We start from the raw sequence: 113,867 nt of genomic DNA, 5'->3' as shown, positions 1-113,867 counted from the left end.
TGGACGTTCGGTCTGGCGACGGTGCTCGCCCTGGTCGTGGACGCCGCGGCCGTGATCGGCGCGTTCGCCTGGCTGGGCAAGCCGATCGACGGGGTCTTCCTGGCCTCGATGCTCACCGTGATCGGTTACTCGGTCAACGACAAGGTCGTGGTCTTCGACCGGGTCCGCGAGCTGTGGGGGGCGCGGCGCAAGGCGCCGTTCGCCGAGGTGGTCAACACCGCCATCCTGCAGACCGTGCCCCGTACGGTGAACACGGGTCTCGGCGCGCTGTTCATCCTCGGCGCGCTGGCCGTGCTCGGGGGTGACTCGCTGACCGACTTCGCGGTCGCGCTGCTGATCGGCATCGTCGTCGGCACGCTGTCCTCCGCGCTGGTCGCGGCGCCGCTGGCGATCGAGTTCGAGCGGCGTGGCAAGGCGGCGCCGCCGCGCCCCAAGACCACGCGGAGCCGTACGAGGGAGGGGTCGGGAGCGGTCCTCTGAGCCTTCTCAGGACGCCCGGGGCGGGGCCCGCGCCGAGGTTCGGCGGGCCCCTCCTCGGGGAGGGGACGGGCCGCTAATGTGCTGGGAATCCGGTTCCCCCCGACCTCTGGAAGGCAGACACACCGTGGCGGAAGACTACGCGACGACGTTCAGGATCATCGATGTGGACGGCGACGGCCTCATCTCGGCGCCCGAGCTCGCACGGCTGATGGAGGTGCTCGGTCAGCCGCTCACCCCTCAGGGGGCGGCCGAGGCCGTGGCCAGGATCGACCGGGACGGCGACGGCCTCATCTCCCTGGAGGAATTCGCCGGATATCTCGGCTGATTTCTCCCGTTTCTCCTCATCGAGGGCCGTGGGGGCCGTGACGGCCCCCCGCCCGACCTTCCGCCATAGTCGCCGGACATTTACCACTTCAAGTGGATTTATCCACTAATACGCCGCCTGAATAGATGAAATTCGGTGGTGCATCGGCGATATGGCAAAGCATTCGCTCCTGCCCTTGCGGGCTATTGACTCTCCATTCACGACCTAATAACTTAAAGTAGCCAATGAGCTTCATAATGTAGCGATGAGGTGAGGTTCAATGCGTCACACGGTCACGTCGTCCGCCCGCTCACGGCACGGCCCATGAGCACCGTGCCCCCGGAAACGCCCCCCTGAACGCCTTTTCCGAGCACCGTACGCACCACGAAAGACTCCCACACGCACACCCGGTTCAGCTTTCCAGCGTGAGCTGACCCCAATCCTGCGCAGCGGATCGGTCGTCCCCTCGCCGGCCTCCCGCCGACTCACCGCGACAGCGCGGAGCCAGCCGGAGATTCCCAGGCATACGACCGATCGGTCTCCAGGGTCCTCCATCCGGCTTTCTCCGCAGGAGGTGAGACATGGCCGGAGGTCTCGCACGTGAAGTGATCCGGTCGATGCGACCGACGTTCCCCACGGCGCCCCGCCGGGAACGCCACGACCTGGTCAATCTGAGAGACAACGAGAATCCCTTCGGCGGACCGCACCGCCACTATCCCGACAACGGGAACGACGACCTGGTCGCCGCCTACACCCGCGCGCTCGACGTCGTCGAGCCCGTGCCCGACGGCCTCACCCGCCCCAGGTGGCGGTGGGGGCCGGAAAGCGTCCTGATCACACGAGGCGCGGCCGACGGCCTCGACCTGGTCTTCAGGACGTTCTTCGAACCCGCCTCGGACGCGGTCGCCGTGACCCCGCCCAGTTTCGCGCTCTTCGACGAACTGGCCACGGTCTACCGGATCGCTCGCCTGCCCGTCCCGTTACGGGGAGAGCGGCTCGACCGGCTCGACGTCGAGCGGCTCGCCGCACTCCCGGTCAAGGGCGTCATCCTGTGCGACCCGGGCAACCCGACCGGCACCTGCCTGGACCGACGGGACGTCCTGGCGCTCCTTGGGTCCTTCCACGGCCTGGTCGTGATCGACGAGGCCTACGTCGAGTGCTCTGGGCGTGTGTCGTACCGGCACCTGATCCCCGAGCACCCCAACCTCGTGGTCGTGCGGTCGATGTCCAAGGCGCTCGGCCTCGCGGCTCTGCGTCTCGGCGCCGTGTTCGCCCATCCCGACCTGCTCACGGCGCTGCGCAAGACGCGGCTTCCGTACGCCCTGCCGGGACCGGTGGCGGCGCGGGCCGTCGCCGAGCTGTCACGGCCGACGCGGCTGCGCGAACGGATCGCGGCGTTCACCGGGGAGCGCGACCGGCTGGCGGCCGGGCTCGCCGGATGCCCGGGAGTCGGGCGTGTCTTCGCCGAGGCGGGCTTCGTCACGGTCGAGGGGGAACACGCCCTCGCCGACGAACTCTGGCGGGCCGGCTTCGACACGCTGCCCGAGCCGATGGGCTGGCCTGGGCACGTGCGCGTCTCCGTGGGACGGCCCATGGACAACACCCGGCTGCTCGCCGTACTCAAGGGGACCGCCGGTACGGCGCAGGAGCCCTCGGTCGGTGTGAGGAAAACGACGTTCCGCATGGCGCGCGGCGGGATCGCCGCGATCCGGGGGAGAGGACTCCAGGCATGAGCACCGAGACGACCACGGCGCTGTCCGTGACGACCGTCGCCCGCCACGACATCCGCGCCATCACCTCGGTCAGGATCGACGGCGACATCCACCAGCTCGGCCAGCAACGCGATTTCCGCCGCAACGACGCCCTGGCCGCTTTCCTGCCCGAGGCGGGCAGACCGTCCTTCGCCTGGGTACGGCTGCGCGACGGGGAGAGCCTGGCCGTGCACCGGCACCCGACCAAGTCCATGATCCTGGTCTGCAGCGGCTCGGTGCTGCTGCTCGGCTCCGACGAACGCGAACTGTCCGAGGGGGACGTCGTGTGTGTGCCTCCGGAGAGCGACCACGGTTTCCGCACCCGTCCCGGTGAGGAGTTCCACGGTCTGTCCGTGCAGTTCGAGGGGGCCGGTCTCTACGAGGACGGGCGCACGCCGAGAGCGAGCTTCGGCGGCTCCGGGGAGGCGCTGGCCGAGCTCGAACGCCTGAACGAGACGCTGCTCCTGCGCCACCGGGGCAACGCGCTGTTCACCCTGTTCGACAGCGGCAGGCTGACCAGGGAACCCGTGCTTCGGGCGCGTTTCCTGGCCGCTCTCTATGTGTGGGCGACCTACTTCCAGCGGATGCTCCACGCCCGCCAGGCCACCTGCTCCGAGGAGCGCCTGCGCGCGGAGTACGGCGAGCACCTGCGCGAGGAACTCGGTCACGACCGCCTGCTGCTCGAACAGTACGACGCGGGCACCGACGTCTACGACCCGATCCTCGAAGCGGCGGGAAGCTGGTTCGTCGCCCAGATGTACCAGATGGACGAGGCCCAGCGGATCGTGCTCGTGCACATGGTCGTCGAGTCGAGCGGCCACCTGTTCGGTCTCACCACCTCGGAGATCTTCCAGGAGGAGGGCGGCTACTTCGCCCTGCACGCCCAGGCGGACGACGACCACAGGAACGTCGGCAGGGCCCACCTGACGGCCCTGCCCCCCTCGGCCTTTCCCGCGCTCGCCGAGACCTGCAGGCGGGCGTGGGACCAGATGGACCTGGTCCACGAGCGCATCGCCGCCTGGACCCTGAAGGACGGATGATGATAGCCGCGACCGGGGGGCGTGTTCCCGCCCCCCACACCGGTACAGCCCCGCCGTACGCCTCCTGCGCCCCGCCCGGCGCCCGACATCCGGTGACCGTGATGTCCGAACGGATCGTGGACGTCTTCGCCGACCTGGGCTACCGCGTCGCCGACGGGCCCGAGGTGGAGGCCGAGTGGTTCGCCTTCGACGCCCTCAACATGGACAAGGGCCACTTCGCCCGCGACCGGGACCACACCTTCTACGTCGCCGACCCGTCGGACAACGGACGCGGCTGTGGCCTGGTGCTGCGGGGACACACCTCCCCGGTGCAGATCAGGCGCATGCTCTCCTCCCCTCCGCCGATCCGGATGATCTGCACCGGGCGTGTCTTCCGCCCCGACCCGCCCGACGCCACCCACAGCCCGGTCTTCACCCAGGTCGAGGGGCTGGTCGTGGACCGCGGCCTGACCATGGCCGACCTGGCGGGCACGCTCGACCACTTCGCGTCGGCGGTGTTCGGCCACGGCGTGGTGACCAGGCTGCGGCCCCACTGGTTCGCCTACACCGAGCCGTCCGCCGAGATCGACGTGGTGTGCGCCGTCTGCCGCGGCGTTCCCGAACGGGCGTGCCGTACCTGCTCGGGAGCGGGATGGGTCGAGTGGGGCGGCTGCGGGATGGTCCACCCCAGGGTGCTGGCGACCTGCGGTGTCGACCCGGCCGAGTACGGCGGATTCGCCTTCGGCGTGGGGGTGGAGCGCACGTTGATGCTCAAACACGGCCTCGACGACATCCGCGCCCTCGGTGAGACGCCGCTGCCCGAGGAGCCGCCCGGTCCGCCCCGCCCCGGAACCGTCAGGCGGGCGGCCGGGAGGGCGCTGGCCTCGGCCGGATACGTCGAGACCGTGACCTCCCCCTTCGTCGGAACCGCCGCCTGGGACGCCCTCGGCCTGGCCGCCGACGACCCGCGCAGACGCACCCTCACGCTCGTCAACCCGCTCGACGCCGACGAACCCGAGCTGCGCACCACGCTGCTGCCCGGCCTGCTGGGCGCGTTGCGCCGGGACGTCGCACGCGGCCGGACGAACCTCGGCCTGTTCGAGCAGGGCACGGTCTTCACCTCCCCGGTCCTCATGGCCCGGGCGCCCAGCGTGCCCACCGGGGCCCGGCCCGGCGAGGCCGACCTGCGGGCGCTGCGGGACCTCGTCCCCGCGCAGCCGTACCACCTGGCGGCCGCGCTGGCGGGAGAACCCCGCTGGGCTGAGCTGATCGACGCGGCCCGCACGGTCGCGGGCGCCTCAGGAGACGGCCTGCGGCTGACCACCCGGGAGGGAGGTCCTCCGCCGTGGCTGCCCGGACGCTGTGTCGCGCTGCTCGCGGGTCCCACCGTGCTCGGCCACGCCGGGCAGCTGAGTCCCGACACGGTCGGCGCCATGGACCTGCCGCCGGGAACCAGCGCCATGGAGCTCGACCTCGACATCCTCGAACGCCTCACGACCCCGAACAGCGACGATCTCAGAGAAGGTGAAAGACCGTGACCCCGGAAGAACTCGCTCACGCCTACCTTGACGGGCTCGAACGCGGCGACCTCGACGCCGTGCTCGGCCTGTACCAGGAGGGAGGGATCGTCCACTCCCCCCTGTACGGCCCCATGCCCGCGGCGGAGTTCTACCCCGCGCTGTTCGCCGACACGGGCCGCGCCAAACTGCTGCTGCTCGGCACGACGCAGGGCAGGACCGTCACCGGAGCCCCGCTGGTGACCATCTGGTTCCGCTTCGACTGGACCCTGCCCTCGGGGCAGCCGGCGAACTTCGAGTGCGTCGACGTCCTCGAACTGGCCGACGACGGGCGCGTCACGGCGCTGCACATCATCTACGACACGGTGACGGCCAGACCCGCCTTCGAGGCGGAGAAGGGCGTGGGCAGCTCCTGGCGCCCGGTCTTCTGACCGGCCCCAGGGCGCTCCTCCGTTCGGTGGAAACACGAAACCCCAGTCCCACGGTTCGGGTCGTGGGCTGGGGTTTCCGCGTTCGGCCTGGGAGGGTCAGGCGATCGTCAGGTAGACCTGGCTGAAGGTTTCGGCGATCTTCTTGAGGTCGGTCGCCGTGTCCACCTCGGGGGTCGCCGGGGTGTAGACGGCGGCCATGCGACGCTGGATCGGGGCGAGCTTCTTCAACTCGTCCCAGGCGGTCAGCCGGGTGACGGTGCCCTTGGCGTCCTGGACCCGGGTCCAGACGTTCACCTGCTGGGCGGAGCCGTCCAGGACGGGCTTGGAGACCCTGGCCGCGATCTGCTCCGCGGTGACCTGGCCGACCAGGCCGGTCTCCTCGGCGGCGACCTGGCCCAGGGCGTCCCAGGCGCGGGCGCGGACCTGGATCCACTGGTTGGCCTGGGCCTGCTCCGGGGTGATCTTCCAGGCGGTGTAGCCGCCGTAGGTCAGGCCGTTGTCGAGGGAGAGCTGGTCGACCCGGCCGGAGATCAGGTGCGACTCGACCCGCTCGGGGGCCAGCAGCGGGTAGCGCTTGCGCATCTCGGTCTTGCAGGCCTCGTCACCGCCGCAGGCCAGCTCGGGGACGACCGTGTGGACGCCGAGACGCTTGCCCGGCGCGGCCTGGCGCAGCGCGGCGGAGGCGGCCGTGACGAAGGCCAGCACCTCGTCGTCGGTCTTGAAGGTCGAGTTGTAGCCGAGCTGGGAGCTGAACCGGATTCCGGCGACCTCGGGGCGGGCGGCCAGGGCGGCGACCCGCTTGACGGCGGCGGAGAAGTTCTGCGCCCCCGCCTTCCAGTCGTCGGCCAGCTCGGTGTCGATCCAGACGCGCAGGCCGGTGCCCTTGGCGGTGGTGATCACCTGGCCGACGGGACCCTGCGCGGCGGCGGTGACCTCCTGCGGGGTCGGGACCGTGGCGGCCGCCTGCTGGGCGGTCTGGGCCGTGGCGTTCTGGGCGGTGTTCGCCTGGCCGGTGGGCTTGAGGCCGCTGCTCTGCTCGGGCGCGCTCTGCGTGCCGTCGCCGCCCTCCTGGTAGCCGCCGACCGCGCACTCCTGGCCCGCCTCGCACTCGGGCGCGCCGTCGGCGTCCGCGCCCTCGGGGAGCGGGGTGTTCTCGTCGCCCACGGTGCCGTCGCCCTCAAGCTGAGGACAGGAGCTTCCCGGGGCCGAGCAGTCGATGAACTGGCCGTCGGTGGCGGTGGCGGACTTGAGGTTGGCGTTGTCGTTCGCGCTCCAGAACTTCACGATGTCGTATGCCTCGTCCGGCTTGGCCAGCCAGCGGCACACGATGAAGGCGGGGGCGTCGTCACCCATCAGATCGTTGCAGCTGCGATCGTCGTCCTGTGAGAAGGCCGCCGCAGCCGGCGCCAGCGCTCCGATGACCGCGACGGCCGCGCCGACGGCAAGAGTCCGTCGCAGGTTGATTCGCATGTCCCGAACTCCCAGTGATCCAGTCAAAACGATCGTTTCGCACCCTATACAGATCTCCGATCCCTCAACAGGCTTAGTCAGGAAATAGCCAGAAACCCGCCATATCCCAGTCAGCTCAGCTTGGCCATACCGAAATGCCATACCGACGGTCCCGTACGGCGGAGGCCGCGCGGACATCACATTGGGACACCACGGATAATCGGGGCATGTTCCCAGCCCTGTGGACGCCCTGATGGCCGCGGAGTCCTCGCAGACCCTTGAACGCGGTCTGCGCCTGCTGCGCCTGCTCTCCGACGGCAGGCCCGGCCGGACCCCGACCGAGCTGGCCGCGGAGCTGGGGCTGAGCCGCCCGGCGGTCTACCGCCTGCTCACCACCCTGCAGAACGAGGGGTTCGTCAGGCGGGACGGTGAGGGCCGTCTCCACCTGGGCTTCGGCGTCCTCGTCCTGGCCAGGGCCGTACAGCCGTTGCTGCGTGAGGGCGCCCTGCCCGCCCTGCGGCGGCTCGCCGAGGAGGTCGGGGCGACCGCGCACCTCACGGTCGCCGAGGGGGAGGATGGGCTGGCCGTCGCGGTCGTCGAACCGTCGTGGACGGACATGCACGTCGCCTACCGCGAGGGATCGCGTCACCCGCTGACCAAGGGGGCCGCAGGACTGGCCGTGCTCGCCCTGCGCGAAGGCCGTACGGGCCATGTGGTCACCGAGGGGCATCTCCAGGAGGGGGCCAGGGGCATCGCGGCGCCCGTGCCCGGGCTGCCGTGGCTTGAGGCGTCGGTCGGCGTGGTCTCCTTCACCCCGCTGGACCCCGAGGTCGTCGGCCCCCGGGTGGCCGCCTCGGCCGTCGAACTGTCCCGGTCCCTGGCCTGAGCCCGGCCTACATGGTGTTGACGATCAGGCCGATGTGGGTGAAGTAGTTCAGCGCCCCGAACAGGGTGAAGGCGATTCCGGCCACCCCCCAGCACACCCCGACGACGGTCGTGAGCCCTCCCCCCTTGGCCCGCAGCGCCAGCGGGAAGAGCACCGCGCCCAGGCCGACCAGGACGTAGAGGCCGGAGATGAACGTCGCCTCAAGCAACGGCATGTCGGCGAAGGCCCCGGAGATGGGCTCCTGGGGCGGGGCGGCGAACAGGGTGTAGGTCCATCCGGCCGCCGCGATGCCGAAGCACCCGAGCCCCATGCCCGCGACGAACAGGGAGACGGGGCCCGCCGTACGGGCGAGCAGGGCGGGGCGGTCCAGCGCGGCGGCCAGCAGCACGCCCTTGCGCCACAGGTAGAAGGCCGCGAACAACAGCAGCGCCCCGAAGGCCAGTGCGGGCTCCCCGAAGACGATGTTGTCGAAGGGGAAGCCCTGCCCGGCGAGCGGCCAGGTGAGCGTCATGTGCAGGCCGGTCGTCGTGAGGATCAGGCCGAGCACCCCGAAGGCCAGCGCCCAGCCCTCGAAGTGGTCGTTGATCCTGCCGCGCAGCACCTTGTGCCCGAGTGCGACCACCAGGACCAGCCCCACACCCGCCGCGACCGCCATGATCGTGTTGTAGGTGGGCATCCTGGCCCAGTCGATCTTCAGTCCAGGGGCCGCCCCCGCTATCCACATAAGGAACCATTTCCCTATGTAGTCACACCAAAACGGTCAGTAATCTCACGAGGTGCTGTGGACCGTGTAGAGCCGGGCGACCATCTCGTTGAGCAGCTCGCGTTCGGCCGGGTCGAGGGGCGAGAGGAAGTCGGCCTCCACCTCGGTCATCCGTGTCACGGCCTCCTCGACGGCCTGTTTACCCTCCTCGGTCAGCAGGACGAGCTGTTTGCGCCGGTCGGCCGCGCTGCGGGCCCGCCGGGCATAGCCGAGCCGCTCCAGCTTGTCGATCACCGCGACCATCGTCGTGCGGTCGAGGCCGGACAGTCCGCACAGGTCACGCTGTGACGCCTCCCGGTCGCCGGCGAGGCTCATCACCCGCAGTTCCTTGCCCGTTATCCCCCACCGCCGCAGTTCGTCCTCGACCCGGTCGCGGACGAGACCGCCCAGGCGCAGGAGCAGGTAACCGGTCGCCGAGGAGATCCGCCGCTCCGCGCTCCACGTGCTCACCCGCCCAACCTACGGCCTGGGTCCGCCACGGCGTACAGGACCTCGCGCAGGCCGGGGACGTCCTCCCGGTCGGCGCGCCAGACGAGCCGCAGCGCCAGCGGGGTGGTTTCGACGGCGAGCCGTACGAGGGTGCCCTCGTCGAGCTGGGCGGAGACCGCGAAGTCGGGCAGCAGGGTGACGCCGAGACCGCGTTCGGCCCAGGCGCGCATGACGGAGACCCCGCCCGCCCTGACCCGGCGCATGTCCTGCCCGAACAGGCGCTCCCCGGCCAGCCAGAACGAGCAGGCGGGCACGTTGACCAGCAGGTCCTGGCCGCGCAGGTCCCGTCTGGTCACCTCTCGCCTCCCGGACAGCGGGTGCCCCGGGGCGGCGACGAGCACGAGCCGTACGGTCTCCAGGTCGAGGAAGTCGAGCGGCGCCGACGGCAGGCCGAAGCCGAGCCCGCCGAGCCCCTCCCCCGCGTCCAGCAGCAGCGCCGCGTCCAGGTCGCCCTCGGCGACGCCGGCCAGCAGCCGGTCCCTGGCGGCGTCGGAGCTCACCTCGACCCGCAGTTCGGGGCGCCGCACGGCCAGCCGGGTGAGGATCGCGGGCACGTGGGTCGCGGCGATGGTCTCCAGCGCGCCCAGACGCAGCTCCCGCCCGCCTCCGACGACGTCGAGTCTGGCCTGTTCGGCCTGGTCGAGGAGTCGCCGCGCCCACGACCGCATGCGCTCGCCGGCCGGGGTCAGGCCCATCCCCCTGGGCCCGCGTTCGAACAGCGCCACTCCCAGGGACCTCTCCAGCACGCGGATCTGCGCCGAGACTGAGGAGGGCGCGTTGCCGAGCGCGTTGGCGGCGTCGGTGACGGTCCCGTGCCTGGCGACCGCCTCGAAGACCTGTAACTGGCGAAGCTCCATGTCGGGCGAACCCCCGGCGAGCGTTCGGATATTCCGAACGGAGCCTGCGTTCTCTCCGGTGGAGCCGTACGGCCCGGCCCACGACAGTGACCCGCATGACCATCGGTTCCGCCAGGCGTTCCCTGGCGTTGTTCGGCATCTCCCTCGGCTACTTCACGGTCCTGCTCGACATGACCGTGCTCTCGGTGGCCGAACCTGATCTGGCACGCTCGCTCGGCGGCTCGGTCGCGGGCCTGCAGTGGGCCGTGTCGGGCTACACCGTCGTGTTCGGCGCCCTGTTGCTGTCCGCGGGGGCGATCAGCGACAGGTTCGGCGCGCACCGGGTCTTCCGGGCTGGCGTCGCCTTCTTCGGGGTCGGCTCGCTGCTGAGCGCGCTGTCACCCGACCTGTGGACGCTGGTGGCGGCGCGGGCGCTGCTCGGCGCCGCGGCGGCGGCCTGCGTGCCCGCCTCCATGGCGATGATCAGCACGCTCTACCCGGTTCCCGCCGAACGCGCCAGGGCACTGTCGGTGTGGGCGGCCGTCAGCGGGGCCGCGCTTGCCGCCGGGCCGATCGCCGGAGGGCTGCTGGTCGGCCTGTCCGGCTGGCGGGCCGTGTTCCTGATCAACGTCCCGCTGGCGGCGGCCGTACTGGCGCTGACGGCGGGGCGCGCGGTGCGCTGCCCGCGCGGCGACCGCGGGATCGGCTGGCCCGCCCAGCTCGCGGTCTGCGTGGCCCTCGGGCTGGGCACCGACGCGCTCATCGCGCTCGGCTCGGGCGAGCCGGTCCACGCGCTGGGGTCCGGTGCCGCCGCCGTCGCCGCCGGGGTGGCCTTCGCGGCGCTTGAGAGGCGCGGCACCGAGCCGGTCCTGGCGCCCGCCGTGCTGCGGGCCCCCGGTATGACGCCCGCGCTGCTGGCCGGTGCTGCGGTCAACTTCACGATGGCCGGGGTGCTGTTCGTGCTGCCGTTGCTCTTCCAGCGGACCCTGGAGCTGTCCCCGCTCGAAACCGGGGTGGCCTTCCTGCCGATGACGCTGCCGTTCGCCGTCAACCCGCTGGTCACCGGCAGGATCGTCGCCAGGTCGGGGCCGCGCGGGCCGGTGACCGCAGGCCTGGCCCTGCTGACCGCGGGCGGTGTGATCTTCGCGGTCGCGGTCACGACCGGGTCGGCCTACCCGCTCCTGGTCGCCGGTCTGCTCTGCACCGGTTTCGGGGTCTCCTTCGCGCTGCCCGCGCTGGTCACCACGGTCGTCGCGGCGGCCCCCACCGGTACGGCCGGCGCCGCGGGCGGCCTGCTCAACGCGGCCAGGCAGGTCGGCGCCACCCTCGGTGTCGCCGTGATGGGCGCCCTGCTCACCCCGGCCCCCGCCGGCACGGCCCGCGCCCTCCTGGTACCCGCCCTGCTCTGCGCGGTCGCCGCGCTCACCCTCGGGCGTTCACGGACGCCCTCCCTCAGGTGAGAGGAACTCCAGGCGGTTGCCGTGCGGGTCGGCGCTGTGGAAGCGGCGCATCCCCGGGAAGTCGTCGGCGAAGTCGACCGGGTAACCGGCCTCGCCCAGACGCCGGGCCCAGTGGTCGAGATCCTCGACCATGAGGCCGGGGTGCGCCTTGCGGGCCGGGCGGAAGTCGGCCTCGACACCCAGGTGGAGTTCGATGCCGTGTCCCCTGAACCAGCATCCGCCACGGGCCGCGAGGAGAGGAGGCTTGGGGATCTCGGTCAGGCCGAGCACCCCCTCGTAGAAGTCGCGGGACAGTTGCTCGCTCCCGGGAGGACAGGCGAGCTGCACGTGGTGAATCATCACAACCCCCTAAGTATCTCGACATCAAGATACTTCACCTCGACACGGGAGTCCATGTTTGACATCGGCTCACCCGTTGACGGAAGGTTGTACGTATAAAGGACAACAATGTCCGATAAACGGACGAGCTTGGAGAAGCGGATGCCGTACTACCGCGTCGTGGGTGAGATTCCCCGCAAGCGACACGTGCAGTTCCGGCGGCCCGACGGCGGGCTGTACGCCGAGGAGCTGATGGGTGAGGAGGGCTTCTCCAGCGACTCCTCACTCCTCTACCACCGGTACCTGCCCACGGCGATCATCAAGGCGGAGGCGGTCGAGGCCTCCCCCTCCGCCACGCTCACCCCCAACCTTCCGCTCTCCCCCAGGCACTTCCGCACCCAGGACCTCCCGACCGGCGGTGACCTGGTCTCCGGGCGCGGCCTGCTGGCGGGCAACGCCGACGTCCGCATGTCGTACGCCGCGACCGAGGCCCCCAGCGAGCTGTACCGCAACTCCATGGGCGACGAGTGCGTCTACATCGCCTCGGGACGGGTCACGTTCGAGTCCACCTACGGCGCGCTCGAAGCCGGGGAGGGCGACTACGTCGTCGTGCCGACCGGGACGATCCACCGCTGGGTCCCCCAGGGTCGCGTCACGGCCTTCGTCATCGAGGCCGCCGGGCACATCAGGCCGCCCAAGCGCTACCTGTCGAAGTACGGCCAGTTCCTCGAACACGCCCCCTACTCCGAGCGCGACCTGCGCACCCCGCAGGAGCCGATGCTCGCCGAGGGCGAGGAGGTCCCGGTGCTGGTCCGCACGCGCGGCGGGCTGACCCGGCTCGTCTACCGCAACCACCCCTTCGACGTGGTCGGCTGGGACGGCTGCCTGTACCCCTACGCCTTCAACATCAGCGACTTCGAACCCGTCGTGAAGCGCACCCACGCCCCGCCGCCGGTGCACCAGACCTTCGAGGGACCGAACTTCGTGGTCTGCTCGTTCTGCCCCCGGCCCCTCGACTTCCACCCCGAGGCCATCCCGATCCCCTACAACCACCACAACGTGGACTCCGACGAGCTGATGTTCTACGCGGGCGGCGACTACACCGCGCGCAAGGGCTCGGGCATCGACGTCGGCTCGATCTCGCTGCACCCCGCCGGGTTCACCCACGGCCCCCAGCCCGGTGCCGTCGAGGCCTCCGTCGAGGCCGTACGGCAGGGCCACACGCAGACGAGCGAACTGGCCGTGATGGTGGACACCTTCCGGCCCCTCGACCTCGGCTCGACCGGCCTGTCGGTCGAGGACCCCGCCTACGCCTGGACGTGGGCCCGATGACGCTCTTCGACGCCCTGGTCGACGACGCCGGGCTCTTCCCGCCGACCGCGCTGCCCATGGCCAGGGCCCTGGCCAGGCACCGGGCGGACCTCGCGGCGGGCAGCCCGGTGCTGACCCACCGTTTCCTGTGCGCGGCCAGCCGGATCGGCGAGCTGCGCGAGCACCTGGACCACCCGATCAGGCTCGGTCTCGTCCTGGACACCCCCGACCTGCCGCCGCTCGACGGTCTCGACGTCGAGCTGGTCGAGGTCCCCGGGAGGGTCGTGGACCTCGGTGACCTCAAGGCCCGGCTGTTCGTCGAGGTCACCCCGGCCCAGCTGCCCTTCGACCCGCCACAGGGGGTGGGGCTCAAGGTCAGGTGCGGCGGGACGGTCGCCACCGCCTTCCCCTCCGCCCAGGATCTGGGCGCGTTCATCTCCCACTGCGTCGAACGCGGCATCCCGTTCAAGGCCACGGCCGGACTGCACAACGCGGTGCGCCACTTCGACCCGGCGCTCGGCGTCGACCGGCACGGCTTCCTCAACCTCGTCCTGGCGGTCTGCGCCGCCGTCGACGGCCGTGACCCGGCCGCCGTGCTGGGCTCGACGGACGTGGGCGAGCTGGTACGGCTGGCCCGCGAGGTCTCCGAGGACGTCGCGACCCGCGCCAGGCAGCTGCTGGTCTCCTACGGTTCGTGCAGCACGAGCACGCCGATCGAGGACCTGCGAGCCTTGGGGCTCATCGAGAACGCAGTAGAGGAGAACGTGTGATGTCCTGGGGTGTCGAACACCTGCCCTACGGGGTCTTCTCCCGGCACGAGGGGGAGACCCCGCGCGTCGGGGTGCGCTACGGCGAGCACGTCGTGGATCTCGCCGGAGTCCTGCACGACGAGGTGTTCGCCACCGGCTCGCTCAACGCCTTCATGGCCAGGGGCTCGGCCGCGTGGCGGGACACCAGGACGGTGCTCCAGAACAAGCTGCGCACCGACCCCGGCGCCGTCGAGGCGCACCTGGTCCCGCTCGACCAGGTCAGGCTGCACCTGCCGTTCGAGGTGGCCGACTACGTCGACTTCTACTGCTCCCTCGAACACGCCTCCAACCTGGGCCGGATGTTCCGGCCGAACGAGGAGCCGCTGAAGCCGAACTGGCGCCACCTGCCCGTCGGCTACCACGGCAGGGCGGGAACCGTCGTCGTCTCCGGCACCCCGGTCGTCAGGCCGTCGGGACAGCGTGGCGCGGGGGTGTTCGGGCCGTCGGCGAAGCTGGACATCGAGGCGGAGCTGGGGTTCGTCGTCGGCACGCCGACCGCCCTCGGCGAGCGGTCGGGCCGGTTCGCCGACCACGTCTTCGGGGTGACGCTGGTCAACGACTGGAGCGCCAGGGACATCCAGGCCTGGGAGTACGTGCCGCTCGGCCCCTTCCTCGGCAAGTCCTTCGCCACCTCGGTCTCCCCGTGGATCACGCCGCTGGACGCGCTGTCGGAGGCGCGGACCCCCGGTGTCGCGCAGGATCCCGAGCCGCTTGACTACCTGCGCAGGGACGAGCCGTGGGGGCTGGACCTGACGCTGGAGGTCGCGCTGAACGGGGAGGTCGTCTCGCGACCGCCGTACCGGGGGATGTACTGGACGCCCGACCAGATGCTCGCCCACATGACGGTCAACGGCGCGAGCCTGCGCACCGGCGACCTGTACGCCAGCGGCACGGTCTCCGGCGCCGACCCCGACCAGCGGGGATCGCTGATCGAGCTGACCTGGAACGGTACGGAACCGCTCAAGCTGCCCGACGGCTCGTCGAAGACCTTCCTTGAGGACGGCGACACGGTCACGATCACCGCGACGGCCCCCGGCCCCGGCGGCACCGTGATCACCCTCGGCGAGGTCTCCGGCACCGTCCTGCCCGCCCGCTGAGTCGCTCCTGGTTCGAGGGACGGGTCAGCGGATCCGTCCCTCGAACCACACCGGCTCCGACGAGCACGGCACGGGCATCAGCCGGGTCAGTGTACGAACTTCACGCTCTCGAACCGGGTGTCCGTCGAGCTTCCCGGGGAGAGTTCCTTGATGACCCTGCCGTGGCAGCTGTTTCCCTCGTACAGCAGCGCGTCACGGTTGGTCTTGTTGGTGGCCCCGGCGGAGTAACCGACGCCGTAGCAGAGGTTGTCCTTCGGCGTGAGCAAGGAGTTCGGGAGTCCGGCGGAGGTGTACTCGAAGGTTCCGGACGCGGCGGAGGCCAGGCCCGGGGTGGCCAGGACGAGTGCGGCACAGGCGGCAAGAGCGCCCAGAGTAGTGGACATTGCACGTCGCAAGCTGATCACTCCTTGTTGTTGACTGGCCACAAAGAGTAATTGAAGGGGGGTCGAGAAACCAGGAGCCTCCACTTCCGGAGGCCCGGCCGAGCCGTCCGAGGGGCCGGGTTCAGCGGACCCGTCCCTCGTCCCACACCGGCTCCGCCGACTCGCGGACCCGCCCGTCCGCGCCGAAGACCAGGTAGCGGTCGAAGTCGTCGGCGAACCAGCGGTCGTGGGTGACGGCCAGCACGGTCCCGTCGAAGGCGTCGAGCCCCTCCTGGAGCGCCTCGGCACTGGCCAGGTCGAGGTTGTCGGTCGGCTCGTCGAGCAGCAGCAGGGTCGCCCCCGACAGTTCGAGCAGCAGGATCTGCAGTCTGGCCTGCTGCCCGCCGGAGAGCGTCTCGAACGGCCTGGCACCCGCCGGGGCCAGCTCATAGCGGGCGAGGGCGGCCATGGCCTCGTTCAGGGTCAGCGCGTGCCCGGTGGTGATCAGTTCCGCGGGCGTACGGCCGTAGAGGTCGGGACGGACGTCGGTCTGGGTGAAATGCCCGGGAACGACCCGCGCCCCCAGCCGCACCGTCCCCGTGTGGCGCACGGAGGGGGTCGCCCCGTCCGCCGCCTGGGCCAGGAGCCTGAGGAAGTGGGACTTGCCCGAGCCGTTCGACCCCAGGACGGCCACGCGCTCGCCGTACCAGATCTCGGTGTCGAAGGACCGCATCAGGCCGGTCAGTTCGAGGTTCTCGCACAGGACCGCCCGTTTGCCGGTGCGTCCGCCCCGCAGTCTCATCCGGATGTTCTGCGCCCTGGGCGCCGCCTCCGGTGGCCCCGCCTCCTCGAACCTGACGAGCCGCGTGCGGGCGGCCCGGTAGGCGGAGGCGAGCGCGTCGTTGGCGGTCGCGCCCTGCCGCAGGGTGTGCACGGTGTGCCTGAGCCTGGCGTGCTCCTCGTCCCAGCGGCGGCGCAGTTCGTCGAGCCGCTCGACCCGGGCGGAACGCCCCTGGGCGTAGGTGGCGAACCCGCCGCCGTGCACCCAGACCCGGCGCGACTCGACGGTGACGACCCGGTCGGTGACGGTGGCCAGCAGCCGCCGGTCGTGCGAGACGAGCAGGACGGTCTTGGCGGTCTCCAGCAGGCGCCGTTCCAGCCACTGCTTGGCCGGGACGTCCAGGTAGTTGTCCGGCTCGTCGAGCAGCAGGACCTGGTCGGGACCGCGCAGCAGCGCCTCAAGGACGAGCCTTTTCTGCTCGCCGCCCGACAGGGTGTTCACCGGCCGGTCGCGAAGCTCCTCGTACGGCACGCCGACGGCCTCCGTCGCGCAGGTGTCCCAGACGACCTCCATGTCGTAGCCGCCCGCGTCGCCGTAGTCGGCGAGCGCCTGCGCGTAGCCGAGCTGGGCGGGCTCGTCGTCCCGCGCGGCCAGTACGGCCTCGGCGTCCCGCAGGGTGGCGACGGCCGTACGGATCGGGTCGGGGGCGACGGACAGCAGAAGGTCGCCCACCGTCCTGTCGTCCCCGACCCCACCGATGAACTGTCGCATCACCCCCAGGCCGCCCGAGTGGACCACCCGCCCGGAGTCGGGCCGCAGGTCACCGGCGACCAGCTTCAACAGCGTGGTCTTCCCCGCCCCGTTGGGGCCGACGAGCCCGGCCTTGACGCCCTCACCGACCCGGAAGGACACCTCGTCGAGCAACACCCGCCCATCCGGCAACCGATACCCGACCCGCTCAACCTCGACATGCCCCACGACCCCTCCTCCCCTCTAGACCAACGATCGAGTCACTGGACCGTTGATCCAGTGGTCGATCACCATACTAGACTCCTCCGGCTCGGTGATCTTTCGCCTGGTCTCACACGCTGTCTGGGATAGTGACCGTGTGCGTACGGTTCACATCGAGGCCAAACCCGACCATCTGTTGCGCCTGGCCAAGCAGAGGGACCCGATCGGCGCGGTCGCGGAGATGGTCTGGAACGCGCTGGACGCGGAGGCGAGTCTCGTCAGCATCGATCTTGAGCTCAACGAGCTGAACGGCGTGGAGTCGGTCCGCGTCACCGACAACGGTCACGGCATGCCGAACGCCTCCTGTGCGAACTACTTCGGCGGCCTGGGCGGGTCCTGGAAGACCACCGCCAAGGTCTCCCCCGAACTGAAGCGCGGGCTGCACGGGCACAGCGGGCAGGGCAGGCTCCGTGCATTCGCGCTCGGTGAGCAGGTCCGCTGGATCAGCGTCGCGAAAGCGGTGGACGGTCGGACCGAGCGAACGGTGATCAGCGGAGCGGTCGACCGGCCCGCCGACTTCGAGATCTCCGAACCGGAGACCGTCGAGGAGTCGTGCGGGACGCGGGTTGAGGCGTCGGTTCCCGCCGATTTCGTCACCCGTCTCACCCACGAGGACACCGCCCAGCAACTGGCCTCGACCTTCGCTCCTTTCCTCGCGGCCAACCCCGACGTGCGGATCGTCTACCAGGGCACGCTCCTCGATCCGGCCATGGTGTGGACGGACACGGCCGAATACACGGTGCCCTGGTCGGAGGACGTCCACCCCGCACCGGTACTGCGTGTCATCGAATGGCCCAAGGACGTCGGGCGGGTGCTCGCCCTCTGCGACGCCAGCGGCGTCGTCCTGGACGAACTCTCTCCCGGCATCCAGGCGCCCGGCTACCACTTCACGGCGTATTTGCTGTGGGACGGCTTCGTCGAGCGCCGGGGTGATCTGCCACTGGCGGAGATGGACGAGATCGGTCCTCTTCTCGCGCTTGCGCGGGAGAGCCTGCGCGCGCACGTCAAAAGGCGTGAGCAGGAACGCCGCGCCAGGCTCATCCACGAGTGGAAGTCCGAGGGGGTCTATCCGTACGCGGAGGAGCCCGCGGAACCGGCCCAGGCGGTCGAACGCGAGATGTTCGACGAGGTGGCCACCAGGATCTCCCGGCGCCTGCCCGGCGCGACGCAGAGCAAGAGAACCACCCTGCGACTTCTCCGGGAGATCATCGCCCGTGACCCGAGCGGGCTCTACCCGGTGCTGGACGAACTGTTCCGGCTGCCCCAGTCGGAACAGGAGGAGCTCCGGCGAATCCTCCAGCGGACGAGCCTCTCCGAGGTGATCAAGGCGACCGGGCAGGTCAGCGACCGGCTCGACTTCCTGGCCGCCCTGAAGAAGCTGGTCTTCGAGCCGGAGATCAGCCGGACCGTCAGGGAACGGAGCGAGTTGCACAAGATCCTGGAGCGTGAGACCTGGATCTTCGGCGACGCCTACGCGCTGATGGTCAGCGACCAGAGCCTGGACGCCGTACTGACACGCCACCTTGAGGAACTGGGCCGTGGCTCGGAGGTCGGCGGGGCGACGCCTGTCCGCCGCGAGGACGGCAGGACGGGCATCGTCGATCTCCTGCTCGGACGCGCGCACCGTGGCAGCACGGGACGGGAACACCTCGTGGTCGAGCTCAAGGCCCCCAGGGTCAGGATCGGGCAGAGCGAGGTCGCCCAGATCAAGAGTTACGCCGAGGCGATCGTCAGCGACCCCCAGTTCCGCGACGCCCGTGTCTCATGGGACTTCTGGGTCGTCTCAACCGAGATGACGGACATCGTCAGACGGGACGCCAGCGCCCCGGACCGACCGCCGGGCTGCATCGCCGAGTGGGGAGGCGGTGTCCGCATCTGGGCGCGCACCTGGAGCGAGATCATCGACGACTGCGAGGCTCGGCTCCACTTCTACCGTGAACGGCTGAACCACGATCCAGCCGCGGAACACGCGATGGAATACCTCCGGCGGGTGCACGGACAGGCGGCTCCGTAAGAGACCGGACCAACGATCTAGTAACCGGACCGTCGATACTAAACTCGGTCGTGTGGACGACGAAGAGGTGAGGGCATCCCGTACGGCTCGGCAGGGGGCCGGGGAGGTGTGGTTCCGGCCGGCGCGGGCCAGGAGGGAGGCCCCTCCGCTCAGCAGGGAGCGCATCGTGACCGAGGCGGTCGCGCTGCTGGACGAGGAGGGGGCGGAGCGGCTGACCATGCGGCGGCTCGCCGAGCGTCTCGACACCGGCTCGACCACGCTGTACTGGCACGTCAGGACCAAGGACGACGTGCTCGACCTCGCCCTCGACGCGATCTTCGGCGACGTCGGGCTGCCCTCGGGCGGCGGGGCGGACCGGTGGCGCGCGGACGTCACGGCCCTGATCGGCGGGTGGCGTGCCGCGCTGCTACGCCATCCCTGGTCGGCGGCCCTGCTCGGCCGCCCCCTCATGGGGCCGAACGTCCTGGACCGCGCCGAGTTCCTGCACGCCACACTGGTCGCCGCGGGCTTCACCGAACCACACCTGTCCGCCGCGGCGTACGGCCTGTCCAACTACGTCATCGGCTCGGCGCTGATGCAGGCCACCTGGCTCGCACGGGATGAGAGGGCGGCGCGGGAGGCGGCCGAGGAGCACCTGCGGACGCGTCGTGAGCGTTACCCCACCCTCGCCGAGTACGGCCCGCCGATCGGCAAGGACTGGGACACGGCCTTCACCATCGGACTTGACTTCCTGCTCGACGGCATCGAGACGCGGCGAAACACCCCCGCGGAATGACTACCGGGTTTCAAATATCGGCATACCGTAGGGAAGGGAACCTCCTGGACATCCGAGCCGTTCATTATTAAGGAGGGCCGGAGATGGATTACTGGGTCATCTGGTTGATTCTCGCGGTGGCGCTCGGCGTCGCTGAGATCTTCACGCTGACCACCGCCCTCGGGCTGCTCGGCGGCGCCGCGCTGATCACCTCCGTCACCGCCGCCCTCGGCCTGCCGCTTCCCCTTCAGTTCCTGGTGTTCGCGGTCACCACGGTGGCGGGAATGGTCGTGGTACGGCCCATCGCCAGACGCCACCTCAAACCGCCGCCCGCCGACAGACGGTTCGGCGTCCAGGCCCTGGTCGGCAAGTCCGCCTACGCCCTGAGCGAGGTGACCGGCAGGGACGGCCGGGTCAGGATCGGCGGCGAGGAATGGTCCGCGAGAGCGTACGACGAGACGCTGGTGATCCCGGCGGGAGCCGTCGTCGACGTCATCGAGATCGAGGGCGCCACAGCGCTCGTCTATCCCCGGGATTGACATCCTCCCGCCGCAAAGCGGGGACTCCACGAAAAGGAGGTCACATTGAGGTTCACGGTTCTCAGGCCCGCCCGGCGGCGAGCCTCCCCGCGCGACAACGGCATGCCCTGCCGTTCCAGCCTCCCTTCCCGCCCCGAAGGACGAGACCTCCAACTCGTAGACGACAGGTGACCACATGGACCCACTGCTGATCGCCGGACTGCTCGTCGTGCTGTTCGCCGTGTTCACGGTGTTGCGCGCGGTGCGCATCGTCCCCCAGTCCCGGGCACGCAACGTGGAGCGGCTCGGCCGCTACCAGACCACGCTCAAGCCCGGCCTGAACTTCGTGATCCCCTACATCGACCGCGTCTACCCGATGATCGACCTGCGTGAGCAGGTGGTCTCCTTCCGTCCGCAGCCGGTGATCACCGAGGACAACCTCGTCGTCGAGATCGACACCGTGCTGTACTTCCAGGTGACCGACCCGAGGGCGGCCGCCTACGAGATCGCCGACTACATCCAGGCCGTCGAGCAGCTCACGGTCACCACCCTGCGCAACGTCGTCGGCTCACTCGACCTGGAGATGACGCTCACCTCCCGCGACACGATCAACAGCCAGTTGCGCGGCGTGCTGGACGAGGCGACCGGCAAGTGGGGCATCAGGGTGAACCGGGTCGAGATCAAGGCGATCGACCCGCCCAAGACCATCAAGGAGGCGATGGAGAAGCAGATGCGCGCCGAACGGGACAAGCGCGCCGCGATCCTCACCGCCGAGGGACAGCGCCAGTCCCAGATCCTCACCGCCGAGGGTGACAAGCAGAGCGCGATCCTGCGCGCCGAGGGTGAGCGCAGCGCCGCGATCCTCAAGGCCCAGGGCCAGTCCCAGGCGATCGACGAGGTCTTCCAGGCCGTCCACCGCAACGACCCCGACCCCAAGCTGCTGGCCTACCAGTACCTCCAGGTGCTGCCCGAGCTGGCCAAGGGCCAGGGCAACACGTTCTGGGTGATTCCCAGCGAGGTCACCTCCGCGCTCCAGGGTGTGTCGAAGGCCTTCACCGAGTCGCTGCCCCGGTCGAGCGCGACCAGGGAGACCCCCGCGATCGACGAGGCCGCCAAGGAGGCGACCGAGAGGGAGACCGCCCAGGCTGAGCAGGCCGCCGCGGAGGCGGTCGCCGAGGCCGCGGAGAGCGACATCGGCCCCCGCCAGATCGGCCCCGGCGCGCCTGCGATGCCCGACCCCCTGGAGACGAGGAACCGGGACAGAGCCGAACGCTAGATCCCTGGAAGATCCCCTCGGTCGCGGAGGAAAAGCCCAGCTCGGCACAAGCATGAAGCAATGCTGTGGGACGGGTTAAGAAAACCGCGATGGACACCTCAAGAACCGGCCCGGCACAGTGCGTAGGGTCGGAAGCTGAGGGGGGATCTTCTATGAAAGCGCTGGTCAAGGAGAGGGCGGAGCCCGGACTTCGGCTGGCCGATGTGCCCGAGCCGGTCATGGGCGCGGGTGAGGTGCTGATCAGGGTGCTGCGTACCGGCATCTGCGGCACCGACCTGCACATCCGTGATTTCGACGCCTGGGCAAGGCACACCCTGCGGCCCCCGCTGATCGTCGGGCACGAGTTCTGCGGCGAGGTCGTCGAGGTGGCGCCCGGCGTCGAGGACGTCGCGGTCGGCGACCTGGTCAGCGGGGAGGGGCACCTGGTCTGCGGCAAGTGCCGTAACTGCATGGCCGGGCGGCGGCACCTGTGCCGCAACACGGTCGGCCTCGGGGTCAACCGTGACGGCGCCTTCGCCGAGTACCTGACGCTTCCCGCGTCCAACGTCTGGGTGCACAGGACCCCGGTCGACCCGGACGTGGCGGCGATCTTCGATCCGTTCGGCAACGCCGTACACACCGCGTTGACCTTCCCGATGGTCGGCGAGGACGTGCTGATCACCGGGGCCGGGCCGATCGGGCTGATGGCCGCCGCGGTCGCCACGCACATCGGGGCCCGCAACGTGGTCGTCACCGACGTCAGCCCCGAACGGCTGGAGCTGGCGGGCAAGCTGGGGGTGAACCTGGCGCTGAACGTGGCGGAACGTTCCATCGCGGACGGCATGCACGAACTGGGCCTGCGCGAGGGCTTCGACGTCGGCCTGGAGATGTCCGGGAACCCGAGGGCGCTCCGTGACATGATCGCCAACATGACGCACGGCGGCAGGATCGCCATGCTCGGCCTGCCCGCCGAGGAGTTCGCGGTCGACTTCTCGACCGTCGTCACCTCGATGCTCACCATCAAGGGCATCTACGGCAGAGAGATGTACGAGACGTGGTACTCCATGTCGGTTCTCCTGGAGAAGGGGCTTGACCTGTCCCCCGTCATCACCGACCGCTTCTCCCACCGCGACTTCGACGCGGCCTTCGACACCGCGGCGAGTGGCAAGACCGGAAAAGTCATCATGGATTGGACCGCCTGATGTTCGACAACGTCCGCGCCGACCTGCGTGACACCCTCGACGAGATCGCCGCCGCCGGGCTGCTCAAGCCCGAGCGGGTCATCACCACCCCCCAGCGGGCGGACATCGCCGTCGCCGGAGGCGGCGAGGTGCTGAACTTCTGCGCCAACAACTACCTCGGCCTGGCCGACCACCCCGAAGTGGTCAACGCGGCCAGGGAGGCACTCGACCGCTGGGGCTTCGGCATGGCCTCGGTGCGTTTCATCTGCGGCACCCAGGAGGTGCACAAGCAGCTTGAGGCACGGCTGGCCGACTTCCTCGGCCAGGAGGACACGGTCCTGTACAGCTCCTGTTTCGACGCCAACGGCGGGGTCTTCGAGACGCTGCTCGACGAACGGGACGCGGTGATCTCCGACGCGCTCAACCACGCGAGCATCATCGACGGCATCCGGCTGAGCAAGGCCCGCCGCCTGCGCTACGCCAACCGTGACATGGCCGACCTCGAAGCCAGGCTCAAGGAGGCCTCGGACGCCCGGCGCAGGCTGGTCGTCACCGACGGTGTGTTCTCCATGGACGGCTACGTCGCGCCGCTGCGTGAGATCTGCGAGCTGGCCGAGCGGTACGAGGCCATGGTGATGGTCGACGACTCGCACGCGGTCGGCTTCGTCGGCGCCGGCGGCCGGGGCACCCCCGAGCTGCACGGCGTCATGGACCGCGTGGACATCATCACCGGCACCCTCGGCAAGGCGCTCGGCGGCGCCAGCGGCGGCTACGTCTCGGCGCGCAGGGAGATCTGCGAGCTGCTGCGCCAGCGGTCCCGCCCCTACCTGTTCTCCAACTCGCTCGCCCCGGCCATCGCCGCCGCCTCGTTGCGCGTCCTCGACCTGATCAGCACCTCCGACGACGCCCGGGTACGGCTGCGCGCCAACACCGAGCGGTTCCGTACCCGGATGACCGAGGCCGGGTTCGACCTGCTGCCCGGCGACCACCCCATCGTCCCGGTCATGATCGGCGACGCGGCCGAGGCGGGCGCCATGGCCGAGCGGCTACTCGAACAGGGCGTCTACGTGATCGGCTTCTCCTACCCCGTCGTACCGCACGGCAAGGCCCGCATCCGGGTCCAGTTGTCCGCGGCCCACTCGCTCGACGACGTGGACCGTGCCGTGGAGGCGTTCGTCGCGGCCAGGAGGTGACCTCTCCCGGCCCTGACGGTTGACCGACGGTTGCCGCAAGCTCCTGACGGTTGACGAAAGTCAACGCACACCGGCGACGATCGGCGGCTGTGTGCCATATCCCCTGATTCCTACCTTCGTAAGGTCGTTGACCAGGGGATATGCGGAGGGGCCATGGATGACGGACTGTATCGGGACGTCGTGGAACTCGCGGCGAGAACGCCGGAGTGGTTTCGGGGGCTGGCGGAGACGGGCACCGACGGGATGCTCGTGGTGTTCGCCGTGCTGTACCTGTGGGCGTGGTGGCGGGCCAGGAGAGGCTCCGCCGGGATGATGGCGCTGGCGCTGCTCGGCCCGGTGGGTACGGTGGCCGCCTACGTGGTCAGCGAGGTCGTCAAGGTGGTGCTGCGGGAGGATCGGCCGTGCCGGGCGCTGCGTGGGGTGTCCACGATCGTGCCGTGCCCGCCGTACGGGGACTGGTCCCTGCCGAGCAACCACGCGACGCTCGCGGCCGGAGCGGCGGCCGGGCTGGTGCTCGCCTGGCGGGCGCTGGCGCCGTACGTGGTGGTGCTGGCGCTGCTGGGCGGGGCGTCACGGGTTTTCGTCGGCGCGCACTATCCGCATGACGTGGTGGTGGGGCTGCTGCTCGGCGGGGTGCTGGCGCCGGTCGTGGTGCTCGCGCTCAGCGGTCCCGCGACCGCGCTGGTCGAACGGCTGCGCGGACTGGCGGCGCTGCGCCCGCTGCTGCTCGCCCCCGGCGGTCTCACACCTGAGGCTCACTCCGGCCCGGGTCGCTCCCGCTCGCGGGCCGCCCGCCGTACCGGATGACCACACCCGAGGCCCGCTTCCCGCTGGGGTCGCCACCACCCAGCCGGTGGTCACGCTTCCGGCCCGGGTCGCCCACACCCGGCCGGATGATCACGCTTCCGACCTGGGTCGCTCTCACTCGCGGCGCACCAGCCGGGCGTCGTGGGCGACGACCGCGGCCTGGACTCGGTTGCGCACGCCCAGGCGGCCCAGGATCGTGCTGGTGTAGGTCTTGACGCTGCCCTCGGCCAGGTGGAGACGGCGGGCGATCTCCGCGTTGGACAGCCCGGCGCCGATCAGCGCGAGCACCTCCCGTTCACGGTTGGTCAGCACCGCGACCCGGTCACGGGCCTGCGCCGTCCTGGACAGGTCGTCACCGGTCAGCTCCCTGATGACCCGGGCCGCCACGCTGGGTGAGAGGTAGGCGCCGCCCCCGGCCACCGCCCGAACCCCGAGCAGGAACTCCCTCGGGTCTCCGGTCTTGAGCAGGAAGCCGGTGGCGCCGTCGGCGAGGGCGCGGGAGACGTAGGAGTCCTTGCTGAACGTGGTCATGATCAGCGCCGCCGTCGCGGGTGCCACGGCACGCAGTTCGGCGGTGGCGGCCAGGCCGTCCAGGCGCGGCATGCGGATGTCGACCAGCGCCACGTCCGGCCGGTGGGCACGCACCGCCTCGACCAGCTCCCGCCCGTCGGCGGCCTCGGCGACCACCTCGATCTCCGGATCGGCCGACAGGATCATCCGCACCCCGGCACGGACCACCGCCTCGTCGTCGGCCAGCACCACTCGCACCACCGTCGTCCCCCTCTCACCCGGCCCTGTCGAACTCCCGTACGAGAACCCGTGGGCCTCTTCACCTCACATGACCCCGCGGAACCCCCGTTCGAGCCCACGAACATCACACGTGTCCCCGCAGGACCCTCACGCGGCCCTGCGGAACCCTCGCGTGGCTTCTACGGGCTCCGGTTCGCGGGCAGGAAATCCTTGCTCACCAGGCGCCCGCCCGCGAAACACAGCCGGAACAGCTCACGGTGCGAGGCGTCGAAGGGGTTGGCGTGGGTGCCGTAGTAACGGCAGTCCGCCCCCCGTGGCCTGGCCGGTTCGCCGGGCACCGGCCCGTCGATGCGGGAACGGCCGGGCAGCACCCGCGCCACGGCCGTCTGGTCCTGGCCGGGACGCAGTCGCTGGAAATCTTCGGGGGTCAGCACCGAGGACGCGGCGTCGTAGATCATGAAGGCCACCACCACCAGGGTGACCACCGTGACGGCGGTGACGGCGGTGACGACCGCGGTGACGCGCGTGCGGCGTGCCCTGAGCCGTGCCCTGGCCAGATGGGTCGCCGAGACCGAGACCGGCCCCGGCTCGGCGATCTGTCCCGGTGCGTGGGGCAGGCGCGCGCTCAGCTCGAACCCCTCGCCGGGTTCCCCGGCCGGTTCGATGCCCGCTCCCTCTCCGGGCTCCCGGCCGGCCCCTCTCCCGGGCCCCGCGCCCCTTGCCGGCTCCCCGAACCTCCCGAACCCCTCGCTCTTCGGCCCCGCCCGCAGGGAGCCGCCGCACAGCCGGACCCGCTCCCTGAGCCCTTCGAGCCCGTGTCCACCGGACGCGCGGTCCTGGGGGCGGCGTGCCGGACCCGTGGTCACCGTGACCACGGTCTCCGTGGCCAGGTGCTCGACCGTCACGATGACCGGGGCACCGGGGGCGTGCTTGGCGGAGTTGGTCAGGCCCTCCTGCACCACCCGCCGCAACGCCCGCTCGGCCATGGCCGACGGGAGAGAGCCGCCGGAGAGAGGGCCGCCTGAGGGAGGGCCGTCCGGGCGGGAGCCGTTGGGCAAGGGGCCCTCACCCACGGTCCTCAGCTCGACCCGCATGCCCGCGGCCCGAGCCCGCTCGACCAGCTCGGGGACGCCCTCCTCCTGGGCGGTCCCGGTGTCGTGGTGCAGCATGTCCACGATCTCCTGCAGCCGCTCCGAGGCGGCCGTGACCGCCCTGCGCGCCTCGCCCGCCGCCAGCCGGTAGCGCTCGTCGAGGCCGGGAGCCACCTCAAGCCCACCGATCCGCAGCGCGACCAGCCCGAGTTCGTGCCCGAGCAGGTCGTGCATGTCACCGGCGATGCGGGTGCGCTCGCGGGCCCTGGCCTGCTCGGCGATGAGCCGCTGGGCGCGTTCGAGCTCCTCGGCCCGTTCCCAGCCCTCCCTCGCCAGCAGTAGGTACTGCCTGCGGGCGCGTCCCGCCAGCCACGGCACGACCGCGCCCAGCACGGCGCCCGAGACCGCGACGAACCCGGCTCCCGCGTCGCTGACCAGCGGTGTCACCGTCCCCGCCAGGACCAGCAGCCCGCCGAGCGCGGCCACCGCCTGACCGGCCCTGTCCATCCGGACCCCGGCGAGGTAGGCGAACACCGCCATCGCCGCCAGCACCGTGAACGGGTTGCCGCGTGTCGCCTCGACCAGCCACAGCCCCGACCCCAGCAGCATCGCCGCCAGCGGCCGGGCACGGCCGAGCGCCACCCCGGCGCCGATCACCGCCAGGCAGGTGAACGCCCCCCACCACGCGAGGGGATGGGCCGTCCTTGAGGTGAACCCGGCCAGCAGCACCGGCACGGCCAACGACGCCCACAGCAGCACCGCCGTGAGCGTCTTTCCCCCTGTCCCCGTAGCCATCCCGGCAACGTTATCCACCCCCGGAGGGTGCTCCCATCGCCGAAAGTCAACCTGTGGATAACCTCCAGCGGGCCGGAAACAACCCCTGTTTGTACCTGTCTGTAAATAATTCCGGCGAAAATGGGCAGGTGATAGACACGCGACGGCTCAGGACCCTGCGTGCGGTGGCCGACCACCGGACGGTCACCGCCGCTGCCGCCGCGCTGCACCTCACCCCCTCGGCCGTCTCCCAGCAGCTCATCGCCCTCGAACACGAGGTCGGCCACCGGCTGCTGGAACGCGACGGCCGGGGCGTACGACTGACCGCCGTCGGCCGCATCCTGCTGGGTCACGCCAACGAGGTGCTCGCCCAGCTGGAACGGGCGGACGCCGACATCGCCGCCTACACCGCGGGCACGGCCGGGGAGGTGACGGTGGCCTCCTTCGCCACCGCCATCGGCCTGCTCGTCGCCCCGGCCGTCGGCAGGCTCAAGGACAAGGAGCCCGGCATCCGGGTGCGCGTCCTGGACGCGGAGGGGGACCAGAGCCTCACCATGGTCCTGGACGGCGCGGTCGATCTCGCGGTCGCGGTCGAGTACCGGGGTGCCCCTGCGGAGACCGACCGCAGGCTCTCACGCATCCCGCTCTACTCGGAGCCGTTCGACGTGGTCCTGCCCCGCGAGCACCCGCTGGCGGGGCAGGAGGTGACGGTGGCCGACCTGCACGGCGAGACCTGGATCGGCCCCTACCCCGGCAACCCCTGTCACGACGTGATCGCGCTGGCCTGTGAGCACGCGGGTTTCACCCCCGAGTTCGCGCACTCCTCGGACGATTTCAGCGCCGTCGTGGCGCTGGCCGCCGCCGGGGCGGGGGTGGCGATGGTGCCGCGCCTGGCGCTGCGCGGCCCCGACCTGTCGGGGGTGGCGGTCCGCCCGGTCTCGGGCCCCGAACGCCGTGTCTTCGCCGCCGTACGGCGAGGCGCGGAGCACCACCCCCTGCTCGTCCCCCTTCTGGACGCCCTACGGGACGTCGCGACGGAGCCGGGTCACCCCGCTAGCAGTTCCTGACGCTGTGCACAGGGGTCCAGTCGCCGCTGCTGTCCCTGCTGTGGGCCGGCGGGGTGGTGTAGATGAGTTTGCCGCTCTTGTTGTACATCCGCGCTCTCGTGCCCTTCGTCTGGTTGTTGTCCCAGGACCCGTTGCCGACGAGGGAGATGGGGTATCTGCCGCAGCTGTACATGTCGATCGTGGTGCCCCTGAAACCGGGCTCCCGCCAGGCGCAGAAGTGTCCGTAGGCCGCCTTGCCGCCGGCGCAACCACTGGCGGAGACGAGCCCGGCCTCGGGGGACAGGTCACGGGGGGCGTCCTCTTCGGGGAGGGCGATGAACACGTCCGCCTTCCCGTCGACGACGACCTTGTTGAGAGCCACCTGTCTGCCTCCCAGCGTGGACAGGTAGAGATTCGCGCTGTTCTGCAGTGTGGTGATCTGTTCCTCGGTCAGCCCCGCGGCTCTGCCCTGCTCGGCGAAGGCCGCCTGCGCCTCGGGCGGGGTCGCGTTCGCGAAGTTCTCTGGCGGGGTCACGCTCTTGGAGTCTCCGGAAGGAGTCACGTTCGTGGGATCGTCGGGCGAGGTCGTGGCCCCTGCCCCCTGGGCGGTGAGGAACAGAGCCAGCGCGGCGCCCGACAGCACGGCCAGGGGCCGCGCCGTACGCCTTGCCGATGTGATGGCACGCATGGACAGTCGTCCTTTCGTTGGTGGAGAGGTTGCGACGCCTTCCGCGGAAGGTCCCCGGCCGTCTTCCTAGGGCGCTCTTCACGGCCGCGTTCGGGGATCTCACCGATGCGGGTGTGGCGTGACACGGGAGGCAGGAGACCGTTGGGCCGGTCGTCCGTGGTGCCCGCCGCAGGACAAGAGTGAACCGCGTGCGCTTCTGACGGCATTGCGTCTACGCGCCAGGTCGTTATCCGTGAGTGTCAGGCCCGTGCGCGACCGGAGATGTGCAGGCGCCGGTACGCCTGGGGGGTGATGCCGTAGGCGGTGCGGAAGGCGCGGGTGAAATGAGCGGCGTCGGTGAGTCCCCACCGGGCCGCGACCGCGTGGGCCGGTCTGCCTTCGAGCTGAGGATTGGCCAGGTCACGGCGGCAGTGGTCCAGCCGTAGAGCGCGGATCCAGGCGGCGACCGTGCGTTCCTCGGTCAGGAAGAGCCGGTGCAGGGCCCGGACGGAGATGTTGTGCGCCGCGGCGATGGTCTCCGGCGAAAGCGCGGGATCGGCCAGCCGCCGATGGATGAAGGCGTGTATCCGCGCCAGCAGCACGCGTTGCCTGGTGTCGGGAGGGGGCGTCGTGCCCTTCTCCCCGGCGAGCAGCATCGTCAGCAGATCGAGCACGGTCACGCCGAGACGGGTGGCCTCCCCGTGCTGGAACCGGTCGGCGTCGGTGACGAGACGGCCGAGGAATCCCAGGAGTAACGCGCCAACCCCCTCCCTGCTGGAGAAGACCCAGGGGGTGCACCGTTCGGACATGGTTTCGGGCAGGTGAAGCATCGTGCGGGGGACCATGGCGAAGATGCCCTGGATCGTGCTCTCGTCGTCGCCCGTCGTCAGTACGGAGTACGGGTTCCAGCTGTTGTAGACCACGATGTTCGACGGGCCCATGGCGACGTGCTCGCGACCCTGCACCACCGCGCCGTGGCCACGGAGGGGAATCGCTACCTGGAGTAGTTCCGGTTCGGACTGCCGGATGTGTTTCATAGTGCGATGCGTCCATATATCCGAGCAACTGACCTTGGAGATGTGGACGGCACCGAAATCCATGCTGCGCATCTCCCCGTGGAAGTCGGCGGGAGACTCGCTGACGACCTCCAGCGGCAGCAGCGTCTGGGAGACCAGATGCCGCCAGTATTCGAACCGCTCGGCGGGCGCGACACCATCAGTGTGAATCACAGTGCGCACTGTCGTCCTCCTTATGAGGTCACTGATTTTCCTACCGTTCGTGTCCGTGCTGACCGGAACCGGAGGCCGCTCACCGCGGCCCTACAACCCCCTTTTTTCAGGATATTTCGTCATTCGTGAATTAACGCGAGGCTTGCACAAAACGTCATTATCATTCCGACCGAAACACCCTCTCGACCGACCGGGACCGTACGGGCGATCGAACCCATTCTCCATTCACGCCCATTCACCGCGTCCCGGCTCTCCGGCCCTCGGCACACGCCCGTTTCCTTTCCACCGGCGGTTCGCCGTCCGGTTTCGGAAGGCGAACACCGGACGACGGGTACGGCGAAGGCGGCGCGCGTGGAGGCGATCGGAGAACGGGGGAACCGCCAAGCCGGAATTCCGTTCCGGCCGGGAATGCCGTCGCACTCCAGGAGATACGGCGACCGCCGCACTCGGGCTAGGAGGGAAAGGCGGGCCCGCCCACCTCGGGAAGGCCGAGGGATTTCGGCGGGTCGAAAAAGTCCTCAAGCCCGGGGAAAGGGTCCCGTGGGATCGCGGGGATCTCGCACCAGACCGTACGGCCCCGCTCAAGGGAGCGGCAGCCCCAGGTCCCGCCGGAGAGCAGCCCGACAAGGACCAGGCCGCGTCCCCTCTCCGACAGGAGGGAGCTCTCCGGCGACGCCGTGGGACAGCCCTGATCCACGACCTCGATCCGCAGCAGGTCACCCAGCGCGAGCAGTCGCAGCGTCAGCGAGCCGTCCCCCGGCTCGCCGCCCGCGTGCAGCACGGCGTCGGTGACCAGTTCCGACACGGCGAGCCGGACGTTCTCGTAGGCGGGATGGTCCGTCCCCAGCCATTCACGGACTTCGTCGCGCGCCCGTGAAGCGGACTCTGGGTGATCGGGAAAGCTGGTTTCGCTGTTTTTCTCCGGTCTCATGGGACGCCTTCCCCAGCCGAATTGGGCTGGATTTCCGTTTCACTCGGTTCGTTGACCAAGGCGCCGTCCTGCTCCAGGGCGGCACTCATACGGTCGCAAAGCCATGAGCCGAGGGGGTCATAAAGCCGTTCGCATTGCCTTCACAGTTCCGCGAACGCCTGCCGAACCTCCTAAATCCACCTACACAATGGCCTGGTACCGATCCGCGAAGCCGAGAGGAGCTGCAGATGGTCGTCCCCCCGGAACAGGAGCAGGAACAGGAGTCGGCAACAGAACCGACAGACCCCATCGATCCCCACATTTCCCCGCGAATTAGATTCGGGACAGAACTTCGCAAATTCCGCCTCGCCGCGGGGTTCAGCCAGCGAGAACTCGGCAACGTCATCCATCTGTCGGTCAGCCAGCTCAGCATGATCGAGAACGGCCACCGCGCACCGACCCTGGCCCTGGCCAGGAGGGTGGACAAGGCCCTCAACATCGGCACGACCCTCGCCGGCCTGCTCGACCGGCTGAACCGGGCCGAGGCCCAGCTCCCCCGCTGGTTCCGGCCCTGGCTGGAGTTCGAGCGCGAGGCCGAGACCCTGCGCATCTGGGAGGCCCTGATCGTGCCCGGCCTGCTGCAGACCGAGGACTACGCGCGGGCCATCCTGAGCCGCAAGCCCGGCGCCACCACCGAGCAGGTCGAGGACAAGGTGACGGCCAGGATGGAACGGCAGGAGATCCTGAAGCGACGGATGCCGCCGATGCTGTGGATCGTGTTGGACGAGGGCGTGCTGTACCGCCCCATCGCCGACCCCGAGGTGATGCGGGGGCAGTGCGAGCGACTGCTTGAGGCCGGGGAGCAACTGCGCGTATCCCTACAGATCCTTCCCTACACCGCGCGGAACGTGCTTGGCTTGCTGGGAAGCTTCACCCTGGCGGACCTGCCGAGGGAGACCTGTCCAGTGGCCTACATCGACTCGCAGAGCCTGGACGACCGTGTCACCGACCGGGCGACCGACATGAAGAACCTGGCGTTCCGCTACGAGGCGATCCGCGCCGACGCCCTCCCCCGGCGCGAGTCCCTCAACCTGATCAAGGAGACGATGCGCAGATGGACGACCTGACCAGGCACCTCTCCACCGCCCGTTGGCACAAGTCCAGCCTGTCCGGTGACGACGGGAGCAACTGCGTGGAGGTCGCCGCCCTGCCCGGCGGGCACCACGCCCTCCGCGACACCAAGAACCGCACCGGCCCCGCTCTCATCCTCACCCCGGCCGCATGGACCAACCTCGTCGGCGTCCTCAAGGCCGACGCCCTCGGCTGAACCGGCTTTCACTGGCCCCTCAGGCGGCGGGTGCCCGAGGGGCCAGACGAATCTCAAGCTCGGCGTCCAGCGCGCGGGCCAGCCGGTCCAGGATCGGCAGCGTGGGGATGCTCACGCCCGCCTCGAAGCGGGCCACCGCCGTCCGGGTCATCCTGGCCGCGCGGGCCAGGTCGTCCTGACTCCAGCCCCTCTCCTCACGCATCGCGCGGACGACCTTGCCCAGCTCGTAGGCGAGACGCGCCGCCTCGTAGACCTCGGCTGCGTCCGGCTCGTTCATCCGGCGCCCCCTGAGCTCCCGTCGGCTCACGTCGCCTCCCCTCTCCCACGGTTCGTTATAACTCCTTGCGTTTACCCAAACACAAAAAGTAAGACTCTTCCATCGATATCGAGGTCCCACCAGACTTCGTGGGTCAGCCCCGGGGGCGTAGGCCGTTCAGGGCGGTTTCCACGAGGTTGTCGGCGTATTCGGGGGTCAGTGGGCCCGTGCGCTGGAGCCAGCGGTTGAGCAGGGGGCCCCAGAGCACGTCCACGGCCAGGTCGAGGTCGAGGTCCCCGGCCAGTTGCCCGGCCCGCTGGGCGACCGCGAGCCTTCGCTTCTTGATCTCCCTCATCGGCTCGTCGAGTCGTTCGCGGTAGACGGCGGCCAGGCCGGGATCGTGCGCGATCTCGGTGGTGAGCGCGCGCATCGGCTCGTCGTAGCGCGGATCGCTCAGCTCCGCGACCGTGGCGCGCATGACCGTCTTGAGATCGGCCTCCAGGTCACCGGTGTCGGGCAGCGCGGCCTCGCCTTCCTCCCCCTCGCTGAGCGCGAGGAAGGCGTCGAAGAGCACCGCCCCCTTCGACGGCCACCAGCGGTAGATCGTCTGCTTGCCGACCCCGGCCCGCGCGGCGATGCCCTCGATGCTCAGCTTGGCGTATCCGACCTCACCGACCAGGTCGAAGGCCGCGGTGAGGATGGCCCGGCGGGAGGCGTCGCTGCGCCGGGAGGAGTTGGGCGTGCTCTGACGTCGCGTGGTCACGCGCCCAACCTAGCAAAATGCAAGACGAGACGGACCGTCTTGACATACCCACACGATCCCCCTATGGTTGCCGACATCAAACGAGACGAACCGTCTCGGTTCACTTAAAGAGGAGTTCCCGTATGCGCACCTCCCCACGTACCTGGTTCATCACCGGCGCGAGCCGGGGCCTGGGCCGCGCCTTCGCCCTGGCCGCCCTGGAACGCGGCGACCGGGTCGCCGCCGTCTCCCGCACCGTCACCCCGCACGACTTCGGCGACCGGTACGGCGACCGCCTGCTGACGCTGTCCCTGGACGTGACCGACCGGGAGGCCGTGTTCGCCGCCGTGGCCGGCGCCGTCGAGCACTTCGGCCACCTCGACATCGTCGTCAACAACGCCGGAACCCTGTCCATGGGCATGGTCGAGGAGTTCACCGAGGCCGAGGCCCGCGCCCAGCTTGAGGTCAACCTCTTCGGGGCGATGTGGGTCTGCCAGGCCGTACTGCCCCATCTCCGGGAGCGGGGGGCCGGGCACATCCTGCAGGTCTCCAGCATCGCCGCCCTCGGCGGCTTCCCGAGCACCGGGATGTACAGCGCGAGCAAGTTCGCGCTCGAAGGCATGAGTGAGGCGCTGGCCATGGAGGTCGCGGGCTTCGGCGTCAAGGTCACCATCGTCGAACCCGGCGGTTACTGGACCGACCTGTACACCAACCCGGCCATGACCACCCCCGCGGAGCCGTACGGCCCGCTCCGCGCCGAGCTGGAGAAGCAGTGGGCGGAGGGTTCGATCGACAGCGAGCCGCAGTTGGCCGCGGAGGCGGTGCTGAAGCTGGTCGACAGCGCGGAACCGCCGCTGCGGTTGCTGCTCGGGAGTATGGTCTACGACCTGGCCTTCGACGTCTGCCGACGGCGGATGGAGACGTGGGAGAGCTGGGAGGAGGTCAGCCGGGCGGCCGAGCACGCCGTACCGGCGCCGGGACTCTCCGGGTGACCGGGGCCGGGAAACCGGAATCCGGCGGGCGGATAATCTCTCACTCAGCGTTGTGCTTTTCAGGGATTATCCGTCCGGACAGACCGCGGCGAGCGGACGGCGGCAGCAAGGAGAAACGCCGGCGCGGCCATTCCGGGCGGCCGGAAAGAGGGGCGTCAGAACGCCAGGTCCCAGGCGCTCCATCCGGGCGCGCATTCCATTTCCCGGTACGTCGACCTGCCCACGTCCGGGGGCGTCAGAGTGTAGGCGAAGCAGTACCGCAGGTGGCCGCCATGGTCCACCTGCGTGTCGTAGTACTTGTGAATGCGGACCGAGACCTCGGTGCGACCGGCACGGACGTCGAACGCCGTGATCTCGGCGGCGTGTTCCTTCATGACGTCCTGGAAGGCGCTTTCCGGGGCCGTCGCCGGTAAGGCGGTGAAACCCCGGAAAAACTCGGCCGCCGCTTCCCGCACCTGGCGTTGGGCCATGTGGAGATTCTCCATCGCCTGATGCGTGTTGCCGGAGACGATCCAGCCGTACCCGGCCAGGAGGACCAGGGCGACCACGCCGATGACGGCCATGCCGACGTAGTCGTCGAGTGAGTGACGTTCCTCATCAGGTTTCACGGCGGCTCGACCCCCCGCCTCCAATATGACGGACGGGCCGTGGCGGCACCATCGCGCCGCCGTGACCATGCACGGTCCTCGCGTGACGGTATATGTCGCCAGGCTGGACAATCCCCCGGATACGGGGCGAATTATCAGAAAAGGCCCATCGCCTGCATCTGGAGCACCCGACCGAGGCCCCCGGAAAACCACGCCACGACCCTGGCAAGACAGGCCATCAGAGGAGGAAAAGCGCTCACTGTTCTGCGAGGCTTGCCGGTGTTACGCTGCGAGAGTCCCGGTCATCCATAATTAGCGGGTCCGTATTCGCCTCTTCGGTCCGCTTTCGCCAGCGTGGATTTCCCTGGGGTCCGGGGCCGACCCCATCCTTCCCGTCTGGACCATTCGGATTCCCGGCAACGGGTCACCCCCACTTTGGAGCGTTACATGCCGAGCGGCTGCATCTTCATGACCCCAGGGGTTCTGCGCGACCTCAAGACCGAGGCGACCTACGACATCCCGGCCGACCTCAGGAACCACCCCGTGGGGAGTCTGGTGACCTACACCCTCGCCGGCCCCAGGACCGTCGGCTCCATCACCCAGGGCCTGGTCGGCATGACCATCGCCGGGAACGCCGTCGACGACGAGGCCGGAAGGCTCATCCCGCTGAGCCCCGCGTTACGGGACGCCTACCCCGAGCGCACCCGCGTCCGGTTCTACGGCACCCCCGACGAGGTGAACAGGGTGGCCGCGCTCGGACTCGTCATCGGCACCCCGGCACGCCGGACCGACCTCGTGGACCTGACGGAGAGCGCCCCCGCCGACCTGTCCGACCTGGGCATCTCGATCGAGCAGGACGCCGAGGACAAGTCCGACTTCCCGGCCAGGCAGCTCTACTACTACGTCGGCCCCGAGCGGGCGTGGACCACGCGCATCCACACCTGCACCGCGCTGGCCATGTGGAGCCGTACGGCGGGCATCTCCTACCTGTCCCACGCCGATTCGAGCACGCCCCCGGAGCGGATCGCCGAGCGCGTCACGGAGTTCTTCACGGACGTGATCAAGGCCGGGGCCGTTCTCGGCACGCCCGGCGAGCTGAGCGTCGTCCTGTTCACCGCCGAGGACACGCTGACCGGCAGGGGCAGCTCGGTCCAGAGCGTCCTGGGCGCGCTCGACCACCTCGGCGCGGCGCACACCAGGGTCTTCTACGAGCACGCCAGGTGCCACATCGCCGGCCCCAGCGACACCGTCGTGGTCTCGGCGGGCGCCGCCCCCCGGGTGCTCCTCAGCTACGCCGACCACGTGGAGCACCTGCTGACCCGCTACACCATCAAGGGTGAGCGCAACGTCCGGGACATCCTCGTCGAGGTGCTGAAGACCGCCCAGGCGAACCACGAGTTCGAGCCCAAGGCCTATCTCGCGGCGAAGAAGGCGAGGTCACAGGGCGACGACCAGCTTCACCGGCTCCTCGTCGCCCTGGCCGGCCTCACCGAGGAGGACGCCGCCAAGCGCTGGGGGTGACCTGCTCGCGGGTGGAGGTGCGGGCCGGAACCGCCTGGCTCCGGCCCCATGCTCCCCGGCGGAGTGCCCACAGGCCGGTCTGTCATACCTTGTTGTTCCCGTCCCCACGAGGAGGTCGATCGTGTCCTTCCCACCGCCCGGCATGGTGCTCGGTGACGTCCCGTCGCGCGCTTCCTCGCGGGAGGCCGTCACCCGCTGAGCCGAGAACCCGCCGTCACCAGGCGGGAGACCGTCCACACCGCGACGAGGCGCTCTTCATGACCATCACTGGTTCGATCATGAGGAGCCCCGAGTGCTCACGATTCACTGGACCGAGGGCGGCGAGCCCCGGTCCGCTCTCTGGCGTTCCGAGAACGGCTCGCCACCGCCCGCCCGCGTGCTGGTCGCCGACGACCGGCTCACCGCCGACGCCGCGTACCGGCTGGCCCGCCAGGGCGTAGGACTGCTGTGGCGCGGCGACTTCCACAACGCCCGACAGCTCATGCGCGCCATGGCGCGACGCGTGGAACGGGCGCCGTCCGAGGCGGCTGTCTCCCCGATACCCCCGGCGCGGGCCTTCCACCTGCACCGTCAGGCCCGTTCCCGGCGTGCCGTCGTCCTGGGCAGGCTGCTGGTGCCGCTCGACCACGAGCACGCCGTACCCCTGCGGCGTGCCCCGGACGTACGGCGGGCCTGCACTCAGGTGTACGGCCCCGCGCGAGGACCCTCGGTGGTCTCGCTGCCCGAGTTGCTCGGCGTCGTCGGCGCCTGCGAGTGGCGCGGCAGGGGGGGTCGAGGTGCCCGCGCTCGGCGGGCGGATCCACCCGCACTACGGCGTCTTCTCCCCGGTCAGAGGGGAGTACGCCGACCTGGTCGCCCGCGCGCCGCTCCCGTCGCGGTCACTGGCGTTCGACGTCGGCACCGGGACCGGCGTGCTCGCCGCGATCCTCGCCCGCCGGGGTGTCGAACGGCTGCTGGCGACCGACCAGGACCCGCGTGCCGTGGCGTGCGCCCGCGACAACGTCGAACGGCTGGGACTGACCGGCCGGATCGACGTCGTGCGCGCCGACCTCTTCCCCCCGGGGCGCGCTCCGCTCGTCGTCTGCAACCCGCCGTGGCTGCCCGCCGAGCCGTGCTCCCCGCTCGACCACGCGGTCTACGATCCGGGCGGTCGTGTGCTCCGGGGTTTCCTGAACGGGCTCGCCGAGCGTCTCGAACCGGAGGGTGAGGGCTGGCTGATCCTGTCCGACCTGGCCGAACACCTGGCCCTGCGGACCCGTGCCGAGCTACTGGCCGCCTTCGGGTCGGCGGGGCTGCGGGTGGCGGACAGGCTGGAGGCACGACCCCGGCACCCGAGGGCGACCGATCCGAAGGACCCGCTGCACGCGGCCCGCGCCGCCGAGGTCACCTCACTGTGGCGGCTCAGGCCGGTTCGCTGAGGGCCAGGGTTCCGTTGCGGCGCAGGAGTTCGACGGCGTGGACGGTGGCGTGTCCACGCCAGTCGAGCACACCGGCCGGGGAGATCCTGGCGTACTCGACGGTCCATCCGCCGTCGTCCCGCTGCTCCCCGGCCAGGCGCTCCAGGTCGGCGGCGATCACCTCCGGCGTGAAGAGGGCACGTGCGGGACGGCCCGGCAGGGGCGCGAAGTCCAGCGGGCGCAGCACCTCGTTCTCGGTGCCGCCCTCGACGGCCACCACGCCGTCCGCGGGGACGTGCTCCCCCAGCCGCCGCAGGAGCCCGGCCGCCTCGGGGTGGGTGTCGTGCACGGCGTCGAGGAACAGTACGGCGAAGAGCAGCACGTAGGCGGAGGGCCGTTCCTCGATCGTCCCGATCACGTCCAGGCAGTGGCGGGTGGCACGGGCCAGCCACGGGTGCCCGGCCACCCCCCGGTCGTGTACGGCGACGCGGTGCGCGGCGGCCGCCGTCACGGCGGTGATCTGCAACGACGAGCCCGGGGTCGCGGCCCCTGCCGCCCACCAGGGGGCGGTTCCCTCCCGGACGGTCAACGGCAGGGCGAAGGGCAGCCCGCCGTCGGGCAGCGTGACCGTCCCAAGCCAGTCGCACAGCTCGACGGCCCGCCCGGTGGTGACCGGGGCGACGTCCCCGAACACCTCGAAGGCGTGCAACGCGGCGCCCGGCTGGCTCTCCGGCGAGCGCAGGTCGGCCTCAAGGCCCCAGCCGTAACCGCCGTCGGCGTTGCGGTAGCCGTCGAGCGCGGCCAGCACGGCACCGGGGTCGGCCCGGCCCGTCAACAGTTCGAAACGACGGCGGTCGAGGACACGCGCGTGGGTGGCCATGAAGGACGTCGCCGTGGCGAGATCAATGCTCATGGCCCCCATCGTCGCCGGGCCGTACGGCAGGCGTCTTGCAGGAAACGGTCTTCCTGACTAGTCGTTCCCGAGGGATTCGAGCCAGGCGGGCGGCCTGAAGTCGGGGTCGCCGGGGGAACCGAGCGCGTCGAGGGCCGCGACGATCTTCCTCTCCTCGTAGGTGAAGTGCGACTCAAGGATGGCGGTCAGGCCGTCGAGGGTGTCGCGCACCCGCCGTGCCTCCTCGGGGCCGGGAGGCCGGTCGCCGAGTCCCTCGACCAGGTTCTCCAGGTCGCGCAGGATGCCGGCGACGAGCTGGTGGTCGTGTTCGAGCTGCTTGATGACGGGGCGCAGTTCGGGGAATCTCCCGGCGAGGGCGGGGAAGGCTCCGGCGTCCTCGCCGGTGTGGTGCAGGGTCAGCGCGGAGCAGAAGGCCAGGCAGTGCGCCCGCAGCCGCCGTGGCCGCTCCATGCGGCCTTCGAGGTAGGTGTCGACGTCGTCGCCGAGCCTGGTCAGCTCCTCGCGGAGCCAGTCGTGCACCTCGATCAGCTGGTTGCCGAACGCCGCGAGGCGATCGCCCGGGTTGGTGGGGGTTTCCATGGTCGTCCCATGTTTCGGCGCCTCCATGCCCTCGGCGATCTCCTTGCCGGGTGCACTGCGACGCTGAGGCGGGATTCCATCACCTCCGGCCGCCGCCGTCAACCCGTCCTGCGTGCCCAACCCCCGTGAACGACAATCTTTCCGAGGACCGGGTTCGGGGCTTCCGCGCTGCCGGATATGGGCCGGAAAAGGCCTTCCAAATAAATCCATAAATCCGACTTAACGGATAAATCGCTTCGTATTCTGGGCTTGTCGATCGTGTCCTCCGGCGAATGTTCCGGGGGCCTGGTCAGAGGAGGATTCCATGGACCGCAGGCATCGTCCCAGCCCGGCGCTTCTCGCCGCTCTCGCCCTCTCCGGCGTCGCGTTCCTCCCCGCCAGCACCGCATCGGCGCGGGTGACGGCCCCCGGTGACAAGCCACCGGCCTACCAGCAGGCCTACGAGAAGGGGTACGCCGACTCGGCCCGCATGTGCGACAAGGCCGCGAGCTTCTCCTACGAGGAATCGGACAGCTGGGACAGGAAAGGCTGGGTGGACGGTTACAACGCCGGTCATGCCGCCCAGTGCTGACGCGGGGGAACCTTCCGCGACGGACGCCTCCCTGGAATTTCCCGCTTCAACGTTTCTCGTTCCTGTTCTCGGAACGGGCGCAGGCGACGGCCTCGGTGAAGTCCCGGTAGCGGGTGACCTCGTCGCCGATCGGATCCAGTACGAGGTCCCTGGCCACCTGGTCCACGTTCGCCCGCAGCGCCCGTTCCGCCCTGCGCGCCCTGCGACGGCCGCCCGCCCAGGCCGCCAGCCGTGAGAGTCCGGCGATCAGCAGCCCCAGCAGGGCGCCGCCGACCAGCAGCGCCGTCGGCCAGGGCACCTCCCCCACCGTCGGCAGGTCCGGCCGGGGCAGCCTGAGGTAGTCCAGGCCCGCCAGGCCGAGCAACCACAGGCCACCCGCCAGCGTGACCGCGAACACCAGCCACTGCGCCGCCCCGACCACCCGCCACCACACGGGCCGCCGGGCCGAGCCGAGCGACGTGGCGGCGATCGCCCGGTCGAGGCCGTCCTCAAGCTCGTCCCCGTGTGCCCTGGCCGCCCGCCGTACGGCCGTCGCCCACGGCTCGGGCAGCCCCTCGGCGGCGGCGTCGGCGGTCCTGCGGATCGCGGTGTCCATCCTGGAGCGCTGCACGGTGGACGCGACGGGCATCGACGTACGGCCGACCAGCCCTCCGGCCTGGGCGGTCCCGGTCCGGGCGGTTTCCGCCTGGACGGCGAGACGCAGGCGGCGCAGCGGGTCGGGACGGAGGCGGCGCAGCCACCGGGTCGGCGGCCAGCCGGTCGCGACGATCGAACGGTGCCGGTGCGAGGTGGCCACCGCCCTGACGACGACCGGTACCCCGGCCGCCTCGGACAACGCGGCGGTCAACGGTCCGGCCAGGCCTTCGACGTTCTCCCGGGGGCCGGAGCCGGTTCCCGAGGCGGTGTCGAGGCGGGCGGCGGCCGTACCGACGTCGGCGGCGAGGCGGGCGGCCCACGAGCGCCGGTCGGTGACCCGGGCGGCCAGCAGGGCGCCGAGTTCGCGCATGCCCTCCCCGGTGCGCGCGGAGACCCCGAGCAGCGGCACCCCGCCGAGGCCGTCCTCACCGAGCAGCCGCCGCAGGTCGTCGAGACAGCGCCGGGCGGCGTCCCGGCTGAGCCGGTCGACCTGGTTGAGCACGACGACCGTCACGTCCCGGTGCCCGGAGAGCGGGCGCAGGTAGCGGTCGTGGACGGCCGCGTCGGCGTACTTCTGCGGGTCGAGCACCCACACCAGCAGGTCGACCATCTCGACCAGCCGATCGACCTCGACGCGGTGCGACGGCTCGATCGAGTCGTGGTCGGGCAGGTCGAGCAGGATCAGCCCGGCCGCCTCGCTTTCGACGTGCGGCACCTCGTGGCGGCGGGGCACCCGGAGCCAGTCGAGCAGCGGCGCCGCCCCCTCGCCCTCCCAGAGCGCGGCCTGCGCGGTCGAGGTGGTCGGCCTGGTCACCCCGACCGTGGCCAGGTCGGTACCGGACAGCGCGTTGAACAGCGACGACTTGCCGCTTCCCGTGGCCCCGGCCAGCGCGACCACGGTGTGCCCGACCGACAGGCCACGCCGTACGCCCGCGCGGGTGACCACGGAACGCGCTCCGGCGACGGCGTCCTCGTCCAGTCGCCCATCGGCCAGGTCCGCCGCCCTGGCCAGCGCGTCGAGCCGGTCGTCGAGGGAGGCGGACTCCTTACGGCGCAGCAGCTTCACCACCCCTCCACCTCCCCAGGTCCGCCCCCGGAAACCTCACGCGGCGGCCCGTCTCCGGGTCCGTCCCCGGTCGCCGGAAGCTCCCCTCGGCGGTCCTGTACGGCCCGCGCCACCTCCCGTAGCGCGGGACCGGCCTCCCCCGGTGGTTCGACGGCGTCCAGGAGGCCGGTGAACCGGTCGGCCTCCTCGTTGAGCAGGATGGCCACCCTGGCACGCAGGTCGGTGCGGGCCTTGACGGTGAGGGTGCGCACGGCCTGGTCCCCGAAGACCGCCTCAAGGAGCTTCTGGCTGAGCACGCTGGTGCCTCCGGCGATGCCGACCTCGATCCCGGTCAGGCCGCCCGTCGAGGCGAACACCGCGAGCATCAGCAGCAGCCCGGCGCCGTTGACGCCGTAGGAGGTGAACCTCGCCACGCTCCGCCGGTCGGCGCCCTCCTCACGGACCAGGTCGAGCACGTACCCCTGCCAGCCCCTGACCGCCGCCTCGGCCCTGGCGGGCAGGTCGGCCGAGGCCCTGCCGAGGCGTCCCGCCGTCACGACCCCCGCCTCCTCAAGCAGGGCACGGCCCGTGGGACGCGCGGTCCAGGCGTCGAGCGCGCGTTCCGCGGCGCCGTCGGCCGAGGCCCTGATCAGTGCCTCGACCCCGCTCTCCAACGCGATCCGCAGGTCGTTCTCCGGAGCGGGACGGCCGGTGACCAGTGCGACCAGGCGGTCCCTGAACCGGCCGACCCTGCTCTCCAGGGAGCGCATCAGGTCTCCGGTGCCGATGAAGTCCTGCCAGCGGGCCAGCACCTCGCCGCGCAGCAGCGACCCGTCGAGCATGCCCTCGTCGAAGGCGGTCAGGCCGAAGGTGTAGGCGTCGGCCGTCAGCGAGCGCAGTTCCCTGGCGGCGGCGTGCTGGTGGTCGACGGCGTCGGCCAGGGCGGGCACCCGTACGGCGAGGCTCTCCAGCGCCCCGGACAGGGTCTGGCGCACCACCTCGGCGCGGGCCCGCGAGTCGGCGGCGATACCGGTCAGCCAGTCGGCGACCTCCCGTACGGCGGGGCGCGGCAGGCGGCCGTTCTCCTCGGGCAGGGTCAGCTCGGGCACCTCGAACAGCCGGGTCCCGCCGAGGCCGTTCTCTTCGAGGAGCCTGGCCAGGTCCTTCCTGACGACGCCCATGGCCTCGGGGGGCACCCGTGACAGCACGACCGCGAGCGCGGTGCTGCGTTCCCTGGCCGCGCGCAGGAAGCCCCACGGCACCTCGTCCGCGTAGCGGGCGGCGGTGGTCGTGAACAGCCACAGGTCGGCCGCGGCGAGCAGCTGGGCGGCGAGTTCGCGGTTGGCGGCCACGACGGAGTCGATGTCCGGCGCGTCGAGCAGAGCCAGGCCCGCGGGCAGGGAGGGCACGGTGACCACGCGCAGTGTGCCCGGCTGCCCTCGGGCTCCGGTCACCCGTGGCAGACCCGGCAGGACGTGCTGGGCGGTGAACCACGCCTCGTCGGCGGGGCTGGTCACCAGGGTGGGCGCGAGTGTGGTCGGCCGCAGCACGCCGGGTTCGGTGACGTCGGCGCCGACGACGGAGTTGACCAGGGTGGACTTGCCCGCCCCGGTCGAGCCGCCGACGACGGCCAGCAGCGGGGCGTCGAGCGCGGTGAGCCGGGGGATCAGGTAGTCGTCGAGCTGACCGGCCAGTTCCTTCTGGGCGGCGCGCCCGGCCCGCGCGTCTCCGGCCGCCAGGGGGAACAGGTCGCGGTCGAGATGGCGCCGCAGCTCGCGCAGCGCCGCGAGCAACCCGTCGCTCCGGCTCATAGGAGCGGTTTTCCCCGGTAAATGCCCCCTAGACATGATTTTGCCCCACCGCTCGACCGGATCACGGGGGCGAACCCGGTAGAGCGGTGGGGCCTTAACCCCGAAGTCCGCGTGAGGGCTACGTCCGAGCTCGTCTCCCCCGCAGCTGGAGGCGAGCCCGACCCTTCCGCGCGACCGCGGGGTGATCGGGGGTCACTCGCTGTTCATTGGAACACCCGAAGCTCAGCGTCACTTGAGCCGAAGCTGAATGTCCGCTGAATATTCAACCACTCTGGGGCGGCCGAAGGACATACCCAACCCCCCGCAAGGTGTGTATGAGCCTCGGTTCGGCCATATCCACCTTTCGACGGAGATAGGAGACATAGGACTCGACAACCCCGGCGTCTCCCCCGAAGTCGTAGTTCCAGACGTGGTCGAGGATCTGCGCCTTGGACAGCACCCTGCCCGTGTTGACCATGAAGTAGTGCAGCAGCTTGAACTCCGTCGGCGAGAGCCGTACGGCCTTGCCCGCGCGCCAGACCTGGTGCGCCTCCTCGTCCAGCTCAAGGTCGGCGACCTTCAACCGGACAGGAAGGTCCAGATCCCCCCTCGTACGGCGCAGCACGGCCCGGATGCGGGCCAGGACCTCCTCAAGGCTGAACGGCTTGGTCACGTAGTCGTCGGCGACCCGCAGGCCGGTGACCTTGTCGTCGGTCGCGTCCCTGGCGGTCAGGAAGAGGACGGGGATCTGCCCGCCCATCGCCCGCAGCCGCCCGGCGACCGTGAACCCGTCCATGTCCGGCAGCATCACGTCCAGCACGACCAGGTCGGGGCGGATCCGCTCGGCGAAGTGCACGGCCTCCCTGCCGTCCGCCGCCGTCACCACCTCGAAGCCGGATCTGCGCAGGCTGACGGAGAGCAGCTCGCGGATGTTCGGCTCGTCGTCGACGATCAGCAACCTGGCTTCGACCTTGTCCAGCACATCACGAGGCTTGCTCACCCCCCTGGAACGCAGCTCAGGTCCGGCTGAACGTTTCCTGAGAGAGGAGATCGTCATCGTCGGACCCCGCCCTCGTTGATCGCGGTCGCGGTCACGGAGCCGTCCGCGCCCTTGGCGCCCTGCACGACGACTGTGCCGCCCGTGGTCAGGTCGCCTACCTTGCCCTGCTTGGAGATCCGCACGTTCGTCTGGTCGGTGGTGTTCACGGTGACGACGGTCCCGTCCTGCTGCTGAAGGTAGACCTTGCCACCCTCGACCTTCTGCACGGTGCCGACGGTCACACCCCCTTGACCGCCCCGCTGTCCGTTGCCGAACCCGCCCTGGCCACTTCCCTGGCCGTTCCCCTGGCCACTGCTTTGGCCGCCGAACCCACCGCGTCCGCCGTAACCGCCGGGAGCCCCGTAACCACCGGGGCCCTGCCGCATCGCAGCGGTCCGGTCGCCGGTCGGCCCGCCGAACGCCTTCTGCGCCTGGATGCCCACGATCACCCCGACGACGAGCGCGAGGGCCGCGCCGAGCACCAGCGTGAGTCTGGAGATCCCACGCTTACGCCCGGCCGCGAGCTCACCGTCCAGGTCGCCCTTGAACGGGGAGGTCTCAAGCAACTCCCGCGCCGGGGTCCTGTCGTCCGCGCCGTCGCCCATCTCTTCTCCTCGCGTAGGTCGTACAGGTCGTCTGTGGCTCACTCGTGGCGCAGTGCCTCGATGGGCCTGAGCTTGGCCGCCCGGTTCGCCGGATAACCGCCGAAGAACAGCCCGATGCCCACGGAGACACCCAGGGCCAGCACGATCGACGACGGCACGAGCACCGGTTCGATGCCGGCGATCGTGAAGCGGGTGCCGACGAAGGCGATGGCGACACCCGTCAGCCCGCCGAGCAGGCTCAGCACCGTCGCCTCAAGCAGGAACTGGCCGAGGATGGCGCTCCTGGGCGCGCCGATCGCCTTCCTGATGCCGATCTCCCTGGTCCGCTCGGTCACGGTGACCAGCATGATGTTCGTGATGCCGATGCCGCCGACGAGCAGCGAGATCGCGGCGACCGCGCCGAGCAGGCTGGTGAAGATCCCCACGGTCGAGCTGACCGTCTCCTGCAGGGTCGCCTGGTTCAGGATGCGGTAGTCCGCGCCACCCGTCGGGGTGATGCCGTGGCGCTGGTTGAGCACCGCGGTCACCTCGTTCTGCGCCGAGGTGGTCGTGTCGGACCCGGTCGCCTGCACCACGATCGAGCTGAGCGCGCCGAAGCCCGTCAGGCTCTGCTGTACGGCGGGCAGCGGCACGATGGCCACGTCGTCGGCGTCCTGGAAGCCGAAGCCGGAGGAACCCGACGTCTTCAGCACCCCGATCACCGTGAACGGCACCCCGGAGACGCTGACCTGCTCACCGACCGGGCTGGCCGTGCCGAACAGCTCGTCGGCCACCGTCTTGCCGATCACCATGACCTTCCGCGCCGCGAGCACGTCGTCGTTGACGAAGTAGGAACCGGTCTCGACGGGCTTGTTCATCGCCTCGAAGTAGCTGGGGTAGGTGCCGACGAGCTGGGAGATCGTGTGACTGGCCCCGTCCCGTACGGCGGTCGCCGAACCGGTGCTCACCACCGGGGAGACGCTCCTGGCCGAGGGCACCTGCTCGGGGTCGGCCAGCGCCTTGGCGTCGTCGAGGGTGAGCTGCCTGGCCTGGGTACGGGGGCCGTTGCCCTGCCGGGAGGACCCGACCCCGACGGGGCCGCCGATCCCGCCCCCGGCGAAGGAGGCGGAGACGGTCAGGGTGTTGGCCCCGAGCCGCTGGATGCTCTTCTGGATGCTCTGCGAGGCGCCCTCGCCGAAGGCGACCAGCAGGATCACCGCGGCGACCCCGATCAGGATGCCCAGGGTGGTCAGGAAGCTGCGCAGCTTGTTGGCGGCGAGGCCGCGCAGCGCGAAGCGCAGGATCTCCAGCCTGCTCACGAGGCGCCTCCCGGCGTGGACTGGAGCCTGACGGCCGAACGGGGCGGGGGGCCGCCGACCGGCGCCTGGCGGCGGTCGTCCACGATCAGCCCGTCCACCAGGCGGATGACCCGCTTGGCGTGCGCGGCGACGTCGTCCTCGTGGGTGATGAGCACGATCGTACGGCCGGACTCGCTCAGCCCGTCGAGGATCTCCAGCACGTCCCCGGTCGCCTTGGTGTCGAGGTTGCCGGTCGGCTCGTCGGCGAGCAGCAGGGCCGGGGAGGTGACCAGCGCCCTGGCCACGGCGACGCGCTGCTGCTGGCCGCCGGACAGTTCGTTGGGCTCGTGCCGTACCCGGTCGGACAGGCCGACCTGCTCCAGGGCGGCCAGCGCGCGGGCCCGGCGCTCCTGGGCGGTGACCCCGCCGTAGGCCATGGGCAGTTCGACGTTGGCCAGCGCGCTCATCCTCGGGATGAGGTTGAACGACTGGAAGACGAACCCGATCTTGCGGTTGCGCAGGATGGCGAGCCTGCGTTCGTCCAGGCTCCCGACGTCCACGCCGTCGATGAGGTAGCTGCCGGAGGAGGGGACGTCCAGGCAGCCCAGGATGTTCATGAGCGTGGACTTGCCCGAGCCCGAGGCGCCCATGACGGCCACGTAGTCACCCCGCTCGACGGTGAGCGAGACCCCGCGCAGGGCCCTGACCTCGGCGTCGCCCCTGCCGTACACCTTGGTGATGTCGGTGAGGGCCAGGACGGGGGCGGTCATCTGACGCCCCCGAGTCCGCCGCCGCGGTTGCCGCCGCCTCCACCGCCGCCGAGGCCGGGGAAGCCGCCCTGCTGGTTGGTCCCGGTCGCGGCCGGGCGGACGACCTGGTCGCCCTCGGCGAGTCCGGAGGTGATCTCGGTGAGCGTGTCGCCCCTGACCCCGACCTCGACCTGTACGGGGGTCTGGGCGCCGTTGCGCAGGACGGTCACGGTGCTGCGTCCGCCCGTCGTGGTGACCACGGTCGAGGGGACGGCCAGCACGTTCTCCGCCTGTCCCACGGCGACCTTGACCGTGGCCGTCTGGCCGAGCCTGATCTCGGCGGGCACCTGGACGAAGGAGATCGTCACCGGATACTGGACGACGTTGTTGCTGGTCGCGGCGGTCGGCTGGATCTGGGTGACCTTGCCGGTCGCGGTGACGCCGGGCAGCGCGTCGAACGTGACGGCGGCGCTCTGACCGATCTTGAGCTTGGTGATGTCCGACTCGGTGAAGGTGCCGACGAGCTGGAGTTTTCGGGTGTCGGCCAGTTCGACGAACCCGGTCGAACCCGATCCGGTCGAGCCGCTCGCCGTCCTCGACGAGCCTCCCGAGGAGCCCGTCGAGGAGGCCGAGGAGCCGGAGGAACCCGAGGAGCTCGCGGAGCCGCCGCTCGCGGGGCCGCCGACCGTGCCGTTGACGGCGGTGACCGTACCGGCGAACGGCGCCTTGATGACGGTCGCCGCCACCGTGCGTCCGGCCGCCCGGTAGGTGTTCCTGGCGTTGACGTACTGGGCGTAGAGGGCGGCGGTCGAGGTGTCGTCGTCCGCGGAGTCGAGTGCCGCCGCGGCGGCGTCCAGGCTCTCCCGCGCCGCGCTGTCGTCCAGCCTGGCCAGGATCTGCCCCTTCCTGACCTTGTCCCCCACCTCGACGTAGATCTTCTTGACGGTGCCGTTCGTCCCGAAGCCCAGCGAGCGGGCCTGGGCGCTCTCCACGGCGCCCGACGCGGAGACCGAGGCGGTCACCGTACTCCGGGTCACCGTGACGGCCCGTGCCGCACCGCCCGCGGCCGAGGTGGCGTCCGCGGAGGAGGAGGTGGATCCCCCGAGAGAGGAGAAGGCGATTCCCACGCCGCCCAGCAACAGGACCGCCAGGGTCCCGTTCACGAGCAGCGTCCTACGCCTGGTCGACAGCTTCACAGCGCTCGACCCTGGCGTATCAGTCTTGGGCTAAACCCAACTCTTGCTGAGTGTTTCCTGCAAGCCTTCCACCGATATGGACATACAGGAAATATTCAGGTTTTTGTGAGCAGGTAGTGAATCGGGCACGCCAAGATGGTCCGCCATGAGACCGACCAACCTCCCGAAACCCGCGCGCGTAGGAGGACTCGCCCTGGCCGCCCTCGTCCTCGTGGGCGCGGGCGTGTTCTACGCCCTCGACGACGGCGCCGAGCGGGCTCCCCGGGTCGAACTCGTCGCCACCCGGCGCGGAACCGTGACCGCCGCGGTCTCGGCGGCGGGCAACACCGTGGACGAACGGACCAGGGAACTGGCCTTCGGCGGTTCGGGAACGGTCAGGAAGGTCTACGTCAAGGCCGGGGACAAGGTACGCAGGGGCGAGGTGCTCGCCGCCATCGGCTCGGCACCGGCCCGCGAACGGTACAGCGCGGCCAAGGCACAGCTCGCGGCGGCCCAGGAGGCCCTGGACGCCGCCGAGGATAGAGCCGCCTCCCCCACCCCGGCCCAGCCCCAGAGCCAATCCCAGTCTTATGGCCAGTCCCAAGGGCAGTCCCAGGGCCAAAGTCAGGGTCAGGGCCAGGCCGGTTCCGGCACGGCCGGTGGAGCGCAGTGTCCACCGGCCTCCCCAGCCCCGTCCCCGACCGGTACGGCCACGCCGAATCCCTCACCCGGGCGCAGCCGTACGGCCGAGCCCGGCCGGACACTGGTGCCGGGCGGCACCCCCTCCCCCACTGTGCCCTCCACCGTGACCCCCACCGTGCCCCCCACCGAGGCCCCGGCCGTCACCCCGACCGCCCTGCCCAGTGGCGGAGCGGGCCGGGCCGGGGCGGGTGCGGTCGTGCCCGCCGGATACCTCGTCAAGACCGGGCCCACCGCCGTACCGGCACCGACATCGACGCCGACCACCAGGGCGAGGCGGCACGGCGGGGGGTCGGGCCACCCCGCGCCCGTCCCCACCGTCACCGTCACCGTGACCGCGACGGTCACGGTCACCGCGATCCCCGAGGTCACCCCGACCCGCTCCGGCCCCTCGAACCCGGCCCCCACGGCCCCGGAGGCGACCCCCACCGCGAAACCCACCCCGAGGCCCACCACCAAGCCCGGTGAGAAGCCCGGTGGAAAGCCCACCGCGAGGCCCACAGGAAAGCCCACCCCCGGCCCCACCACGTGCACCGGCACAGGCACAGGAAACGGCAACGGAAACGGCCAGGGCACCGGGCAGGGCGCCAAGCGCGGCACCGGTCAGAACGCCCAGGGCCAGGACGCCTCCCGCCTTCGGAACGGCGGCGCAAAAGGCACGGACGGCATCGGCGGCGGGCAGGGGGCGCTCAGCGTCGACCAGGCACAGGCCCAGGTCAAGCGGGCGCAGGCCGAGCTGACCGACGCCCGCGAGGAGCTGAACGGGGTCCGGATCACCGCCCCCGCCGCCGGAACCGTGATGTCCGTCGCGGGCGCCGTCGGGGACGAGGCGGGTACCGGCGCCTTCGTCACCCTCGGCGACCTCGACGAACTCCAGATCGAGGCACTGTTCACCGAGTCGGACATCGGCAGCCTCAAGCTGGGGCAGCGCGCCACGATCACCCTGGCCACCCGGGACGGCAAGAAGTACGACGGCACGGTCACCCACATCGCGCCGACCGCGACGACCACCGGCCAGCTCGTGAGGTACGGCGTCACGATCGCCTTCGACGAGGCCCCCGCCGACCTTCTGGTGGGCCAGACCGCCACGGTCACCGTCACCGTCGCCCAGTCCCAGGCCGCCCTCTACCTGCCCGCGCAGGCCGTACGGACCAAGGACGGCGTCTCGCGGGTCACCGTGCAGGGCGGCGGCGAGCGTGTGGTGACGACGGGCGTGCGGAGCGACCAGTACGTCGAGATCACCTCGGGCCTCGCGGAGAACGACCGGGTGGTCCTGCCCACCGGAGCCACCGCCGACGGCTTCCCCGACGGCACCTGGCCCGGCGGCCTCTCGTAACCTAACCCGGCCGGGCGGAGGGGCCGTGCTGCCCCACCGTCCGGCCGCCGGCTCATCCCGTACCGCCCCCGTCCGGCCCGACGTGTCCGGCTTTCTGTCCTGCCGTGGTCGTCAGGCCGAGTCGGGGGCGAGGGGGAGGGTCACCCGGAAGGTCGAGCCCTTGCCGAGGTCGGAGTCCACGGCGACGGCGCCACCGTGGGCGTCCACGATGGCGGCCACGATGGCCAGGCCGAGGCCGCTGCCGCCGTCCTCCGGGGCGCGACGGCCCCGGGAGGAGTCGACCCGGTAGAACCGTTCGAAGACCCGCTCGCACTGCTCCGCGCTGAGCCCGGGCCCCTCGTCGGTCACCTCGACGACCGCCATGGAACCCTGCGCCGACAGCGTCATGCGGACCGGGGTGCCGTCCGGGGTGTGGGTCAGGGCGTTGTTCATCAGGTTGCCGACGACCTGGCGCAGCCGTACCTCGTCGCCGGAGACGATGAGGGCGGCGCCGTCCACGGTGAGCGTGACCTCACGGGAGGGCGCGAGGATGCGGGCGTCGTGGGTGGCGTCGGCGGCGATGGCGAGCAGGTCGACGGGGCGCATGGCCATGGGCCGCTGCTGGTCGAGTCTGGCCAGCATCAACAGGTCGTCCACGAGCAGGCCCATCCTGACCGCCTCCGACTCGACCCGGCGCATCAGCGGCGCGGGATCGACCTCGGGGGCCTGCCGGTAGAACTCGGCGAACCCCCTGATCGACGTCAGCGGCGTGCGGAGCTCGTGGGAGGCGTCGGCGACGAACCTGCGCATGCGCTCCTCCGAGCGGCGGGCCGACAGCTCCGACTCCGACCTGGCCTCGAAGGCGGACTCGATCTGGGCGAGCATGCTGTTCAGTGACTGGCCGAGCCTGCCGACCTCGGTCGCCGGGTTGGCCGCGGGGACACGACGGCTCAGGTCACCGGCCGCGATGGCCTGGGCGGTGCGCTCGATCTCCTCAAGCGGGCGCATGCTCCGCCTGATGATCACCACGCCGACCCCGGCGAGCATCAGCATGAGGCCGCCCCCGCCGAGCAGTTCGACCAGGGCGAGCTGGCCGACGATCTGCCTGACCTCGGACATGTCCACGGCCACCACGACGCTTCCGCCGTCGTCGAGGGGGAAGCGGTGGACCCGCCACTCGTCGATCTCGAACGGGTAGCTCCTCACGAAGGCCGGCAGGTGGGGGCCCCGTTTGTTCTCCACGTCGGTGCCCTGGAGCAGCAGGTCGATCTCACCGTGCGGGTCGCGGATCTCCACCCGGGTGTCGGACGGCACCGGCCTGCCGACCAGTGTGGAGGGGCCGTTGCGGTGCAGACGGCGTATCACGCTGTCCGCGTTCAGCTGCGCCTGGCTGTCCACCCGGTCGATGAGATAGCCCCGCATGATCGAGACACTACCGAAGCCGATCAACGCCAGCGCGATGGTGAGCAGGACGAGGACGACGGCGATCAGTTTGACCCTGAGCGGAGCGGCTCCGATCATCGGCCTCATCAGTGTCCCGGGGGCAGCCGGAGCACGTACCCGACGCCGCGCAGGGTGTGGATCAACCGGGGATCGGCGTTGTCGATCTTCCTGCGGAGCACCGAGACGTAGGACTCGACGATTCCGACGTCCCCCCGGAAGTCGTAGTCCCACACGTGGTCCAGGATCTGCGCCTTCGACAGCACCCGTCCCGCGTTGACCATGAAGTAGCGCAGCAGTTTGAACTCCGTCGGCGACAGCGAGACCGGCTTGCCTCCGCGCCACACCTCGTGGCTCTCCTCGTCGAGCTCGATGTCGGCGAAGGTGAGCCGGGGCGGCCTGGCGAACAGGTCCCCCGCCCCCGTACGGCGCAGCACCGCCCTGATGCGCGCCACGACCTCCTCAAGGCTGAACGGCTTGGTCACGTAGTCGTCCCCGCCCGCCGTCAGCCCACGGATCTTGTCCTCGGTGGCGTCGCGAGCGGTCAGGAAGAGCACGGGCGTGTCGCTGCCGCCGCCGCGCAACCGCCGTACGACGTCGAAGCCGTCCATGTCGGGAAGCATGACGTCGAGCACGATGAGGTCGGGACGATAACGCTGAACCGCGGCGACGGCCTCGGTGCCGCTGCCCGCCGTGTTCACCCCGAATCCGGCGAACCGCAGGCTGGCGGCCAGCAGTTCGAGGATGTTGGGCTCGTCCTCGACGATCAGGAGGCGAGCCTCGGGAGAATCGGTCACGGGTTTATCTTCACTCGCCCACATGAAAAAGGAGTTAATTGGTCAATACTGAGGTTAACCCCACGATGTGCCTGGCGATCGCAAGACTGGAGGTCGCGGCCGGTGAGGGGGCGTTTCTCACCAGCGCCACCCGGCCGTGCACGTCGACGGCGAAGTCGTCCAGCATGCTCCCGTCACCGGCCACGGCCTGGGCCCGTACGCCGCCGGTCGTCCTGACCAGGTCGGAACCGGTCAGTTCGGGGACGTAGCGGCGCGCCGCCGTCAGGAACGAGCCCTTGAGCATCGAGCCGGTCACCTCCCTGACCCCGGTGCGCCAGTGGCGGGCGGCCAGTTTCCTGGTGCCCTTCCAGGTCAGGATCCTGCGCAGGTCGGTGAGATCGATGTCACGCCAGGAGTAGCCCTCAAGCGCCAGCGCCATGACCGCGTTGGGGCCGACCAGCACCTCACCGTCGATCCTGCGGGTCAGGTGCACGCCCAGGAAGGGGTAGCGGGGGTCGGGAACCGGATAGATCAGGCCCCTGACCAGGTCCTTCGAGGCCCCGGCCAGTGCGTAGTACTCACCGCGGAAGGGCACGATCCGCACGTTCCCCGTCGCCTTCGCCATCCTGGCGACGTTGTCGGTGCCGAGCCCGGCGCAGACGACCAGGCGGTCGAAGGCGAGCCTGCGCCGTCCCGCGATCACCTCGACGCCCCGGGCGGTCTCCCGCAGCGCGCGCACCGGGTGGGACAGCAGCACCGAGCCGCCCGTCTCCTCCACGTCCTTGGCCAGACGGCGGGCGACCGCGGGGAAGTCGGCGATGGCGGTGCGCGGGGAGTGCACCGCGGCCACCCCGACGGCGTGCGGCTCGATCTCGCGCAGCCCGAGCGCGTCCAGTTCGGCGATTCCGGGGACCCCGTTCTCGCGGGCCCGTTCGGCGATGGCGTTCAGCCCGGCGCGTTCCGAGGGGGTCGAGGCGATCACGAGCTTGCCGACCTCGTCGTAGGCGATGGCGTGCTCGGCGCAGTACTCCCTGAGCAGGGCCATCCCGTCCCGGCAGAGTTCGGCCTTGAGCGAGCCCGGCTTGTAGTAGATGCCCGCGTGGACCACTCCGCTGTTGTGGCCGGTCTGGTGCGCCCCGACGCGGTCCTCCTTTTCGAGGACGGTCACCGTGGCCCCGTGCGTCAGCGCCAGCTCCCTGGCGACGGCCAGGCCAACGATCCCCGCACCGACGACCCCGACCTTCACGTCCCTACCTCCCTGATCGCCGCCGGAACGCCCATGTGCGAAAGCTAGCGCCATCCTTCTCCTGACGTGAAGGACTTACCGCGCCTTATTGGGCCTTGCTGGGGATCGTAACCATACGTTCGCGGCGCTCCAGTCGGGGCACCGCGACCCGCGCGTCCCTCAGTGGGAGGCCGCGATGATCGCTGTAGCATTTTCCCCGCTCAGCGCCTGATCCCCCCGGCCAGGTGTCCTTCGGATCGGGGGAGAACAGATGGAGAGACCGCGTTCCCGGGCGTGCCTGAGTGCCGCCCTCCTCTGCGTGACCACATGGACCTGTGCGACCGCCTGGGCCGCCGTCGACGTCCCCCCGGCCTCGGCGTCCCCGGCGCCCGTCCCGACTCCGGCCTCGGTCCCCGCCTCGGATTCGGCCTCAGGGTCGGTCTCGGGACCGGCCCCGGAACCGGGGTCCGCTCCCGCGTGCAAGCTGGTCAACGGTGGGTTCGAGGAGCCCGGCAGTCTGCACGGACAGGGCAACCTGCGCTCCGGTCTGCCCGGGTGGAGCACCTCGGCCGATGACGGTCTCATCGAGGTCTGGGGCCCGGACGTGCCCTCCGTACGGCCCGACACGGGCAGGCAGTTCGCCGAGGTCAACGGTACGGCGACCGCCACCCTCTCCCAGGACGTCAGGACCGTGCCCGGCTCGACGCTGACCTGGCACCTCTCGCACCGGGGGCGTTCCGCGGGCGAGGACGTCCTCCAGCTCAGGATCGGCGGGGTCACCCAGGTCCCCATGGGCCAGAACACCTCGGACATAGCCGACGACAACGCGGGGTGGGGCCACTACACGGGCAGGTACTCGGTCCCGCCGGGCCAGACCGTCACCCGGTTCGAGTTCGTCTCCATCTCCACGGCCGGCGACCAGCCGGACCAGGGCAATCTTCTCGACTCGGTGGAGATCTCGTGCGAGCCCCCGTGCGTGCGAAACGTGCCGCCGACCTCGCCCTACCTGTTGCTGACCGGCCCGGCGAACAGCGAACTGACCGGCGGCCTCTCCTCCTCCGACCCGGAGGGCGGCGAGATCACCTACCTCCTGGACGGCGCCGCGAGCCCCCAGGTGTCGATCACCTCGGAGGGCCGGGTGACGCTCAGGCCGACGGCCCCGGCGATCTGGGAGGTGCCGGTCAAGGCCTGTGACCGGGACGGTTCGTGCACGAAGGGCCGGATCGTCGCGGTCATCTCCGCCCCGGCCACCCCCGCCGTCTCCGCTCCGGCCGCCTCCACGACCTCGACCACCCCGGCCACCACTGGCACCGCCACGACTCCGGCCTCCACGGCCCCGGCCGCTTCGGCCCCCGGGACCACCGGCGATCCAGCCGAGCGCGCCGAGACCACCGAGGCCACCGGAATCACCCAGGCCACCACCGCTGACACCGTCACGACCCCGGCCGCGCTCGCCGTACCCCCCGCCGGGGGGGTGATCGACGGTCGGCCGGGTCAACGCATCCGGCCGACCATCGCCCGCAGCCTGCGCACGTCCCGTAGCCGTGCCTCGTAGGTCGCGCCGACCACCACGAGCAGCAGCCCGCCCAGCGCCATCGGCACCCAGCGCGGCACGGTCACCATGGCCCGCGCGATCCACGGCGAGAGTTCGTGCAGGACGACGACGGCCAGGGTGAGGCCGCCGAGCAGCGCGGGAGCCTGTAGCCGTGCCCGCGCCCCGACCAGCAGAACGACCAGGCAGACCGTGCCGAGCAGCAACGGCCTGACCCATCCCGTCCCGTTGAGCGTCGCGACCGCGCTGGGCAGCAGGCTTGAGCCGAGGGCCGGGCCGTACGAGAGCCAGGAGGAACGGGCCCTCCCACGCGCCCGCCACCAGCCGAACCCCAGCAGGACCAGCGAGAACGGCACCGTGTAGGCCTCGGCCACCGTGATGTCCGAGGCCAGCAGCCGCAGCCAGGAGGCCGTGAGCAGCAGGGCCGTCCCCACGTATCCCGCCCGGCGCCGGTCGGGACGCAACGCCGTACCGGTCATCATCACCCCGGCGACGGCGCAGGCCAGCGAGGCCGTCGCGAGGCCGTCGGCGGCGAGCGCCAGACCGGCCAGGGCCAGGGCGTATCCGGCCGCCTCCGTCCCGGCCGCGAACGTCTCCTTTCTGAAGCGGCCCGCGACGGCCGCCGCGACGCAGGCCACGGCGAGCACGCCGAACGCCGCCGTCCGCGCGGGCCAGCCGAGCGCCAGGCCCACGGCCAGCGCCTGCGCCCCGGCGAGCAGCGTCGCCGTACAGGCGCCCCCTGCCCGCACCCACCGCTCCCGCCCGAGGAACGCGGTCGCCGCCGCGACCAGTGCCACGACCGGCAGCGTGACCAGCGTGGCGGTCTGGGCGACGAGCGACCAGGAGAGCGCCAGCGACGCCGTCCACAGTCCGGTCACCGCGCCGAACCTCCACCCGGTACGGCCACGCGCCGCCGCCCACGCCGCGGGCCCCAGCCCCACGACGAACAGCCCGACCTCCACCGGGTACGGCAGGCCGACCGAGAGCGGCAGCGTCGCCAGGAGCACCGGCAGTGCGACCAGGGCCGCCTTGGACGCCGTCCCGCGCCCCGCCACCTGCCAGGAGACCGTGACCGCCGTGACCGTGAGCAGGGCCGCGACCACCACGAGGATCGGAAGGTGAGCCGGCAGGAACCGCTGCCCCGTCCACGGGAAGAACAACGGGCGGTAGAAGCCGACGATCCCGGCGAGGGGAACGGCGATCGACGACACCGCGCACGCGCCGAGTGTCGCCCCCAGCCCCAGCCCGGCCCCCCACCTGGGGTCACGCCGGACCACCGGACTCCCGCCCTTGGGCTCCTCCTTGGCGCCGTCCTCCTCGGAGTCGGAAGGCGCCTCCTCGACGGCTTCCGAAGTGGCGGCCTCCGGGATGACAGCCTCCGGAGTGACGGCGGCGCCGTACACCAGGCAGGCGGCCACCGCGAGCACGGAGCCGGCCGCCAGGGCGAGCGCGAGGCCCTCGGCCGCCGGCTGCAGGCCCGTCCCCACCGCGACCGCCCAGATCAGGCCGGTCGCCGAGAGCACCGCCATGACCAGCGCGACGGCCCGTACCCCCGGCTCCCGGCCCGCGACCGTCGCCACGGCCCACGCCACCAGCGCCGCGGCCAGTGCGGCGTACGTCTCGGTCCGCCCGGCGAGCGCGGTGACGACACCGATCAGCGTCACCGGTACGGCTGTCGCCGCGAGGGCCCGCGCCCACCACGCTCCGCCCGTCAGGGTCATGCGGGCCACGAGCGCCACGGCCAGGGCCGACGGGACGACGAGGGCGGCCGGGCGGCCGAGCGCGAAGGCACCGGGAACGGCGAGCACCGCGACCGCACCCGTCACCACGGCGCACAGGCCCAGCGACCGCCGGGTTTTCTCCCCGCGAGGACCGGTGACCGGCCACCGCGCGGCCGCCACCGCCAGGGCCGTGGCCAGCAGGGCGGGAACGACCGCGGCGGAGGCGAGCGGCCCGGCCCACCCGTCGTCGAGGACGGCGGGCCACGCCCACACCCGCTCCAGCAGCCCGAACGGCATGAGCACCTCGGCGGCGACCCAGGGCACGACGGGCAGCGCCGTGAGCCCTGCCACGGCCCCCGCCGAGACGGCACCGGCCCGGCGGATCCGCGCGTTCAGGCCCGGCAGGTACAGCGCGACCGCGACGGCCACGAGCGCCCCCAGGGTGTACGGCACGCCCCGCCACCCGGAGGGCAGCGACGGCCAGACCGGGGCGGCCAGGCCCATGGTCAGCGCGAGCGCCGACCCGGCGGTGAGGAACCCGAGCGCGATCCGTCCGGCCCGCCCGGCGACGACGAGTCCGAGGGCGGCCAGGGCGACGAGCAGCACGCCCCTGACCAGGGCGACGGCCGATCCCCCACCGGTGAACTCCAGCACCGAGTCCAGGAGTCCGTAGAGCACGCCCAGCGTCCACGTCACCCCGAAGCAGACCCTGGCCGTCGCCCACCCGTTCTTCGTCTTCCCCTCCGATGTCCTGAGCAGCAGCAGGAGGGCGGCGTCGAGTGCGGCGTCCGCCGCCAGAGAGGCGGTGAACCACGGCGCCGTCATGTCGAACGCGAGCAACGGCAGCGGGATCTGGGCGAACACGACGGCCACGGGGAGCGGCAGCCGCAACGGCAGCAGCCGGGAGTATCCCGCCATGGACAACGCGACCAGTCCGACCAGCGCGGCGACGTAGTGGCGCGCCTGCGGGCCGTCCGCGCCGAACAACCCCGCCTGCCGGGCCGCGTAGCCGTCCAGCAGGAGCAGCGCGACGCCGAACATCGCGATCGTCTCCGCGGTCGCGTCCAGTTTCCTGCTCGTGAGGAACCTCGGCGCGGCGAGGGTGAGGGCGGTGACCCCGGCCAGGATGGCGGCTCGTCCGCCGATGCCGATGTGCCCCCAGCTGACCACGGTGAACACCACGGCCGCGACGATCAGCAGCAGCCCGCCGAGGGTGAGCAGCAGGTTCTGCACCGCCTTGGGGGAGAAGTCCCTGCGGGGAGCGGCCTCCCCCGCGAACCCCGCAGGAGCCGCGAACCCCACAGGAGCGGCGGGCCCCACCGGGGCCCCGGGTCCCACCGGAGCCGCGGGGCGGGCGCTCTCCGCGCGCAGCAGGGTGAGCAGGTGGTTCCTGCGGGCCAGCAGGGTCGTCTGCCTGGCCCGCAGCCCGGCCAACTCCACATCGAGCCGCCACAGTTCGGCCGCCGCGGGCCCTTTCAGCGTCAGCGCGCAGCGCGGGCAGCGCTCGAAGGCTCCCGTGACGGGCAGGCCGCACCCGGGGCAGCCGGGCCTTGTCTGGTCGTGCATGACACGAAGGATGCCCAGCCCAGGTTGCGAACCGCTTGCGGAGCCGTACTCAATCTCGTTTAGGTACTTATCGGACGCGGCGCGCGATGAAGGTGATCAGACCGGTCGCGCCAGCCGCCGCCGCCAGCCAGAGCGCCACGGCCGTGCCCGGCACCCCCGCCTCACGGTCGTCGGCCTCCCGCGCGTCGGCGACGAGCGTGGGCTTCACAGCCTGAGCGGCCTGACCGGTCGGGGTCGGCGCCGAGGAGGGTGCCGTCTCCCGCAGGACACGTTCGGGCAGCGGCACCCGGTAGACGGGGCTGTTCCTGCCCTCGCTGCCGGTCAGCACCGCCTTGCCGTCCGGCGTGTAGGTGATCGACTCGGCCTGTTCGAGCTGCGGCATCGACAACCGGGCGATCTGGTCCCCCGACGGGCGGTACACGGTCGCCGAGAAGTAGGTGCGGATCACGTAGCTCGACCCGTCGGGCGCGTAGGCGGCGTCGGTGGCCATGATGGGGGCGGAGCCGACCTTGCGCAGCACGTTGGTCCTGTCGGTGCGCAGCCGTTTCGGCGCCGCGTAGACCGCCCCGACGAACGCCTTGCTCACCACGTACAGGCGGCCGGTGGTCGGATTGACCATGATCCCTTCCGCGTTGTGGCCGCCGTCCTCGTACTTGAACCGGTAGCGCGTCGCGGGGATCACCGCGTCGCGCATCGTGGCCGGCTCGGGGACCCGGTACACCGAGACGTCGGGCCACGCCCCGTCGAAGTTGTCGCCGATGTCGGCGAACCAGAGCACTCCCCGCCCGGTCTTCGGGTCCTTGGAGACCGCCATCGCCTCCCAGTCACGGGCCGACCCGCCCTGGAGGGTGAACTTCGCCCTGGTGCGCCCGTCCGCGCCGACCGCGAAGAAGATCGGCCCGTCGGAGCTGTCGTTGTGGGTGTAGTAGATGTCCGGGTGCGTCGGCGAGACGGCCAGCCCGCTCGACTCGGTGATCCGGCTGTCCTTGAAGGTGAACAGCCGGTGCCCCTCCTCGTCCGTGTCCGCCGCCGCGAGTCCCGGCGCCAGCGTCGCCCCGGCCAGGACGGCGGCGGCCAGCACGCGAATCACCACATACCCCGGTCTACTCCCCATCCCGCCATCATGCCCTGTGGGGCACCGGATCGGGGGGAGACACGGATCAAGGTCTCGCCTGGAGCGCACTCCAGGTGCCTAGGGTGGACATATGGAATACACGCAGCTTGGCCGTACCGGCCTGAAGGTCAGCCGCCTCTGCCTGGGCACCATGAACTTCGGTCCCCTGACCTCGGAGGAAGACTCCTTCGCGATCATGGATCACGCCCACGAGCTGGGTGTCAACTTCTTCGACACAGCCAACGTCTACGGCTGGAAGCAGGGCGAGGGCATCACCGAGAACATCATCGGCCGGTGGTTCGCCCAGGGAGGTGGCCGTCGTGAGAAGACGGTCATCGCCACCAAGCTCTACGGCGCGATGGGCGACTGGCCCAACGAGAACCTGCTCTCCGCGCTGAACATCCGCCGCGCGGCCGAGGCGTCGCTGAAGCGGCTCCAGACCGACTACATCGACGTCTACCAGGCCCACCACATCGACAGGAACACCCCCTTCGAGGAGTTCTGGGAGGCGATGGACGTCCTGAAGCAGCAGGGCAAGATCCTGTATGTCGGGTCGTCCAACTTCGCGGGCTGGCACATCGCCAAGGCCCAGGAGGCCGCCGCCCGCCGTAACACGCTCGGCCTCGTCTCCGAGCAGTCGCACTACAACCTGATCGTCCGCGCCCCCGAGCTTGAGGTCATCCCCGCGTGCGAGGACTACGGCCTGGGCCTGATCCCGTGGAGCCCGCTGGCGGGCGGCCTGCTCGGCGGCATCCTCAAGAAGATCGACAAGGGCCGTTCCGCGTCGGAGCGCATGGTCGAGGAGCTGAACAAGCACCGCGCCAAGATCGAGCGCTACGAGGCGTTCTGCGAGGAGCTCGGCGAGGACCCGGCCAACGTCGGCCTGGCCTGGCTGCTCCACCAGAAGGTCGTCACCGCCCCGATCATCGGCCCGCGCACCCACGAGCAGCTCGACGGCACCACGAGGGCCCTGGAGATCAACCTCGACGACAAGGCCCTGGCCACCCTCAACGAGATCTTCCCCGGCCACAAGACGGCCCCGGAGGACTACGCCTGGTAGAAACCCCTGACCCCGGGCGAGGGGGCCCTCCCCCTCCCCGGCGGCTGGCCTGCCGCCTGCGAGCCGATCACGGCATCAGGTGACGAGGGCGCCGATCACCACGAGGAGTACGAGCAGGGTGAGCACCACGGGCAGGAGCCAGCGACGGGGACGGTCCACGCTCTGGAGCTTAGCTCCGCCCACCGGGTGCCGACGCCGCCAGGGCGTCTCACGCGTCTCGTAGCGGACCACGGGCCCGGGATTCCGGTGGAGAAGGCGGCGAAGCGCGGCAGGAGGTCGACGCCCCGGAGTGCCGGAAGGATCACCGGTCCGGGGCCCCTTGACGTGCGCGGCTGGTCAGGTATGTTCCAGACAGGAAAGTTTCCTAAATAAAAGCCCTGGCCAGGCTCTCTTTTTCGGAACCCCGGAGGCTCTCACCTTGCGCACCGCGATGATCTCCACCCCGAAGCGGATCGCCCTCACTCTCGCGGCCGCCGTCGCCGCGGCCACCCTGGTCGGCGTCACGCCGGCGCACGCGCAGATGCTCTGCCACGTGCAGCAGGACACGTGGGTCTACTCAGCCCCCGGACGAACGGCCCTCTACCTGGTCCCCGCGGGCGGAGGCTTCTACCTGGACTACTGGTGGAACGCCGGCGGCTGGGCCGCCGGTCACGGCGTCGGCCAGGCGGACGGCTTCATTCGGGGCCTGAGCTGTTAGTCATGGCGGGCGGAGCACCCCTTTCCCAGGGGTGCTGAGCCGGGCACGCGGGGACCTCAGAAGAGCGGGGTCCCGAGAAGCACGAGCACCGCGAGCACCACGGGCAGGAGCCGGCGACGGGAACGAGCCAGGCTCCGGCGCTCAGCTCCGCTCACCGGGTGCCGGGGATGCCAGGGCGTACTCCGCGAGTGTCTCGTAGCGGACCGGGGATCCCAGGTGGCTTCTCACCAGGTGCACGGTGCCCACCTCCCACGGGGTTCCGGCGAAGGGTCCGAGTGCCTCGACCAGGTCGCTCACGTCGGTCTCCGCGCGTGTCCTGGCCAGGGTCAGGTGCGCTCTGAAGCGCTTGCGGTCGTCGACCCGTACGGCTCCCGCCCGCCGCGCCCCCGCCGTCACGGAGTCGGCCAGGCGGGTGAGCGGGAGGTGGGCGCCGGACAGTCCGGACCAGAGGATCCTGGCCCGGCGGACGGAGGGAAAGGCGCCCGCGCCGGTCAGCGCCAGCGTCATCGACGCGTGGCGCGAGGCGGCGCGGGCGAGCCTCGTCTCCAGCTCCGGCAGCACCTCCGGCGGCACCTCGCCCAGGAACGCCAGGGTCAGGTGCCAGTTGGCGGGGTCGACCCAGCGCAGCTCGGGCCACGCCCCCCTGAGGGGACGCAGCGCGCGGGCCAGTTCGTCACACGCCCGCCGGGGCGGCAGCACCCCCACGAACAACCGCACGGGACCTCCTGCCGATCGCCTTGGTCAGCATTATCGCCGCGCCGACACCGAGCATCGTGAGGACCCCGCCGACCGCGACGCCCGTGCGGGGGCCGCCCAGTTCGGCGATCCAGCCGAGCACTGGAGCGCCGATCGGGGCACCTCCGGTGAACACCAGTACGTAGATGCCCATCACCCGGCCGCGCATCTCGGGAGAGGCCGCGAGCTGCACGCTGGTGTTCGCGGTCGTGTTGACCGAGATCAGCGCGACGCCCGCGGGGACGAGCAGGAGCAGGTAGAGCGGGTACCACGGGGCCAGTCCGGTGACGACCTGGAACAGGCCGAACGACAGCGCGCCGCCGATCAGCAGTTTCCTGCTCGGCCGTACGCGCCGGGCCGCCATGAGGGCGCCGACGAGCGCGCCGACGGCGAACATGCTGGAGGCCAGTCCGAAGGACGAGGCACCGGCGCCGAAGACCTCGCGGGCCATCAGCGCTATCGACATCGAGAACGACTGCGCGCACAGCGAGACGAACCCGACGAGCAGGACGGGCAACAGCAGGTCAGGGCGTTCCATGACGTAGCGCAGCCCCTCACGGAGTTGCCCCTTGGCCCTGGCCACCGGTTCCGGCGTGGTCAGCTCCGAGGTCCGCATCAGCGCCAGCCCGCCGAGCACGGCGAGGAAGGACAGGGCGTTGAGCACGAAGATCGGGCCGGTGCCGCCGAGCGCGTAGATCAGCACACCCGCGAGGGCGGGGCCGACCACGCGGGCCAGGTTGAAGCTGGAGGCGTTCAGCGCGATGGCGTTCGGCAGGTCCTTGCGGCCGACCATCTCGACCACGAACGACTGCCTGGTCGGCACCTCGACGCACAGCACGAGACCGAGCGCGAAGGCCATCACGTAGACGTGCCAGACCTGCGCGTTCCCCGTCAGGGTCAGCACGCCCAGCGTGAGCGCGAGCAGACCCATGATCGACTGGGCGGCGATCAGCACCGGCCGCTTCGGGTAGCGGTCGGCGATCATCCCGCCCCACAGCCCGAACAGCAGCTGCGGCAGGAACTGCAGCGCGGTGGTCACGCCGAGCGCGGTGGCGCTGCCCTTCGTCAGGTCGAGCACCAGCCAGTCCTGCGCGGTGCGCTGCATCCAGCCGCCGACGTTGGAGACCACGCCGCCCATGGCGAAGAGCCGGTAGTTGTAGACGCGCAGCGAGCGGAACATCCCGCCCCGCGTCTCGGGGACCTCCTGCGCGGACCCGGTCTCGACGGCCTGCACCTCGCTGGCCGCCGCCGCCCGCGCGATCCGCCCGCGGCGGGCCCGCGTGCCGAGCTTCCGCACGGGTACGGCGAGCACCCCGACGAGGCGCCTGCGAGGAGAGGGCCTGGAGACCGTCCCGGCGGCCTCTTCCTGAGTGGTCTCAGCGGCGACCTCGGGGGCCGCCGCGGGGGCTGCCTCGGCGTCCTGCCGGACGGCCGAGGCCCTGGGTTCCTCGGGGTCGCCTAGTTCCGGCTGAGCTTCTCCAGAATCGGAGCCGCCTGCCTGAGCACGGTTCTCTCCTCCGGTGACAGCTCCTTCAGCCGCTGCGTCAGCCATGCCTCCTTGCGGCGGCGTTCCTCCCTCAGCAGGGCCGAGCCCCGCTCGGTCACGCTCACGCTCACCTGCCGCCGGTCGGACGGGTGCGGTGTGCGTGACACCAGCCCCCGCTCTTCCAGCGCGGCGATCACGCGCGTCATCGAGGGCGGTTGCACCTTCTCGTGCTCGGCCAACTCGCCGGGGGTTATCCCGGAATGCCGTTCCACCGCGACGAGCGTCGCGACCTGGGTGGGGGTCAACGAGTGTCCCCCTGCCTGCCTGCGAAGGCGTCTGTTCAAGCGTGCCAGCGACACGCGCAGTGCCGAAGCCAGACCGGCGTCGCTGCGCAGGCTCGCGACGGGGTCCTTCCTGGGAGGGTTCGTTAGCATAAGTCATTACCTTTGCTAACTATATACCCGCTCATGCGATTCCCTCCGCGCGAACTTTTCTCGATGTGAGCCGTACAGAGCCTGCCAGGCCGTCTCACGATCCCCAGCCCCTTCACACCATCACCACATGCACATCATCGAACACGGAGTGTTATCAAAAGGAAGTGTTGGAGCCGGGGACCGCATCCGTGGCCGACCGCCGATATTCCCGACGGTGGCCACCGGAGACAGAACTCATCACGATATCCCGGTCGACCCCGGGTCCTTTTCGCGGGAGAGAAACCGCACCGGCGAAGGGCCCTCCAGCGCCTCACGCGCAGTGACAGATCGGAAATCCCGAAGGGTGTGTTCGGTCACGTGCGCGACACGGGAATGCGAACAGCCGCAGAAAACCCTCCTGCCACAGGAAAGGTGGAATCACCAGACCCCAGAGTCTAAGGTCCACATCAGAGCATGATCCTTTTCATGAAGGCTTTCACGAAAGCCGCACGCCGAATGATGTGGAGTCGAGATGAGCGGTCCGGTTGGGGCTCAACAGGTGAATGCTCGTTGGAGGACTTTCGCAATCGCGTTCGCCTGGCTCCTCGTCGTCCTCCTGGTCGTTGGCGGGCTCGTATGGCAACGCACGTACGAAAGGGTCTCAAACCAGGAGCGCGTCACGCTGGCGCACGGGCTCGCGCTGCACGCCGCGGAGTTACGCGACACCGACTTCGACGCGGCCAGGAAGCTCGGCACGGCCGCGGTCGGGATCCACTCCGACGAGCAGACCCGGGCGGGGCTGGTCGACACACTGGTCGACACATACGGCAGAGCTCTCTCGCCTCTCATTCAGGAGCCATCTCACGAGGTGACGGTGAGCGGCGACGGGCGGGTCGCCCTGAGCAACGACGGAGGCGAGGCGAACGTCTGGGACCTCAAGTCCTGGACCGACCCGAAGGCCATCAGAAAGCCTGACCAGGTTCCCCCGTTGAAGGGGCGCGAAGGAGCATCCGTGAACACGACCGCGCTGTCCTTCGACGGGAGGACCGCGCTCACCGGTGACGACGGCGACACCACGACCGTGTGGGATCTCACCGACCTGGCGAAACCGGTCCGGCTGGCGACGATGGAGACCGACCGGACCGCCCAGTCCACCAACGGGGTGAAAAAGGCGGCGTTGTCGCACGACGGCCGTACGGCGGTGATCGTCGATCACGACGGCGTCATGACCGTGTGGGACCTGGCCGACCGGTCCCATCCGAAACGCCTGTCAGCAACAGGATCGGACACCGTCCCCATCCGCGACTTCGCGCTCAGCGCGGACGGCCGGACCGTCGTCGCCGTGGACGATCACAACAAGGTGGCGGTCTGGGACGCCTCCGCCGCCGAGCACCCGGTCAAGGCGGCGGATCTGGACCTGTCCATGAAGTTCTCGCAGAGCGCGACGAGGACGGCGATGAGCGCGGACGGGCGCGTCGTCCTCGTCCAGAGGGCGGGGCAGATCGAGATCTGGAATCTCAACGACCGAGCGCGCCCGGTGCGCCACACCACGCTCGACCTGTCCTTCGACAAGCTGTACGGCACATACGACATGTCCCTGACTTCCGACGGGAAGCGCGTCCTGGTCGCCGGGCCGAGCGGTTCCGGCACCCTCTGGGACCTCTCCGACCCGGCCAAACCGGCCCGGCTGGCCACGCTGAACGGGCACATGCCGGAGGTCGAATCGGTGGCCCTCGGCACCGACGGCCACCTCGCCCTGATGGCCGGTTCCAGCGGGGTCTACTTCTGGAACCTCACCGGCCTCGATGAGATCGTCGCCGACCCGAAGCAGGCGTCCTGCGACCGTTACAGCGCGGAGATCAGCAAGGCCGAGTGGGCTCGTTACGCGGGCGGCGCGGACTGGTCGGAGTACAAATCGGAAGACTCGGACAGCGTCAGCGTCTGCCTCATCGATTGGTGGTCATGACAGACCGGCGACGGCGGCGCCGAGTTGGAGGACCGTGACGTCCACCTGGCCGTGGCCGTCCTTCCAGCCCGCGACCACCGAGCAGCCGCCCTCCTCAAGGAGAGGACCGAGGGGGGCGTCGGCGCCCAGGTAGGTCAGGCCCTCGGCCTCGGCCACGTCGCAACAGCCCAGGCTGAGGTGGGCGCGCAACCGGGGGTCGGCCACGGCGTCGAGGGCCGGGGTCCACGTCTCGTCGGCGTTGCCCTCGAAGGGGATCAGACTGCCGGGGCCGTCGCCGATGCCGGTCGCGACCCGCATCGCGTCCAGGAGCGAGCCGTCCGAGGCGATCCTGGCGTAGCAGACGTGCCAGTTCTCCGCCAGGATCGGGTCGGCGAGGTCGAGGTCGTGACGCCACAGCACCGGTGCCAGGTCGGCGCCCCGTACGACGTCGGGGGCGAGGCAGGCCCGTGCCAGGTCCGCGGCGAAGGCGTCGGTCAGGCCGTGACTGGAGAACTGGAAGAGCGAACGGCCCGCGTCGAAACGCAGGGGTGGCTCCCCCATGTCGTACAGGTAGAGGTCTCCGACCTCGATCGGCTCGCCTCCGGTCAGGATCGCCGGGTTCAGCCAGATCGGGTCCCTGTCGATGCGTGTCTCGTGGAAGAAGTGCCCGTGGTAGTAGGCGGCGTACTCGGCACCGCGGTCGTACCCGGCGAGCGGACGGCCGAGAAGGGCCCCGAAGGCGGCGGACAGCGACGCCTTCCAGGCCACGGCGCCACCGGTGACAGAGGTGTAGCGGGTCATGCCTTGAACTCCTGGGGGGAAACTACGCCGGCCGATGGTCAGGTGGACGGCAGAGCGCCAAGCTTGCAGGCCTTTCGACTCTTGTATGGCAGATTCGCATGGTCTCATGGAGCGGACAGCCGTACGACATGAGAATTCACCGCATGTTCCCGCACGTGCCCCACGGTGGCCGGATACGGCTGCGCCCCACGGGGTAGCCGTGCGCCGAACCTCACGCCGGTGGCGCCTTATCGTGAGGAAGTGATCACAGTTGGGGTGGACCTCGCCGCTGAAGCCGTCCGTACGGCGGTCGCGTGGCTCGACTGGTCCGATGGCGGAGCCCGGGTCCGTGAGGTCGTGGTCGGCGCGGACGACGATCTGATCGTCGAGGCGCTCATGGGCGCGGACAAGGCCGGGGTGGACTGCCCGTTCGGCTGGCCGGACAGGTTCGTCGACTTCGTCACGGCCCACAGGAACGGACACGTCGAGGTGCCCGCCGAGGTGGCGGGCCGTACCTGGCGCGGGGACCTCACCTACCGGGTCACCGACCGGGTGGTCGTCGAGTCGACCGGCCAGAGGCCGTTGAGCGTCTCGGCCGACCGTATCGGGCACACCGCCATGCGCTGCGCGGCCCTGCTCGCCGAACTGGCCCGGAGGGGACGGCCGGTCGACCGCGCCGGGAACGGTGTGGTCGTCGAGGTCTACCCGGCGGCGTCGCTCAGGTGCTGGGGACTGACGTCCAACGGCTACAAGCGGGCGGCGAACCTCGGCACGCTCGGACTGCTGGTCGACCAGCTCCAGGAGACGGCCTCCTGGCTGGATCTGGGGACGCACGAACAGTTGTGCCGACGTTCCGACGACGCCACGGACGCCGTCGTCGCCGCGATCACCGCCCGCGCCGCGGCTCTGGGCCGCGTGACGGCCCCCACTCAGGAGCAGACTCCCACAGCGCGTTCCGAGGGGTGGATCGCGCTTCCCACCGGCGCCCTGCGGGACCTCGGTCGAGGATGACCCCGTACGGCTTTGCCTGGGGGAAGGGCTCGTCGCCTACGCTGGAGCCGTGAACCAGCCTCGCCCGCAGGACCTGCGACCGCTGCGGACCAACGACACGGCCACGATCCTCGTGGGGACCGTCCTGTGGGCGGTCGCCCTGGTCGTGCTCCTGGTCGTACGGCCCGCCCCCGAGCAACAGTGGTGGATGTGGACCTGCGTGTCCGGCATCTGCGGCGGCTTCTTCGGCCTGTGGTTCGTACGGCGCCGCGACCGGCGGGCCTCCAAGGCGTCCCGGGAGGAGGACGAACCCGCCCCCCTCCCTTGAAACCCTGAACGCCCCTGAACACTCCTGGACGACCCTGAGCGGCCCGGACGACCGGCCGGAAAAGGGGTCAGGTCGAGGCGGTCCAGCTGTCGAGGTCGGCCTCGGCCAGCAGCAGCGGGACGGCGGCCGGGTCACGGAGCAGGGCCGCCACGGCGAGCCGGTCACCCCACTGGCCGGACGCCCACGCCAGCCCGCGTGCCAGGCCCTCGACCCCCGAGGCGTGCACGGTGCCCTCGTGGAAGCGCCAGGTGGCGGCGACCCCGTCCACGAGCAGCTTCTCGTGCTCCACGTAGGTCGTCGGCGCCGTGGGCAGCAGCGACCGCACGGCGGCGGGCACCTCGCGGACCGCGCCCTCCGAGGTCACCTCCCCGGCGGCCTCCTCCCCGGCCAGCGGCAGGTCGAGCAGCTCGGACAGCGCCTCGGCCAGGTCGAACGGCGCCAGCACCAACGGCCGGTCGGCCACCAGGGGCAGCAGGTCGGGCGCCTCGACGACCACCGGCTCCCCCGCCGCCGAATCCGGTTCGGAGTCCGATTCTGACCCGGACGACAGCAGGTGACCGTCCTCGACGTCGGCGACGACGATCTCCCCGTCAAGCACGGCCCGCACCGCCCGAGGCGGGGCGACGCGAACCGGGTCAACCCCCGCCAGAGCCACCCACAGGGCACGAAGCTGGGCCCGGTCCACCTCGACGGAGGGGTCGCCGAGCAGTTCGAGCAGCTCGTCGGGGCCGCCGTGCGAGGCCAGCAGGTCGGTCAGGGTCGTCCGGACGCCGATCATGGACAGCGCCGCCTCGTCCACGACCGCCGGGGCGTCGCCGTACAGGCCGAACAGCAGCGGGTCGGCGTTGGGCAGCCGCAGCTGGGTGGGACGGCGCCCGCCGAGGACCGGGTGGGTGGACAGCCACCACGCCGTGTAGGAAGGCACCTCGACGACCTCGCCGGCGACCAGCAGCCGCAGCGGGTTCAGTACGGCGCGCAGCGGCGGGCGGGAGAGCAGGGCCAGCGCGGAGGGCCAGTCGGCGACGTACTCCAGGTCGCGGACCGCGGAGAACTCCCTGGCGACCGGCGGCACGTCCACCTCGGGCAGCAGGTCGAGCACGGCTTCGAGCCACTCGTCCTCGCGGTCCAGGTCGTGGTCGCAGTCGTCGGGGTCGATCATCACGTCGGTGTCGTTGACCACGGCGAAGCCGTCGAGCACCCCGGCCGCGGCCAGGACCCGCGGGCCGTACCGGTCGACGAGTTCGGGGGCGGCCGTGCCGAAGTGGGTCTCCTGGTCGAGCAGCCCGGCCAGCGAGCCGTCGGCCAGCAGCAGCTCACCGGCGGGGTACAGCTCGCCGTCGGTGCCGCGCAGCGCCAGGTTGGACAGCCAGGGGGCCTCACCGGCGACCAGCCCGGCCGCGTCGACCAGGGCGAGCACCGCCTGGGCGACCGGCTCGGCGTCCGCGCTGTCCAGGGACTCGGCGACGGCCGTACGGGTCAGCGGGTCCTCAAGGACCGTCCTCGGCGTGGCCTCGGCGGCGCCGAGCCGCAGCAGCAGCGGGTGGGCGGCGTCCGGGTGGACGACGCGCAGCCCGAGGGGGGCGAGCACGGCCGGGTCGAGGGAGGAGCCCTCGGTCAGCAGCAGCGTGCCGCGCGGCCCCCTGACCAGGCGGCCGTCGGCCAGCGGCACCGGCAGCGCGCCGAGCGCCTCGGGGTCGTCGGCGGGCAGGACCTCGTACAGCGACCGCCACCAGGACGGCTCCCGGTCGGCGACGACGTCGCCGGACAGCATGTCCACCACGTCGGCAAGCTCGACCCGCCGTACCCCGAGCGAGGTGATCGCCGGGTGCCTGGACGGCCATCCCGCGGGCAGCAGGCCGGGGACCATGGGGGCGACCTTGCGCAGCAGCTCGCCGGGGGCGGAGACCACGGACGCCTGCCGCCCGGTCACGACCCACTCCTCACCCGTGTCCTGCCGGTTCTCCGCGTCGGCGGGCGGAGAGAGGGCGGGCAGCAGCGCGGCGTCGGGCAGCCTGCGCAGGATGGCCCTGCGGATGTGGGCGTCCAGCTCGCCCTTGCCCATCAGGCCGGGGACGAGGTCGAGCAGCTTGGAGGTACGGGCGAGGCCGGACAGCAGTTCGACGTAGGCGTCGGCGGCGCGCTCGACCAGGAAGTCCGTCAGCGGCCCCATGGCCACGTGCCGCCGGTCGGTGGCCATCGGGAACGAGGCGATCAGCAGCGCGGGCAGGTCGAGCGGCTCGTCGCTGGGCGTCGGCGCGTGCACGACGGGCGGCACCCGGGCGGGCAGCGGCCTGGGCTCCTCCTGCCCCGTCGCCGTGCCGACGACGGGAACCGCCCAGCGGACCAGCCAGTACGGCCTGGCCCGCTCCTCGGTCGGCCGGTCGGCGAACAGTTCGGCGGCCTCCTCGGGGGAGAACCGTCCCGAGGTGGAGACCACCTTCCAGCCGTCGGGCAGGATCGTCCGCGTCTCGCCCTCAAGGTCGATCTCGATGGACTCAAGGGCGGGCAGGCCGAGCAGCAGCGCGGCGCTGGTCTCCTGGAGCATGCGGCGCACGGCGTCGACGGCGGCCTTGTCGCGCAGCGGCAGCCGTACGAGGGTGTCGAAGCCGCTGGGCACCTCGACCGGCCCCGCGGGGAAGGGCAGGCGCAGCAGCGGCACGTGCCCGCCACGCTCGGCGAACTCCTTGGAGAGGGCGACCTCGGCGGCCACGAGCACGGCGGTCTGGTCACGGGACCAGCGCACGACGCCGGAGCCGAGTGAGCCGATCACCGGCTCGTCGCAGACGGAGACCACGGCCGCGAAACCGACGCCGAACCGCCCGGCGGCGCCGGAGTCGTCGCGCTTGTTGGAGACGCGCAGCGTGGACAGGCTCTCGATCCCGGCGGCGTCGACCGGGGCACCGGTGTTGGCGGCCGAGAGCACCCCCTCGCGCAGCGAGAGGCGCAGCCGTCCGGGCACCCCGGCGCGCAGCGCCGCGTCGGCGGCGTTCTGGGCGAGCTCGACGATCAGCCGGTCCCGGTAACCGCCGAGCGCGAAGTCCTCCTCCGCGTTGGCGTCCTCGCGGAACCTCGCGGGCGAGGCGGTCCAGGCCGCGAGTACGGCGGAGCGCATTCGGTCGGTGCCGAAGATGTCAGTCACAGCGATGAGTCCAAAGGTCGGGGGCCCCACAGGTCACGTCGCATCGGGGCACGCCGGGGTCTTCCGGCGTGCCTGTGATGACGTCGGATCAGGAGTGACCCAGCGGCTCGGCGGCGGTGTCGTCCACGGAGCCGGCGAGGTCCGTCTCCGAGGACTCCTCTGCGATGTCGTAGGCGAGGTCGTCGAGGATCGGCGACGTCGGCTCGACCTGGTGCGGAAGCACGGCGGCCTCGGAGTGCGCGCCGCAGCCGTGGTCGGCGGCGACGACACGGCCGTCGTCGGGGGCGTACTCGTTGGTGCACGCCCCGAAACCGATGCCCAGCGCACCGGCGAGCGGCCAGTAGAAGCCGCAGGTCGAGCACTGGGCGGGCGCGGCGTGCGCGAGCGGGGTGTGCGGCCCCGACTCACCCGAGTGCCAGCGGCGCACGGCGCGGTCCCTGCCCGTCGGGGAGAGCACCCTGGCCCTGCCGAGGCCGTACTCGAAGATCATCTGTCGGTCGACGTCGTCCTCGGTCTGGGTGAAGCCGGGCGCGAGGCGTACGTCGTCCGCGGAGGTCGGCAGCAGGTCGCCGACGCCGAGGTCGCCGGGGAGCAGCCGTTCGCTCCACGGCACCCACTCCGGCGGCAGCAGCGCTCCGGTGCCGGGCAGCAGCACGACCTCACTGACCGTCACCTTGCGCGCCCTGGAGGCCCTGACGACGGTGACGGCCCAGCGCCACCCCCGGTAGGCACGGTCGAGGCAGGTGAAGTAGTGGGTGACGACGCGGTCGCCCTCGGGTTCGACGCCGAGGTGGTCGCCGATCTCCTCCGGTCTGACGTTCTCCTCGATCGCGGAGCGGGCCAGGTCGACGGCGGCGGCGCAGGCCTCGTCGACGACGACGGCACGGGTTCTCGGACGGGTCACGAGTCCTCCTCCGCAGGCCTCGCGACCTGACGGCCGCTGTCCCCACTGCCTAGCTCGCTACGCTGACTCACAGTTCATTCTCACCCATGCCCGGAGCGAACAGCACCTTCACCGGCCCCGGGCGGGGTCGCGCCGGGTCGCCGCCAACGGACCGTAACGCGCTCTCCCCTCGACCGGCAACCTGTCCCGTTGTTCACTGACCATTCAAGGCTTAGATAGGACGGACCGCCACATACATCCCATCCGCCCTATGGGTAAGACTGGATGCGTGGCAGGTGGCTGGGAACAAGCACGCAGGACGGCAGGCGACGTCTCCCGCCGGATCGGACGCTCCGCGGTGGGCGCCGGCCGGGCGACGGCGCGCGCGGGCCGGGGGGCAGGCCGGATGACCGTCCGCGCAGGGCGGGGGGCGGCGAGCGGGACCCGCCGGGTCGGCGCGGCCTCCCGGCGGCTGACCCACGCCCAGGGCGCGGGCCGTACCGGGCTCGGCCAGCTGATCGAGCTGACCGCGCTGGAGAGCGCCGGTGACGCGCTGGTCACCGCCGCCCTGGCCGGGACGCTGTTCAAACTGCCGGTCAACGAGGCCAGGGGGCAGGTCGCCCTCTACCTGCTGATCACGATGATCCCCTTCGTGGTGGTCGCGCCGTTCGTCGGGCCGGTCCTCGACCGGTTCCGTTCGGGCAGGCGCTTCGTGATGGCGGGCACCCTGTTCGGCCGGGGCCTGCTCTGTTTCGCGATGGCCGCCGCGATCGTCCCCGGTGACGTGTTCACGATCTTCCCGGCGGCGCTGGCGGTGCTGGTGTTGTCCAAGGCCTACAGCGTCTCCCGGGCGGCGATCATGCCGAACGTGCTGCCCGCCGACATCGCGCTGGTCACGGCCAACGCGAGGGTCGCCCTGTTCGCCCTGGTCACGGCGGGTGTGGCGGTACCGGTCGGCGCGGGTGTCAGCGCCTGGCTCGGCGCCGAGTGGACCCTGCGCGCCGCCCTGGTCCTCTTCCTGCTGCTGGGCGTGCTGGCCGTACGGCTGCCGCGGCACGTCGACTCCCCCGACCTCGACGTGCTCGACGGGGACCCCGACGAGGAGGGTCAGGAGCGGCCCGCACGCTGGCGCACGCTGCTGAACGTCGGGCCGGTGGTGACCGAGGCGATGGCGGCCAACGTGGCCGTCCGTCTCTACTCGGGGTTCCTGCTGTTCTATCTGCTCTTCCTGGTGCAGGACAGGAACCTGCCGGGGCTCGCCCCTCCGGTCACGATCGGCCTGCTGGCCGTGGCGGCGGGCGTCGGAGGCCTGACGGGTACGGCCGTCGCCTCGTGGACGCGCGGACGCTCCCCGCAGGTGATCGTGCTGCTCACGCTGGCGCTCTCACTGGTGACCACGGTCGTGGCGGCCGTCTTCTTCACCCTGTGGGCCGCGGTCGCCGTGGCGCTGGTCGCCGCGTTCGCCCAGGGGCTCGGCAAGCTGGCGCTCGACGCGATCGTGCAGCGGGAGATCGGCGAGGAGGTGCGTTCGTCCACCTTCGGAGTGGTCGAGGCGTTCCTCCAGGTCTCCTGGGTGGGCGGCGGCCTGGTCGGACTGCTGCTTTCGCTGTTCACCGACGGCTCGGCCGGGCTGACCGTGATGGCCGTCGTGCTCGCCGGCTCACTGGGCTGGCTCCTCGTACGGCGCCGCAGGAGGGTGGACGCCCGGGACGCCAGGGTCGAGGCGGCCAGGGCGGCCCGGCCCCGCCCCGAACAGGACCCCGAACAGGACCCCGGGAAAGACCCCGAGGAACACACCGAACAGCGACCGGAGGAGCGGCCGGCCTCCCCTGTGGGGAACGGCTCAGGCCACACGACGACCACCGTCGTCCGGCGTGACGCCCCTCCGCCGGACAGGCGTACCAAGCCGCTGACCAATCCGCACGGCTGACCCCCGCCGGATGGACCGCCGCCCGCCCCTCCACACGGGAGAGGCGGTTCTCACGCGGGGAGAGGCGGGCGGATCAGGCCGTCGGGAGGCGGTCAGTCCTCCAGGTCGTCGGCCACGGCGCGCAGCACCGCGGCGATCTTCTTCGCGTGCACGGGCTCGGGGTGCTTGCCCTTCTGGTAGGACATCGACACCGAGTCCAGCAGCTTGATCAGGTCTTCCACGATGACCACCATCTCGTCGGGCTTCTTGCGCTTGCCCTTGGGCTTGGCGGTCTTGGCGAGAGTCGGGGGCTGGTCGATCACACGCACCGAGAGCGCCTGTTGTCCACGGCGCCCCTCGGCCACGCCGAACTCGACCTTCTGTCCCGGCTTGAGGGATTCCACGCCACCGGGGAGCGCGGAAGAATGCACGAACACCTCACCGCCGTCGTCGCGGGTGAGGAAGCCGAAACCCTTGTCGGCGTCGTACCACTTGACCTTGCCACTCGGCACAGGGGTGACCTCGTTCAGACTGTCGTGAAAAGGAATGGATGTAGGTTATGCCCAGCGCGGGCTGGGAGCGACCGTGTATTCAGCCCTGAATTACACGAATACGGTTGGGCTGCGCCAACCGCCGTACCACTCGGCGAACTCGGTCAGATCGGCGAGCACCACATCCGCCCCGTGGCCGCGTAGTTCCTCCACCGGATGGTGCCCGGTCGCGACCCCGACGCTGAACGCCCCGCCCGCCTTCGCCGCCTCGATGTCGGCCACGTGGTCCCCCACGTACGCGGCGGCGCCGAAGGCCACCAGCGCGGGCCCCTTCGCGGGGCCGAAGACCGATCCGGCGACCTCGTCGACGTCGAGTCCCAGGGCTCTGACCGTCCGCTGGGCGTCCGGGAGGTTCTTGCCCGTCACCACGATGACCCTGCCGCCCGCGCGCCGTACGGCCTCGACGGCCTGGGCGGCTCCGGGCATCGGGGTGGTCACCGGGACGGCGATCGAGGGGTAGAGCGCCCGGTAGAGCGCGACGGCCTCGGGGATGCGTTCGGCGGGCAGCCAGTTGGCCAGCTCCCACTCCAGGGGCGGCCCGAGCCTGGAGACCACGACGGCGCTGTCGATGGGCACCCCGACGCGCGACGCCAGTTCGTCGTAGACCGCGGCGATGCCCGCGCGTGTGTCGGCCAGTGTCATGTCCAGGTCGAACCCGACCGCGTCCATCGCCCCGCCCACGCCCTTTCCTCTCCCGCCCGCGAAAACCCCGCGAAGCCTCACAGAGCTCCCACAGAGCCCCATGGAGCCCACGAAACCCTCGTGAGAGCTCTCACGAAAAGGCCTTCTCCTGCCGAAGGCCCTCGCGGAAAGACCCTATGGAGTCCTCCGTGCGGCGCTCCCGGCAGGATGCCAAATCCCCGCCCGGCAGAACCCACACTTCGTATTTTCGCTGGATAGGGTCGCGGTGGAGGTGTCTGCACAGAGATGACCAGATCGACGCGTGAGCGCATCCTCGAAGAGGCCCTGCGCCTGTTCGCTGAGCGAGGCTACGCGGCGACCTCGGTGGCCGAGATCGAGTCAGCCGCGGGGCTGTCCCCCGGCGCGGGCGGGCTCTACCGGCACTTCAGGTCCAAGTACGAGGTGCTGGCCGCCTCGGTGAACGAACGTGTCGTGCGGGTCGAGGCCAGGGTCGCCGCGATGGGCGCCGCCGACCCCGCGGCCCCCGTCACGGAACGGCTGACGGGCCTGTGCGAGGCGGGGCTGGCCGTGATCCGTGAGGAGGACGAGCTGGTCCGCGTCTTCTTCCGCGACCTCGGGCGCTTCCCCGAGCTGGTCGAGGTCGTGCGGGCGAGGCTGCTGCAGCCGATGTTCGACGCGATCGGCTCCTGGCTGTGCGCCCAGCCCGAGTACGCCGGGGCCGGCCTCGACCGGTCCTCCGTCGGCGCGGTGCTCGGCGGCTCCCTCGTCCACTGTCTCCTCTTCGAGGAGACCGTCGGCGAACCCCCCGGCCGGGCGGAACGCGAGCGTTTCGTCACCTCCTGGGTGTCCCTCGCACTCGGCCTGCTGCCCGTGGCCCAAGGATGTCCACGTGAACCCGAACTTTCCCAAACCTAGCTTTGTCGGTCAGGGCTCCTACCATTGACGGAATGAGCACGGAGTTCACCGAGTGGCTGCGCGACCGGAGCGACGAGCAGCTGCGGGCGCTGGTCACGGTGCGCCCCGAACTCATCACGCCGGTCCCCGCCCACGTCGAGGGCCTGGCGGGGCGGGCGAGCAGTCCCTCCGCCGTCGGGCGCGTGCTCGACCGGCTCGACCGGTTCACGCTCTCGGTCGTCGAGACGCTCGTCGTGCTGCCCTCCCCGGCCGACCAGCGGGCGCTGCGCGAGCAGATGGCCCGCGCGCTGCCCGAGGGGGTCACCGCCACGGCGCTGCGGGCCGCCCTGAAGGAGACGGTCGAGCGGCTGCGGACCCTCGCCCTGGTGTACGGCCCGCAGAACGCCCTGCTGCCCGCCCCCGGGGTGCGGGAGATCCTGGAGACACCCGCCGGGCTCGGCCCGCCCGCGGTCGAGGCGTTCAGGCACCATCCCGCCGAGCGGCTGGCCGAGCTGATCCGGGACGCCGGTGGTGAGAGCGGCGACACCAGGCAGGCCCTGGCCGAGCTGCTCGGTGACCGTGAGGTCGTCGCGCGGCTCGTCGAGGGCGTCTCGCCGCAGGCCAGGTCCGCGCTCAACGAGCTGGCCTGGGGGCCGCCGAGCGGCCGGGTGCCCAACGCCCGCAGGCAGGTGCGCGCCGCGAACGCCCACTCCCCGATCGAGGAGCTGCTCTCCCGCGCGCTGCTGGCCGCCACCGGCGACGAGAGCGTCACCCTGCCCCGCGAGGTGGGCCTGTTCCTGCGCGGCGGCCGGATACACCGTGACCTCTCACCCGTCCCGCCCCCGCTCGACGGCGCAGGCCGTGACCAGGCGCTGGTCGACCGCACCGCGGCGGGGCAGGCCTTCACCTTCGTGCGGGCGGTCGAGGAGCTGTGCGAGCGCTGGAGCGCCGACCCGCCCGGCGTGCTGCGCGGCGGAGGGCTGGCCGTACGCGACCTGAAGCGGACCTCCGGCCTTCTCGACCTGCCCGAGTGGGCGACGGGGCTGGTCATCGAGGTGGCCCACACGGTCGGGCTGATCGCCGCGAGCGGCTCGGTCGACGGTGACTGGCTGCCGACCCCGCTCTACGACGCCTGGCGGATCAAGAGCACCGAGGACCGCTGGGTGGCGCTGGCGTCCGGCTGGCTGTCCACGGACCGGGTTCCCGGGGTAATCGGCGAGCGTGACGAGCGTGACCGGCTGCTCAACGCCCTCCACCCCGACCTGCGGCGTTCCTCGGCCCCCGAGGTGCGCGCGACCACGCTCGGCCTGCTCGCCGCAGCGGGCCCCGGGGTCGCGCCCGGCCTTGAGTCGGTGCTCGGGCGTCTGACGTGGGAGCAGCCGCGCCGTCGCGGCGGCAGGCGCGACCAGCTGGTCGAGTTCACGCTGCGTGAGGCGGAGCAGATCGGGGTGACCGGTCTCGGTGCGCTCGCGGGCCACGGCCGCGCCCTGCTGTCCTGCGGCGGCCGTTCCGGGGCGGTCGCCCTGGCCCTGGCGCCGTTGCTGCCCGAGCCGCTCGACCACGTGCTCCTGCAGGCCGACCTGACCGCCGTGGCGCCCGGTCCCCTCACCGGTGACCTGAGGCGCTGGCTGGCGCTGGCCGCCGACGTCGAGTCGACCGGCGGCGCGACGGTCTACCGGTTCTGCGAGCAGTCCATCAGGCGGGCTCTCGACGCCGGGCAGGGCGCCGACGAGATGCTGTCCATGCTGGAGCGCCACTCGACGACGCCCGTGCCGCAGCCCCTGAGTTACCTGGTCACCGACGTGGCCCGCAGGCACGGCCGCATGCGCGTCGGTACGGCAAGCGCGTACATCAGGTGTGACGACTCCTCCCTGCTCGACGAGGTGATGGCCGACCGGCGGGCCGTCCCGCTGCGGCTGCGCAGGCTCGCCCCCACCGTGATCGCCTCCAAGACCTCGCGGGGGACGCTGGTCGACTCGCTGCGCGCGATGGGATACGCCCCGGCCGCCGAGTCGCTCGACGGTGACGTGATCATCGCGCAGCTCGACGTCCGCAGGACCGAGGGGCAGCCCCTCCCGCGTCAGGTCGTCACGTTCACCGGCCCGGAGGCCGAGGTCGTCGCGGCGGCCGTACGGGCGGTCAGGGCGGGTGACGCGGCGCACCTGGCCCGCAGGGCGCCCGTCGACGCCCCGACCGGGCAGGTCCCGCGCTCCCCGGCGACCGCGACGATCAACGCCCTGCGGGAGGCCATCCGGCAGGGGTCCCAGGTCTGGATCGGCTATCTCGACTCCCAGGGCAACGCGACCAGCAGGATTCTCGAACCCGCCCGGATGGAGGGGGGTTACCTCACCGCCTACGACGAGACCCGGGCGGCGGTGCACCGCTTCGCCCTGCACCGCATCACCGGGATCACCGGGATCTCCGACGTCGAGTGAACGCCCGGATTTCCGGGTTTCCCCTACGGTGGGATCGTTGGCGCACGAAAGAAGGAAGTGAGAGGCTCCCGTGAGCAGTGGTCCCCCCGAAGGCCCCAGCGCGAACCCCGACGACTGGAAGAGCCCCTACAGCACCGGCCCCGGGCAGACCCCCGGCTACGACGCCCCCACGTACAACCAGCCTCCCGCCTACGGCCAGCCTCCCGCGTACGGCCTGCAGAACACCCAGCCGAGCCAGGGGTCGGGTCAGCAGCAGCCCTCCTACGACCAGGGCTACGGCCAGCAGCCCGGCTACGACCAGGGCTACGGGCAGGGCTACGGCCAGCCCGGCTACGGCCCCGTCCAGGGTTACGGCGAGTCGCCGTACGGGCAGTACCCCCCGGCCTACGGCCCCGGCCCCTACCCGGGTCCCCCGCAGAACGTCGACGGCGTCAGGACGCACGCGATCATCGCGCTGGTCGTCGGCATCCTCATGGGCCTGACCTGCTACGTCAGCATCGGCGGCATCACCGGAGCCGTCCTGGCCGGCGTCGCGCTCGGCAAGGTCGAGCGCGACCCCCAGGGGGCGAAGGGACTGCTCAAATGGACCTGGATCAGCATCGGCATCAACGTCGGGCTGGTCGTTCTGGGGGTCGGCGCCATCATCCTCGCCGGAGTGAACGGCGCCTTCGACTGAACCCTCCGGGATTGTCCCGGGCCTCGGCGCCGTTGGACATACGAGGTCGGGGAGGCGGTGGGCGAGTTCCCCGGGGGAGTGCGACCATGGGCTCGCCCGCCGTACAACGAGGGAGAAGCCGTGAGTGACGGACCGCTGATCGTCCAGTCGGACAAGACCCTGCTGCTTGAGGTCGACCACGACAGGGCCGACGAGTGCCGCAAGGCGATCGCGCCGTTCGCCGAGCTCGAACGCGCCCCCGAGCACGTGCACACCTACCGGGTGACCCCGCTGGCGCTGTGGAACGCGCGGGCGGCCGGGCACGACGCCGAGCAGGTCGTCGACGCGCTGATCGGCTACAGCCGCTACCCGGTGCCGCACGCCCTGCTGGTGGACATCGCCGAGACCATGGCGAGGTACGGCAGGCTCAGGCTCGACAAGCACCCCGTCCACGGGCTCGTCCTGACCAGCACCGACAGGGCCGTCCTTGAGGAGGTCCTGCGCTCAAGGAAGATCCAGCCGCTGCTCGGTGAGCGCATCGACGCCGACGCCGTCGCGGTCCACCCGAGTGAGCGCGGCAACATCAAGCAGCATCTGCTCAAGCTGGGCTGGCCCGCCGAGGACCTCGCCGGATACGTGGACGGCGAGCACCACCCGATCACGCTTCGGGAGGACGGCTGGCTGCTGCGCGACTACCAGCGGGAGGCCGCGCAGGCGTTCTGGCACGGCGGTTCCGGCGTGGTCGTGCTCCCCTGCGGCGCGGGCAAGACGATCGTGGGCGCGGCGGCGATGGCCCACGCGAAGGCGACGACGCTGATCCTGGTGACCAACACCGTCTCGGCCCACCAGTGGAAGCAGGAGCTGATCAGGCGGACCTCGCTGACCGAGGACGAGATCGGCGAGTACACCGGGACGAAGAAGGAGATCCGCCCGGTCACCATCGCCACCTACCAGGTGATGACGACCCGCAGGCAGGGGGTTTACCGCCATCTGGAGCTGTTCGACGCCCGTGACTGGGGTCTGATCGTCTACGACGAGGTTCACCTGCTGCCCGCCCCGATCTTCCGGATGACCGCGGATCTGCAGGCCAGGCGGCGGGTCGGGCTGACCGCGACGCTCGTGCGCGAGGACGGCAGGGAGGGCGACGTGTTCTCCCTGATCGGCCCCAAGCGCTACGACGCGCCGTGGAAGGAGATGGAGAACCAGGGCTGGATCGCCCCGGCCGACTGCGTCGAGGTGCGGGTCACCCTGAGCGACGAGGAACGGCTCGCCTACGCGATGGCCGAGGCCGAGGAGCGCTACCGGTTCTGCGCGACCACCCCGTCGAAGACCCGGGTGACCGAGGCGCTCGTCCGGCGCCATCCCGACGAGCAGGTGCTGATCATCGGTCAGTACATCGACCAGCTCGACGAGCTCGGCGAGCACCTGGGCGCTCCGGTGATCAAGGGGGAGACCAAGGTCAAGGAGCGGGAGCGGCTGTTCCAGGCGTTCCGCGACCGGGAGATCCAGGTGCTGGTCGTCTCCAAGGTGGCGAACTTCTCCATCGACCTGCCCGAGGCGGCGGTGGCCGTACAGGTGTCGGGAACCTTCGGGTCACGGCAGGAGGAGGCCCAGCGGCTTGGCCGGGTGCTGCGCCCGAAGGCCGACGGTGGCGGGGCACGGTTCTACTCCGTGGTCAGCCGTGACACGGTGGACCAGGACTTCGCCGCGCACCGGCAGCGTTTCCTGGCTGAACAGGGATACGCCTACCAGATCATCGACGCTGACGACGTGCTCGCTGACGACTAGCGTTCCCATGGCGAACACGCCGTCGTTCGTGTCAGGTCCACGAGATTCCGCAGGCTTTCTCCAAAGCGACCACCCCCTCGCTAGGCCTCGACGGCCACTGGCGACATACCCCCATGATCTGCGCGCGTCACTGGATTTTCCCGCCTTTTTAGCGATTTGGACGCACAAACACGGACGGTGGTAACGCGCTCACGCAAGGGATGCGGCCGTTAATCGGTTTGAGCCGTCGAAGCGCGTCGCTAGGCTGGTGGATTCGCTGCCTGATGGCCACCACCGCTTACCGAACAGGAGGCGCTTTCCCGTGTCCGGACATCCATTGTCCCCCGACATATCCCTGGACCCCCTCACAGAGCCCACAGACCTCACAGAATCCTCGGGGTCCTCAGGGTCCGCGGAACCCACGGACCCCGACGAGATCCTCGCCGCCGAGCGCGAGCACCTGGCCCTCTCCCGGACCGCCCTGCGCGCCATGCGCGAGCACGCCCAGTCCCTGTCCTCCGACGCCGCGGGCGACTGGGTGTCCCAGCAGATCCTCCAGGCGCTGCTCGACCAGCGGGTCGCGGCGCTGGCCGACCACGCGGGCACCCCGCTGTTCTTCGGCCGCCTGGACCGCGCGACGGACGACGACCTGCCCGCGACCGTCCACGTCGGCCGCAGGCACGTCCACGACGACCGCAGCCGCCCCCTGGTCATCGACTGGCGGGCGCCGATCTCCCGTGCGTTCTACCAGGCCAGCCCGGCCGAGCCGATGGGCGTCAGACGCCGCCGCAGGTTCGGCTACCACGGCGGGGAGCTGACCGCCTACGAGGACGAACGTCTGGACCAGGGCGACTCCCCCGGCGGCGGCGCCGGACACAGCAGGATCCTCACCGAGGAGATCGAACGGCCCCGCTCGGGGCCGATGCGCGACATCGTCGCGACCATCCAGCCCGACCAGGACGAGATCGTCCGCTCCGAACTGGGCACGACCGTGTGCGTCCAGGGGGCGCCGGGCACCGGCAAGACCGCGGTCGGCCTGCACCGGGCCGCCTACCTGCTCTTCACCCACCGGGAACGGCTGGCCAGGTCCGGTGTGATGATCGTCGGCCCCAACCGGGCCTTCCTGTCCTACATCTCCTCGGTGCTTCCTGCGCTCGGCGAGGTCAAGGTCGACCAGACCACCGTCGCCGACATCCTGGGCGACCACGCGACGCCCGAGGACCCCGCGGTCAGCGCGATCAAGGGCGACGCCCGGATGGTGCCCGTGCTCAACCGCGCGTTGTGGGCGTACATCGTCAAGCCGACCGAGGGCGTGCTGTTCACCAAGGGGGTCAACCGCTACCGGGTTGCCGACTACGAGGTCCGCGAGATCGTCGCCTCCCTGCGCGGCACCACCCGCTACGCCCCGGGCCGCGCGGCCCTGGCCCAGCGGCTGGCCCACGCGGTCCTCGTCCGGATGGAACAGCGCGGCGAGTCCCCCGACGACCGGGTGCAGGACGCCGTCGCCAGGTCCAAGCCGGTCAAGCAGCTGGTGGACACGGTGTGGCCGAAGGTGACCCCGCAGCAGGTCCTCCACCGGCTGTTCAGCGACCCCGCCTTCCTCGCCGACTCGGCCAGGGACGACCTGACCGCCGAGGAACAGGCCGTGCTGCTGTGGGCCAAGCCGTCGAAGACCTTCCGCTCCGCGAAGTGGTCGGCCGCCGACGGGGCGTTGATGGACGAGCTCGGCGACATGATCGAGCGGACCGCCCCGCTGGGTCACCTGGTCGTCGACGAGGCCCAGGACCTGTCGGCCATGCAGTTGCGGGCGCTGGGACGGCGGTGCCGTACGGGGTCGGCAACGGTCCTGGGTGACCTCGCGCAGGGCACGACCCCCTGGTCGGCCCGCTCGTGGAAGGAGGTCCTGGCCCACCTGGGGTTCGAGGAGGGCGTGGTCACCGAACTGACCCTCGGCTTCCGCGTTCCCCGTGAGGTCCTCGACTACGCGGCCAGGCTGCTGCCCTCCGTCGCCCCCGACCTCGCCCCGCCCCGCTCGCTGCGACCCGGCGTCGGCTCCCTCACCGTACGGCCCGCCGCGGACCTGGCCGCGTCCCTGAGGGAGGTGGTGGGCGAGACGCTCTCCCGCGAGGGCTCGATCGGCGTGATCGCCCCCGACGCCGCGGTGGCCGAGGTCTCCGCCATCCTGGAGGCCGTGGAGCACCGGGTGCTGAGCCAGGACGCGACCGAGGAGCACCGGCTCCTGGTGATCCCCGCGAGCCTGGCCAAGGGCCTGGAGTACGACCACGTCATCGTGGTCGAACCCGCCGACATCGTGGCCGCGGAACCACGCGGCCTCGCCCGTCTCTACGTGGTTCTGACCAGGGCGGTGACCTCGCTGACCGTCCTGCACACCGGCGACCTGCCCGCCCAGCTCCGCTGACCGGTTCCCCCGGCGTGCCGTGAAAGTCCGTCCGGCCGAAAAGGCCACCCCTCCCGAAGGCCCTGGCGGCCGGAAACGTCCGGTCTCCGAACGCGGCGGCCGTGAAACGCACGCCCGGCCCGGGTAAAACACCTGGCCGACCGGAAAGGCCCGCCTTACGGGCCGGTGAGAAATCGGGTGGAAAACAAAAAGGGGCGACCCCGACACCTCGGGGTCGCCTCTTTTGGGAAAGCTCCGGACTAGAAGTCCATGTCGCCGCCGCCGGGAACGGCGGGAGCGGCACCGGCCTTCTCGGGCTTCTCGGCGATGACGGCCTCGGTCGTCAGGAACAGCGCCGCGATCGAGGCGGCGTTCTGCAGCGCCGAACGGGTCACCTTCGCCGGGTCGATGATGCCCGACTCGAACAGGTTGACGTACTCGCCCGTGGCGGCGTTCAGGCCCTCGCCGGGGGTCAGGTTGCGCACCTTCTCCACCACGACGCCGCCCTCAAGGCCGGCGTTGACCGCGATCTGCTTCAGCGGCTCCTCAAGAGCCTTGCGCACGATCGCCGCACCGGTGGCCTCGTCCCCGGCCAGCTCGAGCTTGTCGAACGCCTTGGCGCCGGCCTGCAGCAGCGCCACGCCACCGCCGGGCACGATGCCCTCCTCGACGGCCGCCTTGGCGTTACGCACGGCGTCCTCGATGCGGTGCTTGCGCTCCTTGAGCTCGACCTCGGTCGCCGCACCGGCCTTGATGACCGCCACGCCACCGGCCAGCTTGGCCAGGCGCTCCTGCAGCTTCTCGCGGTCGTAGTCGGAGTCGGTGTTGTCGATCTCGGCACGGATCTGGTTGACCCGGCCCGCGATCTGCTCGGCGTCACCGGCACCGTCGACGATCGTCGTCTCGTCCTTGGTGACGATGACCTGACGAGCGCGGCCGAGCTGGTCGAGCGTGGTGGACTCCAGCTTCAGACCGAGGTCCTCGCTGATGACCTGGGCACCGGTCAGGATGCCGATGTCGCCCAGCATGGCCTTGCGGCGGTCGCCGAAGCCCGGAGCCTTGACGGCGACCGAGCGGAACAGGCCGCGGATCTTGTTGACGACCAGGGTCGCCAGCGCCTCGCCCTCGATGTCCTCGGCGATGATCAGCAGCGGCTTGCCGGCCTGCACGACCTTGTCGAGGACCGGGAGCAGGTCCTTGTTCGCGGAGATCTTGGAGTTGACGACGAGGACGTAGGGGTCGTCGAGGACGGCCTCCATGCGCTCCGGGTCGGTCACGAAGTAGGGCGAGATGTAACCCTTGTCGAAGCGCATGCCCTCGGTGAGCTCAAGCTCAAGGCCGAAGGTGTTGCTCTCCTCGACGGTGATGACGCCTTCCTTGCCGACCTTGTCCATCGCCTCGGCGATCATCTCGCCGATCTGCGGGTCACCCGCGGAGATGGAGGCCGTGGAGGCGATCTGCGCCTTCGTCTCCACGTCCTTGGCCAGCTTGGAGAGCTCCTCGGAGACACGCTCGACGGCGGCCTCGATGCCCTTCTTCAGGGACATGGGGTTGGCGCCCGCGGCTACGTTGCGCAGGCCCTCGCGGACCAGCGCCTGAGCAAGCACGGTGGCCGTGGTGGTGCCGTCACCCGCGACATCGTCGGTCTTCTTGGCGACTTCCTTTACGAGCTCGGCCCCGATCTTCTCCCACGGGTCCTCAAGCTCGATCTCCTTGGCGATGGAGACACCGTCGTTGGTGATCGTGGGGGCGCCCCACTTCTTCTCCAGCACGACGTTGCGGCCCTTGGGGCCGAGGGTCACCTTGACAGCGTCCGCGAGCTGGTTCATGCCACGCTCGAGACCGCGCCTGGCGTCCTCGTCAAACGAGATCATCTTGGCTGCCATACGGCTAGACCTCCCAAACACAGGGTGGCTTGCACCAGACCGAGGCGACGCCCGCGACGGCATACGGGCCCGCGACTCCGTTCGGCGGGCCCCATCGTCTCGATCCAGGTTTGGCACTCTCCAATGAGGAGTGCTAACCACTGTTTAGCACTCTCCCCCGACGAGTGCAAGCCAAGGACCTTTGACCTGAGTGTCAGCTTAGGCGAAGGCCCGGCCCGCCGATGGGAGCGACGAGCCGGGCCGACATGCCGAGGGCGATCCGCGCGAACTGCGCTGCCGCGGGATGCGCCAGCGGGTTCCCGACGAGCTGACGGAGGACGAGATCAGACCGTCCGGACCGATTCCGCCTGAGGTCCCTTCTGTCCCTGCGTGATCTCGAACTCGACCCTCTGGCCCTGTTCGAGCGCACGGTAGCCATCCATCATGATCGCGGAGTAATGGACGAAAACATCCTTACCACCGTCTACCGCGATGAAGCCGTAGCCCTTGTCCGCGTTGAACCATTTGACGGTGCCTTGCGCCACTTCCGACTCCTCTTACTGGGCTTGAGGACGTCGCCCATTCCTCTCGCGAGGTCCTCAATCTCCGAGGCGGAGACATCGCCTACGTCGATCGCCCTCGACCATACCTGTGAGAGCCCGTGGGGCAACAGAGTCAACCAGCAAACTACCGCTTTACGGACGCATTCAACACGCCAACATAGTTTTGCTATCACTACTAGTTAGTTAAATATTACATTATGTCTTCGCGCAAAAATGTGAGCTTGCATCACAAAAGACGACACCCGCACGCGGCCAGGCCGGTGCGGGTGTCGTGAGGGTGTTCTAGGGGCGCCGTTCCATGACAGTGGACGACATCGGGCCCCAGGAGGCCGCCCAGGGCCCGCCCAGGGCCCCGCGCGGCCTCCGCCGGGATCAGCCTCCGGCGACCGCCGGAATGATGGAGACCTGAACGCCGGACGGCGTCACCGTGTCGAGGTTGTCGGCGAAACGGACATCCTCATCACCGACATAGACGTTCACAAAACGGCGAATCTTGCCCGATTCATCGAGAATACGGGCACCGATCCCGGGGAAGTCGGCGTCGAGCTTCTGCAGAACCTCACGCAGGGTCCCGCCCTCGCCGTTCACCTCGGCCGCGCCGCCGGTGTACGTACGGAGAATCGTCGGAATCCGTACAGAAACACTCATAATTCAGTACCTTTCAGAGCTCTAGGCGACGACAGCGCGGAACGCGTCGAGTGAGGGCCGGATGACAGCGGTGGGACGTGCCTGGTCAGCGACCGCGTCAAGGGTCTTCAGGCCGTCACCTGTGTTGAGGACCACGGTCTCCGCGTCAGGGTCGAGCCGACCCGACTCGACCAGCTTGCGCAGCACCCCGACGGTGACACCGCCCGCCGTCTCGGCGAAGATGCCCTCCGTCCTGGCGAGCAGGCGGATGGCGTCCACGATCTCGGGGTCGGTGACGTCCTCGACCCCGCCGCCGGTGCGCCTGGCGATGTCGAGCACGTAGGGCCCGTCAGCCGGGTTGCCGATGGCCAGCGACTTGGCGATCGTGTCGGGCTTGACGGGGCGGATCACGTCGTGGCCCGCCTTGTAGGCCGCGGAGACCGGGGAGCACCCCTCGGCCTGGGCGCCGAAGATCTTGTACGGCGTGTCCTCGACGAGACCGAGGGCGATCAGCTCCTTGAACGCCTTGTCGATCTTCGTGAGCTGGGAGCCGGAGGCGACCGGGATGACGATCTGGTCGGGGATCCGCCAGCCGAGCTGCTCGGCGATCTCGTAGGCCAGGGTCTTGGAGCCCTCGGCGTAGTAGGGCCTGAGGTTGACGTTGACGAAGCCCCACTTGTCGCCGAGCTCGTCACCGATGAGCTCGGAACAGAAGCGGTTGACGTCGTCGTAGGTGCCGTCGATGCCGATCAGCTTGCCGCCGTACACGGAGGCCATGACGATCTTGCCCTGTTCGAGGTCGGCGGGGATGAACACGCAGGCGTCGAGCCCGGTCCTGGCGGCGGCGGAGGTCACCGCGCCCGCCAGGTTGCCGGTCGAGGAGCAGGACAGGGTGTGGAAGCCGAAGTTCCTGGCCGCCTCGACGGCGATGGCGACCACGCGGTCCTTGAAGGAGTGCGTGGGGTTGCCCGAGTCGTCCTTCACGTGCAGCGAGCGCAGGCCCAGCTCACGCGCCAGGTTGTCGGCCTTGACGAGCCTGGTCCAGCCGGGCTCGGTGTTGGGCTTGGAGGCGACGTCCGCCGGGACGGGCAGGAGGGAGCGGTAGCGCCAGATGTTGGCCGGCCCCTGCGAGATCTGTTCCCGGGTGACGTTCCCGAAGTCGTAGGCGATCTCAAGGGGCCCGAAACACTCGATACAGGCGAAGCTGGGACCGAGGTCGTAGCGGGCACCACACTCACGACAGGAGAGAGCGACGGCGGGACCGAAGTCAAGAGCGGTGGTGGTTGCGGTGTTCGCGAGCGCCATGAAGCGAGGCCTTTCCCTCATCTTCGTCTGCGACCACCCTGGTCACAGACCGGAATTGGCACCTGTCCCGGTCGACCCCTCGCCAGATCGCGAGTCTTGAACCGGGAGGGTTGCCGGGGCTTCGCAGGGCCGGTCCCTCCACCCCTCTGGATGAGCAATGTTCAGTTGTGGACCTGACATGCAGGTCTCAAGCACTCTACCTCGCCTTGTGCCCCTCCTGACCAGTTGTCTCACCAAACGAGATGAAGTGTGTCATTAACCGGACAAACCTCAGAAGCCGTAGGCGTCGCCGAGCGCTCCCTGGACGTACTTGCGGGCCTGGTGGATGCGCGACTTGGCGGTGCCGAGGGGGATGCCGAGCTGCTCGGCGACCTCGTTGTAGTCGAGCTGGCAGATGTCGCGCAGCACCAGCGCCTGGGCCAGGTCGGGCTTGTCCGCCTCAAGGGCCTCCATCGCGTCGAGCAGGTCGAGGCGGGAGCCCGCGATCACACTCACCCTGGCGACGTCGGGCTTGTTGTGCAGCGGCAACTCCTCCGAGCTCTGCTCGGCGGAACGCCGTTTGAGCGAGCGGTAGGTGGTGCGCGCGCAGTTGGCGGTCACGATGTGCAGCCACGTGCTGAACCGCGCCCGCCCCTCGAACCTGGCGATGTTGCGGGCCACGGCGAGCAGGGTGTCCTGACAGGCCTCCTCGGCGTCCTGCCGGTAGGGGAGGATCCGCCCGCAGTGCCGTAGCACCTCGGGCTCGATCCGCTTCAGCAGTTCGCCCAGTGCCCGGTGGTCGCCTCCGGCGGCCGCACGGGCAAGTTCCTCGGTCGTCTCGTCCAGCGCCATCACGGGTTCCCATCAACGGTCACGGTCGCTCGACATCCTATGGTCGCCGGTTATCGTTTGGTTAACCTTCGGGACAAGCCACGTCCTCCCGGGCGAGGAGGTCAGATGAGTGGGATTTTGGTGGCCTCGAACCGCGGCCCGGTCTCCTTCACCATGTCGGAGGGCGGCGCGCTGAGCATGCGCAGGGGCGGCGGCGGCCTGGTCTCCGGCCTGTCCGAGGTGTCCAAGGAGCTCGACGTCCTGTGGGTCTGCGCCGCCCTGTCCGACGGCGACCGCGGTGCCGTACGGCTCGCTCCCGGGGGGCGGCTCGACCAGGCGGGATACGAGACCGGGGCGCTGCGGATGCTCGACATCCCCCCGGCGACCTTCCAGCGGGCCTACAACGCGGTCGCCAACTCGACCCTGTGGTTCGTCCACCACCTGCTCTACGACACCCCGAACAGGCCGCACTTCGACGCCAGGTTCGGCAGGGAGTGGGAGTCCTACCAGGCCTACAACGAGGCGTTCGCGATGGCGCTGGCCGAGGAGGCCTCGCACGGCGCCAAGGTCATGGTGCAGGACTACCACCTGGCCCTGGTCCCGGCGATGCTCAGGAGCGAACGGCCCGACCTGCGCGTCTCCCACTTCTCCCACACGCCCTGGGCCCCTCCCGAGTACTTCGGCCTGCTGCCCGACGAGGTCGCCGCCGAGTTGCTTGAGGGCATCCTGGGCGCCGACCAGGCGGGTTTCCTGACCGACCGCTGGGCCGGGGCCTTCATGGACTGCTGCGAGAGCGTCCTGGACGCGCGGGTCGAGCGCGCGGGCCGTACGGTGACCCACGCGGGCCGGACCACCCGGATCGGCGTGCACGGCCTGGGTGTGGACGGCCGGGCGCTGTGGGAACGCGCCCGCGAGCCCGACGTCGAGTCCCACATGGCCGCCCTGCGCGAGCTGGTCGGCGACCGCAGGCTGATCGTGCGCATCGACAGGACCGAGCTGTCGAAGAACATCGTCAGGGGCCTGATCGCCTACCGGGAGTTCCTCGCGGCGCACCCCGAGTGGCACGGCAGGGTCGTGCACCTGGCCTTCGCCTACCCCTCCCGCCACGACCTGCCCGAATACCGTGAGTACACCGCGGCGGTGCAGCGTTGCGCCTCGGAGATCGAGGACGAGTACGCCACCGAGGACTGGGATCCGCTGATCCTCAACGTCCAGGACGACTATCCCCGGTCGCTGGCCGCCTACCGGCTGGCCGACGTGATGCTGGTCAACCCGATCCGCGACGGGATGAACCTGGTGGCCAAGGAGGGGCCGGTGCTGTCCCCGAACAGCGCTCTGGTCCTGTCGCGCGAGGCGGGGGCCGCGGCCGAGCTAGGCGCGGACGCGCTGCTGGTGAACCCCTACGACGTCTCGGCCACGGCGCGGGCCATCCACGAGGGCCTCGTCATGCCCGAGCACGAGCGCGCCGTCCGGGGGGACAGGCTGGCCCGTCTGGCGACCGCCCTTCCCCCGCAGCGCTGGTTCGCTGACCAGCTCGCCGCACTCGGCTGAGATTTTGCCCTGATATGAGATAGTTCAGGGGACTTCGCGCTTCATTGACGTTCGGGGGAACCCGTGACCGCCAGGCTCACCCGTGACCGTCCGACCTGGCTCGTCTACCTGCAGCTCGGTGTCTTCGCCACCTACCTGTACGGCCTCAGCGCCGCCCTGCCCATGCTCCGCGCCGAACTGGGCCTCTCGCAGACGGTCGCCGGGCTGCACGGCACCATGATGGCCGTCGGCGGCGTCCTGACCGGCCTCGCGCTGCCCCGGCTGACCCGCCGCCTCGGCACGCGCGTCACCGTCTGGACGGGCCTGACCGGGATGAACGTGGGGGTGCTGCTGGTCGTCCTCGGCCACACACCGCAGGTCACGCTCCTCGCGTACTGCCTGGCGGGCGGGATGGGCTCGATCAGTCTCTACACGAGCATGTCCGTCCTCGGCCGGCACCACGGTCCCGCGGGGCCGTCGGCGATCAGTGAGGCCAACGCGGTCGGCGGGACCATCGGCCTGTTCGCCCCGTTCGTCGTCAGTCTCGCGGCGCAGAGCGCGCTCGGCTGGCGGACGGCGCTGCTGCTCACCCCGCTGCTGACCGTGCTGCTCGCGCTCGCCATGGGCCGCGTGTGGGTTCCCACGCCCGCCCGGGAGGAGCAGGCGGCGCCCTCCGGGAGCGCGGGTTCCCCGGGGCTCGGCATGCGCTTCCACCTGGCGGGGGCGGTGCTGTTCTGCTGCGTCGGGCTTGAGTTCTCGTTCAACCTCTGGGCGGCCAAGCTGGTCAGCGACAACACGGGCCTGTCCGCGGCGGTCGCGGCGAGCGCGCTGACCGCCTTCACCGCCGGGCTGGCGCTCGGGCGCTTCGGCGGGGCCAGGCTGGCGTTGCGGATCCCGCCCTCCTCACTGCTCATCGGCGCACTGGGGCTCACCTTCGTCGGCTGGCTGCTGTTCTGGACGAGTACGGCCCCGCCGGCGGCCTACGCGGGGCTGCTCGTCTCAGGAGTGGGGGTCTCGCTGCACTTCCCGCTCGCGCTCTCACGGGTGCTGACGGCCACGGCCGGACGTCCCGAGCGGGCGACGGGCGTCGCCTCCCTCTATTCGAGTTCGGCGACAGGTGTCGGGCCCTTCCTGCTGGGAGCGCTCGCCGACGTGTCCGGCACCCAGCAGGCCTTCCTCATGGTGCCCGTGATGATCGTGCTGGCCGTCGGCGGCATTCTGGTCAGCTCCAGGTAGCCGCCGCGAGCACCGACGCCAGGCGCGGGTTGTCCCACACGTCCACGACGAGGATCTTCGAGGTGGGCAGGAACCACTCACGCTGGTGGAAGGTCCCGGTCCGCTTGCTGCCGTTGTAGCTGTAGCACTCGCCGCGCCAGCCCTTGAAGGCGGCCTTGTGCCCGCGTCCCACCTGCCGCAGCCCCGAGGCGTACGCGTTGCCGAACGTCTGGCCGCTCTTGGCGTCGAACGGGCAGCGCTGCACATCGGTGGCGGGGTAGTACGGCTGGTCCCCCCGGTAGGCGGAGAACAGCTCACGCCCGTACTTGATCTGCTTGGGGCCGAAGACCCAGAACGCCTCACAGTTCGGGGTGAAATACGCCGAGTGCGGCTTCGCGCACCTTCCCGTGACCACCTTGACGCCGTCGGCGCCGCCGTATACCCGCCAGCCCGAGGGAAGCTTGAGGGTCATGCCGCGGAAGGTGAGGGTTCCCGAGGCCTGCGCGGTCGAGGCCGAGGCCGCCTGGGGAACGGTGAACAGGGTGGCGCCGGCGAGCACGGCGGCGGCGAAGGCGAGTTTTCTCATGCCGGGGACGTTAACCGTCCCCACTTGTCGGTCACTTAACGTTCAATGGCATCGGCGATCGACGCCAGCAGGTCCATCACCCCCTCCGGGCCGTCCACGACGATGTCGGCCTGGGCGGCGACCTCCGCGCTCGCCTCGGCCGAACCGCTGAACACCGTCACGCCGGGCAGCCCCGAGGCCCGTACGGCGGCGAAGGCCGCCAAATCCCCCAGGTCGTCACCGGCGAACAGCACCGAGCGCGCCCCGCGTTCGGCGAGGAAGGCACCGAGCGCCGCCCCCTTGTCCGTCCCCGGAGGCCGCAGCTCCAGCACGAACTTGCCCGGCTCGACCGCCAGCCCCACCTCGGCCGCGAGCTTGGCGACCGGGTCGCGCAGCGCCTCAAGCGTGGCCTGCGGTTCGGCGGTCCCCCGGGTGTGCACGGCGACCGAGCGCTCCTTGTCCTCGAACCTGGCGCCCGCGACGCCCTCGATCAGCCGGGGCAGCTCGGCCCTGGCCCTGTCCAGGCCGGGGTGGACGGGCGGGGCGGTGAGCGTGCCCGCCTCCCAGCGTTCGAGACCGTAGTGGCCGAGCACGACCACCCCGGGCACCTCGGCCAGCGAGCCGTACTCGACGGCCGTCGCGGCGGGACGGCCCGTCACGACCGCCACGGCGCGGACCCGTCCGCCCAGCCTGGCCAGCAGCTCCGGGCCGCGCGGGTGGATCCTGGCCGCGTCGGGGTCGGGCACGATCGGGGAGAGCGTGCCGTCGAAGTCGAGGCCGATCACCGCTCCGGCGGGGTCGGCCAGGATCGCGCGCAGTCCTTCGGGGGTCTCCATGGGGTGTTCTCCCGCTCGTCGTCAGGCCAGGATCGTACGGCGCGGCGTCAGGCGCGCATGACCGGCTCTACCCCGGACGTCAGGGACGTAGTCCCCGTCTCCTGGCCGCACGCTCGCGTCTGCGCGTCTCGCGGAGCCTGCGCAGGCGCTTGATCAGCATCGGGTCGTGGGCGAGCGCCTCCGGCCGGTCGATCAGCTCGGCGAGCAGCTGGTAGTAGCGGGTCGCCGAGATGCCGAAGGCCTCCCGCACCGCCTGCTCCTTGGCCCCGGGACGGCGCCACCAGCGGCGCTCGAAGGCCAGCAGTTCCCGTTCCTTCTCGGTGAGGGGCCTGGGAGCGTTCTCCGGTCCCGTCCCCTCGCCGGGAGGTGGCACATCGTCCATCGCTGTCGCCTCCCGTCGCGCCCCCGCAGGCCGTACGGCTCCGCGCGATGCCAGGATAGTCGGGAATTTCCTGCTGTTCATGGCCGGTTCGGAGACGTACAGTCACCAGATGTGACTCCAGTGATCACCCTTCTCACCGACTACGGGCTGGCGGACGGCTACGTCGCCGCCTGCCACGGTGTGATCGTCCTGACGGCGCCGCAGGCCCGGATCATCGACGTGTGCCACCTGGTCCCCACCGGAGACGTACGGCGCGCCGCGGCGATCCTGGCCCAGACGATCCCCCATCTCCCGCCCGGCGTCCACGTCGCCGCGGTGAGCCCGGTCGGCGCCTCGCGCAGAGCCGTGGCGATCGAGGCCGGCGAACACGTCTTCCTCGGCCCCGACAACGGGGTGCTCTCGTGGGCGGTCTCCGCCGCGGGCGGGGCGCGGACGGCCTACGAGCTCACCAACGAGGACCTGTTCAGGAAGCCGGTCTCTCCGACCTTCCACGGCCGTGACGTCTTCGCCCCCGTGGCGGCGCGGGTGGCGACCGGACTGCCCCTCGCGGAGCTGGGACCGCCGATCCCGCCGGAGCGGCTGGTCGCGCTGCGCGCGCCGACGTCGCTGGTGCGTGACGACGAGGTCGAGGGCGAGGTCCTCTCTGTCGACGGCCACGGCAACGTCCAGCTGTCGGTCAGCGCGGCCGACCTGGCGGTCGTGGGCGTACGGCCCGGCGGCTCCCTGGTGGTCTGGCTGGGCAGGAGGCACGCCGCCGTGCCGTTCAGGGAGACCTTCGCCGCGGTGTCTCCCGGCGAGCTGGTCGCCTTCACCGACTCGGCGGGGCTGGTCGCGCTCGCGGTCAACGCCGGGGACGCCTCCCAGCGGCTCGCGCTGCCGCCGGGCGCGCACGTGCGCCTGTCCTCGGGCCCCCGCCGTGCCCCTCTCGAATCCCTCTGAGGAGGGGTCAGACGAAGTGGCAGGCGACGGCGTGCCCGGTGCTGAACCGCGCCTGCAGCGGCGGCTCCTGCTCCGCGCACACGTCCCTGGCCTTCCAGCACCGGGTGCGGAAGCGGCAGCCCGACGGCGGGTTCGCGGGTGAGGGCGGGTCGCCCTGCAGGACGATCCGCCCCCGTGTCTCGCGGCCCCGGGGGTCGGGCACCGGCACCGCCGACAGCAGCGCCTGGGTGTAGGGGTGGGCCGGCCGCTCGCAGACGTCGGCCTCCGCGCCGAGTTCGACCAGTTTGCCGAGATACATCACGCCGATCCGGTCGGAGACGTGACGGACGACCGACAGGTCGTGGGCGATGAAGACGTAGGCCAGGCCGAACTCGTCCTGCAACCGTTCGAGCAGGTTGACGACCTGGGCCTGGATCGAGACGTCGAGTGCGGAGACCGGCTCGTCACAGATGATGATCTCCGGCCTGAGCGCCAGCCCCCTGGCGATGCCGACGCGCTGCCGCTGACCGCCGGAGAACTGGTGCGGGTAGCGGTCCACGTGGTCGGGGTTGAGACCGACCACCTCAAGCAGTTCCTGCACCATGCGGCGCCGCTCACGCTTGGGGACGACCTTCCTGTGGACCTCGTACGGCTCTCCCACGATGTCGCCGACGGTCATCCTGGGGTTGAGCGAGGTGTAGGGGTCCTGCATGACCATCTGGATGTTGCGGCGGACCTGCCTGAGCTCGGAGCCCCTGGCCCGGGTGATCTCGCGTCCGTTGATCCGCACCGAGCCCGAGGTCGGCCTCTCCAGGGCCATCAGGAGCCTGGCCAGGGTGGACTTGCCGCAGCCCGACTCACCGACGATGCCGAGCGTCTCGCCGCGCCTGAGCGTGAAGGACACCCCGTCGACCGCCCTGATCTCCCCGATCCGCCGCCGCATGACGACGCCCTGGTACATCGGGAAGTGCTTGACCAGGCCGCCGACCTCCAGGATCGGTTCACCCGTGGCTGCCATCGAGGACCTCTCTCCAGTAGTGGCAGGCGCTGTCGCGTGTCGGCCCGATCCGGTAGCGCGGCGGCGCGTCGGTGACGCAGTTGTCCTGACGGTAGGAGCACCGGGGGTGGAAGGCGCAGCCGGAGGGCATGGCCAGCGGGTCCGGCGGGGTGCCCTCGATCGCCGGCAACGCCCTGCCCTTGCGGGCGAGGCGGGGGATCGACTCCAGCAGGCCTCTGGTGTAGGGGTGCGCGGGCGCCTGGTAGACCTCGTGCACGGGAGCGGTCTCGACGACGCGACCGCCGTACATGACGACGATCCTGTCGGCGGTGTCGGCGACCACGCCGAGGTCGTGGGTGATCAGGATCATCGCCATGCCGCTCTCCCGCCGCAGTTCGGCCAGCAGGTCCATGATCTGGGCCTGGACCGTCACGTCGAGCGCCGTGGTCGGCTCGTCGGCGATGAGCAGTTCGGGACCGAGCGCGATCGCCATCGCGATCATGATGCGCTGGCGCATGCCTCCGGAGAACTGGTGCGGGTAGTCGTGCACCCGCTGCGCGGCGGCGGGGATGCGGACCCGGTCCATCAGTTCGACGGCCCTGCGCTCCGACTCCCGCCACGACACGCCCTCGTGCACCCGGAACATCTCCCCGATCTGCGCGCCCACGGTGAAGACCGGGTTCAGCGCGGACAGGGCGTCCTGGAAGACCATCGCGATCCGCCGCCCCCTGATCCTGGCCCGGTCGTCCTCCCGCAGCGCGAGCAGGTCGGTGCCGTGGAAACGGATCGTTCCGGCCGGGACACGGACGGACGGCGTGTCGAGAAGCCCCATGATCGCGTGCGCGGTGACCGACTTGCCCGAGCCCGACTCACCGAGTACGGCGAGCGTCTCCCCCGCATCGATCCGGTAGCTGACGCCGTTGACCGCCTTGACCACGCCCTGCCTGGTGACGAACTCCACCTGCAGGCCGTCCACGGTCAGCAGCGCCTCCCCGCCGGGGACGTGCCCGTCCCGCTCGGCCGTCGAGGACCTCCACACGGCTTCCCTACCTCAGTTTCGGATCGAGGGCGTCGCGTACGGCGTCGCCCAGCATGACGAAGGCCAGCACGGTCAGGCTCAGGAACAGCGCCGGGAACAGCAACGGCTCCGGGGCCTCAAGGAAGCGCCTCCTGGCGTCGGAGATCATGAGCCCCCAGGAGATGTCGGGCGACTGGAGCCCGACCCCGATGAAGGAGAGCCCGGCCTCGGCCGCGACGAACGTCCCGAGGTTGATCGTGGCGACCACGATCACGGGGGCGATCGCGTTGGGCATGATGTGACGGAACATGATCCGTCCCGCGGAGGCGCCGAGCGCCCGCGCGGCGAGCACGTACTCCTGCCCCTTCACCGTGATCACCGCCGCCCGGGTGATGCGGAACGTCATCGGCCAGGCCAGTACGGCCAGCGCCAGGACGACCGTCCAGACGCTTCCCGTGCGGAAGACCGACAGGATGAGCAGGGCGCCGAGGACCGAGGGGATCGCGAAGAAGATCTCGGTGACCCGGGACAGCAGGGCGTCGAGCGCCCCTCCCGCGAACCCGGCCAGCAGGCCGAGCAGGCCGCCGACCAGCGCGGTCAGGGCCGCGGTCGTCGCGCCGATCACCACCGAGTTGCGGGCGCCGTACACACTGCGGGCGTAGACGTCGCAGCCCTGGTTGTCGGTGCCGAACCAGTGCAGGTCGCCCACCCCCTGCCTGGCGTCCGACAGGTGACAGGTCGCGGCGTTGTGCGGGTCGATCGAGGTGAACAGCCAGGGGAAGGCCGCCATCAGGAGGAAGACGGCGATGACGAAGGCCGCGCCGACGAACATCGGCCGCCGCCGCAGGTCCTGCCAGGCGTCGCTCCACAGGCTCGCGGGCTTGGACGGCCCGCCCGCCGGCCCCGTGGGTGTGTCCCTGGCGTGCCTGCCGCCGGTTGACCCGCCTCGCCCCCGGCGCCCGGCCGCGGTCTCACTCATAGCGGATCCTCGGGTCGAGCACGGCGTAGAGCAGGTCGACGACCAGGTTCGCCAGGACGTAGACCAGCACCAGGAGCGTCACCACGCCCACGACGACGGGCTGTTCGCGCAGGGAGACCGAGGTGAACAGCTGCTGACCGATGCCGGGCAGGTTGAAGACCGTCTCGGTGATCACCGCGCCGCCCATCAGCGTGCCGAAGTCGGCGCCGAGATAGGTGATCAGCGGGATCAGCGCGTTGCGCAGCGCGTGCCTGCCGACGACCCGGCGCCGGGGCAGCCCCTTGGCGGTCGCGGTGCGGATGTAGTCGGCGCGCAGCGTCTCCACGAGGCTGGTCCTGGTGAGCCTGGTCAGGTAGGCGATCGAGGTCCCGGCGAGCACGAGGCCGGGCAGCAGGTAGCCGCGCCACCCCTCGGCCAGGCCCGCGACGGGGAAGAGGTCGAGCCCGGCCTGCTTGAGCCTGACGCCCAGCAGCAGTTGCAGCACGAAGCCGGTGACCAGGGGCGGGATGGAGATCAGTATCAGCGTGGCGGCCAGGACCAGCGAGTCCTGCGCCCTGCCGTGGCGCAGCGCGGCGTACAGGCCGAGGCCCACCCCGGCGAGCGCCTCCATGACCAGGGCCGTCATCGCCAGGTTGGCGGTCACCTGGAACCGGCCCGCCAGGATGTCGGAGACCGATCCGCCGGAGACCGTGACGCCCAGGTCGCCGTGGAACAGGCCGGTGAGGTAGTGCCAGTACTGCAGCAGGAACGGGTCGTCCAGGTGGTACCTCTCCCGCAGGACGGCGGCGATGTGCGGGTCCATCCGCTTGTCCCCGGCGAGCACCTCCACGGGGTCACCGGGCAGCGCGAAGACCACGGCGTAGACGAGCAGGGTCGCGCCAAGCAGGACAGGGATCGCCTGGACCAGGCGCCTGATGATGTAGCGGCCCATTCAGCCTCCGGTACGTACCACGTCGGGGACGCCTTCCCGGCCGGTCGCTCACACGGCGCCGGGACCCGTCAGGGCCGCTCCCGGCGCCGGGGAACGGCCCCGCCCTCTCTCAGCCGACCTTCTCGATCTTGTTCCACTCGACCAGGTTGATCAGGTTGATCTTCAGTCCCCTGATGCGCTGGGAGTAGGCCGCGTTGGTGCGGTAGTAGAAGATCGGGATGTACGGCAGTTCCCTGACCAGGATGTCGTCGGCCTGCTGGTAGTACCTCAGGCCGTCCTTCAGCGAGGTCGCGCCGTCGCCCTGGGTCAGCAGGTCGTCGAACTCCTTGTTCGACCAGCCCGCGTAGTTGGAACCGGTCTTGATGGCGTTGGTGGAGAAGACCGGGGTCAGGTAGTTCTCGACCGAGGGGTAGTCGATGAACCAGCCCATCCGGAACATGCCGCCGTAGTCCTTCTTGACCAGGCCGTCGAGGAGGATGGCAAACTTCTCGAACGTCTTGACCTTGACCTCGACGTCGAGGTTGGCGCGGAGGTTGTTGGCGATGGCCTCGATCCACTCCTTGTGCGCGCCGTCGGTGTTGTAACCCAGCTCGATCAGCTTGGGGCCGTTGTTCTCCTCGTACTGGATCTTGGCCCTGGCGGGGTCGTAGGTGCAGGCCGCGCAGATGCCGGGGCGGTAGCCGTCCAGGAGGGGGTTGATGAAGTCGTCGGCCGGGGAGCGCGTCCCGGCGAAGACCGTCTCGGTGATCGTCTTGCGGTCGATCGCCATCGAGATGGCCTCGCGGACCTTGATGTTGGAGTAGGTGCTGTTGAACTGCAGCGGGAAGCCGATGTAGCCGATACCGGCGTCCGCCTGGTCGATGTAGCGCTCACCCAGCTCGGCCTTGGCGCTGGCGATCGCCGCGGGCGGCAGCGCGTCGTGGATGTCCAGCCCGCCGGAGCGCAGGTCGTTGAAGGCCGTCTCCGAGTCCGTGTAGATCTTGAACTGGAGCTTGTCGAACTTGGGCTTCGTACCGGGGAAGCTGTCGTAGCGGGTCAGGTCGATCGTCTGGTCGACGCCCTTGTTGTACGGCCGGTCCATCTTGAAGTAGCCCTGGCCGATCGGCTGCTTGGCGTAGGTCTCGGTGACCTTGCCCGTGCCGTCGAAGGCCGCCTTGGGCAGCGGGTAGAAGGCGACGTAGCCGAGCATCGTCTTGAACTGGGAGAACGGCTTGCTCAGCGTGACCTGGAGGGTGTGCTCGTCAAGGGCCTTGAGGCCCCGCATCGCCTTGACGGTGACCGGCTTGCCCTCCGGCGGGTTCAGGTCCTCCCAGCCCTCGATGCGGCTGAAGAAGCTGTTGGCGCCCTGGGCGTTGTCGCGGTTGGCGGCGTAGTTCCACGCGTCGACGTAGTTCTCGGCGATCAGCGGTTCGCCGTTGTGCCAGGTGTAGCCCGACTTGAGCACGATCTTCCAGACCCGGCTGTCGCTGGTCTTGATGGAGTCGGCGACGTTGTTGACGACCTGCTTGTCGTCGTTGTAGCTCACCAGCGGGGCGAAGACCGCGCCGAGCACCTCGGCGCCCTCGGTCTCGATGGTGTCGCCCGGGTAGAACGGTTTCTGTGGCTCGGCGATCCGCATACGTACCGGCGGATCGCCCGCCGCCGTGTCCGTCGCCCCCTGTCCGCCACACGCGGCCAGGCCGAGAGTGAGCAGCGCGATACCAGCGATGACCTGTGCGCCCTTAGTAACGCGCATTACGGTGTTTCCTCCCTTTGCAGGCGGCGCCGCCGCGAGCTACCGAAGCCCGCGCGACCGGCGGAGGATCTCGTGCCCTCCGCTCCCGCCGTCCCGGCTGACGCGCCGACGTCACACCGGTCGGACGCGACTATCCCGTACCGCTCCACACCGAGTTGTCTCTGTGATGTTGCAGTTCGGTCACGTACACGCCCGGCGGATGCCGTACGGCCGCCAACTGGCCCAGCCCAACTTCACAGCAGGATATAAAGCCGACATAGAGTCATATGCGATACGGGAAGGGTCACGCAAAAATACCCTCGCGTCCAGGATGCTCGCGTTCATCGCCCACGGGTGGGCCGCGGCTGGGCTAACGTTGGCGAGGTCGCGGGGGGTTCGAGGCTCCGGCGGCGAACCGCACAATTGCCCTGGAACCTCTTTCTCGGAGATCCCGTCCAATGTGTGCGGCGGACCACCGCCGCAGGCACCCCATCCACCCGCATCCAATAGAGTCCTTGCCATGAGCCAGCCGGAATCCGCGATCGCGGACGCCCAGGCGGGCGGCCCGAGTAACGGCACCCCTGCCAAGCCGCAGGAGCCGCTGGCCAAGCTCGCCGAGCGTTACGGACTTCGGCGTGCCATCGCACGCCCTCGTCTGACCGTCTACCTACGCCAACTGTGGGAACGACGGCACTTCGTCATGACGTACGCGACCTCGCGCAACGTCTCGAAGTACAGCACCTCAGCCCTGGGCCAACTCTGGCAGGTCCTGACGCCCCTGCTCAACGCGGCGATCTACTGGCTGATGTTCGGCGTGATCCTGGGCGCCCGGGGCAACATGGACCCCAACGTCTACATCGCCTTCCTCGTCACCGGGGTGTTCGTCTTCACCTACACCCAGCGCTCGGTGACCAGCGGCGCGAAGTCGATCTCCGGAAACCTGTCGCTCATCCGCGCCCTGCACTTCCCCAGGGCCGCGCTTCCCCTGGCCTACACGATCCAGGAGTTCCAGCAGGTCCTGATCTCCATGGGCGTGCTGATGGTGCTCGTGCTGGTCACCGGCCAGCCGATCACCTGGATGTGGCTGCTGATCCCGGTCGCCCTGCTGCTGCAGACGATGTTCAACATCGGCGCCAGCATGGTCCTGGCCAGGGTCGGCTCGACCGCACGCGACCTGAACCAGCTGCTGCCCTTCATCACGCGCACCTGGCTCTACGCCTCCGGGGTGTTCTTCTCCATCCAGGACAGGGTCGTCGCCCAAGGGCACATGCCCCAGTGGATCGCCGACCTCATGTACTTCAACCCGGCGGCCTCCTACATCGAACTGATGCGCGACCTGCTCATCCAGTTCCACCCCACCCGCCCCTGGGTGTGGTTCACCTGCATATTCTGGGCACTGTTCGCCCTGATCGGTGGCTTCTGGTACTTCTGGCGAGCCGAGGAGAAGTACGGCCGTGGCTGAGTTGACCGAGGAGCTGCCCCAAGTGAAGGCCGACAAGCCTGCCGTCCCCAGCACGGACGTCAGAGTGCACCCCGCTCCGGAGAAGGCTCCACACCCCCGCGCGGGCACCCCGACGGTCATCGTGGACGACCTGCACATCATCTACCGCGTGTACGGCGCGGCCTCGGACAGCGAGAAGGGCAACGCCGCCAACGCCCTGATGCGCCTGGTCAAGCGCCAGGGAAGGCCGGAGATGAAGGAGGTGCACGCCGTACGGGGAGTGTCCTTCGTCTCCTACCACGGCGACGCCATCGGCATCATCGGCCGCAACGGCTCGGGCAAGTCGACACTGCTGCGCGCCATCGCCGGACTGCTGCCGCCGCACTCGGGCGCGGTCTACACCGACGGCCAGCCCTCCCTGCTCGGCGTCAACGCCGCGTTGATGCGCGAACTGACCGGCGAGCGCAACATCGTCCTCGGCTGCTACGCCATGGGCATGACCCCCTCCCAGGTCAGGGAGAGGTACGACGACATCGTCGACTTCTCCGGCATCGGAGAGTTCGTCCAGTTCCCCATGTCCACCTACTCCTCGGGCATGGGCGCCAGGCTCCGCTTCGCCATCGCCTCGGCCAAGGCCCACGACGTGCTGCTCATCGACGAGGCCCTGGCGACCGGCGACCGCGACTTCAAGCGCAAGAGCCAGGAGCGCATCATGCAGATGCGCGAGGAGGCGGGCACCGTCTTCCTCGTCGCCCACAACCTCGACGTGATCGAGGAGACCTGCAACCGCGTCATCTGGCTGCACAAGGGCAAGATCAAGATGGACGGCGACCCCAAGACGGTCCTCGCCGCCTACAACGCCTGAGACACCTATGTGATCACCTGACAGGGCAGGATGTGGAGCGACCAAGAACTACGCTCCCATCGGAGGTGAATCCGTGTCCTCACGGCCACCGATTCCTTATGAGTTCCTGCCCCAGGTTCCCGCGCTGACCGTCGAGAGTGACGACGTCCGCGACGGCGAGACCCTGTCCCTGACCCACGTGTTCGACCGGTGGGGGTCCAACGGGCAGAACGTCTCTCCGCACCTGCGCTGGTCGGGCGCCCCGGAGGGCACCCTCAGCTACGCGGTGACCTGTTTCGACCCCGACGCCCCCACCGGCAGCGGGTTCTGGCACTGGCTGCTGTTCGACATCCCCGCCGACGTGACCGAGCTGCCCGCGGGCGCGGGTGGCCCGGACACCACCTTCGGCGTGCACGGCCGCAACGACTACTCCATCAACGCCTACGGCGGCGCCGCCCCGCCGCCCGGCTGGCCGCACCGTTACGTCTTCGCGGTGCACGCCCTGGACGTGGAGAAGCTCGACGTGAGCCCCGACTCCCCGCCCGCGGTCGTCGGCTTCAACATCACCGCCCACACCGTGGCCCGCGGCTACATCGCCCCGGTCTACGAGAACTGACCCGTCCCCAGGCGGGCACCGGCGTGTCGCGTCACGACCGCCGGCGTCCCGCCTGGTCGGCGGCGCGCCACCTCGGGACGAGCCACACCGGACGGCAATTGACGGACATCGTGATCGACGTTCCGCTATGATTCGAACGTTGTTTCGATCCGAGGAAGTCGTCATGGAGTGGGAGCGCGCGATGCGAGAGTTGTCGGCCGCGATCGACCACCTGGCCACAGAGGACCCGTCCGAGATTCCACGCCTGCAACTCGCCGAGCAGCTCATCGAGCTGCACTGGCAGATGGCCAGGCTCCAGGCCCAGATCGCCCGCCGTACCTCCGTCCGCCCCCCGCGCCCCCAGGACCCGCAGAACCTCTGATCCACCGCGGAAGCGATCAACACGGAGGGCTGCGGGAAACGCACCGGCCGGAAACCCCTTCCGGCCGACCGATCAGGCCGTCAACCGCCGGGCCAGGGGCACGCGCTCGGCCAGTGAGGGTTCGAAGGGGAAGCGGTCGGCGAACGCGGGGCGCAGATCGGTCAGCCAGACCGCCTTCGGGTCATACTCCGCGAAGAAGGGCTGTCCGACCAGACCGGGGTCACGCGCCTGGATGAGGTGGAGCACGAAGACCTTCCTGCCCTCGACCTCCGTGACACCGTCCACGCACACCTTGCCCGGCGTCGCCGACATGGACGGCCCCCGCACCGTACGGCACAGCCCCGAGACGCTCGCGTAGGCGTCCCTGAAGATCTCGTACCCCCTGGCCAGGGGAACCGCGAAATAGTCCTGGGGCCCCGTGTCCCGCTCGACGAACATGTAGTACGGCACCATGCCCATCGTCTGCTGGGCACGCCACATGGACGCCCAGGTCTCGGGGTGGTCGTTGATGGACCTGATCAGCGGGGCCTGGGTCCTGACCACCGCGCCCGTCGCGCGGATCCGCTCGACGGCGGTCCTGACGACGGGCGGCTCCATCTCGCGGGGGTGCGAGAAGTGCGCCATGAAGGCCAGGTTCTTGCCGGCCTCGACCACGGAGGCGAACAGGCGCAGCGTGTCGTCGGCGTCCGGGTCGGACACGAAGCGCTGCGGCCAGTAGGCCAGCGACTTGGTGCCGATGCGGATCGACTCCAGCTGCTCAAGGTCGAGCAACGGCTCCAGATAGCGCCTGAGCACCGGCTCCCCCATGATCATGGGGTCGCCGCCGGTGATCAGCACCCCGGTCACCTCGGGGTGCTCCTTCAGGTAGCCGACCAGGCTCGCGACGTCGCCCGAGGCGAACTTCAGGTCGGGCTCGCCGATGAACTGGGCCCATCGGAAGCAGTAGGTGCAGTAGGCGTGGCAGGTCTGTCCTTGTTTGGGGAAGAAGAGGACGGTCTCTGGATACTTGTGCTGCATTCCAGGCACCGGGTCGTCCCCGACACGGGGGACGTTGAGGTTGAGCTGCCCCGCGGGATGCGGGTTGAGCCGCTGCCTGACCTCGTGCGCCGCGGCCTGGACCTCTCCCTGGGGAGCCTCCTCCCTCAGCAGGGTGGCCAGCCGGGAGACGTCGGCCTCGGGCAGCATGTCCGGCTGGGGGAAGACCAGCCGGTAGAGGGGGTCGTCGGGCGCCGCCGCCCAGTCGATGAGCTCGTCGACCACGTAGGCGTTCGTGCGAAAGGGCAGCACGGTCGCGACCGCCCTGACCCGGATCCGGCTCTCCTCGTCGAGTCCGGCCCGTCGCAACAGGCCGTCGAGGTGTTTCGCGGTGTAGGCGCGAAACCCGCGCACCACGCTCTCTTGCACGCTCACTAATTTTTACCTCCGATTTTTGTTGCTTTTGACGTAAACCTCTCCCACTTCTCGCGCGTCGTTGGCGCTTATATACCCGGACGTAACCAGCTCAGCGGCCGGTTCCCCGGTTCGTCATTTCTTTGCCATCCACCATCGCGATATATCTCGAATAGTCGTACAATCGCCCCATGACCTCCCCAGAACCCACATCTCGGTTCGCTCCCCTGTCCCCCGTGTCGCGGGACCCCGGCCTCAACGGCGCCAACGGCGCCGGCCCCACCCTGCGCGCCTCGGACGCCGACCGCGACCAGGTGGCGACCGTACTGGCCGAGGCCCTCGCCTCGGGGCGCCTCACCAGCGTCGAGCACGCCGACCGTCTTGAGGCGACCTACTCCGCCGTCACGGTCGGCGAACTCGCCCCGATCATCCACGACCTGCCGGAGGCCACGACCCCGTCCGGCGCTCTGGGCGCCCAGAACCAGGAGGTCAGCGCGGTCTTCAGCAAGGTCGTCAGGAGCGGCCGGTGGATCGCGGGCCGCCACACGAAGCTGTCCTCCACCTTCGGCGCGCTGATCGTCGACCTGTCCGACGCGGTACTGCCCGGCCGGGAGATCACCCTTGAGGTCACCTCCCTGTTCGGCAAGCTGATCGTCAGGGTTCCCGAGAACGCCCACATCATCGACGAGGTCGGCGCGCTGTTCGCCAAGCGCGGCATCTCCGGCGGGGTCGGCTCCGGCAACGGCCCCGTCATCAGGGTCACCGGCAAGGCGACCTTCGGTAAGATCATCGTCTCCAGGGAGCGAAGCGACTGGAACCTCCCGGACAGGCCCTAGCCCCTCCGTGAGAGGCCTGGGAAACACGCCCCGGTCCCCCCGACTGCGTCGTTCACCACGGAGCACGCCTACGATGCGGACAAACCATCCCGCACGAGGTGACCGCTTGCCCGAAACCGAGGCTTCCCGCGCCGCAGCGGCCGCCCCGCACGCCTCCTCACATGCCGCTTCGCAGGACATGGCGCCCATAGCCCTCGACGCGATGGGCGGCGACCACGCTCCCCACGAGATCGTGGCGGGAGCCGTACAGGCCGTCAGGGAGCACGGGATCGGCGTGGTGCTCGTCGGCGCGCCGCGCCCCCTCCAGGAGGCACTCTCCCTCCACGACGCGACCGCCGAGATCCCGATCGTCCGCGCCGAGGAGGCGCTCGCCATGGACGAGGGCGCCCTGGCCAGTCTGCGCCGCCCCCGCTCCAGCATCGCCGTCGCCTGCCACCTCGTACGGCGCGGCGAGGCGTCGGCCGTGGTCTCCGCCGGATCGACCGCGGGCATCGTGGCCACCGGCAAACTCAGGCTCCGTGGCCAGCAGGGAGTGCTCAGACCGGCCATCGCCGTCGCCCTGCCGACCCTGCCCTCCCCGACCATCCTGCTGGACGCCGGGGCGAACGCCGAGGTCAAGCCGGAGATGCTCGTGCAGTTCGCCCACCTCGGCGCGGCCTACGCCGAGACCGCGCTGCGGATCGAGGACCCCAGGATCGGCCTGCTGACCATCGGCAGCGAACCGGAGAAGGGCAACAAGCTCGTCAAACGGGCCCACGAACTGCTCTCCGCCGCCCCCGGCCTGAACTTCACCGGCAACGTCGAGGGCCACGACCTGCTCACCGGAACCGTCAACGTCATCGTCACCGACGGATTCACCGGCAACGTCGCGCTCAAGACCATGGAGGGCAGCGTCCGCTACGCCTTCGCCGAACTGCGCGGGACGATCCAGGAGAGCCCCGTCGCCAGGGTCGGCGGCATGCTGCAACGCGGCCGCATCAAGCGGTTGCAGCGCCGTCTCGACCCCGAGGTGCACGGCGGCGCCGTACTGCTCGGCCTGAACGGCACGGTGGTCATCGCGCACGGCGCCTCCCAGGCCACCGGTGTGAGCGCCGCGTGCGTGCTGGCGGCGGAGCTGGCCAGAACCGGCGTGGTCGGCCGCGTCGGCGAACGCCTGGCCGCGCACCGTCCCCATCGTCTGTGGTGACGCCCCCGGCGTCCCTCATCCCCGTATGGTGGGATTCGCACCGACCTCGGGGGGACGACACGTGGAGCAGCTGGCCGACCGAGGGCTGACCACGGCCGAAATCGCCGAACGCACGGCCCGGGGACAGGTCAACGAGGTGAGCAGGCGGTCGAGCAGGTCGCTGTCGGCGATCGTCCGCGCCAACGTCCTCACCCTGTTCAACGCGGTGATCGCCGCGCTCTGGGTCCTGATCATGATCTTCGGACAGTGGCAGGACGGCCTCTTCGGGCTGGTGATCGTCGCCAACTCCGCGATCGGCATCGTCCAGGAGTTACGGGCCAAGCGCACCCTCGACCGGCTCGCCGTCGTCAACGAGGCCCCGGTCAGGGTCAGAAGGAACGGCGCGGAGACCGAGATCCCGCCCAGGAAGGTCGTGCTCGGCGACCTGATCCTGCTCTGCCCCGGCGACCGCCTGCTGGTCGACGGCGAGATCACGGGCTCCGGCGGTCTGGAGATCGACGAGTCCCTGCTCACCGGGGAGGCCGACCCGGTGCACAAGGCCGTCGGCGACCAGGTGCTCTCGGGCAGCTTCGTGGTCGCGGGCACCGGGTCCTATGTCGCGACCAAGGTCGGTGACGACGCCTACGCCGCCAAACTCGCCCAGGAGGCCAGCGCCTTCGGCCTGGCGCACTCCGAACTGCGCGCGGGTGTCACCAGGTTCATCAAGTACATCACCTGGCTGGTCGTCCCCATCGGCATGCTGCTCACCTGGAGCCAGCTCAACAAGGCGGAGGACTTCGGCCAGGCCGTCACCGGCGCCGTCGCGGGCATCGTCACCATGATCCCCGAAGGGCTGGTGCTGATGACGAGCATCGCCTTCGCCGTCGGCGTCGTCCGGCTCGGCCGCCGCCGCTGCCTGGTCCAGGAACTCCCCGCGATCGAGATCCTGGCCCGGGTCGACGTGCTCTGCCTCGACAAGACCGGCACCCTCACCGCGGGCGGCATGAACCTGGCCGAGGTGCGTTCCCTCGCCGACGACCCGCTCACCCCCTCGCTCACCACTGAGGCCCTGGCCGCGCTCGCCAACCTGGAGGAGACCCCCAACCCGACCGTCCAGGCCATCAGGGTCGCCCACCCCGCCCCGCCCGGCTGGCACGCGACCACGACCGTCCCCTTCTCCTCGGCCCGCAAGTGGAGCGGAGCGGAGTTCGCCGGCAAGGGCGCCTGGGTCCTCGGCGCCGCCGACGTCCTGCTCACCCCCGAGACCCCCGGGTACGGCCAGGCCGCCGACCTGGCCGCGACCGGCCTGCGCGTGCTCGCCCTCGGCAGGGTCGCCACCCTGAACGACCCCGTGGGCTCCGTCGAGCCCCGGGCCCTCGTCGTGCTCGAACAGCGCATCCGCCCCGAGGCCGCCGACACCCTGCGCTACTTCGCCGAACAGGGCGTCGCCATAAAGATCATCTCGGGGGACAACCCCGAGTCCGTCTCCGCCATCGCCACCGCTCTCGGCGTCCCCGGCGGGCGCGACGCGGTCGACGCCCGCACCCTGCCGGAGGACGACCCGGACAAACTCTCCGAGATCCTCGACACGAACACCGTCTTCGGCCGGGTGACCCCGCACCAGAAACGGCTCTTCGTCAGCGCCCTGCAGTCCAGGGGCCACACGGTCGCGATGACCGGCGACGGCGTCAACGACGTCCTGGCCCTCAAGGACGCCGACCTCGGTGTGGCGATGGGCTCCGGCAGCGGCGCGACCAGGGCGGTCGCCCAGATCGTGTTGATGGACGACGACTTCACCAGCCTGCCCTCCGTGGTCGGCGAGGGCAGGCGGGTGCTGGCCAACATCGAACGCGTCTCCAGCCTCTTCCTCACCAAGACCTTCTACGCGCTCGTCCTGTCGCTGCTCGCAGGAATCTTCGGGCTCGCCTTCCCGTTCACCCCCCGGCACTCCACGCTGGTCAACGCGCTGACCATCGGTGTCCCCGCCTTCTTCCTCGCGCTCGCGCCGAGCAGCGAACGGGCCAAACCGGGGTTCGTGCCCCGGGTGCTCCGCCTGGCGATCCCCTGGGGAGTGGTCTGCGCGCTGGCCGTCCACCTGTCGTACCTCCTGGCCGAGACCCGCGGCGCGACCCCGGAGGAGAGCCGTACCGCGGCCGTCATCACCCTCTTCCTGGTGACCTGGTGGGCGCTGGTCCTGATCGCCAGGCCGTACCTGTGGTGGCGCGTCACACTGGTCGGGGCCATGGTGGTGCTGTTCGCGCTGTCCCTCGCCGTACCGTTCACCCGCGAGTTCTTCGCGCTCACCCTCAGCGACCCCGCCGACGACGTGGTCTCGATCGCGATCAGCGTGGTCGCCGCGCTCGCCCTGACGATCGTCTTCCGGGTCATGCGACCGGTCGATAAATCGCCGGTTCAGGACAGACCAACCGATACCCTTGAGGTATGACCGACCCGCAACTCGTGCTCACCGAGCGCGTCCAGCAGGCGCTGGGCGCCGCCTTCGGTGCTGAGTACACCGACGCAGACCCGCTGATCCGTCCCTCGCAGTTCGCCGACTACCAGGCGAACGTCGCGATGAGTCTGAGCAAGCGACTGCGACGAGCCCCGCGGGAGGTCGCCCAGGAGATCGCCGACCGGCTCACCGACTTCCCCGGCACCGTCGAGGTCAGCGGCCCCGGCTTCCTGAACATCACCCTCTCCGACGACTGGATCACCGCCCAGGCCAACGAGTCGCTCGCCGACCCGCGCACGGGCGTGGCCCTGACCGGCTCCCCGCAGACCGTGGTCATCGACTACTCCGCGCCGAACGCCGCCAAGGAGATGCACGTCGGCCACCTGCGCACGACCATCGTCGGCGACGCGCTGGCCCGTGTCCACGAGCACATCGGCAACCGGGTCGTCCGGCAGAACCACCTGGGTGACTGGGGCACCCCCTTCGGCATGCTCATCGAGCACCTGCTCGACATCGGCGAGAAGGCCGCCGTCGCCCAGCTTGAGGCGGGCGAGGGCAACGCCTACTACCAGGCGGCCAGGGCCAAGTTCGACTCCGACCCGGAGTTCAACCAGCGCGCCCGCTCCCGGGTCGTCACCCTCCAGGCCGAAGAGCCGGAGACCATGCGGCTGTGGCACATCTTCATGAACGCCACCGTCCGCTACTTCAACAAGGTCTACACCCAGCTCGGCGTCACGCTGACCGACGACGACATCGCCGGCGAGAGCATGTACAACCCCGTGCTCGCCCAGGTCTGCGACGAGCTCCAGGAGCGCGGCATCGCCGTCGTCAGCGACGGCGCGCTGTGCGTCTTCCCGCCCGGCTTCACCGGGCGCGAGGGCCAGCCGCTCCCCTTCATGATCCGCAAGAGCGACGGCGGGTACGGCTACGCCACCACCGACATGGCCACGATCCGCTACCGCGTCCAGGACCTCAAGGCCGACCGGCTCCTCTACGTGATCGGCGCGACCCAGGCCCAGCACATGTCGATGCTGTTCGCCTCCGCCAAGATCGCCGGATGGCTGCCCGACCACGTCCACGCGGAGCACGTCCAGATCGGCAGCGTGCTCGGCAGCGACGGCAAGATGTTCAAGACCCGTAGCGGCGAGTCGGTCAAACTCCTCGAACTCCTCAACGAGGCAGAGGTCCGCGCCGCCGAGGTCATCCGCGACAGCGACTACGGCGACGAGGAGCGCAGGGAGATCGCCCACGCCGTCGGCATAGGCGCGGTCAAGTACGCCGACCTGTCGGTCAGTCACGACAGCGAGTACGTCTTCGACTTCGACCGCATGCTCGCCCTGACCGGCAACACCGGCCCCTACCTGCAGTACGCCCAGGCGCGGATCCGCTCCATCTTCCGCAAGGGCGAGGTCGACCCGGCACAGGCGACCGGTCCGATCGTCATCGGCCACCCGGCCGAACGGGCTCTGGCGCTGCGACTGCTCGGGTTCGGTGCCGCCGTCGCGGAGATGGCCGAAAGCTCCGCCCCGCACAAGCTCGCCGCCTACCTCTTCGACACCGCCAGCGCCTTCACGACGTTTTTCGAGAACTGCCCCGTCCTGAAGAGCGACGTCGACCCGGCCGTGCGCGCCTCCCGGCTCGCCCTGTGCGCCCTCACCCTGCGTGTCCTGGACACCGGTCTGGGCCTGCTCGGCGTCCCGGTACCCGACCGTATGTGAGCCGTTCCGCCGGATGATCACCTCGATTCGGCAAATCGAGGTGATCATCCGGCAAAGTTCGATTCGGCGCGCCTCCCGAGGGGGATGACCGAATCGCACTACGCTGGCGCGGTCATCGGTCACAACTTCGGAGAGTTCTCTGCCTTGAGCATGGACCTGACCGCGAACCCTCACGCCAAGACGGAGTTGCACCGCTACGCCGAGGCGCTCCTGACGAACCTGGCCGCCGACGCCACCTGTTCCACGATTCCCGCCCCCACGAGCTCGACGAACGTTCCCGACTACTGGCTGTCCCCCGCCGTCGAGGCCCTGCTGCTCCTCCTGCGGGGACAGGACGCCGTCGAACCGCTCGGCCGCGCCGCCCAACTCGACGATCGGCGCACCGCCCTGTTCCTGTGTCTCTCCCTGGCCCTGTGCGGGCAGGGCGAACGCATCCACGCCTCCTGGATGGGCACCGCCTTCGGCGAACTGTCCCTCGACCGTCCGGTGTCCCACGGCCAGCGCGCGCTCTGGCTCGCCGCCGCCCAGGGAGCGTACGGCCCGGCGGGCAAGATCTTCGTGCTCCGCAAACTCGACGCGGTCGCCGTACCCTCACGATCCGAACCCGCCAGATGGTTGAGCGCGCTGACCCCGCACGAACCGTCGATGGTCGTGCCGCCCTCGCTGGTCGACTTCCCCGAACTGGCCGAGTTTCCCGAGTTGGCGCAGCCGGTCCAGGCCTCCGCCCAGCTCACCCGCCTGCTCGGCCGCTGCACCGAGATCACCACGACCAGGGCCGCCGGCACGGGCCGTACGTCACGCGCCCTGTGGTCGGCGGAGGAGACCCTGACCGTACTGCGTGGCCTGGTGCGGCCGGAGCGCGTCGTGAAGGGGCCGCAGCGGCCGGAGAAGCCGCTCACCGAGCACCTGCTGGACGACCTGCGGCCTTCCTCCGACCCGGCCCTCGCGGCCATCGCGCTGCACGTCGCCGCGCCGATCGTACGGACCGCCGCGGAGAGCCTGACCAGGGCCACGCAGGTGGCGCCGCCCGAGTCGGTCTCCATCCCGCTCCTCGGTCACCGGGTGATCCTGCGGCCCTCGGGTCCCGACCCCGAATCCCTGGCCGCCGCCGAACGGCACATCGCCGTGGAAGGCGTGCAGACCCTGGGCAAGCCCTGGCTCGCCTACTCCCTGCTGGCCCTGGCGGTGACCGCCCTGGTCGTCGCGGCTGTCACCCCGGCCACGCTGCCCTCCGCCGTGCTGGCGCTACTGCTGGCCGCGGGAGGGGCGCACCAGCTCTGGTCGCGCCGCCGACGTGAGCGGGCGGACGCCGAATATGTCACGAAGCAGCTCTCCGAGCTGCGGGAACTGGCCGACGGCGCGGTGTGGGCCCTGCACGAGTACGCCCGTGAGGCCGACAAACGCGCCCAGGGAGCCACCTCCGACCTGGCGGAACTCACCCGCCTGCTGCGCAGGGGCCCCCGGGCCGCCTAGCCGTACGGCCTCACACGACCCGGGGCACCGCTGTGACTTCGGGGATCAGGCGGTGGTGATCTCCACATCCGCGGGGGCCAGCAGGAAGACTTTCTCCGCGATGCGCTCGATGTGCCCCTCGCAGCCGTAGGCCAGCCCCGCCGCGAAGTCCACCATTCTTGTGGCTTCCGCGGTGCTCATGCAATTGACATCCATGATGACGGTCTGGCCTTCACGGAAGTGCTTGCCGATGATCGGAGCGTCGTTGTACTTACGCGGAGTGAGCATGACGATGCGGGAGGGCTCGACGACGGCGCGCCAGCGCTTGGCCGCACGCTCCGAGGCCGGCTGCCAGTCCTCGCCCTCGACCTCGTCCTCGTAGTCGTAGGCCTCGTCGTAGTCCTCAGCTCCACCCAGCCCCAGGTAGCTCGCCACCTTACGCACTGCCCCCATCGGCTTGTCCTTTCCTACAGGACCGCGCCGTACTCGGCCTGTCCCTACAACCTTGGACGTTAACCGACGAAGTAAGGTTCGCCGCGCGACACGCCCAGCGCATATTCCCACTTTGTACGGCTAGCGCACCGGTCCTGTCTGGCCTCTCTACCCGCTTTGGGCTGCTTATCTCCCACATGGCTAGAGTTACGCCATGCATATATACACAGTTGATTCGTTTACTGATCAATTTTTCAAGGGCAACCCGGCGGGGGTCTGTATACTCGATAACCCCACGCCGGACGGCTGGATGCAGGACCTCGCCGCGGAGATGCGGCACTCCGAGACCGCGTTCCTGCTCGGCGGGCAGCCCGGCGAGCCGTACTCCCTGCGTTGGTTCACGCCGAAGACCGAGGTTGATCTTTGCGGTCACGCGACGCTGGCCGCGGCGCATGTGCTCTACTCCACCGGGCCCGCGCCGGACACCCTCAGGTTCAGCACCAGGAGCGGAATCCTGTCCACGACCAGGGAGAACAACGGCCTGATCAGCATGGACTTCCCCGGTAAGACCCTTGAGGAGGTCGCCCCTCCCGAAGGGCTACTGGAGGCACTCGGGGTCGAGCCCCGGTGGGTCGGTAAGAACGTCTGGGACTATCTGGTCGAGGTCGAGTCCGAGGAGGCGGTACGGGCCGCCTCTCCCGACCTCCGCGCGCTGGAGGCCGTGGACGCGAGAGGGATCATCGTCACGGCCCAAGCATCGCAGCCCGGCGTGGACTACGTCTCCCGGTTTTTCGCCCCCCGGGTCGGCATCCCGGAGGACCCGGTGACCGGTTCGGCCCACTGTGCCCTGGCGCCTTGGTGGTCGAGCCGGCTCGGCTCGGACACGTTGCTCGGCGCCCAGCTGTCCGAGCGTGGCGGCCTGGTTCGCACGACCGTACGGGGAGACCGGGTGGAGCTGGCCGGCCGAGCGGTAACCGTCCTGTCCGGCGAACTCCACGCCCTCCCACCCCGCTCCTGAAACAAAAAGGGGCAGCTACCGCCGCCCCTCAAACACCCACACGCACCCCAAAGCCAGGCATACACAAAAAAGGAGGGCAGCTCCCGTCACCCCCACGCCCCGCCTGGAACACCACCCCACCACACCAAAAACCCCAGGGAACCCAGAACCAACCCCGCGGGGAACCCCACACAAAAAAGGGGCGGCCCACAGCCACCCCCACACACCACCCACAACAAAAAAAAGGGGGGCCGCCCAAAAGCGACCCCCCACAAAAGATTGTCCGGCGGCGACCTACTCTCCCACACCGTCCCCGGTGCAGTACCATCG

105 protein-coding genes and 1 riboswitch (1 of these 106 running past the window's edge) are annotated in these 113,867 nt (G+C 70.4%); of the genes, 51 read left to right on the top strand and 54 right to left on the bottom strand.

What is annotated here, in order from left to right; translation table 11 throughout:
• From secD to ABZ463_RS24595, 6 genes are all read left to right on the top strand, one after another.
• Positions 1–480 carry the 3' end of a protein translocase subunit SecD gene (gene secD, locus ABZ463_RS24620; RefSeq protein WP_362779332.1) on the top strand. The gene continues 1,788 nt to the left of window position 1, outside the view, so the window shows 480 of its 2,268 coding nt (coding positions 1,789–2,268); its start codon lies off the left edge, out of view; it ends in the stop codon at positions 478–480.
• A gap of 124 nt (positions 481–604) precedes the next feature.
• The gene (locus tag ABZ463_RS24615; protein ID WP_362779329.1) at positions 605–805 is read left to right on the top strand and encodes an EF-hand domain-containing protein; all 201 of its coding nucleotides are present in this window, start codon (positions 605–607) and stop codon (positions 803–805) included.
• Between the two features lie 596 nt (positions 806–1,401).
• On the top strand, positions 1,402–2,517 hold the full coding sequence (locus ABZ463_RS24610) for an aminotransferase class I/II-fold pyridoxal phosphate-dependent enzyme (protein ID WP_352014240.1): 1,116 nt from the start codon (positions 1,402–1,404) through the stop codon (positions 2,515–2,517).
• Complete coding sequence (locus ABZ463_RS24605; RefSeq protein ID WP_362779325.1) at positions 2,514–3,575, top strand: cupin domain-containing protein; 1,062 nt, start codon at positions 2,514–2,516, stop codon at positions 3,573–3,575. The genes ABZ463_RS24610 and ABZ463_RS24605 overlap by 4 nt, the downstream gene beginning before the upstream one ends.
• Positions 3,572–5,092 carry a hypothetical protein gene (locus ABZ463_RS24600; RefSeq protein ID WP_362779322.1) on the top strand — a complete coding sequence of 507 codons (1,521 nt, stop codon included), beginning with the start codon at positions 3,572–3,574 and terminating at the stop codon, positions 5,090–5,092. The genes ABZ463_RS24605 and ABZ463_RS24600 overlap by 4 nt, the downstream gene beginning before the upstream one ends.
• On the top strand, positions 5,089–5,502 hold the full coding sequence (locus tag ABZ463_RS24595; protein WP_352014243.1) for a nuclear transport factor 2 family protein: 414 nt from the start codon (positions 5,089–5,091) through the stop codon (positions 5,500–5,502). Before ABZ463_RS24600 ends, ABZ463_RS24595 begins: the two co-directional genes overlap by 4 nt.
• A 96-nt stretch (positions 5,503–5,598) precedes the next feature.
• On the opposite strand, the gene ABZ463_RS24590 is transcribed toward ABZ463_RS24595, so the two are convergent.
• Positions 5,599–6,972: a hypothetical protein gene (locus ABZ463_RS24590; RefSeq protein ID WP_362779319.1), complete on the bottom strand. Its 1,374-nt coding sequence runs from the start codon at positions 6,970–6,972 to the stop codon at positions 5,599–5,601.
• 232 nt (positions 6,973–7,204) lie between these two features.
• On the opposite strand from ABZ463_RS24590, the gene ABZ463_RS24585 reads away from it, so the two are divergent.
• The gene (locus ABZ463_RS24585; RefSeq protein ID WP_352014245.1) at positions 7,205–7,837 is read left to right on the top strand and encodes a helix-turn-helix domain-containing protein; all 633 of its coding nucleotides are present in this window, start codon (positions 7,205–7,207) and stop codon (positions 7,835–7,837) included.
• Positions 7,838–7,844: 7 nt separating this feature from the next.
• Here ABZ463_RS24585 and ABZ463_RS24580 read toward each other — a convergent pair whose 3' ends face one another.
• Genes ABZ463_RS24580 through ABZ463_RS24570 form a run of 3 tightly spaced genes read right to left on the bottom strand, consistent with a single transcriptional unit; the run spans position 7,845 to position 9,946 of the window.
• Complete coding sequence (locus ABZ463_RS24580; RefSeq protein WP_352014246.1) at positions 7,845–8,561, bottom strand: DUF981 family protein; 717 nt, start codon at positions 8,559–8,561, stop codon at positions 7,845–7,847.
• Positions 8,562–8,606: 45 nt separating this feature from the next.
• Positions 8,607–9,050 carry a MarR family transcriptional regulator gene (locus tag ABZ463_RS24575; RefSeq protein WP_352014247.1) on the bottom strand — a complete coding sequence of 148 codons (444 nt, stop codon included), beginning with the start codon at positions 9,048–9,050 and terminating at the stop codon, positions 8,607–8,609.
• On the bottom strand, positions 9,047–9,946 hold the full coding sequence (locus tag ABZ463_RS24570) for a LysR family transcriptional regulator (protein ID WP_352014248.1): 900 nt from the start codon (positions 9,944–9,946) through the stop codon (positions 9,047–9,049). The genes ABZ463_RS24575 and ABZ463_RS24570 overlap by 4 nt, the downstream gene beginning before the upstream one ends.
• A gap of 95 nt (positions 9,947–10,041) precedes the next feature.
• Here ABZ463_RS24570 and ABZ463_RS24565 point away from each other — a divergent pair, with 95 nt between their 5' ends.
• Entirely contained in the window at positions 10,042–11,385 is a 1,344-nt protein-coding gene (locus ABZ463_RS24565; RefSeq protein ID WP_362779313.1) for an MFS transporter, read from the top strand.
• Here ABZ463_RS24565 and ABZ463_RS24560 read toward each other — a convergent pair.
• Positions 11,362–11,724 (bottom strand): VOC family protein, encoded by a 363-nt coding sequence (locus tag ABZ463_RS24560; protein WP_352014250.1) that lies wholly within the window; start codon positions 11,722–11,724, stop codon positions 11,362–11,364. The genes ABZ463_RS24565 and ABZ463_RS24560 overlap by 24 nt on opposite strands.
• Before the next feature lie 141 nt (positions 11,725–11,865).
• Here ABZ463_RS24560 and ABZ463_RS24555 point away from each other — a divergent pair, with 141 nt between their 5' ends.
• Genes ABZ463_RS24555 through fahA form a run of 3 tightly spaced genes read left to right on the top strand, consistent with a single transcriptional unit; the run spans position 11,866 to position 14,920 of the window.
• The gene (locus ABZ463_RS24555) at positions 11,866–13,035 is read left to right on the top strand and encodes a homogentisate 1,2-dioxygenase (protein WP_352014251.1); all 1,170 of its coding nucleotides are present in this window, start codon (positions 11,866–11,868) and stop codon (positions 13,033–13,035) included.
• Positions 13,032–13,784 (top strand): hypothetical protein, encoded by a 753-nt coding sequence (locus ABZ463_RS24550; protein WP_352014252.1) that lies wholly within the window; start codon positions 13,032–13,034, stop codon positions 13,782–13,784. Before ABZ463_RS24555 ends, ABZ463_RS24550 begins: the two co-directional genes overlap by 4 nt.
• Positions 13,784–14,920 (top strand): fumarylacetoacetase, encoded by a 1,137-nt coding sequence (gene fahA / locus ABZ463_RS24545; RefSeq protein ID WP_362779308.1) that lies wholly within the window; start codon positions 13,784–13,786, stop codon positions 14,918–14,920. Before ABZ463_RS24550 ends, fahA begins: the two co-directional genes overlap by 1 nt.
• Before the next feature lie 86 nt (positions 14,921–15,006).
• Here fahA and ABZ463_RS24540 read toward each other — a convergent pair whose 3' ends face one another.
• Together ABZ463_RS24540 and ABZ463_RS24535 are read right to left on the bottom strand one after the other, a co-directional pair.
• Complete coding sequence (locus tag ABZ463_RS24540; protein WP_352014254.1) at positions 15,007–15,315, bottom strand: hypothetical protein; 309 nt, start codon at positions 15,313–15,315, stop codon at positions 15,007–15,009.
• A gap of 109 nt (positions 15,316–15,424) precedes the next feature.
• The gene (locus ABZ463_RS24535; RefSeq protein WP_362779304.1) at positions 15,425–17,041 is read right to left on the bottom strand and encodes an ATP-binding cassette domain-containing protein; all 1,617 of its coding nucleotides are present in this window, start codon (positions 17,039–17,041) and stop codon (positions 15,425–15,427) included.
• A 130-nt stretch (positions 17,042–17,171) separates the two neighbouring features.
• Between ABZ463_RS24535 and ABZ463_RS24530 the strand changes: the two genes are divergently transcribed.
• The 7 genes from ABZ463_RS24530 to ABZ463_RS24500 all read left to right on the top strand — a co-directional run bounded on the left by ABZ463_RS24530 (position 17,172) and on the right by ABZ463_RS24500 (position 24,796).
• Positions 17,172–19,088, top strand: a complete 1,917-nt coding sequence (locus tag ABZ463_RS24530) for an ATP-binding protein (protein WP_362779302.1) — start codon at positions 17,172–17,174, stop codon at positions 19,086–19,088.
• A gap of 52 nt (positions 19,089–19,140) precedes the next feature.
• Positions 19,141–19,863: a TetR/AcrR family transcriptional regulator gene (locus ABZ463_RS24525; RefSeq protein ID WP_362779299.1), complete on the top strand. Its 723-nt coding sequence runs from the start codon at positions 19,141–19,143 to the stop codon at positions 19,861–19,863.
• An 83-nt stretch (positions 19,864–19,946) separates the two neighbouring features.
• Positions 19,947–20,381: an NfeD family protein gene (locus ABZ463_RS24520; RefSeq protein WP_352014258.1), complete on the top strand. Its 435-nt coding sequence runs from the start codon at positions 19,947–19,949 to the stop codon at positions 20,379–20,381.
• Between the two features lie 175 nt (positions 20,382–20,556).
• Positions 20,557–21,636 (top strand): SPFH domain-containing protein, encoded by a 1,080-nt coding sequence (locus tag ABZ463_RS24515; protein ID WP_352014259.1) that lies wholly within the window; start codon positions 20,557–20,559, stop codon positions 21,634–21,636.
• 152 nt (positions 21,637–21,788) lie between these two features.
• Positions 21,789–22,817 (top strand): L-threonine 3-dehydrogenase, encoded by a 1,029-nt coding sequence (gene tdh / locus ABZ463_RS24510; RefSeq protein WP_352014260.1) that lies wholly within the window; start codon positions 21,789–21,791, stop codon positions 22,815–22,817.
• Positions 22,817–23,989 (top strand): glycine C-acetyltransferase, encoded by a 1,173-nt coding sequence (locus ABZ463_RS24505; RefSeq protein ID WP_352014261.1) that lies wholly within the window; start codon positions 22,817–22,819, stop codon positions 23,987–23,989. The genes tdh and ABZ463_RS24505 overlap by 1 nt, the downstream gene beginning before the upstream one ends.
• A 153-nt stretch (positions 23,990–24,142) precedes the next feature.
• Positions 24,143–24,796, top strand: coding sequence for a phosphatase PAP2 family protein (locus tag ABZ463_RS24500; protein ID WP_352014262.1), 654 nt, complete (start codon positions 24,143–24,145; stop codon positions 24,794–24,796).
• Positions 24,797–24,910: 114 nt separating this feature from the next.
• Here ABZ463_RS24500 and ABZ463_RS24495 read toward each other — a convergent pair whose 3' ends face one another.
• Together ABZ463_RS24495 and ABZ463_RS24490 are read right to left on the bottom strand one after the other, a co-directional pair.
• Positions 24,911–25,567, bottom strand: coding sequence for a response regulator transcription factor (locus tag ABZ463_RS24495; RefSeq protein WP_362779295.1), 657 nt, complete (start codon positions 25,565–25,567; stop codon positions 24,911–24,913).
• A 158-nt stretch (positions 25,568–25,725) separates the two neighbouring features.
• On the bottom strand, positions 25,726–27,432 hold the full coding sequence (locus ABZ463_RS24490) for a histidine kinase (RefSeq protein WP_362779293.1): 1,707 nt from the start codon (positions 27,430–27,432) through the stop codon (positions 25,726–25,728).
• A gap of 128 nt (positions 27,433–27,560) precedes the next feature.
• Between ABZ463_RS24490 and ABZ463_RS24485 the strand changes: the two genes are divergently transcribed.
• On the top strand, positions 27,561–28,478 hold the full coding sequence (locus ABZ463_RS24485) for a LysR family transcriptional regulator (RefSeq protein WP_352014265.1): 918 nt from the start codon (positions 27,561–27,563) through the stop codon (positions 28,476–28,478).
• Here the strand turns inward: ABZ463_RS24485 and ABZ463_RS24480 are convergent.
• The 3 genes from ABZ463_RS24480 to ABZ463_RS24470 form a co-directional block, all read right to left on the bottom strand.
• Positions 28,465–29,145, bottom strand: a complete 681-nt coding sequence (locus ABZ463_RS24480) for a hypothetical protein (RefSeq protein ID WP_352014266.1) — start codon at positions 29,143–29,145, stop codon at positions 28,465–28,467. The genes ABZ463_RS24485 and ABZ463_RS24480 overlap by 14 nt on opposite strands.
• 239 nt (positions 29,146–29,384) lie before the next feature.
• Positions 29,385–30,362, bottom strand: a complete 978-nt coding sequence (locus ABZ463_RS24475; RefSeq protein WP_352014267.1) for a helix-turn-helix domain-containing protein — start codon at positions 30,360–30,362, stop codon at positions 29,385–29,387.
• A 442-nt stretch (positions 30,363–30,804) separates the two neighbouring features.
• On the bottom strand, positions 30,805–31,284 hold the full coding sequence (locus tag ABZ463_RS24470) for an ATP-binding protein (RefSeq protein WP_362779289.1): 480 nt from the start codon (positions 31,282–31,284) through the stop codon (positions 30,805–30,807).
• 227 nt (positions 31,285–31,511) lie between these two features.
• Here ABZ463_RS24470 and ABZ463_RS24465 point away from each other — a divergent pair, with 227 nt between their 5' ends.
• Together ABZ463_RS24465 and ABZ463_RS24460 are read left to right on the top strand one after the other, a co-directional pair.
• Positions 31,512–32,390: a helix-turn-helix transcriptional regulator gene (locus ABZ463_RS24465; RefSeq protein WP_362779287.1), complete on the top strand. Its 879-nt coding sequence runs from the start codon at positions 31,512–31,514 to the stop codon at positions 32,388–32,390.
• Positions 32,378–32,590, top strand: a complete 213-nt coding sequence (locus tag ABZ463_RS24460) for a DUF397 domain-containing protein (RefSeq protein ID WP_352014270.1) — start codon at positions 32,378–32,380, stop codon at positions 32,588–32,590. Before ABZ463_RS24465 ends, ABZ463_RS24460 begins: the two co-directional genes overlap by 13 nt.
• Positions 32,591–32,609: 19 nt before the next feature.
• On the opposite strand, the gene ABZ463_RS24455 is transcribed toward ABZ463_RS24460, so the two are convergent.
• The gene (locus ABZ463_RS24455) at positions 32,610–32,897 is read right to left on the bottom strand and encodes a helix-turn-helix transcriptional regulator (RefSeq protein WP_352014271.1); all 288 of its coding nucleotides are present in this window, start codon (positions 32,895–32,897) and stop codon (positions 32,610–32,612) included.
• A 103-nt stretch (positions 32,898–33,000) separates the two neighbouring features.
• Positions 33,001–33,609, bottom strand: coding sequence for a TetR/AcrR family transcriptional regulator (locus tag ABZ463_RS24450; protein WP_362779283.1), 609 nt, complete (start codon positions 33,607–33,609; stop codon positions 33,001–33,003).
• A 122-nt stretch (positions 33,610–33,731) separates the two neighbouring features.
• On the opposite strand from ABZ463_RS24450, the gene ABZ463_RS24445 reads away from it, so the two are divergent.
• Complete coding sequence (locus tag ABZ463_RS24445; protein WP_352014273.1) at positions 33,732–34,580, top strand: SDR family oxidoreductase; 849 nt, start codon at positions 33,732–33,734, stop codon at positions 34,578–34,580.
• 155 nt (positions 34,581–34,735) lie between these two features.
• On the opposite strand, the gene ABZ463_RS24440 is transcribed toward ABZ463_RS24445, so the two are convergent.
• A complete protein-coding gene (locus ABZ463_RS24440) occupies positions 34,736–35,188 on the bottom strand; it encodes a hypothetical protein (protein WP_362779280.1) in 453 nt (150 codons plus the stop codon).
• 426 nt (positions 35,189–35,614) lie between these two features.
• Here ABZ463_RS24440 and ABZ463_RS24435 point away from each other — a divergent pair, with 426 nt between their 5' ends.
• On the top strand, positions 35,615–36,688 hold the full coding sequence (locus ABZ463_RS24435) for a hypothetical protein (protein ID WP_352014275.1): 1,074 nt from the start codon (positions 35,615–35,617) through the stop codon (positions 36,686–36,688).
• 214 nt (positions 36,689–36,902) lie between these two features.
• Here ABZ463_RS24435 and ABZ463_RS24430 read toward each other — a convergent pair whose 3' ends face one another.
• On the bottom strand, positions 36,903–37,322 hold the full coding sequence (locus ABZ463_RS24430; RefSeq protein ID WP_362779277.1) for a hypothetical protein: 420 nt from the start codon (positions 37,320–37,322) through the stop codon (positions 36,903–36,905).
• Between the two features lie 142 nt (positions 37,323–37,464).
• Here ABZ463_RS24430 and ABZ463_RS24425 point away from each other — a divergent pair, with 142 nt between their 5' ends.
• Positions 37,465–38,106 (top strand): class I SAM-dependent methyltransferase, encoded by a 642-nt coding sequence (locus tag ABZ463_RS24425; RefSeq protein ID WP_362779275.1) that lies wholly within the window; start codon positions 37,465–37,467, stop codon positions 38,104–38,106.
• Here the strand turns inward: ABZ463_RS24425 and ABZ463_RS24420 are convergent.
• Complete coding sequence (locus ABZ463_RS24420) at positions 38,090–38,998, bottom strand: hypothetical protein (RefSeq protein ID WP_362779272.1); 909 nt, start codon at positions 38,996–38,998, stop codon at positions 38,090–38,092. The genes ABZ463_RS24425 and ABZ463_RS24420 overlap by 17 nt on opposite strands.
• A 57-nt stretch (positions 38,999–39,055) precedes the next feature.
• Positions 39,056–39,577, bottom strand: a complete 522-nt coding sequence (locus tag ABZ463_RS24415; RefSeq protein WP_362779269.1) for a hemerythrin domain-containing protein — start codon at positions 39,575–39,577, stop codon at positions 39,056–39,058.
• Between the two features lie 304 nt (positions 39,578–39,881).
• On the opposite strand from ABZ463_RS24415, the gene ABZ463_RS24410 reads away from it, so the two are divergent.
• On the top strand, positions 39,882–40,148 hold the full coding sequence (locus ABZ463_RS24410; RefSeq protein ID WP_352014279.1) for a hypothetical protein: 267 nt from the start codon (positions 39,882–39,884) through the stop codon (positions 40,146–40,148).
• A 46-nt stretch (positions 40,149–40,194) separates the two neighbouring features.
• Here ABZ463_RS24410 and ABZ463_RS24405 read toward each other — a convergent pair whose 3' ends face one another.
• From ABZ463_RS24405 to ABZ463_RS24375, 7 genes are all read right to left on the bottom strand, one after another.
• Complete coding sequence (locus tag ABZ463_RS24405) at positions 40,195–41,853, bottom strand: YfjP family GTPase (protein ID WP_362779267.1); 1,659 nt, start codon at positions 41,851–41,853, stop codon at positions 40,195–40,197.
• Positions 41,847–43,640: an ABC transporter gene (locus ABZ463_RS24400; RefSeq protein WP_362779265.1), complete on the bottom strand. Its 1,794-nt coding sequence runs from the start codon at positions 43,638–43,640 to the stop codon at positions 41,847–41,849. The genes ABZ463_RS24405 and ABZ463_RS24400 overlap by 7 nt, the downstream gene beginning before the upstream one ends.
• Before the next feature lie 262 nt (positions 43,641–43,902).
• Complete coding sequence (locus ABZ463_RS24395) at positions 43,903–44,619, bottom strand: response regulator transcription factor (protein ID WP_352014282.1); 717 nt, start codon at positions 44,617–44,619, stop codon at positions 43,903–43,905.
• 53 nt (positions 44,620–44,672) lie between these two features.
• A complete protein-coding gene (locus ABZ463_RS24390) occupies positions 44,673–45,263 on the bottom strand; it encodes a hypothetical protein (RefSeq protein ID WP_362779262.1) in 591 nt (196 codons plus the stop codon).
• 38 nt (positions 45,264–45,301) lie between these two features.
• Positions 45,302–46,561 (bottom strand): ABC transporter permease, encoded by a 1,260-nt coding sequence (locus tag ABZ463_RS24385; protein ID WP_362779260.1) that lies wholly within the window; start codon positions 46,559–46,561, stop codon positions 45,302–45,304.
• Positions 46,558–47,310 (bottom strand): ABC transporter ATP-binding protein, encoded by a 753-nt coding sequence (locus ABZ463_RS24380; RefSeq protein ID WP_352014285.1) that lies wholly within the window; start codon positions 47,308–47,310, stop codon positions 46,558–46,560. Before ABZ463_RS24380 ends, ABZ463_RS24385 begins: the two co-directional genes overlap by 4 nt.
• Positions 47,307–48,452 (bottom strand): biotin/lipoyl-binding protein, encoded by a 1,146-nt coding sequence (locus ABZ463_RS24375; protein ID WP_362779258.1) that lies wholly within the window; start codon positions 48,450–48,452, stop codon positions 47,307–47,309. Before ABZ463_RS24375 ends, ABZ463_RS24380 begins: the two co-directional genes overlap by 4 nt.
• A gap of 178 nt (positions 48,453–48,630) precedes the next feature.
• Here ABZ463_RS24375 and ABZ463_RS24370 point away from each other — a divergent pair, with 178 nt between their 5' ends.
• On the top strand, positions 48,631–50,499 hold the full coding sequence (locus ABZ463_RS24370) for an efflux RND transporter periplasmic adaptor subunit (RefSeq protein WP_362779255.1): 1,869 nt from the start codon (positions 48,631–48,633) through the stop codon (positions 50,497–50,499).
• A gap of 111 nt (positions 50,500–50,610) precedes the next feature.
• Here ABZ463_RS24370 and ABZ463_RS24365 read toward each other — a convergent pair whose 3' ends face one another.
• From ABZ463_RS24365 to lhgO, 3 genes are read right to left on the bottom strand one after another with little or no spacing between them, the layout of a single operon-like run.
• Positions 50,611–51,999 (bottom strand): ATP-binding protein, encoded by a 1,389-nt coding sequence (locus ABZ463_RS24365; protein WP_362779253.1) that lies wholly within the window; start codon positions 51,997–51,999, stop codon positions 50,611–50,613.
• Between the two features lie 8 nt (positions 52,000–52,007).
• Complete coding sequence (locus tag ABZ463_RS24360; protein WP_352014289.1) at positions 52,008–52,715, bottom strand: response regulator transcription factor; 708 nt, start codon at positions 52,713–52,715, stop codon at positions 52,008–52,010.
• A gap of 34 nt (positions 52,716–52,749) precedes the next feature.
• Positions 52,750–53,940, bottom strand: coding sequence for an L-2-hydroxyglutarate oxidase (gene lhgO, locus ABZ463_RS24355; RefSeq protein WP_362779249.1), 1,191 nt, complete (start codon positions 53,938–53,940; stop codon positions 52,750–52,752).
• Between the two features lie 298 nt (positions 53,941–54,238).
• Between lhgO and ABZ463_RS24350 the strand changes: the two genes are divergently transcribed.
• The gene (locus tag ABZ463_RS24350; protein ID WP_362779247.1) at positions 54,239–55,474 is read left to right on the top strand and encodes a hypothetical protein; all 1,236 of its coding nucleotides are present in this window, start codon (positions 54,239–54,241) and stop codon (positions 55,472–55,474) included.
• Here the strand turns inward: ABZ463_RS24350 and ABZ463_RS24345 are convergent.
• The gene (locus ABZ463_RS24345; RefSeq protein WP_362779245.1) at positions 55,414–58,758 is read right to left on the bottom strand and encodes a hypothetical protein; all 3,345 of its coding nucleotides are present in this window, start codon (positions 58,756–58,758) and stop codon (positions 55,414–55,416) included. The two genes, ABZ463_RS24350 and ABZ463_RS24345, sit on opposite strands and share 61 nt — an antisense overlap.
• A 67-nt stretch (positions 58,759–58,825) precedes the next feature.
• Positions 58,826–59,851: a hypothetical protein gene (locus ABZ463_RS24340; protein WP_362779243.1), complete on the bottom strand. Its 1,026-nt coding sequence runs from the start codon at positions 59,849–59,851 to the stop codon at positions 58,826–58,828.
• A gap of 112 nt (positions 59,852–59,963) precedes the next feature.
• Here ABZ463_RS24340 and ABZ463_RS24335 point away from each other — a divergent pair, with 112 nt between their 5' ends.
• Positions 59,964–60,932 carry an aldo/keto reductase gene (locus ABZ463_RS24335; protein ID WP_362779241.1) on the top strand — a complete coding sequence of 323 codons (969 nt, stop codon included), beginning with the start codon at positions 59,964–59,966 and terminating at the stop codon, positions 60,930–60,932.
• A 75-nt stretch (positions 60,933–61,007) separates the two neighbouring features.
• Here the strand turns inward: ABZ463_RS24335 and ABZ463_RS24330 are convergent, their stop codons facing one another.
• A complete protein-coding gene (locus ABZ463_RS24330) occupies positions 61,008–61,163 on the bottom strand; it encodes a hypothetical protein (RefSeq protein ID WP_362779239.1) in 156 nt (51 codons plus the stop codon).
• 187 nt (positions 61,164–61,350) lie between these two features.
• Between ABZ463_RS24330 and ABZ463_RS24325 the strand changes: the two genes are divergently transcribed.
• Positions 61,351–61,629, top strand: a complete 279-nt coding sequence (locus ABZ463_RS24325; RefSeq protein ID WP_362779236.1) for a hypothetical protein — start codon at positions 61,351–61,353, stop codon at positions 61,627–61,629.
• Positions 61,630–61,770: 141 nt separating this feature from the next.
• Here the strand turns inward: ABZ463_RS24325 and thpR are convergent, their stop codons facing one another.
• Genes thpR through ABZ463_RS24310 form a run of 3 tightly spaced genes read right to left on the bottom strand, consistent with a single transcriptional unit; the run spans position 61,771 to position 64,284 of the window.
• Positions 61,771–62,346: an RNA 2',3'-cyclic phosphodiesterase gene (gene thpR / locus ABZ463_RS24320; RefSeq protein WP_362779234.1), complete on the bottom strand. Its 576-nt coding sequence runs from the start codon at positions 62,344–62,346 to the stop codon at positions 61,771–61,773.
• Positions 62,303–63,916: an MFS transporter gene (locus ABZ463_RS24315; protein WP_362779231.1), complete on the bottom strand. Its 1,614-nt coding sequence runs from the start codon at positions 63,914–63,916 to the stop codon at positions 62,303–62,305. The genes thpR and ABZ463_RS24315 overlap by 44 nt, the downstream gene beginning before the upstream one ends.
• The gene (locus ABZ463_RS24310; protein WP_362779228.1) at positions 63,823–64,284 is read right to left on the bottom strand and encodes a MarR family transcriptional regulator; all 462 of its coding nucleotides are present in this window, start codon (positions 64,282–64,284) and stop codon (positions 63,823–63,825) included. The genes ABZ463_RS24315 and ABZ463_RS24310 overlap by 94 nt, the downstream gene beginning before the upstream one ends.
• A 538-nt stretch (positions 64,285–64,822) precedes the next feature.
• On the opposite strand from ABZ463_RS24310, the gene ABZ463_RS24305 reads away from it, so the two are divergent.
• Positions 64,823–66,229 carry a WD40 repeat domain-containing protein gene (locus tag ABZ463_RS24305; RefSeq protein WP_362779225.1) on the top strand — a complete coding sequence of 469 codons (1,407 nt, stop codon included), beginning with the start codon at positions 64,823–64,825 and terminating at the stop codon, positions 66,227–66,229.
• Here the strand turns inward: ABZ463_RS24305 and ABZ463_RS24300 are convergent.
• On the bottom strand, positions 66,224–67,009 hold the full coding sequence (locus tag ABZ463_RS24300) for a hypothetical protein (protein ID WP_352014305.1): 786 nt from the start codon (positions 67,007–67,009) through the stop codon (positions 66,224–66,226). The genes ABZ463_RS24305 and ABZ463_RS24300 overlap by 6 nt on opposite strands.
• A gap of 240 nt (positions 67,010–67,249) precedes the next feature.
• Between ABZ463_RS24300 and ABZ463_RS24295 the strand changes: the two genes are divergently transcribed.
• Both ABZ463_RS24295 and ABZ463_RS24290 read left to right on the top strand, forming a co-directional pair.
• The gene (locus tag ABZ463_RS24295; RefSeq protein ID WP_362779222.1) at positions 67,250–67,999 is read left to right on the top strand and encodes a DUF429 domain-containing protein; all 750 of its coding nucleotides are present in this window, start codon (positions 67,250–67,252) and stop codon (positions 67,997–67,999) included.
• A gap of 49 nt (positions 68,000–68,048) precedes the next feature.
• The gene (locus ABZ463_RS24290) at positions 68,049–68,306 is read left to right on the top strand and encodes a DUF2530 domain-containing protein (protein ID WP_352014307.1); all 258 of its coding nucleotides are present in this window, start codon (positions 68,049–68,051) and stop codon (positions 68,304–68,306) included.
• 67 nt (positions 68,307–68,373) lie between these two features.
• Here ABZ463_RS24290 and ABZ463_RS24285 read toward each other — a convergent pair whose 3' ends face one another.
• Positions 68,374–71,445, bottom strand: a complete 3,072-nt coding sequence (locus ABZ463_RS24285; RefSeq protein ID WP_352014308.1) for a hypothetical protein — start codon at positions 71,443–71,445, stop codon at positions 68,374–68,376.
• An 88-nt stretch (positions 71,446–71,533) separates the two neighbouring features.
• Positions 71,534–72,349, bottom strand: a complete 816-nt coding sequence (locus tag ABZ463_RS24280; RefSeq protein WP_352014309.1) for a DUF3027 domain-containing protein — start codon at positions 72,347–72,349, stop codon at positions 71,534–71,536.
• A gap of 385 nt (positions 72,350–72,734) precedes the next feature.
• Between ABZ463_RS24280 and ABZ463_RS24275 the strand changes: the two genes are divergently transcribed.
• Positions 72,735–74,258, top strand: a complete 1,524-nt coding sequence (locus ABZ463_RS24275; RefSeq protein WP_362779218.1) for an MFS transporter — start codon at positions 72,735–72,737, stop codon at positions 74,256–74,258.
• 92 nt (positions 74,259–74,350) lie between these two features.
• Here the strand turns inward: ABZ463_RS24275 and ABZ463_RS24270 are convergent, their stop codons facing one another.
• Complete coding sequence (locus ABZ463_RS24270; protein WP_352014311.1) at positions 74,351–74,749, bottom strand: cold-shock protein; 399 nt, start codon at positions 74,747–74,749, stop codon at positions 74,351–74,353.
• A gap of 90 nt (positions 74,750–74,839) precedes the next feature.
• Positions 74,840–75,469 carry an HAD family hydrolase gene (locus tag ABZ463_RS24265; protein ID WP_352014312.1) on the bottom strand — a complete coding sequence of 210 codons (630 nt, stop codon included), beginning with the start codon at positions 75,467–75,469 and terminating at the stop codon, positions 74,840–74,842.
• Positions 75,470–75,715: 246 nt separating this feature from the next.
• Here ABZ463_RS24265 and ABZ463_RS24260 point away from each other — a divergent pair, with 246 nt between their 5' ends.
• From ABZ463_RS24260 to ABZ463_RS24240, 5 genes are all read left to right on the top strand, one after another.
• Complete coding sequence (locus ABZ463_RS24260) at positions 75,716–76,345, top strand: helix-turn-helix domain-containing protein (protein WP_352014313.1); 630 nt, start codon at positions 75,716–75,718, stop codon at positions 76,343–76,345.
• Positions 76,346–76,377: 32 nt separating this feature from the next.
• On the top strand, positions 76,378–78,759 hold the full coding sequence (locus ABZ463_RS24255) for a helicase C-terminal domain-containing protein (RefSeq protein WP_362779214.1): 2,382 nt from the start codon (positions 76,378–76,380) through the stop codon (positions 78,757–78,759).
• Positions 78,760–78,829: 70 nt separating this feature from the next.
• On the top strand, positions 78,830–79,435 hold the full coding sequence (locus tag ABZ463_RS24250; RefSeq protein WP_362779211.1) for a DUF4190 domain-containing protein: 606 nt from the start codon (positions 78,830–78,832) through the stop codon (positions 79,433–79,435).
• A gap of 120 nt (positions 79,436–79,555) precedes the next feature.
• Complete coding sequence (locus ABZ463_RS24245) at positions 79,556–81,202, top strand: DNA repair helicase XPB (protein ID WP_352014316.1); 1,647 nt, start codon at positions 79,556–79,558, stop codon at positions 81,200–81,202.
• 415 nt (positions 81,203–81,617) lie between these two features.
• Entirely contained in the window at positions 81,618–83,600 is a 1,983-nt protein-coding gene (locus tag ABZ463_RS24240) for an AAA family ATPase (RefSeq protein WP_352014345.1), read from the top strand.
• Positions 83,601–83,839: 239 nt separating this feature from the next.
• On the opposite strand, the gene groL is transcribed toward ABZ463_RS24240, so the two are convergent.
• From groL to ABZ463_RS24215, 5 genes are all read right to left on the bottom strand, one after another.
• On the bottom strand, positions 83,840–85,465 hold the full coding sequence (gene groL, locus ABZ463_RS24235; RefSeq protein WP_352014317.1) for a chaperonin GroEL: 1,626 nt from the start codon (positions 85,463–85,465) through the stop codon (positions 83,840–83,842).
• A 323-nt stretch (positions 85,466–85,788) separates the two neighbouring features.
• The gene (locus ABZ463_RS24230; RefSeq protein WP_113704857.1) at positions 85,789–85,989 is read right to left on the bottom strand and encodes a cold-shock protein; all 201 of its coding nucleotides are present in this window, start codon (positions 85,987–85,989) and stop codon (positions 85,789–85,791) included.
• Between the two features lie 390 nt (positions 85,990–86,379).
• Positions 86,380–86,655 carry a MoaD/ThiS family protein gene (locus ABZ463_RS24225; protein WP_352014318.1) on the bottom strand — a complete coding sequence of 92 codons (276 nt, stop codon included), beginning with the start codon at positions 86,653–86,655 and terminating at the stop codon, positions 86,380–86,382.
• Between the two features lie 21 nt (positions 86,656–86,676).
• A complete protein-coding gene (gene thrC / locus ABZ463_RS24220; RefSeq protein WP_352014319.1) occupies positions 86,677–87,939 on the bottom strand; it encodes a threonine synthase in 1,263 nt (420 codons plus the stop codon).
• A gap of 14 nt (positions 87,940–87,953) precedes the next feature.
• Positions 87,954–88,096, bottom strand: a riboswitch (SAM riboswitch).
• 113 nt (positions 88,097–88,209) lie between these two features.
• Positions 88,210–88,770, bottom strand: coding sequence for an RNA polymerase sigma factor (locus tag ABZ463_RS24215; RefSeq protein ID WP_352014320.1), 561 nt, complete (start codon positions 88,768–88,770; stop codon positions 88,210–88,212).
• Positions 88,771–88,875: 105 nt separating this feature from the next.
• On the opposite strand from ABZ463_RS24215, the gene ABZ463_RS24210 reads away from it, so the two are divergent.
• Positions 88,876–90,300 (top strand): trehalose-6-phosphate synthase, encoded by a 1,425-nt coding sequence (locus tag ABZ463_RS24210; RefSeq protein ID WP_362779206.1) that lies wholly within the window; start codon positions 88,876–88,878, stop codon positions 90,298–90,300.
• Positions 90,301–90,363: 63 nt separating this feature from the next.
• Positions 90,364–91,515: an MFS transporter gene (locus tag ABZ463_RS24205; protein WP_352014322.1), complete on the top strand. Its 1,152-nt coding sequence runs from the start codon at positions 90,364–90,366 to the stop codon at positions 91,513–91,515.
• Here ABZ463_RS24205 and ABZ463_RS24200 read toward each other — a convergent pair.
• From ABZ463_RS24200 to ABZ463_RS24190, 3 genes are all read right to left on the bottom strand, one after another.
• Positions 91,502–92,080: a hypothetical protein gene (locus ABZ463_RS24200; protein ID WP_352014323.1), complete on the bottom strand. Its 579-nt coding sequence runs from the start codon at positions 92,078–92,080 to the stop codon at positions 91,502–91,504. The genes ABZ463_RS24205 and ABZ463_RS24200 overlap by 14 nt on opposite strands.
• 35 nt (positions 92,081–92,115) lie before the next feature.
• Positions 92,116–92,895 carry a trehalose-phosphatase gene (gene otsB, locus ABZ463_RS24195; protein WP_352014324.1) on the bottom strand — a complete coding sequence of 260 codons (780 nt, stop codon included), beginning with the start codon at positions 92,893–92,895 and terminating at the stop codon, positions 92,116–92,118.
• 79 nt (positions 92,896–92,974) lie between these two features.
• A complete protein-coding gene (locus tag ABZ463_RS24190; RefSeq protein WP_362779199.1) occupies positions 92,975–93,277 on the bottom strand; it encodes a DUF3263 domain-containing protein in 303 nt (100 codons plus the stop codon).
• Positions 93,278–93,388: 111 nt separating this feature from the next.
• Here ABZ463_RS24190 and ABZ463_RS24185 point away from each other — a divergent pair, with 111 nt between their 5' ends.
• Positions 93,389–94,216: an SAM-dependent chlorinase/fluorinase gene (locus tag ABZ463_RS24185; protein WP_352014326.1), complete on the top strand. Its 828-nt coding sequence runs from the start codon at positions 93,389–93,391 to the stop codon at positions 94,214–94,216.
• A 7-nt stretch (positions 94,217–94,223) separates the two neighbouring features.
• On the opposite strand, the gene ABZ463_RS24180 is transcribed toward ABZ463_RS24185, so the two are convergent.
• The 5 genes from ABZ463_RS24180 to ABZ463_RS24160 form a co-directional block, all read right to left on the bottom strand.
• Entirely contained in the window at positions 94,224–95,213 is a 990-nt protein-coding gene (locus ABZ463_RS24180; protein WP_352014327.1) for a dipeptide ABC transporter ATP-binding protein, read from the bottom strand.
• Positions 95,197–96,231, bottom strand: a complete 1,035-nt coding sequence (locus ABZ463_RS24175; protein WP_352014328.1) for an ABC transporter ATP-binding protein — start codon at positions 96,229–96,231, stop codon at positions 95,197–95,199. The genes ABZ463_RS24180 and ABZ463_RS24175 overlap by 17 nt, the downstream gene beginning before the upstream one ends.
• 7 nt (positions 96,232–96,238) lie before the next feature.
• Positions 96,239–97,189, bottom strand: a complete 951-nt coding sequence (locus ABZ463_RS24170) for an ABC transporter permease (protein ID WP_352014329.1) — start codon at positions 97,187–97,189, stop codon at positions 96,239–96,241.
• On the bottom strand, positions 97,182–98,120 hold the full coding sequence (locus ABZ463_RS24165; RefSeq protein WP_352014330.1) for an ABC transporter permease: 939 nt from the start codon (positions 98,118–98,120) through the stop codon (positions 97,182–97,184). The genes ABZ463_RS24170 and ABZ463_RS24165 overlap by 8 nt, the downstream gene beginning before the upstream one ends.
• 109 nt (positions 98,121–98,229) lie before the next feature.
• Positions 98,230–99,855, bottom strand: a complete 1,626-nt coding sequence (locus tag ABZ463_RS24160) for an ABC transporter substrate-binding protein (RefSeq protein ID WP_362779192.1) — start codon at positions 99,853–99,855, stop codon at positions 98,230–98,232.
• A 499-nt stretch (positions 99,856–100,354) separates the two neighbouring features.
• On the opposite strand from ABZ463_RS24160, the gene ABZ463_RS24155 reads away from it, so the two are divergent.
• The 4 genes from ABZ463_RS24155 (at position 100,355) to ABZ463_RS24140 (ending at position 103,096) form a co-directional block, all read left to right on the top strand.
• Positions 100,355–101,296, top strand: coding sequence for an ABC transporter permease (locus tag ABZ463_RS24155; RefSeq protein WP_352014332.1), 942 nt, complete (start codon positions 100,355–100,357; stop codon positions 101,294–101,296).
• Positions 101,289–102,140 carry an ABC transporter ATP-binding protein gene (locus tag ABZ463_RS24150; protein ID WP_362779189.1) on the top strand — a complete coding sequence of 284 codons (852 nt, stop codon included), beginning with the start codon at positions 101,289–101,291 and terminating at the stop codon, positions 102,138–102,140. Before ABZ463_RS24155 ends, ABZ463_RS24150 begins: the two co-directional genes overlap by 8 nt.
• Before the next feature lie 73 nt (positions 102,141–102,213).
• A complete protein-coding gene (locus ABZ463_RS24145) occupies positions 102,214–102,735 on the top strand; it encodes a YbhB/YbcL family Raf kinase inhibitor-like protein (RefSeq protein ID WP_352014334.1) in 522 nt (173 codons plus the stop codon).
• A gap of 163 nt (positions 102,736–102,898) precedes the next feature.
• Positions 102,899–103,096 carry a hypothetical protein gene (locus ABZ463_RS24140; RefSeq protein ID WP_352014335.1) on the top strand — a complete coding sequence of 66 codons (198 nt, stop codon included), beginning with the start codon at positions 102,899–102,901 and terminating at the stop codon, positions 103,094–103,096.
• A 72-nt stretch (positions 103,097–103,168) separates the two neighbouring features.
• Here ABZ463_RS24140 and ABZ463_RS24135 read toward each other — a convergent pair whose 3' ends face one another.
• A complete protein-coding gene (locus ABZ463_RS24135) occupies positions 103,169–104,506 on the bottom strand; it encodes a lysine 2,3-aminomutase (RefSeq protein ID WP_362779184.1) in 1,338 nt (445 codons plus the stop codon).
• A gap of 170 nt (positions 104,507–104,676) precedes the next feature.
• On the opposite strand from ABZ463_RS24135, the gene ABZ463_RS24130 reads away from it, so the two are divergent.
• From ABZ463_RS24130 to ABZ463_RS24110, 5 genes are all read left to right on the top strand, one after another.
• Positions 104,677–105,321: a DUF1707 domain-containing protein gene (locus ABZ463_RS24130; protein ID WP_362779181.1), complete on the top strand. Its 645-nt coding sequence runs from the start codon at positions 104,677–104,679 to the stop codon at positions 105,319–105,321.
• 178 nt (positions 105,322–105,499) lie between these two features.
• On the top strand, positions 105,500–106,507 hold the full coding sequence (gene plsX, locus ABZ463_RS24125) for a phosphate acyltransferase PlsX (protein WP_352014346.1): 1,008 nt from the start codon (positions 105,500–105,502) through the stop codon (positions 106,505–106,507).
• A 61-nt stretch (positions 106,508–106,568) separates the two neighbouring features.
• Positions 106,569–108,932: an HAD-IC family P-type ATPase gene (locus ABZ463_RS24120; RefSeq protein WP_362779178.1), complete on the top strand. Its 2,364-nt coding sequence runs from the start codon at positions 106,569–106,571 to the stop codon at positions 108,930–108,932.
• A complete protein-coding gene (gene argS, locus ABZ463_RS24115; protein WP_362779176.1) occupies positions 108,929–110,656 on the top strand; it encodes an arginine--tRNA ligase in 1,728 nt (575 codons plus the stop codon). Before ABZ463_RS24120 ends, argS begins: the two co-directional genes overlap by 4 nt.
• A gap of 150 nt (positions 110,657–110,806) precedes the next feature.
• Positions 110,807–112,129 (top strand): hypothetical protein, encoded by a 1,323-nt coding sequence (locus ABZ463_RS24110; protein WP_362779504.1) that lies wholly within the window; start codon positions 110,807–110,809, stop codon positions 112,127–112,129.
• Between the two features lie 45 nt (positions 112,130–112,174).
• On the opposite strand, the gene sepF is transcribed toward ABZ463_RS24110, so the two are convergent.
• Positions 112,175–112,561 (bottom strand): cell division protein SepF, encoded by a 387-nt coding sequence (gene sepF, locus ABZ463_RS24105; RefSeq protein ID WP_352014340.1) that lies wholly within the window; start codon positions 112,559–112,561, stop codon positions 112,175–112,177.
• Between the two features lie 193 nt (positions 112,562–112,754).
• Here sepF and ABZ463_RS24100 point away from each other — a divergent pair, with 193 nt between their 5' ends.
• The gene (locus tag ABZ463_RS24100; protein ID WP_362779172.1) at positions 112,755–113,558 is read left to right on the top strand and encodes a PhzF family phenazine biosynthesis protein; all 804 of its coding nucleotides are present in this window, start codon (positions 112,755–112,757) and stop codon (positions 113,556–113,558) included.
• The last annotated feature ends 309 nt before the right edge of the window (positions 113,559–113,867 follow it).

The organism is Streptosporangium sp. NPDC020145, assembly GCF_040631275.1.
GTDB lineage: Bacteria > Actinomycetota > Actinomycetes > Streptosporangiales > Streptosporangiaceae > Streptosporangium.
The sequence above is the reverse complement of the archived record's forward strand: the minus strand, read 5'-3'. Positions and strand labels throughout refer to the sequence as shown.

What these genes read in the sequence shown, in the direction of transcription:
- groL (WP_352014317.1), bottom strand. Translation starts at nt 85,465, where the DNA reads ATGGCAGCCAAGATGATCTCGTTTGACGAGGACGCCAGGCGCGGTCTC.
- ABZ463_RS24370 (WP_362779255.1), top strand. Translation starts at nt 48,631, where the DNA reads ATGAGACCGACCAACCTCCCGAAACCCGCGCGCGTAGGAGGACTCGCC.
- ABZ463_RS24365 (WP_362779253.1), bottom strand. Translation starts at nt 51,999, where the DNA reads ATGATCGGAGCCGCTCCGCTCAGGGTCAAACTGATCGCCGTCGTCCTC.
- ABZ463_RS24260 (WP_352014313.1), top strand. Translation starts at nt 75,716, where the DNA reads ATGACCAGATCGACGCGTGAGCGCATCCTCGAAGAGGCCCTGCGCCTG.
- ABZ463_RS24225 (WP_352014318.1), bottom strand. Translation starts at nt 86,655, where the DNA reads ATGAGTGTTTCTGTACGGATTCCGACGATTCTCCGTACGTACACCGGC.
- ABZ463_RS24310 (WP_362779228.1), bottom strand. Translation starts at nt 64,284, where the DNA reads ATGCTAACGAACCCTCCCAGGAAGGACCCCGTCGCGAGCCTGCGCAGC.
- ABZ463_RS24480 (WP_352014266.1), bottom strand. Translation starts at nt 29,145, where the DNA reads ATGCGTGCCATCACATCGGCAAGGCGTACGGCGCGGCCCCTGGCCGTG.
- ABZ463_RS24100 (WP_362779172.1), top strand. Translation starts at nt 112,755, where the DNA reads ATGCATATATACACAGTTGATTCGTTTACTGATCAATTTTTCAAGGGC.
- ABZ463_RS24610 (WP_352014240.1), top strand. Translation starts at nt 1,402, where the DNA reads ATGCGACCGACGTTCCCCACGGCGCCCCGCCGGGAACGCCACGACCTG.
- ABZ463_RS24590 (WP_362779319.1), bottom strand. Translation starts at nt 6,972, where the DNA reads ATGCGAATCAACCTGCGACGGACTCTTGCCGTCGGCGCGGCCGTCGCG.
- otsB (WP_352014324.1), bottom strand. Translation starts at nt 92,895, where the DNA reads ATGGAGACCCCCGAAGGACTGCGCGCGATCCTGGCCGACCCCGCCGGA.
- ABZ463_RS24275 (WP_362779218.1), top strand. Translation starts at nt 72,735, where the DNA reads ATGACCGTCCGCGCAGGGCGGGGGGCGGCGAGCGGGACCCGCCGGGTC.
- tdh (WP_352014260.1), top strand. Translation starts at nt 21,789, where the DNA reads ATGAAAGCGCTGGTCAAGGAGAGGGCGGAGCCCGGACTTCGGCTGGCC.
- ABZ463_RS24515 (WP_352014259.1), top strand. Translation starts at nt 20,557, where the DNA reads ATGGACCCACTGCTGATCGCCGGACTGCTCGTCGTGCTGTTCGCCGTG.
- ABZ463_RS24570 (WP_352014248.1), bottom strand. Translation starts at nt 9,946, where the DNA reads ATGGAGCTTCGCCAGTTACAGGTCTTCGAGGCGGTCGCCAGGCACGGG.
- ABZ463_RS24400 (WP_362779265.1), bottom strand. Translation starts at nt 43,640, where the DNA reads ATGAGCCGGAGCGACGGGTTGCTCGCGGCGCTGCGCGAGCTGCGGCGC.
- ABZ463_RS24470 (WP_362779289.1), bottom strand. Translation starts at nt 31,284, where the DNA reads ATGAGACCGGAGAAAAACAGCGAAACCAGCTTTCCCGATCACCCAGAG.
- ABZ463_RS24505 (WP_352014261.1), top strand. Translation starts at nt 22,817, where the DNA reads ATGTTCGACAACGTCCGCGCCGACCTGCGTGACACCCTCGACGAGATC.
- ABZ463_RS24180 (WP_352014327.1), bottom strand. Translation starts at nt 95,213, where the DNA reads ATGGCAGCCACGGGTGAACCGATCCTGGAGGTCGGCGGCCTGGTCAAG.
- fahA (WP_362779308.1), top strand. Translation starts at nt 13,784, where the DNA reads ATGTCCTGGGGTGTCGAACACCTGCCCTACGGGGTCTTCTCCCGGCAC.
- ABZ463_RS24165 (WP_352014330.1), bottom strand. Translation starts at nt 98,120, where the DNA reads ATGGGCCGCTACATCATCAGGCGCCTGGTCCAGGCGATCCCTGTCCTG.
- ABZ463_RS24415 (WP_362779269.1), bottom strand. Translation starts at nt 39,577, where the DNA reads ATGGAAACCCCCACCAACCCGGGCGATCGCCTCGCGGCGTTCGGCAAC.
- ABZ463_RS24560 (WP_352014250.1), bottom strand. Translation starts at nt 11,724, where the DNA reads ATGATTCACCACGTGCAGCTCGCCTGTCCTCCCGGGAGCGAGCAACTG.
- ABZ463_RS24550 (WP_352014252.1), top strand. Translation starts at nt 13,032, where the DNA reads ATGACGCTCTTCGACGCCCTGGTCGACGACGCCGGGCTCTTCCCGCCG.
- ABZ463_RS24160 (WP_362779192.1), bottom strand. Translation starts at nt 99,855, where the DNA reads ATGCGCGTTACTAAGGGCGCACAGGTCATCGCTGGTATCGCGCTGCTC.
- ABZ463_RS24565 (WP_362779313.1), top strand. Translation starts at nt 10,042, where the DNA reads ATGACCATCGGTTCCGCCAGGCGTTCCCTGGCGTTGTTCGGCATCTCC.
- ABZ463_RS24380 (WP_352014285.1), bottom strand. Translation starts at nt 47,310, where the DNA reads ATGACCGCCCCCGTCCTGGCCCTCACCGACATCACCAAGGTGTACGGC.
- ABZ463_RS24210 (WP_362779206.1), top strand. Translation starts at nt 88,876, where the DNA reads ATGAGTGGGATTTTGGTGGCCTCGAACCGCGGCCCGGTCTCCTTCACC.
- ABZ463_RS24130 (WP_362779181.1), top strand. Translation starts at nt 104,677, where the DNA reads ATGACCTCCCCAGAACCCACATCTCGGTTCGCTCCCCTGTCCCCCGTG.
- ABZ463_RS24605 (WP_362779325.1), top strand. Translation starts at nt 2,514, where the DNA reads ATGAGCACCGAGACGACCACGGCGCTGTCCGTGACGACCGTCGCCCGC.
- ABZ463_RS24155 (WP_352014332.1), top strand. Translation starts at nt 100,355, where the DNA reads ATGAGCCAGCCGGAATCCGCGATCGCGGACGCCCAGGCGGGCGGCCCG.
- ABZ463_RS24170 (WP_352014329.1), bottom strand. Translation starts at nt 97,189, where the DNA reads ATGAGTGAGACCGCGGCCGGGCGCCGGGGGCGAGGCGGGTCAACCGGC.
- ABZ463_RS24335 (WP_362779241.1), top strand. Translation starts at nt 59,964, where the DNA reads ATGGAATACACGCAGCTTGGCCGTACCGGCCTGAAGGTCAGCCGCCTC.
- ABZ463_RS24600 (WP_362779322.1), top strand. Translation starts at nt 3,572, where the DNA reads ATGATGATAGCCGCGACCGGGGGGCGTGTTCCCGCCCCCCACACCGGT.
- ABZ463_RS24465 (WP_362779287.1), top strand. Translation starts at nt 31,512, where the DNA reads ATGGTCGTCCCCCCGGAACAGGAGCAGGAACAGGAGTCGGCAACAGAA.
- ABZ463_RS24215 (WP_352014320.1), bottom strand. Translation starts at nt 88,770, where the DNA reads ATGGCGCTGGACGAGACGACCGAGGAACTTGCCCGTGCGGCCGCCGGA.
- ABZ463_RS24300 (WP_352014305.1), bottom strand. Translation starts at nt 67,009, where the DNA reads ATGACCCGCTACACCTCTGTCACCGGTGGCGCCGTGGCCTGGAAGGCG.
- ABZ463_RS24585 (WP_352014245.1), top strand. Translation starts at nt 7,205, where the DNA reads ATGGCCGCGGAGTCCTCGCAGACCCTTGAACGCGGTCTGCGCCTGCTG.
- ABZ463_RS24345 (WP_362779245.1), bottom strand. Translation starts at nt 58,758, where the DNA reads ATGCACGACCAGACAAGGCCCGGCTGCCCCGGGTGCGGCCTGCCCGTC.
- ABZ463_RS24140 (WP_352014335.1), top strand. Translation starts at nt 102,899, where the DNA reads ATGGAGTGGGAGCGCGCGATGCGAGAGTTGTCGGCCGCGATCGACCAC.
- ABZ463_RS24200 (WP_352014323.1), bottom strand. Translation starts at nt 92,080, where the DNA reads ATGAGAAAACTCGCCTTCGCCGCCGCCGTGCTCGCCGGCGCCACCCTG.
- ABZ463_RS24435 (WP_352014275.1), top strand. Translation starts at nt 35,615, where the DNA reads ATGCCGAGCGGCTGCATCTTCATGACCCCAGGGGTTCTGCGCGACCTC.
- ABZ463_RS24255 (WP_362779214.1), top strand. Translation starts at nt 76,378, where the DNA reads ATGAGCACGGAGTTCACCGAGTGGCTGCGCGACCGGAGCGACGAGCAG.
- ABZ463_RS24520 (WP_352014258.1), top strand. Translation starts at nt 19,947, where the DNA reads ATGGATTACTGGGTCATCTGGTTGATTCTCGCGGTGGCGCTCGGCGTC.
- ABZ463_RS24410 (WP_352014279.1), top strand. Translation starts at nt 39,882, where the DNA reads ATGGACCGCAGGCATCGTCCCAGCCCGGCGCTTCTCGCCGCTCTCGCC.
- ABZ463_RS24580 (WP_352014246.1), bottom strand. Translation starts at nt 8,561, where the DNA reads ATGTGGATAGCGGGGGCGGCCCCTGGACTGAAGATCGACTGGGCCAGG.
- ABZ463_RS24390 (WP_362779262.1), bottom strand. Translation starts at nt 45,263, where the DNA reads ATGGGCGACGGCGCGGACGACAGGACCCCGGCGCGGGAGTTGCTTGAG.
- argS (WP_362779176.1), top strand. Translation starts at nt 108,929, where the DNA reads ATGACCGACCCGCAACTCGTGCTCACCGAGCGCGTCCAGCAGGCGCTG.
- thrC (WP_352014319.1), bottom strand. Translation starts at nt 87,939, where the DNA reads ATGGCGCTCGCGAACACCGCAACCACCACCGCTCTTGACTTCGGTCCC.
- ABZ463_RS24460 (WP_352014270.1), top strand. Translation starts at nt 32,378, where the DNA reads ATGGACGACCTGACCAGGCACCTCTCCACCGCCCGTTGGCACAAGTCC.
- ABZ463_RS24555 (WP_352014251.1), top strand. Translation starts at nt 11,866, where the DNA reads ATGCCGTACTACCGCGTCGTGGGTGAGATTCCCCGCAAGCGACACGTG.
- ABZ463_RS24445 (WP_352014273.1), top strand. Translation starts at nt 33,732, where the DNA reads ATGCGCACCTCCCCACGTACCTGGTTCATCACCGGCGCGAGCCGGGGC.
- ABZ463_RS24110 (WP_362779504.1), top strand. Translation starts at nt 110,807, where the DNA reads ATGGACCTGACCGCGAACCCTCACGCCAAGACGGAGTTGCACCGCTAC.
- sepF (WP_352014340.1), bottom strand. Translation starts at nt 112,561, where the DNA reads ATGGGGGCAGTGCGTAAGGTGGCGAGCTACCTGGGGCTGGGTGGAGCT.
- ABZ463_RS24420 (WP_362779272.1), bottom strand. Translation starts at nt 38,998, where the DNA reads ATGAGCATTGATCTCGCCACGGCGACGTCCTTCATGGCCACCCACGCG.
- ABZ463_RS24490 (WP_362779293.1), bottom strand. Translation starts at nt 27,432, where the DNA reads ATGGCTACGGGGACAGGGGGAAAGACGCTCACGGCGGTGCTGCTGTGG.
- ABZ463_RS24315 (WP_362779231.1), bottom strand. Translation starts at nt 63,916, where the DNA reads ATGGCTGACGCAGCGGCTGAAGGAGCTGTCACCGGAGGAGAGAACCGT.
- ABZ463_RS24500 (WP_352014262.1), top strand. Translation starts at nt 24,143, where the DNA reads ATGGATGACGGACTGTATCGGGACGTCGTGGAACTCGCGGCGAGAACG.
- plsX (WP_352014346.1), top strand. Translation starts at nt 105,500, where the DNA reads ATGGCGCCCATAGCCCTCGACGCGATGGGCGGCGACCACGCTCCCCAC.
- ABZ463_RS24190 (WP_362779199.1), bottom strand. Translation starts at nt 93,277, where the DNA reads ATGGACGATGTGCCACCTCCCGGCGAGGGGACGGGACCGGAGAACGCT.